Origin of the sequence: Streptomyces sp. NPDC046887, assembly GCF_040644755.1 — a bacterium.
Classification (GTDB): Bacteria; Actinomycetota; Actinomycetes; order Streptomycetales; family Streptomycetaceae; genus Streptomyces; species Streptomyces lichenis.
In genome coordinates this window covers 1-115343 of the sequence record NZ_JBEYXH010000017.1, presented here as the reverse complement: position 1 = coordinate 115343, position 115343 = coordinate 1, and the positions used below count along the sequence as shown (strand labels likewise).

82 protein-coding genes and 4 pseudogenes (1 of these 86 running past the window's edge) are annotated in these 115343 nt (G+C 71.8%); 56 read left to right on the top strand and 30 right to left on the bottom strand.

All coding sequences use genetic code 11. From position 1 onward, the window contains the following. Positions 1 to 1033, bottom strand: a pseudogene (locus ABZ945_RS18005) (AMP-binding protein); its annotated part reaches 584 nt to the left of the window's first position; the annotation flags it as partial. A 185-nt stretch (positions 1034 to 1218) separates the two neighbouring features. Between ABZ945_RS18005 and ABZ945_RS18000 the strand changes: the two are divergent. Together ABZ945_RS18000 and ABZ945_RS17995 are read left to right on the top strand one after the other, a co-directional pair. Beyond that, on the top strand, positions 1219 to 2373 hold the full coding sequence (locus ABZ945_RS18000) for an acyl-CoA dehydrogenase family protein (RefSeq protein ID WP_361270099.1): 1155 nt from the start codon (positions 1219 to 1221) through the stop codon (positions 2371 to 2373). Further along, a complete protein-coding gene (locus ABZ945_RS17995; RefSeq protein ID WP_361270096.1) occupies positions 2370 to 2768 on the top strand; it encodes a RidA family protein in 399 nt (132 codons plus the stop codon). The genes ABZ945_RS18000 and ABZ945_RS17995 overlap by 4 nt, the downstream gene beginning before the upstream one ends. A gap of 565 nt (positions 2769 to 3333) precedes the next feature. Here ABZ945_RS17995 and ABZ945_RS17990 read toward each other — a convergent pair. Beyond that, positions 3334 to 3855 carry a hypothetical protein gene (locus ABZ945_RS17990; protein ID WP_361270094.1) on the bottom strand — a complete coding sequence of 174 codons (522 nt, stop codon included), beginning with the start codon at positions 3853 to 3855 and terminating at the stop codon, positions 3334 to 3336. 203 nt (positions 3856 to 4058) lie between these two features. Between ABZ945_RS17990 and ABZ945_RS17985 the strand changes: the two genes are divergently transcribed. The 6 genes from ABZ945_RS17985 to ABZ945_RS17960 all read left to right on the top strand — a co-directional run bounded on the left by ABZ945_RS17985 (position 4059) and on the right by ABZ945_RS17960 (position 9389). Further along, positions 4059 to 4142, top strand: coding sequence for a putative leader peptide (locus ABZ945_RS17985; protein ID WP_361270162.1), 84 nt, complete (start codon positions 4059 to 4061; stop codon positions 4140 to 4142). Between the two features lie 239 nt (positions 4143 to 4381). Beyond that, entirely contained in the window at positions 4382 to 4993 is a 612-nt protein-coding gene (ssuE, locus tag ABZ945_RS17980; RefSeq protein ID WP_361270091.1) for an NADPH-dependent FMN reductase, read from the top strand. Positions 4994 to 5038: 45 nt separating this feature from the next. Further along, entirely contained in the window at positions 5039 to 6100 is a 1062-nt protein-coding gene (locus ABZ945_RS17975) for an ABC transporter substrate-binding protein (RefSeq protein WP_361270089.1), read from the top strand. A 7-nt stretch (positions 6101 to 6107) separates the two neighbouring features. Continuing rightward, positions 6108 to 7022 carry an ABC transporter ATP-binding protein gene (locus tag ABZ945_RS17970; RefSeq protein ID WP_361270086.1) on the top strand — a complete coding sequence of 305 codons (915 nt, stop codon included), beginning with the start codon at positions 6108 to 6110 and terminating at the stop codon, positions 7020 to 7022. Then, positions 7019 to 7987: an ABC transporter permease gene (locus ABZ945_RS17965; protein WP_361270084.1), complete on the top strand. Its 969-nt coding sequence runs from the start codon at positions 7019 to 7021 to the stop codon at positions 7985 to 7987. Before ABZ945_RS17970 ends, ABZ945_RS17965 begins: the two co-directional genes overlap by 4 nt. A 34-nt stretch (positions 7988 to 8021) precedes the next feature. After that, positions 8022 to 9389 carry an LLM class flavin-dependent oxidoreductase gene (locus ABZ945_RS17960; RefSeq protein ID WP_361270081.1) on the top strand — a complete coding sequence of 456 codons (1368 nt, stop codon included), beginning with the start codon at positions 8022 to 8024 and terminating at the stop codon, positions 9387 to 9389. A gap of 185 nt (positions 9390 to 9574) precedes the next feature. Here ABZ945_RS17960 and ABZ945_RS17955 read toward each other — a convergent pair whose 3' ends face one another. Further along, positions 9575 to 11953: an MMPL family transporter gene (locus tag ABZ945_RS17955; RefSeq protein WP_361270078.1), complete on the bottom strand. Its 2379-nt coding sequence runs from the start codon at positions 11951 to 11953 to the stop codon at positions 9575 to 9577. Positions 11954 to 12134: 181 nt separating this feature from the next. Here ABZ945_RS17955 and ABZ945_RS17950 point away from each other — a divergent pair, with 181 nt between their 5' ends. From ABZ945_RS17950 to ABZ945_RS17910, 9 genes are all read left to right on the top strand, one after another. After that, on the top strand, positions 12135 to 13196 hold the full coding sequence (locus ABZ945_RS17950) for a class I SAM-dependent methyltransferase (RefSeq protein WP_361270076.1): 1062 nt from the start codon (positions 12135 to 12137) through the stop codon (positions 13194 to 13196). Between the two features lie 158 nt (positions 13197 to 13354). Then, complete coding sequence (locus tag ABZ945_RS17945) at positions 13355 to 13660, top strand: phosphopantetheine-binding protein (protein WP_361270073.1); 306 nt, start codon at positions 13355 to 13357, stop codon at positions 13658 to 13660. Continuing rightward, positions 13657 to 14901 (top strand): beta-ketoacyl-[acyl-carrier-protein] synthase family protein, encoded by a 1245-nt coding sequence (locus ABZ945_RS17940; protein ID WP_361270071.1) that lies wholly within the window; start codon positions 13657 to 13659, stop codon positions 14899 to 14901. The genes ABZ945_RS17945 and ABZ945_RS17940 overlap by 4 nt, the downstream gene beginning before the upstream one ends. A 248-nt stretch (positions 14902 to 15149) precedes the next feature. Beyond that, entirely contained in the window at positions 15150 to 16094 is a 945-nt protein-coding gene (locus ABZ945_RS17935) for a diiron oxygenase (protein WP_361270069.1), read from the top strand. A 34-nt stretch (positions 16095 to 16128) separates the two neighbouring features. After that, complete coding sequence (locus ABZ945_RS17930) at positions 16129 to 17847, top strand: FAD-dependent oxidoreductase (protein ID WP_361270066.1); 1719 nt, start codon at positions 16129 to 16131, stop codon at positions 17845 to 17847. A 162-nt stretch (positions 17848 to 18009) separates the two neighbouring features. Continuing rightward, on the top strand, positions 18010 to 18174 hold the full coding sequence (locus ABZ945_RS17925; protein WP_361270064.1) for a hypothetical protein: 165 nt from the start codon (positions 18010 to 18012) through the stop codon (positions 18172 to 18174). 123 nt (positions 18175 to 18297) lie between these two features. Next, the gene (locus ABZ945_RS17920) at positions 18298 to 19218 is read left to right on the top strand and encodes a glutathione S-transferase C-terminal domain-containing protein (protein WP_361270061.1); all 921 of its coding nucleotides are present in this window, start codon (positions 18298 to 18300) and stop codon (positions 19216 to 19218) included. 59 nt (positions 19219 to 19277) lie between these two features. Next, positions 19278 to 20165: a hypothetical protein gene (locus tag ABZ945_RS17915; RefSeq protein ID WP_361270058.1), complete on the top strand. Its 888-nt coding sequence runs from the start codon at positions 19278 to 19280 to the stop codon at positions 20163 to 20165. An 11-nt stretch (positions 20166 to 20176) separates the two neighbouring features. After that, positions 20177 to 24790, top strand: a complete 4614-nt coding sequence (locus ABZ945_RS17910) for a caspase family protein (protein WP_361270055.1) — start codon at positions 20177 to 20179, stop codon at positions 24788 to 24790. Here ABZ945_RS17910 and ABZ945_RS17905 read toward each other — a convergent pair. The 7 genes from ABZ945_RS17905 to ABZ945_RS17875 all read right to left on the bottom strand — a co-directional run bounded on the left by ABZ945_RS17905 (position 24787) and on the right by ABZ945_RS17875 (position 34890). Further along, positions 24787 to 26016, bottom strand: coding sequence for a cytochrome P450 (locus ABZ945_RS17905; protein ID WP_361270160.1), 1230 nt, complete (start codon positions 26014 to 26016; stop codon positions 24787 to 24789). The genes ABZ945_RS17910 and ABZ945_RS17905 overlap by 4 nt on opposite strands. A gap of 69 nt (positions 26017 to 26085) precedes the next feature. Further along, the gene (locus ABZ945_RS17900; RefSeq protein ID WP_361270053.1) at positions 26086 to 27324 is read right to left on the bottom strand and encodes a cytochrome P450; all 1239 of its coding nucleotides are present in this window, start codon (positions 27322 to 27324) and stop codon (positions 26086 to 26088) included. After that, the gene (locus tag ABZ945_RS17895; protein WP_361270158.1) at positions 27321 to 27878 is read right to left on the bottom strand and encodes an ATP/GTP-binding protein; all 558 of its coding nucleotides are present in this window, start codon (positions 27876 to 27878) and stop codon (positions 27321 to 27323) included. Before ABZ945_RS17895 ends, ABZ945_RS17900 begins: the two co-directional genes overlap by 4 nt. 67 nt (positions 27879 to 27945) lie before the next feature. Continuing rightward, positions 27946 to 28329: a DUF742 domain-containing protein gene (locus ABZ945_RS17890; RefSeq protein ID WP_361270050.1), complete on the bottom strand. Its 384-nt coding sequence runs from the start codon at positions 28327 to 28329 to the stop codon at positions 27946 to 27948. Beyond that, complete coding sequence (locus ABZ945_RS17885; protein ID WP_361270048.1) at positions 28326 to 28742, bottom strand: roadblock/LC7 domain-containing protein; 417 nt, start codon at positions 28740 to 28742, stop codon at positions 28326 to 28328. Before ABZ945_RS17885 ends, ABZ945_RS17890 begins: the two co-directional genes overlap by 4 nt. Positions 28743 to 28744: 2 nt before the next feature. Next, positions 28745 to 30196: an ATP-binding protein gene (locus ABZ945_RS17880; RefSeq protein ID WP_361270046.1), complete on the bottom strand. Its 1452-nt coding sequence runs from the start codon at positions 30194 to 30196 to the stop codon at positions 28745 to 28747. A 302-nt stretch (positions 30197 to 30498) separates the two neighbouring features. Next, complete coding sequence (locus ABZ945_RS17875) at positions 30499 to 34890, bottom strand: caspase family protein (RefSeq protein WP_361270044.1); 4392 nt, start codon at positions 34888 to 34890, stop codon at positions 30499 to 30501. Between the two features lie 279 nt (positions 34891 to 35169). On the opposite strand from ABZ945_RS17875, the gene ABZ945_RS17870 reads away from it, so the two are divergent. Together ABZ945_RS17870 and ABZ945_RS17865 are read left to right on the top strand one after the other, a co-directional pair. Further along, positions 35170 to 36738 (top strand): FAD-binding oxidoreductase, encoded by a 1569-nt coding sequence (locus ABZ945_RS17870; protein ID WP_361270041.1) that lies wholly within the window; start codon positions 35170 to 35172, stop codon positions 36736 to 36738. 189 nt (positions 36739 to 36927) lie between these two features. Next, a complete protein-coding gene (locus tag ABZ945_RS17865) occupies positions 36928 to 37704 on the top strand; it encodes a DUF5701 family protein (protein WP_361270039.1) in 777 nt (258 codons plus the stop codon). Positions 37705 to 37831: 127 nt separating this feature from the next. On the opposite strand, the gene ABZ945_RS17860 is transcribed toward ABZ945_RS17865, so the two are convergent. The 5 genes from ABZ945_RS17860 to ABZ945_RS17840 form a co-directional block, all read right to left on the bottom strand. Then, positions 37832 to 38221 carry a VOC family protein gene (locus ABZ945_RS17860; RefSeq protein WP_361270036.1) on the bottom strand — a complete coding sequence of 130 codons (390 nt, stop codon included), beginning with the start codon at positions 38219 to 38221 and terminating at the stop codon, positions 37832 to 37834. 124 nt (positions 38222 to 38345) lie between these two features. Continuing rightward, entirely contained in the window at positions 38346 to 39164 is an 819-nt protein-coding gene (locus ABZ945_RS17855; RefSeq protein WP_361270034.1) for a siderophore-interacting protein, read from the bottom strand. Between the two features lie 58 nt (positions 39165 to 39222). Next, a complete protein-coding gene (locus ABZ945_RS17850) occupies positions 39223 to 39561 on the bottom strand; it encodes a hypothetical protein (RefSeq protein WP_361270031.1) in 339 nt (112 codons plus the stop codon). A 239-nt stretch (positions 39562 to 39800) separates the two neighbouring features. Next, the gene (locus tag ABZ945_RS17845; protein ID WP_361270029.1) at positions 39801 to 41036 is read right to left on the bottom strand and encodes an aminotransferase class V-fold PLP-dependent enzyme; all 1236 of its coding nucleotides are present in this window, start codon (positions 41034 to 41036) and stop codon (positions 39801 to 39803) included. Positions 41037 to 41163: 127 nt separating this feature from the next. Continuing rightward, entirely contained in the window at positions 41164 to 42993 is a 1830-nt protein-coding gene (locus ABZ945_RS17840) for an ABC transporter ATP-binding protein (RefSeq protein WP_361270155.1), read from the bottom strand. Between the two features lie 457 nt (positions 42994 to 43450). Here ABZ945_RS17840 and ABZ945_RS17835 point away from each other — a divergent pair, with 457 nt between their 5' ends. Further along, positions 43451 to 44077 (top strand): TetR/AcrR family transcriptional regulator, encoded by a 627-nt coding sequence (locus ABZ945_RS17835; protein ID WP_361270027.1) that lies wholly within the window; start codon positions 43451 to 43453, stop codon positions 44075 to 44077. Between the two features lie 61 nt (positions 44078 to 44138). Here ABZ945_RS17835 and ABZ945_RS17830 read toward each other — a convergent pair whose 3' ends face one another. Together ABZ945_RS17830 and ABZ945_RS17825 are read right to left on the bottom strand one after the other, a co-directional pair. Further along, a complete protein-coding gene (locus ABZ945_RS17830; protein ID WP_361270024.1) occupies positions 44139 to 45884 on the bottom strand; it encodes an ABC transporter ATP-binding protein in 1746 nt (581 codons plus the stop codon). Then, positions 45881 to 47641, bottom strand: a complete 1761-nt coding sequence (locus ABZ945_RS17825; protein ID WP_361270022.1) for an ABC transporter ATP-binding protein — start codon at positions 47639 to 47641, stop codon at positions 45881 to 45883. The genes ABZ945_RS17830 and ABZ945_RS17825 overlap by 4 nt, the downstream gene beginning before the upstream one ends. Before the next feature lie 93 nt (positions 47642 to 47734). Here ABZ945_RS17825 and ABZ945_RS17820 point away from each other — a divergent pair, with 93 nt between their 5' ends. The 4 genes from ABZ945_RS17820 (at position 47735) to ABZ945_RS17805 (ending at position 51316) form a co-directional block, all read left to right on the top strand. Beyond that, a complete protein-coding gene (locus tag ABZ945_RS17820; protein WP_361270019.1) occupies positions 47735 to 48790 on the top strand; it encodes an ABC transporter substrate-binding protein in 1056 nt (351 codons plus the stop codon). An 8-nt stretch (positions 48791 to 48798) separates the two neighbouring features. Beyond that, positions 48799 to 49893 carry an iron ABC transporter permease gene (locus tag ABZ945_RS17815; RefSeq protein WP_361270016.1) on the top strand — a complete coding sequence of 365 codons (1095 nt, stop codon included), beginning with the start codon at positions 48799 to 48801 and terminating at the stop codon, positions 49891 to 49893. Then, positions 49890 to 50711, top strand: a complete 822-nt coding sequence (locus ABZ945_RS17810; protein ID WP_361270014.1) for an ABC transporter ATP-binding protein — start codon at positions 49890 to 49892, stop codon at positions 50709 to 50711. The genes ABZ945_RS17815 and ABZ945_RS17810 overlap by 4 nt, the downstream gene beginning before the upstream one ends. 110 nt (positions 50712 to 50821) lie before the next feature. Beyond that, the gene (locus ABZ945_RS17805; protein ID WP_361270011.1) at positions 50822 to 51316 is read left to right on the top strand and encodes a response regulator transcription factor; all 495 of its coding nucleotides are present in this window, start codon (positions 50822 to 50824) and stop codon (positions 51314 to 51316) included. Positions 51317 to 51471: 155 nt separating this feature from the next. On the opposite strand, the gene ABZ945_RS17800 is transcribed toward ABZ945_RS17805, so the two are convergent. Together ABZ945_RS17800 and ABZ945_RS17795 are read right to left on the bottom strand one after the other, a co-directional pair. Next, positions 51472 to 52530, bottom strand: a complete 1059-nt coding sequence (locus ABZ945_RS17800; RefSeq protein WP_361270008.1) for a methyltransferase — start codon at positions 52528 to 52530, stop codon at positions 51472 to 51474. A gap of 45 nt (positions 52531 to 52575) precedes the next feature. After that, a complete protein-coding gene (locus ABZ945_RS17795; RefSeq protein WP_361270006.1) occupies positions 52576 to 54090 on the bottom strand; it encodes an FAD-binding protein in 1515 nt (504 codons plus the stop codon). A gap of 296 nt (positions 54091 to 54386) precedes the next feature. On the opposite strand from ABZ945_RS17795, the gene ABZ945_RS17790 reads away from it, so the two are divergent. Then, positions 54387 to 55982: an aminotransferase class III-fold pyridoxal phosphate-dependent enzyme gene (locus ABZ945_RS17790; protein WP_361270003.1), complete on the top strand. Its 1596-nt coding sequence runs from the start codon at positions 54387 to 54389 to the stop codon at positions 55980 to 55982. 11 nt (positions 55983 to 55993) lie between these two features. Further along, positions 55994 to 57010 (top strand): methyltransferase, encoded by a 1017-nt coding sequence (locus ABZ945_RS17785; RefSeq protein WP_361270001.1) that lies wholly within the window; start codon positions 55994 to 55996, stop codon positions 57008 to 57010. Between the two features lie 64 nt (positions 57011 to 57074). On the opposite strand, the gene ABZ945_RS17780 is transcribed toward ABZ945_RS17785, so the two are convergent. Together ABZ945_RS17780 and ABZ945_RS17775 are read right to left on the bottom strand one after the other, a co-directional pair. Continuing rightward, positions 57075 to 58463, bottom strand: coding sequence for an aldehyde dehydrogenase family protein (locus ABZ945_RS17780; RefSeq protein WP_361269998.1), 1389 nt, complete (start codon positions 58461 to 58463; stop codon positions 57075 to 57077). 1 nt (position 58464) lies between these two features. Continuing rightward, on the bottom strand, positions 58465 to 59574 hold the full coding sequence (locus ABZ945_RS17775; protein ID WP_361269996.1) for a phenazine antibiotic biosynthesis protein: 1110 nt from the start codon (positions 59572 to 59574) through the stop codon (positions 58465 to 58467). Positions 59575 to 59813: 239 nt separating this feature from the next. Here ABZ945_RS17775 and ABZ945_RS17770 point away from each other — a divergent pair, with 239 nt between their 5' ends. Further along, the gene (locus ABZ945_RS17770) at positions 59814 to 61013 is read left to right on the top strand and encodes an NAD(P)/FAD-dependent oxidoreductase (RefSeq protein WP_361269994.1); all 1200 of its coding nucleotides are present in this window, start codon (positions 59814 to 59816) and stop codon (positions 61011 to 61013) included. Positions 61014 to 61061: 48 nt separating this feature from the next. Here ABZ945_RS17770 and ABZ945_RS17765 read toward each other — a convergent pair whose 3' ends face one another. From ABZ945_RS17765 to ABZ945_RS17755, 3 genes are read right to left on the bottom strand one after another with little or no spacing between them, the layout of a single operon-like run. Beyond that, positions 61062 to 62342, bottom strand: a complete 1281-nt coding sequence (locus tag ABZ945_RS17765) for an amidohydrolase family protein (RefSeq protein ID WP_361269991.1) — start codon at positions 62340 to 62342, stop codon at positions 61062 to 61064. Positions 62343 to 62345: 3 nt separating this feature from the next. Continuing rightward, positions 62346 to 64127: an AMP-binding protein gene (locus tag ABZ945_RS17760; RefSeq protein WP_361269989.1), complete on the bottom strand. Its 1782-nt coding sequence runs from the start codon at positions 64125 to 64127 to the stop codon at positions 62346 to 62348. Continuing rightward, the gene (locus ABZ945_RS17755) at positions 64124 to 64351 is read right to left on the bottom strand and encodes an acyl carrier protein (RefSeq protein WP_361269987.1); all 228 of its coding nucleotides are present in this window, start codon (positions 64349 to 64351) and stop codon (positions 64124 to 64126) included. The genes ABZ945_RS17760 and ABZ945_RS17755 overlap by 4 nt, the downstream gene beginning before the upstream one ends. Before the next feature lie 499 nt (positions 64352 to 64850). On the opposite strand from ABZ945_RS17755, the gene ABZ945_RS17750 reads away from it, so the two are divergent. The 7 genes from ABZ945_RS17750 (at position 64851) to ABZ945_RS17720 (ending at position 80973) form a co-directional block, all read left to right on the top strand. After that, complete coding sequence (locus ABZ945_RS17750) at positions 64851 to 66125, top strand: DegT/DnrJ/EryC1/StrS family aminotransferase (RefSeq protein ID WP_361269984.1); 1275 nt, start codon at positions 64851 to 64853, stop codon at positions 66123 to 66125. After that, positions 66122 to 67288: an FAD-dependent oxidoreductase gene (locus ABZ945_RS17745; protein ID WP_361269981.1), complete on the top strand. Its 1167-nt coding sequence runs from the start codon at positions 66122 to 66124 to the stop codon at positions 67286 to 67288. The genes ABZ945_RS17750 and ABZ945_RS17745 overlap by 4 nt, the downstream gene beginning before the upstream one ends. Positions 67289 to 67398: 110 nt before the next feature. Next, on the top strand, positions 67399 to 74964 hold the full coding sequence (locus ABZ945_RS17740) for an amino acid adenylation domain-containing protein (RefSeq protein ID WP_361269979.1): 7566 nt from the start codon (positions 67399 to 67401) through the stop codon (positions 74962 to 74964). A 125-nt stretch (positions 74965 to 75089) separates the two neighbouring features. Next, positions 75090 to 78251, top strand: coding sequence for an amino acid adenylation domain-containing protein (locus ABZ945_RS17735; RefSeq protein WP_361269976.1), 3162 nt, complete (start codon positions 75090 to 75092; stop codon positions 78249 to 78251). Further along, entirely contained in the window at positions 78248 to 79408 is a 1161-nt protein-coding gene (locus ABZ945_RS17730) for an acyl-CoA dehydrogenase family protein (protein WP_361269973.1), read from the top strand. Before ABZ945_RS17735 ends, ABZ945_RS17730 begins: the two co-directional genes overlap by 4 nt. After that, the gene (locus tag ABZ945_RS17725; RefSeq protein WP_361269971.1) at positions 79401 to 80120 is read left to right on the top strand and encodes an alpha/beta fold hydrolase; all 720 of its coding nucleotides are present in this window, start codon (positions 79401 to 79403) and stop codon (positions 80118 to 80120) included. Before ABZ945_RS17730 ends, ABZ945_RS17725 begins: the two co-directional genes overlap by 8 nt. Before the next feature lie 139 nt (positions 80121 to 80259). After that, positions 80260 to 80973, top strand: a complete 714-nt coding sequence (locus ABZ945_RS17720) for a hypothetical protein (protein WP_361269968.1) — start codon at positions 80260 to 80262, stop codon at positions 80971 to 80973. A 670-nt stretch (positions 80974 to 81643) separates the two neighbouring features. Here the strand turns inward: ABZ945_RS17720 and ABZ945_RS17715 are convergent. Both ABZ945_RS17715 and ABZ945_RS17710 read right to left on the bottom strand, forming a co-directional pair. Then, positions 81644 to 82021 (bottom strand): hypothetical protein, encoded by a 378-nt coding sequence (locus ABZ945_RS17715; protein ID WP_361269966.1) that lies wholly within the window; start codon positions 82019 to 82021, stop codon positions 81644 to 81646. A gap of 496 nt (positions 82022 to 82517) precedes the next feature. Then, positions 82518 to 82721 carry a hypothetical protein gene (locus tag ABZ945_RS17710; protein WP_361269963.1) on the bottom strand — a complete coding sequence of 68 codons (204 nt, stop codon included), beginning with the start codon at positions 82719 to 82721 and terminating at the stop codon, positions 82518 to 82520. 290 nt (positions 82722 to 83011) lie between these two features. On the opposite strand from ABZ945_RS17710, the gene ABZ945_RS17705 reads away from it, so the two are divergent. The 3 genes from ABZ945_RS17705 to ABZ945_RS17695 all read left to right on the top strand — a co-directional run bounded on the left by ABZ945_RS17705 (position 83012) and on the right by ABZ945_RS17695 (position 84093). After that, positions 83012 to 83269 (top strand): hypothetical protein, encoded by a 258-nt coding sequence (locus tag ABZ945_RS17705; protein WP_361269961.1) that lies wholly within the window; start codon positions 83012 to 83014, stop codon positions 83267 to 83269. Positions 83270 to 83326: 57 nt separating this feature from the next. Continuing rightward, positions 83327 to 83611, top strand: coding sequence for a hypothetical protein (locus tag ABZ945_RS17700; RefSeq protein WP_361269959.1), 285 nt, complete (start codon positions 83327 to 83329; stop codon positions 83609 to 83611). A 95-nt stretch (positions 83612 to 83706) separates the two neighbouring features. Next, positions 83707 to 84093: a hypothetical protein gene (locus tag ABZ945_RS17695; RefSeq protein WP_361269956.1), complete on the top strand. Its 387-nt coding sequence runs from the start codon at positions 83707 to 83709 to the stop codon at positions 84091 to 84093. Between the two features lie 191 nt (positions 84094 to 84284). Here ABZ945_RS17695 and ABZ945_RS17690 read toward each other — a convergent pair. Further along, positions 84285 to 84503, bottom strand: a pseudogene (locus tag ABZ945_RS17690) (IS110 family transposase); the annotation flags it as partial. On the opposite strand from ABZ945_RS17690, the pseudogene ABZ945_RS17685 reads away from it, so the two are divergent. Together ABZ945_RS17685 and ABZ945_RS17680 are read left to right on the top strand one after the other, a co-directional pair. Then, positions 84503 to 84697, top strand: a pseudogene (locus tag ABZ945_RS17685) (hypothetical protein); the annotation flags it as partial. The pseudogenes ABZ945_RS17690 and ABZ945_RS17685 sit on opposite strands and share 1 nt — an antisense overlap. Continuing rightward, positions 84697 to 85221 (top strand): annotated as a pseudogene (locus ABZ945_RS17680) (hypothetical protein); the annotation flags it as partial. The pseudogenes ABZ945_RS17685 and ABZ945_RS17680, both read left to right, overlap by 1 nt. Positions 85222 to 85363: 142 nt before the next feature. Here the strand turns inward: ABZ945_RS17680 and ABZ945_RS17675 are convergent. Then, positions 85364 to 85849, bottom strand: a complete 486-nt coding sequence (locus ABZ945_RS17675; protein WP_361269953.1) for a hypothetical protein — start codon at positions 85847 to 85849, stop codon at positions 85364 to 85366. A 129-nt stretch (positions 85850 to 85978) separates the two neighbouring features. Here ABZ945_RS17675 and ABZ945_RS17670 point away from each other — a divergent pair, with 129 nt between their 5' ends. Both ABZ945_RS17670 and ABZ945_RS17665 read left to right on the top strand, forming a co-directional pair. Continuing rightward, positions 85979 to 86338: a helix-turn-helix domain-containing protein gene (locus ABZ945_RS17670; RefSeq protein ID WP_361270154.1), complete on the top strand. Its 360-nt coding sequence runs from the start codon at positions 85979 to 85981 to the stop codon at positions 86336 to 86338. A 666-nt stretch (positions 86339 to 87004) separates the two neighbouring features. Beyond that, a complete protein-coding gene (locus ABZ945_RS17665) occupies positions 87005 to 87637 on the top strand; it encodes a site-specific integrase (RefSeq protein WP_361269950.1) in 633 nt (210 codons plus the stop codon). 150 nt (positions 87638 to 87787) lie between these two features. On the opposite strand, the gene ABZ945_RS17660 is transcribed toward ABZ945_RS17665, so the two are convergent. Continuing rightward, positions 87788 to 89317, bottom strand: a complete 1530-nt coding sequence (locus ABZ945_RS17660) for a UDP-N-acetylglucosamine 1-carboxyvinyltransferase (protein WP_361269948.1) — start codon at positions 89315 to 89317, stop codon at positions 87788 to 87790. 515 nt (positions 89318 to 89832) lie between these two features. Between ABZ945_RS17660 and acnA the strand changes: the two genes are divergently transcribed. The 6 genes from acnA (at position 89833) to ABZ945_RS17630 (ending at position 97855) form a co-directional block, all read left to right on the top strand. Beyond that, the gene (acnA, locus tag ABZ945_RS17655; RefSeq protein ID WP_361269945.1) at positions 89833 to 92547 is read left to right on the top strand and encodes an aconitate hydratase AcnA; all 2715 of its coding nucleotides are present in this window, start codon (positions 89833 to 89835) and stop codon (positions 92545 to 92547) included. Positions 92548 to 93013: 466 nt separating this feature from the next. Beyond that, positions 93014 to 93466 carry a hypothetical protein gene (locus ABZ945_RS17650; RefSeq protein WP_361269942.1) on the top strand — a complete coding sequence of 151 codons (453 nt, stop codon included), beginning with the start codon at positions 93014 to 93016 and terminating at the stop codon, positions 93464 to 93466. After that, complete coding sequence (locus tag ABZ945_RS17645) at positions 93463 to 95520, top strand: hypothetical protein (protein ID WP_361269939.1); 2058 nt, start codon at positions 93463 to 93465, stop codon at positions 95518 to 95520. The genes ABZ945_RS17650 and ABZ945_RS17645 overlap by 4 nt, the downstream gene beginning before the upstream one ends. Then, the gene (locus tag ABZ945_RS17640) at positions 95517 to 96308 is read left to right on the top strand and encodes a hypothetical protein (RefSeq protein WP_361269936.1); all 792 of its coding nucleotides are present in this window, start codon (positions 95517 to 95519) and stop codon (positions 96306 to 96308) included. The genes ABZ945_RS17645 and ABZ945_RS17640 overlap by 4 nt, the downstream gene beginning before the upstream one ends. A gap of 552 nt (positions 96309 to 96860) precedes the next feature. After that, a complete protein-coding gene (locus ABZ945_RS17635; protein ID WP_361269934.1) occupies positions 96861 to 96992 on the top strand; it encodes a hypothetical protein in 132 nt (43 codons plus the stop codon). Continuing rightward, the gene (locus tag ABZ945_RS17630) at positions 96989 to 97855 is read left to right on the top strand and encodes a hypothetical protein (RefSeq protein WP_361269932.1); all 867 of its coding nucleotides are present in this window, start codon (positions 96989 to 96991) and stop codon (positions 97853 to 97855) included. The genes ABZ945_RS17635 and ABZ945_RS17630 overlap by 4 nt, the downstream gene beginning before the upstream one ends. Positions 97856 to 98720: 865 nt before the next feature. Here ABZ945_RS17630 and ABZ945_RS17625 read toward each other — a convergent pair. Continuing rightward, positions 98721 to 102575 carry a GH92 family glycosyl hydrolase gene (locus tag ABZ945_RS17625; protein ID WP_361269930.1) on the bottom strand — a complete coding sequence of 1285 codons (3855 nt, stop codon included), beginning with the start codon at positions 102573 to 102575 and terminating at the stop codon, positions 98721 to 98723. A 601-nt stretch (positions 102576 to 103176) separates the two neighbouring features. On the opposite strand from ABZ945_RS17625, the gene ngcE reads away from it, so the two are divergent. The 9 genes from ngcE (at position 103177) to dxs (ending at position 114921) form a co-directional block, all read left to right on the top strand. Further along, positions 103177 to 104631 carry an N-acetylglucosamine/diacetylchitobiose ABC transporter substrate-binding protein gene (gene ngcE, locus ABZ945_RS17620; RefSeq protein WP_361269928.1) on the top strand — a complete coding sequence of 485 codons (1455 nt, stop codon included), beginning with the start codon at positions 103177 to 103179 and terminating at the stop codon, positions 104629 to 104631. Positions 104632 to 104727: 96 nt separating this feature from the next. Continuing rightward, positions 104728 to 105648, top strand: a complete 921-nt coding sequence (locus ABZ945_RS17615) for a sugar ABC transporter permease (RefSeq protein ID WP_361269926.1) — start codon at positions 104728 to 104730, stop codon at positions 105646 to 105648. Then, positions 105648 to 106595 carry a carbohydrate ABC transporter permease gene (locus tag ABZ945_RS17610; RefSeq protein ID WP_361269924.1) on the top strand — a complete coding sequence of 316 codons (948 nt, stop codon included), beginning with the start codon at positions 105648 to 105650 and terminating at the stop codon, positions 106593 to 106595. The genes ABZ945_RS17615 and ABZ945_RS17610 overlap by 1 nt, the downstream gene beginning before the upstream one ends. A gap of 185 nt (positions 106596 to 106780) precedes the next feature. Next, positions 106781 to 107266: an SRPBCC domain-containing protein gene (locus ABZ945_RS17605; protein ID WP_361269921.1), complete on the top strand. Its 486-nt coding sequence runs from the start codon at positions 106781 to 106783 to the stop codon at positions 107264 to 107266. A gap of 263 nt (positions 107267 to 107529) precedes the next feature. Continuing rightward, positions 107530 to 108729 (top strand): ROK family transcriptional regulator, encoded by a 1200-nt coding sequence (locus tag ABZ945_RS17600; protein ID WP_361269919.1) that lies wholly within the window; start codon positions 107530 to 107532, stop codon positions 108727 to 108729. A 121-nt stretch (positions 108730 to 108850) separates the two neighbouring features. Continuing rightward, on the top strand, positions 108851 to 109954 hold the full coding sequence (locus ABZ945_RS17595; protein WP_361269916.1) for a substrate-binding domain-containing protein: 1104 nt from the start codon (positions 108851 to 108853) through the stop codon (positions 109952 to 109954). A gap of 676 nt (positions 109955 to 110630) precedes the next feature. Beyond that, positions 110631 to 111452 (top strand): ATP-binding cassette domain-containing protein, encoded by an 822-nt coding sequence (locus ABZ945_RS17590; protein WP_361269914.1) that lies wholly within the window; start codon positions 110631 to 110633, stop codon positions 111450 to 111452. 125 nt (positions 111453 to 111577) lie between these two features. Then, on the top strand, positions 111578 to 112807 hold the full coding sequence (locus tag ABZ945_RS17585; protein ID WP_361270151.1) for a sugar ABC transporter permease: 1230 nt from the start codon (positions 111578 to 111580) through the stop codon (positions 112805 to 112807). Between the two features lie 188 nt (positions 112808 to 112995). Beyond that, positions 112996 to 114921, top strand: coding sequence for a 1-deoxy-D-xylulose-5-phosphate synthase (gene dxs / locus ABZ945_RS17580; protein WP_361269911.1), 1926 nt, complete (start codon positions 112996 to 112998; stop codon positions 114919 to 114921). Positions 114922 to 115343 lie beyond the last annotated feature (422 nt).

Sequence of the window (115343 nt, the reverse complement as noted above, 5' to 3'; positions counted from 1 at the left end):
CGATGCCGTTGATCAGGCAGAGCCCGGTCCGCTCCCGCCAGGCCTGCCAGGTGGCGGCGGGCAGGTTCTCCCCGGCGGAGACACAGCGCCGGAGGGAGGAGAGGTCCGGAGCGCCGGGGGCGGCCAGCTCCTCCAGCATCACCCGGTACGCCGTCGGGGCGGTGAACAGCACGCTCACCCGGTGTTCGGCGATCGCCGGCAGCAGCTGCCTCGGCCCGGCCTGCTCCAGCAGCAGCGCCGAGGCCCCGGCGCGCAGCGGGAAGAGCACCAGGCCGCCCAGTCCGAAGGTGAACCCCAGCGGCGGGCTGCCCGCGAACAGGTCGTCCGGCCGGGGCCGCAGCACATGGGCGGAGAAGGTGTCGGCGACCGCCAGCACATCGCGGTGGAAGTGCGCGCACCCCTTGGGCCGCCCGGTGGTCCCCGAGGTGAAGGCGATCAGCGCCACATCGTCGGCGGCGGTCGCCACAGCCTCGTACCGGAGGCCCCGGTACCGGGTGGCGCGGCGCAGCAGATCCTCCGGCCCGCCCCCGCCGTACGCGGCGAGGGTCAGGCCCGGTACGTCGGCCGCCACCAGCTCGTCCACCGACCGGGCGTCGCACAGCGCGTGCGAGACCCGGGCCATCGCGCACATCACCGCCAGCTCCGGGGCGCGGGTTTGCGCCAGTACGGTGACGGCGACCGCGCCCGCCTTCATCACCGCCAGCCAGCAGGCCGCCAGCCACGGGGTGGTGGGGCCGCGCAGCAGCACCCGGTTGCCGGGCACCACCCCCAGGTCGCGGGTGAGCACATGGGCCAGGGCGTCCACCCGGGCGCTCAGCTCCCCGTAGGACCAGACCCCGCCCCGGCCGTCGAGGAACACCGGCCGGTCCGCGCCGAAACGTTCCACCGTGCGATCCAGTAGCTCGTGCCCGCAGTTCAGCCGGTCGGGGTAGCGCAGCTCGGGCAGGTCGAAGACGAGCGCGGGCCACTGCCCGGGCGGCGGCAGCCGGTCCCGGGCGAAGGTGTCGAGGTGCGCCGAGGGCGTCAGCTCCATGGTTCGCCTCCTTGCCGGGAGCCGCCAGGGCCCCGGGGGCCTCCGTACGAGGAGCCGCCCGGAGCGGCCGGGACGTCTCAGAGGGGGGAACGCCCCACGAGCGTATCGTGAAGGTGACGACAGTCAACGGTCCGCGATAGATCCCATGCGGGGCGCACCGCGCACCGCATCCCGAGGGGGCGTGAATGACCGCATTCTCACTCGAACCCGAGCAGATCGCCTGGTGTGCCACTCTGCGTGAGCTGGCCGAGCGGCGGCTGCGGCCGCTCGCCGAGAAGGGGGAGCCGGGGCGGGTGAACCGCCCGCTGGTCGCCGCCCTCGGCGAACTCGGCCTGATCGCGCGGCTCTTCGAGGCCGGCGCGCTCGATCTGTGCCTGCTCCGCGAGTCGCTGGCCCGCCACTGCACCGAGGCGGAGACCGCGCTGGCCCTCCAGGGCCTGGGCGCCCACCCGGTCGCCGCGCACGGCACAGCCGAACAGCGCGACCGCTGGCTGCCCGAGGTCACCGCCGGGCGCGCGGTCGCCGCCTTCGCGCTCAGCGAGCCGGAGGCCGGCTCCGACGCCGCCGCGCTGGCCCTCCGGGCCGCACCGGACGGCACCGGCTGGCGGCTCACCGGCGAGAAGCGGTGGATCTCCAACGCGCCCGAGGCCGACCTGATCACCGTCTTCGCCCGCACCACCCCCGGCGCCGGGGCGCGCGGCATCACCGCCTTCCTCGTCCCCGCCGACCGCCCCGGCCTCACCGGTGCCCGCCTCGACATGCTCTCTCCGCACCCCATCGGCAGCCTCTTCTTCGACGGCGTCCCGGTCGGGCCCGGCGACGTCCTCGGCGAGGTGGACCACGGCTTCGCCGTCGCCCTGGGCACCCTCGACCGCTTCCGCCCCAGCGTCGGCGCCTTCGCCGTCGGGATGGCCCAGGCCGCCCTGGACGCCGCCCTCGCCCACACCGCCACCCGCACCGCCTTCGGCGGACCGCTCAAGGACCTCCAGGCCGTCTCCCACCAGGTCGCCGAGATGGCCGTCCGCACCGAGGCGGCCCGGCTGCTGGTGTACGCGGCGGCCACCGCGTACGACGCCGGGGAACCGGGCGTCCGGCGGCGCGCGGCCATGGCCAAGCTGCTGGCCACCGAGACCGCCCAGTGGGTGGTGGACACCGCCGTCCAGCTCCATGGCGCCCGTGCCCTGCGCCGCGGCCATCTGCTGGAACACCTCTACCGCGAGGTCCGGGCGCCCCGGATCTACGAGGGTGCCAGCGAGGTCCAGCGCACCATCATCGCCCGCGAGCTGTACGCGGAGGCCGCGGCCGTCCCCGTACCCGTACCAGAAGGCGGCACCGCATGAGCCTGGAGCGGATCAACCCGCCGGAACTCTCCCCGCCCACCGGATTCAGCCACGCCGTCACCGCCACCGGCTCCCGGCTGGTGCTGCTCGCCGGGCAGACCGCGCTGGACGGGGCCGGGAGGGTGGTGGGAGACGGTCTCGCGGAGCAGTTCGAGACCGCGCTCGGCAACCTGCTGGCCGCCCTCAAGGCCGCCGGTGGCACCCCCGCCGACCTCGCCCGGGTGACCGTCTACGCCACCGACATCGCCGACTACCGCGCCCAGGCCCCCGCCCTCGGCCGCGTCTGGCGACGGCTGGCCGGCCGCGACTACCCGGCGATGGCGGTCATCGGGGTGGTACGGCTCTGGGACGAACAGGCCCTGGTAGAGCTCGACGGGCTGGCGGTGCTGGCCTGAGGGAGTGGTGGGGCAGGCCGCTTCGGGCGCCGGGGGAGCGGGGCCTCCGCCGCGGCGGTGCGGGGCGCGGGGCCTCCGCCGCTTGGCCGAGGGCCTCGGCGGCTCGGCTGGGGGCCCCGGCTGCTCGGCCAGCCCCCCAGCTGCTTGGCCAAGGCCCCCGGGCTGCTCGGCTCGGGCGGCGGGGTTTTGCCTGCTTGGCCGGGGGCCTCGGCGGCTCGGCCGGGTGCTGGCTGCTCGGCGGGAGCCGGCTGGGGCGCGCACGCCGACTGGCGCGCCCGCCGCCCGGGCGGGCTTGGCGCCCCGCCGGGGCTCCGGGGCCCACGGGCCGTGCGCAGCCGGGCCGGGCCCCGGCTGCTCGGCCGGGGGTCTCGACTACTTGGCCGGGGGCCTCGGCGGCTGGGCCGGGGGCCTGCTGGGGCGCGCCCGCGCGCGAGCGGGTTGGCGCCCGGGTGGGCATGGCGTCCGGGGGGTTCCGGCGCCCTGCCGGGCCCCGGAACCTAACCCGGGGCCCCGCCGGGCCGTACGCCGCCCGGCCGGGCCCGGCTACACCCCCCGCCCGGCCCGGCTACAGCACCCCGCCCGGTCCGGCCTCGGTGACCCTGTCGGTGACCACGGTCCACAGTTCGCCGCCGCCCACGGAGAACAGCCGCCCGGCGCCCTCGGCCCATACCTCCAGGCTGCGCAGCCGGGTGGGGACCCCGGCGTAGTCGCCCGCGACCGTGGTCACCCGCACGGTGAGCCGGACCTCCCGCCAGGGGTGCGCGTAGACCTTGCCGGCCGGGGGGTCGACGTACACCAGGCCCCGCTCGAAGCAGTGCAGCCGCCGTCGGGGGCCGTCGGGGCGGCGCTGCCGCAGGCGCCACCACAGCAGCGCCGGGGGTACGGCGGTGAGCAGCACCCCGGCCGGGACGGCGGCCGGCAGCCAGAGCGCGGCGGCCGCGGTGCCCGCCACCCCCAGGGCGGCACCCGCACCGGCCAGGGCCACCATCGACCCCGTACCCACCGCGTTCGGCACCCCGCTCCACACCAGGGCGCCGAAGCCCCGGTCGGCGGCCAGCAGCCGCACTCGCGCCGGTGGTTCCCCCATCCCACGCCCCCTCACTGGCGACCGCCGAGGACATGCCCGGCCGCTCCCGCGCCGAAACGGCCGGGGCGGGCGGGACGGGTCCGCTCCGTTTCATGAACGGAGGCTTGCGGCCGTGTGGACCCGTATGACGCCTGGGTCACAGGGTGGGACGGGCGTTCGACGGCCGTTGACGGGCCGTACCGCCGGCTGCCAGCCTCGATGACGTGAGCCAGTCAGCCAACCTCTCCGCGCGCCTCCACGTCGATCTGCGACGTCTGGCCAGCGCGCTGTGTGCCGCCGGTCGATGACCGGTCGCCTGACCGGTCGCTGACCGACCGCCGCCGCACCCGCTGACGTCCGACGTTCCCGTCCGTCCGGCGCTTCCGCCCGCCGCCTTCTCCCGGCGGCATCCACCCCGCGTACCACCGACGCCCGCCGTGCTGCCGCGCACGCGTCCCGGGCCGTCTCCGGCTGTGTCCGCTAGGCGTCGGAGCCGGCCCCGCGGCCCCGTCCCGTACGCCGGCCTTTCCCCTCCCAGGAGTCCCCCGTGCCCTCCGTCATCGCCCTCTCCGGCAGTCCGTCCACCGACTCCCGCACCGCCCATGTGGCCGACTACGCCCTGCGCCGGCTCTCCCTGGCGGGCCACCGCACCGAACACCTCGCCGTCCGCGAGCTGCCCGCCGCCGACCTGCTCGTCGGACGGGCGGGCAGCACTCCGCTCCGGGACGCGCTGAGCGCCATCGCCGAGGCCGACGGCGTCATCGTGGCGACCCCCGTCTACAAGGCCGCCTACACCGGGCTGCTCAAGGCCTTCCTGGACCTGCTGCCGCAGAGCGGGCTGGCCGGCAAGGCCGTGCTGCCCCTCGCCACCGGCGGCAGCCTCGCCCATCTGCTGACCCTGGACTACGCGCTGCGCCCGGTGCTCTCCGCGCTCGGCGCCCGGCACATCACCGCCGGCACCTTCGTGCTGGACGGGGCCGTGGAGCGGCTGCCCGCCGGAACCGGGCCGGGCGGCCCGCGGGCCCGGATCGAGCCGGAGGCCGAACTCCGGTTGATCCAGGCCGTCGACGGCTTCGAGCAGGCGCTCGACCAAGGCGGCCGGTTGTCGGACAGGGCCGCCCGCCCCGGGGCCGCGGCGCTCCGGATCGCCGCCGGCTGAGCACCCCCGCCCCCGCCCCATCCGAAACGCGAACAGGACCTCCTCATGAGCACGTTGTCCCGACCCGACCGACGGCAGTTCCTCACCCTCCTCGGCCTCTCGGCCGCTGCCGCCGGCTGCGGTACCGCGGTGGGCGGCAGCGGGGGAGACCAGACCCGGAAGCTGCGCTACCAGGGCGCCGTCGGCCAGGTCACCCCGGCCGAACTCGCCGCCGACCTCGGCTTCCTGGAGGACGTGAAGCTGGAGTGGGTCGGCAACACCATCAGCGGCCCCCAGGACATCCAGTCCGCCGCCACCGGACAGACCGACTTCGGCGGGGCGTTCAACGGCGCGGTGGTCAAACTGGCCGCCAACAAGGCCCCGATCAGGTCCGTGATCAGCTACTACGGCTCCGACAAGGACTCCTACCAGGGGTACTACGTCCTGGCGGACAGCCCCCTGCGCGGACCCCGCGACCTGCTCGGAGCCAAGGTCGGGATGAACACCCTGGGCGCCCACGCCGAGGCGCTGCTCGACATCTACCTGGAGCGCGGCGGGCTCTCCGCGGCCGAGATCGGCAAGGTCGAGCCGCTGGTGGTGCCCCCGGTCAACACCGAGCAGTCGCTGCGCCAGAAGCAGATCGAGGTCGCGGTGCTCGGCGGCATCCTCCGCGACAAGGCCCTCGAAAAGGGCGGGATACGGCCGCTGTTCAGCGACCACAAGCTGCTGGGACCGTTCAGTGCCGGCACCTATGTCATGACCGAGCGCTTCCTGAAGCAGAACCCCGGCACCGCCAGGACCTTCGTCACCGGTGTCGGACGGGCCCTGGCCTGGTCGCGCACCACCCCGCGCGAGCAGGTGGTCGACCGGATGACCGAGATCGTGGACAAGCGGGGCCGCAACGAGGACACCTCGGCGCTGAAGTTCTGGAAGTCCTACGGGGTCGCCGACCCCACCGGGCGGATCGCCGCCAAGGAGATCGAGCTGTGGATCGACTGGCTCGCCGACCGCGGCGACCTCGACCGCTCCAAGGTGCGCCTGGACGGCCTCTACACCAACGAGTTCAACGAGGCCGCCCGGGCCGGCCAGGGCACCCCCTCCCCGTCCACCAGCAGTGAGCGGAGCTGACGACGCCATGACCGAGGACACCACCAGTCCCGCGAAGATCCTCTTCGAGGGGGTACGGAAGGACTTCCCGGTCCGGGACGCCGCCCTGGCCCGGCGGCGCGGCCGCCGCGGGCTCCGCCGGACGGTCGCCGGTACGGGGCGGCCGCCCGCCCGACGCGCCCACCCGGCAGCCGGGTTCACCGCGCTGGACGGCGTCGATCTCGCCATCCCGGCCGGGGAGTTCACCGTGGTCGTGGGTCCCAGCGGCTGCGGCAAGTCGACCCTGCTGGACCTGCTGGCCGGGCTCACCCGCCCCACCGGCGGCCGCATTCTGCTCGACGGCCGCCCGGTCTCCGGGCCCGGCCTGGACCGCGGCATCGTCTTCCAGCAGTACGCGCTGCTGCCCTGGCGCACCGCCCAGGGGAACGTCGAGTTCGGGCTTGAGGCCATCGGGGTGCCCCGGCGGGAGCGCGCCGACCGGGCCCGCGGGTACCTGGATCTGGTCGGCCTCACCGGGTTCGAGGACCGCCATCCGCATGAGCTGTCCGGCGGGATGCGGCAGCGGGTGGCGATCGCCCGCAGCCTCGCCTACGACCCGGACGTGCTGCTGATGGACGAGCCGTTCGCCGCGCTGGACGCCCAGACCCGGGAGTCCCTCCAGGACGAGCTGCTGCGGATCTGGCGGCGCACCGGCAAGACGATCCTGTTCATCACGCACGGCATCGAGGAGGCCGTCTACCTGGGGCAGCGGGTCGCCGTGATGACCTCGCGCCCGGGCCGGATCAAGCGCGTCGTCCCGATCGGACTCGGCGAGCAGCGCGCGACCGCCGACGACCTGCGCTCCAGCCCCGAGTTCGCCCGCTACCGGCACGAGATCTGGTCCCTGCTGCATGACGAGGTGTCCAGGGCCCAGCAGGAGGAGAAGGAGGGCGTGGCCGTATGAGCCCCGTGTCCGCGACGAGCCCGCTGTCCACGAGAAAGACCACGGGGAGGGCCGCCGGGCAGGAGGCCGAGCAGGCCGTGCCGGAGCCCGGACCCGTACGGGAGCCCGATCCCGTATCCGTACCCGTATCCGTGTCAAAGGACTCGGAGGCCCCGACCGGGCATGCCCCCGGGGCCGCCGCACGGTTCGCCTGGGCCGCCGTCTCGCTGCTGTACCGGGGCTTCACCCGGTCGGTGGCGGTCGCCGCGCTGCTGGTGGTGTGGGAGGCCGCGCCCCGCCTCGGCCTGGTGGACGGCACCTTCCTGCCGCCGTTCAGCGAGGTGGCGCGCGCCTGGTGGGAGCTGGCCCTGGACGGGCAGCTGGCCGACAACGCGGCCGCCAGCCTGACCCGTTCGCTCAGCGGCTTCGGCCTCGCGGTGCTGGCCGCGGTGCCGCTGGGGCTGCTGATCGGCTGGTACCGGCCGCTGGCGGAGCTGCTGAACCCGCTGCTTGAGGTGTTCCGCAACACCGCCGCGCTCGCCCTGCTGCCGGTCTTCGTGCTGCTGCTGGGCATCGGCGAGACATCCAAGATCTCCATCGTGTTCTACGCCTGCGCCTGGCCGATCCTGCTGAACACCATCAGCGCCGTCCGCACCGTGGACCCGACCCTGCTGCGGCTGGCCCGCTCGATGGACCTGTCCGCGCCCCGGCTGTTCCAGAAGGTGATCCTGCCGGCCTCGGTGCCCACCGTCTTCACCGGCGTCCGGCTGGCCGGGGCGGTGTCCATCCTGGTCCTGGTCGCCGCCGAGATGATCGGCGCCAAGGCCGGCCTGGGCTATCTCATCAACGCCTCGCAGTACAACTTCGCCATCCCGCAGATGTACGCGGGGATCGTGACCATCTCCGTCATCGGCGTGGTCTTCAACGGGCTGCTGGTGGCGCTGGAGCGCCGCCTCACCTCCTGGCGCCTGCCGCCCACCGACTAGAACTCCCCTGCAACTCCCCGAAGGACGAACCCCCATGGCCCACCCCGAGCGGCCCGCCCCGCGCCGCCAGCTCCACCTCAACGCCTTCCTGATGAACGCGGGACACCATGACGCCGCCTGGCGCCATCCCCGCACCCGGCCCGACCGGGTCACCGACGTCCGCTACTTCCAGGAGCTGGCCCGGACCGCCGAGCGCGGCAAGCTCGACTCGGTCTTCCTGGCCGACGGCCTCGCCCTGTGGGGGCAGGTCGCGCACAACGCGCTCGGCGGCTTCGAACCGCTCACCCTGCTCTCCGCGCTCGCCGTGGCCACCGAGCGGATCGGGCTGATCGCCACCGTCTCCACCACCTTCAACGAGCCGTTCCACACCGCCCGCAAGTTCGCCTCGCTGGACCACATCAGCGGCGGCCGGGCCGGCTGGAACATCGTCACCTCCGGCACCGTGCAGGAGGCCCGCAACTTCGGCCGCAAGGAGCATCTGGAGCACGGGCTGCGCTACGAGCGGGCCCGGGAGTTCGTGGAGGTCGCCACCCGGCTGTGGGACAGCTGGGAGGACGGGGCGGTGCTGCTCGACCGGGAGCGCGGGATCTACGCCGACGCGGAGAAAGTCCGCCCCATCGGCCACCGGGGCCCGCACTTCGGCGTCGAGGGGCCGCTGAACGTGCCGCGCTCCCCGCAGGGCCACCCGCTGCTGGTGCAGGCCGGCTCCTCGGAGGACGGCAAGGAGTTCGCCGCCCGGTACGCGGAGGCCGTCTTCACCGCCCAGCAGACCCTGGCCGACGCCCTGGCCTTCGCCGGGGACCTGCGCGGCCGGCTGGCCCGCCACGGGCGCGCCGCGGACGCGGTGCGGATCCTGCCCGGCATCTGCCCGGTCATCGGCTCCACCGAGGCCGAGGCCCGGGCGCTGGAGCAGGAGCTGACCGACCTCCAGGTGCCGGAGTACGGGCTCGCCCAGCTCTCCGGGATGCTGGGCACCGATCTGACCGGGCTGCCGCTGGACGGGCCGCTGCCCGAACTGCCCGAGGAGCGGGACATCAACGGCAACAAGAGCCGCTTCACCCTGGTCGCCGAGCTGGCCCGGCGGGACGGGCTGACCCTGCGCCAGCTGATCGCCCGGCTGGGCGGCGGACGCGGGCACCTGGTGGTGGCCGGCACCCCCGAGCGGATTGCCGACCTGATCGAGGAGTGGTTCACCCAAGGGGCCGCGGACGGCTTCAACATCATGCCGCCGTATCTGCCGGGCGGGCTGGACCACTTCGTGGACCACGTGGTGCCGATCCTCCAGGAGCGGCGGCTGTTCCGCACCGAGTACACCGGCCGCACCCTGCGCGAGCACTACGGTCTGCCGCGCCCGGGCGGCACCCGGAGCGAGAGCCCCGAGAGCCCTCTGGCGCTTGTCTGACCGCGCTGGAACGGTGAGGTTCGCCGCAGCCGTCTCGACGGTCGGCTGCGGCTTTCCCCTCGTTCCCCACGAGCGGCGGTACGGCCCGGGAGGCGCACCGCCATGCCGGGCGTCTGCCCGGCGCCCGGGGGCGCATACGGAGCCACCCGGGTGAACCTCCTGGTGAGGAGCCCGGGGCGGGACAGTCAGACCCGTACCGCCTCGGGCCGGGTCGGCGCGGCGACCGGGGGCTCCACCGGGGCCGCCCGGCGGAAGGGCAGCCACCAGTTGGCGCGCCCCAGCAGCCGCATGGTCGCCGGGACCAGGACCCCGCGCACCACCGTGGCGTCCACCAGCACCGCCAGCGCGATGCCGAAGCCCAGTTGGCGCAGCGGCATCACCTGGGCGGCGATCAGCGCCCCGAGGGAGACCGCCACGGCCAGCGCGGCGGCGGTGAACACCCGGCCGGTGCGGGCGATGCCCTCCACCACGGCGGCGGTGTTGTCCCCGGTGGCCCGGTAGTGCTCCTGGATCCGGGAGAGCAGGAACAGCTCGTAGTCCACGGCCAGCCCGAAAGCGATGCAGAACACCAGCACCGGAATGGTGGTGTCCAGGGCGCCGGTGGGCGCGAAGCCCGCGGTGAGCGGGGCGAACACCCCGTGCTGGAACACCAGCGCCACGCAGCCGAGCGCGGCTCCCAGACTGACCGCGGCCACCAGCACCACCTTGACCGGCACCAGCACACTGCGGGTGTGCAGCCCGACGACCGCCAGGGTGGCCAGCGCGACCAGCGCCCCGGCGAGCGGCAGGCGGTCGGTCAGGGCGCGGCGCGCGTCCACGGTGGCCGCGGCCTGGCCGGCCACCGCGACCGGTGCCGGTCCCGGCGCGGGCAGCGCGCGCACGGCCCGTACCACCCGGGCCGCCGCCTCGGAGGCGGGCGGGTCGGTCAGCACCACCGTGGCCAGGGCGCCCCCGGGGGAGGCGGGCACGCCCCGCGCGGGGGAGGTGCGGCGCCCCTTCTCGTACCGCCCGGTGGGGGTGGTGGCCTCGGCGGCTCCGTGCAGCGAGGACAGCATCCGGCCGTAGCGGTCCAGGGCGGGCGCGGTGCCGGCGCCGGTCCGCAGCCCGGGCAACACCACGGTCAGGGCCCGGTCGGATACATGGGGGAAGAGCCGGGCCACCGCCTCGGCGCCCCGGTGCGACTCGGCGCTCACCGGCAGGTTGCGGTGGTCGGTCAGACTCAGCCGCACCGAGGCGAACGGCAGCAGCATCAGCCCCAGCAGCAGGGTGCTGGCGGTCAGCGACAGCACCGGCCGGCGGGTCACCGCGCGGGCCAGCGCCGCCCAGGCCCGGCTGCCCTCCGCCGCGTCCGCCCGGGCGGGCCGGCCGAACCGCCGCAGCGGGTCCAACGCCTCCGCCCGGGGGCCCAGGCACAGCAGCGCGGCGGGGATGACCGCGATCGCGGTCGCAGCGGCGAGCACGGCGACCGCCATCCCGGCGTACGCCATGGAGCGCAGGAACGGGAAGGGGAAGACCAGCAGCGCGGCGAGCGCGGCGGTGATGGTGCAGGCCGACACCGCGACGGTACGGCCCGCCGTACGGGTCGCGGTGCCCACCGCCGCCAGCGGCTCCCGGCCCAGGGCGCGTTCCTCGCGGTAGCGGCTGACCATCAGCAGCGAGTAGTCCACCGCGAGGCCGAAACCCAGCGCGGCGGCCAGGTTGACGCCGAACACCGACACCGGGGTGAGGAAGGTGACCCCGTGCAGCGCGGCCAGCGCCCCGGCGGTGGCGATCCCGCCCACGACGACCGGCAGCAGCGCGGCCACCAGCGAGCGGAAGGCGATCGCCAGTACGGCGAAGGTGAGCGGCGCGGCCAGCAGTTCGGCGCGCAGCAGATCGGCCCGGGACCGCTCGGTGGACTGCGCGGAGAACCAGGCGGGCCCGGTCGCCGTCACCCGCAGCGGCCCGGCCGCCTCCCGGTGCCGGGGGACCAGCTCGGCGGCCCGGCGGGCGGCGTCCGACTCGTCCCCGGCGAGGTGCACCAGGACCAGGGCGGCCCGCCCGTCGCGGGTGCGCAGCGCGGGGTCGCCGCCCTGGCGCCCGTCGCCGGTGCGCTGCGCGGGGTCGCCGCCCGGGCCCGCCGCCCAGGGGGAGCGGACCCGCTGCACGCCCGGCTCCCGCGCCAGCCGCGCCACCAGCGCGGCCCCCTGCGCTCGGGCCGCCGCCCCGTCCACCCCCCGGTCCTCGCTGCCATCCCGCTTGCCCGGCGCCCTGGCCGCCGCGCCGTCCGCGCCGTCCCTCTGTCCGCCTTCGGCCGGGCGGAGCAGCAGGATGACATCGGGCCGGTCGGCGCCGAGGCGGGCGGCCAGCTCCGCCGCGTGGGCCGCCTCGGTGCCGGTGGCGGCGAACCCGCCACTGGCCAGCCGCCCGTACAGTCCGGCGGCCCCGGCGGCGAAAAGCGCGCACACCACACCGGCCAGCACCAGGGTCCATCTGGCTCTGCGCAGGGCACCGGCCCTCGCGTCCGGGGTCGGTGACGGAAGCGGGGACGGTGCCGGGCTGGGTCCTCGGGGCTCGCGGTTCATGGGCGGACATGTTCCAGGCCCCGCGCCCCGCGGCCGGTCAGGACGCGCCCCGGGACGCCCCTCGCTCCCCTGCTCGGGGGATCCCTCCAACGGGCGATTCACCGCCGTTTGGCGAACATTTGGCGGATCCCGGCGGCGTGGGCGGCAAAACATGACGTAACGGAAATTTAGGGTGCGCGGTATGGGCCTTCCTTCTGCCTACGAGGCTGCCGAGCGGGTCGCCGGCGAGGCCGCCGACCCGGCTGCCGACGAGACGTCCGCCCGTGCCACGGTCGCGCTCGCCGACCTCCGCGCCCTCGGCGAGGCCTACCGCCGGGCGATGGAGACCGCCGCCGCCACTCCGGAGACGCGGGCCGCGATGGAGGTGTTCGTCGCCGAGTTCAGCGCGGCGGTCCAGCACTGTCTGACCGAGGGCGCCGGTGACGAGGAGATCGCGGCGGCCGTGGCACCGCTGCGGGACGCCCTCGGCAGCTCCCCGCTGATCCGCCGGGGCCAGCGGCAGGACCGCGGGCATCCGGGTGACTTCGAGATGATCGAGTATCTGCTCTCCGGCCGCAACGACGCCGAACCGGGCACCCTGGCCTGGCAGATCGACTCCTACCTCCAGGACTCGGCCATCACCCGCCAGCACCGCAACAAGATCGCCCACCAGGCCGGGCTGATCCGCCGGACCCTCTCCGGGCCCTCGGCGGACGGCGGCGGGCGCCGCGTGCTGCTGGTCGCCTGCGGCGGCGCGGCCGATCTGCGGACCGTGGAGCCGGAACTGTTCGCCGCCGGGGACCTGGTGGTCCTCAACGACGTGGACGCCGACGCGCTGGAGTACGCCCGCGCGGCCCTGCCGCCCGCCACCGCGCTCCACACCACCGTCGAGCCCGGCAACGTCCTCCAGGCGCTGCCCGCCCTGGAACGGCGCGGCCCCTATGACCTCGTGCTGGCCGGCGGCCTCTTCGACTACCTGCCCGACCGCTACGCCCGGCTGCTGATCGCCTATGCCATGACCCGGCTCTGCGTCCCCGGCGGCGACTTCCACTTCTCCAACATCGCCGCCGGCAACCCGTTCGCCCATCTGATGAAGTACCTGGCCGACTGGCCGCTGATCGAGCGCACCCGGCAGGACGTCGAGGCCCTGGTACGGGCGGCCGCCCCGCATCAGACGGCGCGGCTGTCCGTCGGGGCCGACCAGACCGGCTACACCCTGCTCGCCCATCTCACCCGGGCGGCGGCCCCCGTCCGGTCCGGCTGACGCCCCCTCACCCCCCTGATTTTCCCCTCACCTCCCGTTCTTCCCCTCCTCCCCTCCGTTCTTCCCCTCCTCCCCACGCCACCCGCCCCGTCCCGGCGGCGCCCCGCCACTGCACCGCGCCGCCGGGCCGACCGACCCGACCCCAGGAGCCGTATCCCATGGCCGACAGCTACCCGGCGATCACCCGCATCCTGACCGAGTCCTTCGGCGTCGAGGCCGACGCCCTCCGCCCCGACGCCACCTTCGACCAGCTTGAGCTGGACTCCCTGGCCCTGGTGGAGCTGTCCCTGCTGCTGGAGGAGCGCACCGGCCACCGGCTGGAGGAACTGCCGGCCACCGCCACCCTCGCCGAGGCCGCGGCCGCCGTGGACCGCCTGGTCGCGGGCGAAGCCGAGCCCGCCCCCGCGGATGGCGGTACGTCCGCCGCCGACTCCGCCACCGCCACCACGGGTGCCGGACGGTGACGGGCGCGTCCACCGCGGTCGCCGTCACCGGCCTCGGCATGGTGACGCCGGCCGGTGTCGGCACGGCGGCGACCTGGGACGGCCTGCTGGCCGGCACCCCCACCGCCACCACCGACCCGCTGCTCGCCGGACTGCCGCACGACTTCTCCTGCCGGGTCCCCGGCTTCGACGCGCACCGGCTGTTGGGCCGCCGGCTCGCCTGGCGCCTGGACCGGGGCACCCATCTCGCCCTGGTCGCCGCCCGCGAGGCGGTCGCCGACGCGGGGCTCGACCCGGGCGGCTGGAGCGCCCCGCGGGTGGCCGTCGTCATGGGCGTCGGCACGTGCAGCTTCGAGCACTACGAGCGGGAGTTCGCCCGCGCCGCGGACGGCCGGCCGGACACCGTCTCGCCGTTCGCGCTGCCCCGTTCCATCCCCAACATGGTCCCCGCCGAGATCGCCCTGGACCTCGGTGCCCAGGGTCCCAACCTGGCCGTCTCCACCGCCTGCGCCTCCGGCACCACCGCCCTGGGCACCGCCCGCGACCTGCTGCGCGCCGGTGCCTGCGACATCGTGCTGGCGGGCGGCGCCGAGTCGGTGGCCCACCGCATCCCGTCCATCTGCTTCGGCCAGATGGGCGCGTTGTCCGGCCGCCGGGAGGATCCCGCGCACGCCTCCCGCCCCTTCGACCGGGACCGTGACGGCTTCGTGCTCGGCGAGGGCGCTGCCGTGCTGGTGCTGGAGCGGGCCGACCACGCCCGCGCCCGAGGGGCCGCGATCCAGGCCCTGCTGGCCGGGTACGGGGCCTCCTGCGACGCCCACCATGTCACCTCGCCGCACCCGGAGGGCCGGGGCCTGGCGCAGGCGATCGAGGGCGCCCTGACGGACGCCCGGCTGCGCCCCGAGGACATCGACCATGTCAACGCGCACGGCACCTCCACCCCGTACAACGACGAGGCGGAGGCCCGTGCGCTGGGCTCGGTCTTCCCGCGTACGCCACCGCTGACCGCGCTCAAGAGCGTGCTGGGGCACTCCATCGGCGGCGCCGGCGCCATCGAGGCCGCCGCCACCGTGCTCGCCCTGCGGCACCAGCTGATCCCGCCCACCGCCAACCTCGACAACCCCGACCCGGCGCTGGACCTGGACATCGTCGCCAAGGTGCCCCGGCCGGCCCGGATGCGGGCCGCGGTCAGCACCTCCAGCGGCTTCGGCGGCCAGAACGCCGTGGTCGTCCTCACCACGGAGGCCGCGGAAACCAGCTAGTACGGGGAAGCGGGCGCGGAACTCCCGGTTCCGCGCCCGCTTTCGTATGCCCGCCGACCCGTGCGCGGGGGGCTGTCGGCCATCTTGCTGACAAATTTTCTACCGAGGGCTAGGCCTCGGTGGCGCGCTTACTATACGGTCCGTCTAACAACGGTGGGGGTGCCCGCACTCGGCCCGTTCGACGGCCCGTTCGACGGCGGCGGTGCGGCGGCTCCCGCGCGACGGCACGCCACGGAAGGAGCCCGCACATGGCCAGCAGCACCGCCCGGCCGGACACCGGCGCCGATCGGGGAGAGCACGCTCAGGACCAGCGGCCGGACCGGGACCAGGGAGTCACCCGGCGGCTGCTCGACTCCTCGGCCCAGCTCTCGTACGACCCGGCGGTCGAGGTCGACTGGGACACCCCGCTCGACAAGGACTTCCACGGGGCCAGCCCCGAGTGGAGCACCCTCTACGGGACCGCGTACTGGCGGGAGATGACCGAGGAGCAGCGCAAGGAGCTGACCCGCCAGGAGGCCGCCTCGGTGGCCAGCACCGGCATCTGGTTCGAGATGATCCTCCAGCAGATGGTGCTCCGCGACATCTACGCCAAGGATCCCACCGGCTCCGACTTCCAGTGGGCGCTGACCGAGATAGCCGAGGAGTGCCGGCACTCCATCATGTTCGCCCGCGGCGCCCAGAAGCTCGGCGCGCCCGCCTACCGCCCGCCCCGGCCGGTGCTCGAACTCGGCCGCGCCTTCAAGACATTGGCCTTCGGTGAGGCCGCGTACGCCGCGATCCTGGTCGCCGAGGAGGTCCTCGACGTCATGCAGCGCGACTGGATGCGCGACGAGCGGGTGGTGCCCTTCGTCCGCACCATCAACAACATCCATGTGGTCGAGGAGTCCCGGCACATGAAGTTCGCCCGGGACGAGACCCGCAAGCGGCTGGCCGGGGCCGGCTGGGTGCGCCGCCAGCTCAACGCCTTCGTGGTCGCGGTCGCCTCGTACTACATCGTCACCAGCATGGTGAACCGGAACGTCTACGCCAACGCCGGGCTGGACCGGGAGCGCGCGATCGCCGAGGCCCGGGCCAACGAGCACCACAAGGCGATGATGCGCTCCAGTTGCGCCGGGCTGATGGACTTCCTCGCCTCGGTGCGCCTGCTCACCCGGCCCGCGCTCGCCTTCTACAAGCGCGCCCACCTCATCTGACCACCATTCGACGCGGACACCCGGGGCCCGGTACATGACCTACGCGATCACCCAGACCTGCTGCAACGACGCCGCCTGTGTGGCCGTGTGCCCGGTCAACTGCATCCATCCCACGCCGGAGGAGCGGGCGTTCGGCTCCACCGAGATGCTCTTCATCGACCCCCGGGCCTGCATCGACTGCGGCGCCTGCGCGGACGCCTGCCCGGTGGACGCCATCCACCCGATCGACGAACTGACCGCCTCCCGGCCCGACTTGCAGGAGTACGCGGAGATCAACGCCGCCTACTTCGCCTCCACCCCGCAGCCGGAGCAGGGCGCCGAACGCGAGGGCCCCAACTTCCACGCCTGGGGCGGCCCGGCCTTCGAGCGCAGCCTGCCCGCCGACTTCGCGCCGATCAGGGTCGCGGTCGTCGGCACCGGCCCGGCCGGGATGTACGCGGCCGAGGACCTGCTGCTGCACACCAGCGCCGAGGTCACCCTGATCGACCGGCTCCCGGTGGCCGGCGGGCTGCTGCGGTACGGGGTGGCCCCCGACCACCCGGCGACCAAGCGGGCCGGCGAGTCCTTCGCCCGCTTCCACCAGCACCCCCGGGTGCGGATGTACCTGGGCCTCACCGCCGGACGGGACATCAGCACCGAGGAGCTGGGCGCCCACCACGACGCCGTGGTCTACGCGGTGGGCGCCTCCACCGACCGACGGCTCGGGATACCCGGCGAGGAGCTGCCCGGGGTGCTCTCCGCCACCTCGCTGGTCGCCTGGTACAACGCCCACCCCGAGGTCGCCCCGGACGCCGTGGACCCGGCCGCCGAGCGGGTCGTGGTGGTCGGCAACGGCAATGTCGCCCTCGATGTGGCCCGGATCCTGGTCGCCGACCCGGACGCCCTGGCCGCCACCGACATCGCCGACCACGCCCTGGCCCGGCTGCGCGCCGGTACGGTCCGGGAAGTGGTGGTGCTCGGCCGGCGCGGCCCCGAGGACGCCGCCTACACCCGCTCGGAGGTGCTGGCGCTGCGCCATCTGCCGGGCGTGGAGCTGGTGGTGGACGACCACGACGAACGGATCGGGGCGGCGATCGACGCGGCCGAGCCCGGCTCCAAGGCGGCCGCGCTCCGGGAGGTCACCCGGGAGCGGGTGGACTGGACCCGGCGGCCGGGGGAGGGCCGGCGCCGAATCGTGCTCCGCTTCCACTCGGCCCCGCTACGGATCCTCGGCGAGGGGGAGGGGGACAGGGCCGTGGTGGCGGGGGCTTCGGCGGCTTCGACGGCTTCGACGGTGTCGGCGGTGGAGACCGCGGGCCCCGGCGGTGTACGGGAGATCCCGGCCGGTCTGGTGGTACGCGCCGCCGGCTATCGGGGTGAGCCCGTACCCGGGCTGCCCTTCGACGAGACCAGCGGCACCGTCCCGCACCAGGGCGGCAGGGTGGACGGGATGCCGGGCGCCTATGTGGTCGGCTGGATCAAGCGCGGCCCCTCCGGCGGCATCGGCGCCAACCGCACCTGCGCCGCCGAGACGGTCGGCACCCTGCTCGCCGACGCCGTGGCGGGCACGCTGCCCGAACCCACCGGCTCGGCCCGGGACTTCCACCGGCTGGCGCGCAAGCGCAACCGGCGGGTGGTGGACGCCCGGGGCATGGCGGTGATCGACCGCGCCGAGACCGACCGTGGCCGCCGCGACGGCCGCCCCCGGGTCAAGCTGGCCACCGTGGAGGAGCTGCTCGCCACCGCGAAACGCCCGCTGCGGCTGGTGCGCTGACCCGCTGCCACGTGAGGCATCGGCCTTCGGGGCCGGACCCGGGAGGTGCGTTTCCCGGGTCCGGCCCCTCGCCGTGTCCCACCCCTCGTACGCACCCTTGACGCCGCCGCGGCGCCCCCGCACACTCCGAAGAGGAATCCCCAGCGAAAAGGTAGGCAAGCCATGGACCGTCCGGTGCCGGAGCCCGCCAGGGGCCTTCCCGCATCCCGGACCCTCCCGGCCCTGCCGCTGCTGACCTCCCGCCGCCATATCGACCTGCTGCGCGTCTGCAGCGCGGCCGGTCCCCGCCGCCCCGGCCCCGGTGGCCCCGCGGCCCACACCGCCTGACCCGCGCGGCCCTTCGTACACCCCTCCGCGCTCCGGCACCGCCGTCTCGTCGGCATGTGCCGCCTCCTCGCACGTCCCTTTCCTCACCGCAGGTCCGCCCGCCGACCTCCAGAGAGAAGACGCATGCCCACCTTCCATCCGTCCGCCGCCCCGGCCCCGTCGACCGCCCCCGCCTTCCGGGGCAGGATCGGCGCCGCCGAGCGCAGCGGCTATCCGCCGGTACCGCACCGCTACCGGCTCCACCTCACCCCGTCCTGTACGAACGGCCTGCGAATCGCCGTCACCCACAGCCTGCTCGACCTCGCCAGGACCCTCCCCGCCACCCGGCTGCCCGCCGTGCCCGACACCCCGGACGGCACCGGCTATCTGGCCCTGCGCCCCCTGTACCAGGCGAGCGCCCACCGCTACCGGGGTCCGCTGGCCGCGCCGCTGCTCAGCGACGACTGGACCGGACGGATCGTCAGCACCCGCACCCCGGACATCCTGGACGACCTCACCCGGCACTTCGCCCACCGGGGCCCGGACGACCTGCGAGGCCGGGGCGGCGCGGGGCCGCTGCGGGCGGTCGAGTGGCTCTGCGAGCAGGACATCAACGCCGCCGCCCAGCAGGCCGGGCGCGCCGACACCGGCCCCGACACCCGCGAGGCTGCGCTGCGGACCCTGCTAAACGGATTGCAGGCGGCCGAACACCACCTGGCCGAGCGGGAGTTCTGGATGGACGACCGCCTCACCCTGGCGGACGTCCAGCTCTGGGCGACCCTGGTCCAGCTGGACACCGTGCACCGCTGGCACCTGGACGCCGCCGCCGTGCACCGGCTCGCCGGCCACCCCCGGCTGTGGGCCTACGCCCGCCGCCTCGCCGCCCACCCCGCCTTCGGCGCCCACCTCGACCTGGACGGCATCGCCCTGCGCCACCACGCCCACTGCCGGGGCCGGGAGGCCGCCGGGGCCGCCATGCCGATCGTCGACTGGGCGGCAGCGGCGGCCCGGCAGCCGTCCGCCACCCCCGCGCCCGCCCCTGAGCCCGTCGCCAACGGCGGCTGATCACCTTCGAGTTCGCCACCTCCTCACGTAGGCTGAACGGGGATCGAGGAGGGGCGCGCGTGGCCAAGGTCGTCTTCGTGCACGGTGTCGGCAGGCAGTACCTCAGCGAGGACTCCCTCGCCCGGGACACCGTGCCCGAACTGCTGGGCGGGATACGGCTGGCGGGCGGCCCGGTGCCCGAACCGTCGGACGTGGCGGTGGCCTTCTACGGTGACCTCTTCCGCCCCTCGGGCACCCGCGCCGGACCCGAACCCGACTACGACGCCGCCGACATCGAGGACGACGACGAGTTCGCGCTGCTGATGGCGTGGTGGGCCGAGGCCGCCCGTACCGACCCGGACGTCCCCGCCCCGGACGAGCCCGGCACCCGCGGCCCGGCCGGCTACACGCTCTCCCGGGCGCTGCGGCTGCGCACGGTCCGGGCCGCCCTGGACGCGCTGACCGGCGCCCGCTGCCTACGCGGTGTCCTCGACCGGACCCTCATCGGCGACCTCAAGCAGGTCACCGCCTACTTCCGGGACGAGGATGTCCGCAAGGCCGCGCGGGCCAGGGTCGCCGCGCATATCGGACCGGAGACCCGGGTGGTGGTCGCCCACTCCCTAGGCACCGTCATCGCGTACGAGGCCCTCTGCGAGACCTCCTACGGTGACGGAGAGGTACGGGCGTTCGTCACCCTGGGCTCCCCGCTCGGCATGGGCGCGCTCGTCCACGACCGGCTCCGCCCGCCGCCCGAGGACCGCGTCGGCGCCTGGCCCGAGCCGGTGCGCGACTGGACCAACATCGCCGAGGAAACCGACATCGTCGCCGTGGTCAAGGAGCTGCGCCCGCTCTTCGGCCCGGAGCGGATCACCGACCTGCCGGTACACAACGGGGCGCGGATGCACGACGCCGTCCGCTACCTCACCGCCGTGGAGACGGGCCGGGCCGTCGCCGCCGGTCTGCGCTAGCGGGCCCGCCCATGCGCCGCTTCCTGATCGCCGCTGGCACCTCCATGTACCGGGAGGGCTCCGGGCTGCCGTCTCTCCCCCTGGCCGGTGAGGACGCCGAACGCCTGGCCGCCTTCCTCACCACCCCGGCCATGGGCTACACCCGGGTCCTGGAGAAGGTCTCCACCGACCCCACGGCCGACGAGTTCGAGAACGCCCTCACGGAGTGGAGCTCCGGCGCCGGGCTCACCGCCGAGGATGTCGTCCTCCTCTACTACGCGGGCCACGGCGACCGTCCGGCCGACCGGTCCTACCGGCTGGCCTGCGCCGACAGCCGCCCCGGCAGCCCGCGTTCCTGGCTGTCTCTCGCCAATATCGCCGAGATCCTGGCCGACTCCCCGTTACGGCATGTGCTGTTCGTCATCGACGCCTGCCATGCCGCCGCCGGGGCCGCCGAGTTCCAGGGCGTCACCGAGTCCATCGTGGCCGCCCGGCCCCGGGGCGACACCCCCGGCTCGGGCACCTGGGTGCTGGCCTCCGCCCGCCACCGCGACCTCGCCGACGACGGTGCCTTCGCCGCCCGGCTCATCGAGGCGTGCGAGCGGGGTGACGGCCCCTCCCAGCGCCATCTCGCCCCCTCCGCCCTGGCGGCCAGGGTCAATGAGTCCTTCCTCGCCGAGGGCGGCCGCCGACAGCGCGCCACCTGCTCCGCCGCCCACCAGGTCGAGCCACCGCCGTTCTTCCCCAACCCGCGCTACGATCCGGCCGCCGAGGCGGACGAGGGTGCCACCGCGGCCGACATCGGTGATCTGCGCTCCCACTTCGAGCCGCGCGGACGGGGCGTGGAGCATGTCCACGACCCCGGCTCCTACTTCACCGGCCGCGCGGCCGCCCTGACCCGGTTGCGCGAGCACCTGAGCGGACCGGGCGGCCGCGGCGCCCTCGCCGTCACCGCCGCGCCCGGCTCCGGGAAGTCCGCCGTCCTGGGCAGGCTGGTCCTCGACGGCTGCTCCGATGTCTCGGTCAACGCCCGCCACCAGACCCTGGACGCCCTGGTCGCCCGGCTGGCGGCCGCCGCCGACATCACGGCCGCCGACCCCCCGTCCCTGCTGCGCTCCCTCGCCGCCCGCCGGGCCCCCTTCCGGATCGTGGTCGACTCCCTGGACGAGGCCGGTCCGGCCGACGACCGCACCGAGGCCGGGCGGATCGCCTGGGAGCTGCTGCGACCGCTGGGCGGAGTGGAGTGCGTCCGGCTGGTCGTCGGCTCCCGCCGGGAGCTGCTGCCGCACCTCGGCGAACGGCTCGCCACCATGGACCTGGACAGCGCGGCGTACGCGGACGACACCAGCACCGCCGAGTACGTCCGCCGGGTGCTGACCGACCCGCCCTCCCCGTACACCGGTCGGCCCGCCGAGGCGGGGGCCGTCGCCGCCGAGGTGGCCCGCCGCTCCGGCCGCTGCTTCCTGGTGGCCCGGATGACCGCGACGGCTCTGCTGCGCGGCGAGGTGGTCGACATCTCCGTACCCGGCTGGGCGGACGCCCTCCCCTCGGACGTCGGCGGCGCCTTCGACGCGTATCTCCGGCGGCTGCCGCCCGCCCGGCGCCAGAGCGCCATGGCCCTGCTGACCACTCTGGCCTTCGGCGAGGGCCAGGGGCTGCCGCGCAAGGTCTGGCTGGCCGCCGCCCGCCGACTGACCGGCATCGACCTGCGCGAGGCCGACATCGACGCCCTGGCGGAGGAGGACGAGTCCTATCTGACCTGTCTGGACGCGGCAGGTGTGAAGCACTTCCGCCTCTACCACCAGGAACTCACCGACCACCTCCGCCGCCGCCTGCTGCGCAGCCGGGACCTGAAGGACGTCCAGCAGGCCTTCGTGGACGTCCTGCTCGACCTCACCCCGGAGCGCCGCTGGGCCGACGCCCCGCCCTATGTACGCGCCCATCTGGCCACCCACGCCGCGGGCGCCGAGGCCATCGGCGGACTCATCGAGGACCCCGCCTTCCTCCTGGCCGCCGACCCGGCCGGGCTGCTCCCCGCCGTACGCCACCCCAGCTGCGACCCGATGACCGCCCTGGTGGTCGAGCGGTGCGCCGACATCCTCGGCACCACCGCGCCCGCCGGCCTCGACCGGGCGGCCCGGCTCGCCTTCACCGCCGAGTCCCTGGGCGTACCGGCCCTGGCGCGGCGCGCGGAGGAGCTGTCCCCGTCGGTGCGGCGGGTGCGGGTGGAGGCCCGGCCGGTGACGCCGCACCGGATCGTGGGGCGGCATGAGGAAAGCAGTCACCACTCCGAGGGCGCGATGTACACCTGGCGTACCGAGGACGTGGTGTTCGCCGACGGGACCAGGGCGGTGCTCGGTGCCTGCCCGCCGGGCTCGGCCCTGTATGTGTGGATGGTGGACGCCGCCCGGCGGTCAGGGGGCCTGCCGCATCCGGCGACGATCGACAGCTGGCAGACGCTCCCCACCCGTGCCGGGCCGGCGCTCGTGGTGACCCTCGACGCCGAACGGAGTCTCCGGCTCTGGAACGTGGACGAGCAGGTCCTGCTCCGGCATGAGCCCGACGCCCCCTACGACACCATTCTGGACGCCGGGCGGCTTCCCGACGGCCGGCTCGTACTCGTCTGCCGCGACCGGTTCGACATCGTTCTGACGGACCAACTGGGCGTACCGCTGCTGAGGATTCCCGCGTCCGAGGAGTACCCCACAGAGCCGCCTTCGGCCTTCCTCGTCCCTCAGGGAGAGGAGACCGTGGGCCTGGTGGTGTGCGACACGGTGGAGGGCACCGTCACGAGGTACGCCGTCGGTCCGGGGCGCCCGGAACGGACCGTGCTGCTCCGGGGTCTCTCGCGCCCGCGCCTGGTCCGCCGTACGTCCCGACGGGACGGCGCCGCGCTGGCCGTGGTGTGGGAACCCGCGCAGAGAGGGGACCGCGGACGGATGACGCTGGTGGACTGCGTCTCCGGGTGCACACGGAGTGCCGAGCGCCCCCGACGCGCCCGCGACGGGAACTTCGTGCGCCGCGGCCCAGGTGATGTGGTGTATGTGTCGGCGGAGTACCACCGGGTCTGCCTCCTGGGGCTGCACACGGATCAGCCTGACACTCGCGCCGGGCTGCCCCTCACGGACATGATCGTCATGACGCCCTTCGCGTCCCGCGGCGGAGGTGTCCATGCCGTCGTCGCCGGCTTCGGCGGCGGCCTGCGGGTCGTGGACTGCCTCAGTGGCCGCGTCCTCGGGCCGCCGCTGGACGGGCACGAGAGTGCGGTGTGCTGCCTGAAGGTGATCGCGGGCCGGGAACATGGGGCACCGGACGTTCTCTCCATCTCCAATGACGGAACCGTCCGGCTGTGGCGGCCGGTCCTCGCCGAAGAACCCGCAGGGTCCGTCCGAGACAGCGGGGACGAGAGGATCGAGAGAATGGGCACGCCCCATATCCACGCCTGGCCGGCACACCCCGCCGACTATGTGCTGACCTACGAGTCCGGGTGCGGATTGTGGCTGGTGGAGGGCGGTGCCCTGGACCAGGACGACTCCGCCCACCGGCCGCTCAACCCTCGCCATCTGCCGGAGGACCTGCACCTGGTGGGCGGCCCCGCGGCGGAGGACGGTGCCGGTGCTCTGCACTTCCTGGGCCGAGGCGGCACCGCCACGGTCGTGGACGGGCCGCAGAGCGGGATGGAGTGGGACATCGGCCTGCTGCGCCTCCGACCAGACCGAACCGTCACGGTCGGCGAACGGCACCTTGTTCCCGCCAAGCCCTCGACGGTAGTGATCGGGCACCTCCTGCCGGGCACCTCCGCCCATCCCGATGTCCGCCTGGTCAGCTACGACTCCGAGGACGGCCGTCTGCTCGACGGTCCCTCGGTACGGGCGACCGTCCCGGTGCCGTGGGCCGGATCGGTGTCCTTCGACCTGTGCACCGCCGCCTTCAGGGACCGTGAGGGGCGAGCAGTGCTGGTGGTCGCGGCCAGCGACAGTACGCGCGCCGTCGGGCACTTTCTGGATGTGTCCACCGGACGAGCACTCCGGGACAAGCCACGAGAGCTACCCGCCGGGCTCACCGGCCTGACTGCACTCCACCAACCCGACGGCACGCGCTTCCTGGTGGCCGAGTCCGCGGGGCGGGGCGTGGCCGTCCTCGATCTCGACACCGACCGGCTCCACACCGTGGCAGCCGAATGGCCGGCGCGTATGAGCAGCTTCCTGGCCGGCGCCCCCTGGGAAGGCCGGGGCGAAGCCCTCCGCTGGGTCCGGACCCGGGGCGGCGGCTTCCTCCTCGCCCTGCTGACCGATGTGCCGGTGTACCCCGGTGAGCCCAGGCGCCTCCTCCTCTGGGACCCCGCCCACCCCACCACCCCCGCCCGCGAACTCCCTGTCCAGGCCCGCCGGCTGCTCTGGAGCGGGCAAGCGCCCACCGGTGAGGCGCTGCTCGCCGTCAGCGACCAGCACGGGGTGCGGCTGGTGCATCTGCCCAGCGGGGAGGACGTGTGGTCCGCCCCGCTGCCCGCGCTGGTCACCTCGCTCGCCCTGCGCCCGGGCAGTCCGCACCTGGATATGGGGATCGCCACTCAGCAGGGCGTCGTCCTCATCCGCCCCCGGCTCACCCCCGCCTGGCGGCGCAGGCTGCTGGGCGACGGTGTTTAGGCGGGCGTGAGGCGTACCGGCACCGTCCGGTGGCCGTTGCTGATCAGCGAGGGCACGGGCAGCAGTTCGTCGGGGCGGACGGCCAGCTCGATCGAGGGGAAGCGGTCGAAGAGCGAGCGCAGGGCGGTGACCACCTCCAGGCGGGCCAGCGGGGCGCCCAGGCAGAAGTGCACCCCGTGCCCGAAGGCCAGATGGTCCTTGGTCACCCGGGTGATGTCGAAGGCGTCCGCGGTCGGACCGTGCCAGTCGGGGTGCCGGTTGGCCGCCGCGTACGAGGCGAGGATGGCCTCGCCCTTGGCGATGAACCGCCCGTCCGGCAGCGGGATGTCGGTGACCGCGAACCGCATCGGCAGATGCTTCACCGCCGGTTCGTGCCGCAGGGTCTCCTCCACCACGTCGTTCCAGTCGGCCCGCCCGGCCCGCAGGGCGGCCAGCTGCTCGGGGTGGGAGAGCAGCAGCACCACGGCCTGGTCGATGACGTTGACCGTCGTCTCGTACCCGGCGCTGATCATCAGCAGCAGGGTGTCGCGCAGCTCCGCGTCGGACAGCGCGCTGCCGTCGCCCTCCTCGTCCCGGGCGCCGATCAGCAGACTGGTCATGTCGTCGCCCGGCTCGCCCCGCTTGGCCTCCACCAGCTGGTCCAGCGACCGGTACAGGGCGGTGGTGTTGGCCTCGGCCTGCTCGGCGGTCAGCGTGGTGTCGAAGACCCCGTCGACCACCGCCCGGAAGCCCTCCCGCCGCTCGTCGGGCACGCCCATCAGCCGGCCGATGACCGCGATCGGCAGCGGATAGGCGAGCTGTTCGCGGAGATCGACTGTCTCACCGGCGGGTACGGTGGCGAGCCGGTCCATCAGTTCGGTGACGATGGTCTCCACCGACTCCTTCAGCGCGGCGACCCGGCGGGCGCTGAACGCCGGCGCGACCATCCGCCGCAGCCTGCGGTGGTCGGCCCCGTAGGCGGTGAACATATTGCTCACCGCCACCCACAGGGCCAGCGGCCAGGTGGTGACCGCCTGGGCGAACTCCGGCCAGTGCGCCCGGGCGTCCTTGGAGACCTCCGCACTGGTCAGCAGCCGCTTGAGGAGCACCGGGTCCGAGACGGACCAGGCGGGCACCCCCAGGACGTCCACCCGGGTGGCCGCACCCTGGGCGCGCAGCGTCCGGTGCTCGGTGTGGTGGTCCGACCCGCTGGGGTCGAGGAGGAGGACGGTCGACTGCTCGGACACGGCGGACTGCTCGGACACGGTGGGCTCCTTCACGTACGCATGGACAGGAGGGAGGGGGCGCGAGGGGGCTCAGCGGGCGGCCGGGAGGGCCACCGGCAGGGACTCCAGCGCGCGGTGGAAGGGGCCGGGCCGCCAGCGCAGTTCGCCGGCCGGGACGGCGAGGTCGATCTCCGGCAGGGCGTCCAGGAGATGGCTGATGGCGGTCTCCGCGATCAGATAGGCGTGCGAGCGGGCCGGGCAGCTGTGCGGCCCGATGCTCCAGGCCAGATGGGCCCGGTTGCCGGAGATCGCGTCCGGCGGCAGCCCGCGGGTCAGCTCGGGATCGTTGTTGCAGGCGGCCATGGAGATCAGCACCGGCTGGTGCGGCGGCAGCAGTACCCCGTCCAGGTCCACCGGGAACGGCGGGTAGCTGATGCAGTAGTTGGCCATCGGCGGGTCCGTGTAGAGCACGGTGTCCAGGGCGTCCCGGACGGTGGACTGCCCGGCGTGCAGGGCACCCGAGAAGTCCTCGTCGGTGAGGATCTTCAGACAGGTGTTGCCGATGAGCTGGGTCAGCGGCTCGATCCCGGCCCCGTACAGGGTCACCAGCTGATGGGCCATCTCCTCGTCGGTCAGTCCGGCGGAGTGCGCCAGCATCCGGGAGGTGACATCGTCGGCGGGCCGGTGCCGGCGCAGGGTGACCAGGTCGAAGACGGCCTGGCCGAGGATCAGGTTGCCCCGCTCGGCGTCGGTGGCCTCGAAGATCCGCGCCATGCCGTCGGCGATCCGGGCCCCGATCTCGTCCGGGCAGCCCAGCAGGGTGCTCAGCACGCGGAAGGCGATCGGCCGCGCGTACCGGTCGAGCAGATCGGCCCCGCCCGCCGCCCGTAGCTCGGTGATCGCCTCGGCGGCGATCTTCTCCACCAGGGACCGCAGCTCGTGCTGGTCTACCGCGTCCAGCGCCGCCGTGTTGGGGGCGCGGTAGCGGGCGTGCTCGGTGCCGCCGCTGCGCAGCGCGTTGGGCCGCCACTCCATCATCGGCCGCACCGGGCAGGAGGCCGGCACCTGCTGCTCCCAGACCCGGGGGTCTGCGGGGAAGCGCAGCGGGTCGTTGAGGACCCGGCGGGCCTGCGCGTAGCCGATCACCAGGGTCGCCGGGATGCCGGGGGAGAGCTCGACGGGCACCAGCGGGCCGTGGACCCGCCGCATCCGCTCGTACGCCCCATGCGGGTCGGCGGCGAACTCCGGGGTGTAGAGCGGGAATCGGTCCACGGCGGGGGCGACGGGGGCGGCCGGGTCCGGGGCGGGCTCCGGACTCGTGGGGTTCATCGCAGGGACTCCAGGGGGGCCGGGGAGGTGGCCGCGGGGCGGGTGGTCAGATACTCCGCGAGCGTGATCAGGGCGTACAGCGAGGAGGCGCGGTCCCGGGCGTCGCACCTGGTCAGCGGGGTCGCCGGATCGAGGGCCAGGGCCTCGCGCAGCTCGGCGTCCGGGTGGACCGGGGCGTCCGGGAAGGTGTTGATCGCCACCGCGTACGGGGTCCCCCGCTCCTCCAGCAGGGTCAGCGCCCCATGGCAGGCGTCCAGGTTCCGGGTGTCGGCCAGCACCAGGCAGCCCAGCGCGCCCTCGGTGAGGTCCTCCCACAGCGGCCGGAAGCGGATCTGGCCGGGCAGCCCGAACAGGTACAGCGCCAGCGAGCCGCCGGCCAGATGGATCCGGCCGAAGTCCATGCCCACCGTGGTCGTGGTCTTCCCCGGGGTGCCCCGCAGATCGTCCACTCCGGTGCTCTCCTCGGTGATGGGCTCCTCCATCCGCAGCGGAGCCACCTCCGACACACTGCCGATCAGGGTCGTCTTGCCCACCCCGAAGCCGCCGGCCACCACGATCTTGGCGGACCGCCGTACCGTGGCGGGCACATAGGCGACCGGCCGGCCGGGATCCACCGACGGGTCAGACCAGTTCCCGAAGACCACGCAGCACCTCCTGAAGCACATCGGACGCGGGCTCGTCGGACAGGGCGGACGCCGGGCTGGTCAGATGGCCGCTGTCCATCAGCGAGGAGACCAGGATCCGCACGGTGGACGGCGGCATCTCCAGCGCGGCGGCGATGTCCGCCACCGCGAGACCGCCGCCCCGGGGCCCACCGGCCCCGGAGTCAGCGTCCCCCGGTGCGAACAGCCGCATCACCAGGCGGGCGTCGGCGGCCAGCGCGGCGATGGGACCGTTGGCCGCGATGACCACGCTCTCCAGCCGTACGTCGGCCCGGGGCCGTATCTGCCCACCGGTCCGCACATAGGGCCGGACCATGTCCGGATCGCGCCGCGGCCCGGTCATCCCGCGGTGCTCCGGTCCGTATGCCGCTGGCCGGTGCCCAACTGCTCACCCAGCCGCACCGCCAGCTCCGCCATATGGCGGCCGATCAGCCCGATGTCCGCGTGCGGGCCGGTGGTGCAGACCGACAGCATGGTGTTCTGCCCGGCCGCCGTGGTGAGACCGACGTTCCCCACGCACTCGATCAGCTGCTGCCGCACCCCGGCACCGCCGGTGAACTCGTCCCACGCCCGGCCGGCGGCCCGCAGCGAGGCGGTCAGCGCGGCCAGTTTCTCGCCGTCCTCCTGACCGATCGTGCGGGTACGGGCCTTCAGCAGCCCGTCGCCGCTCATCAGCACGGCGTACCTGACCCCCTCGACGGAGCCCAGCTGCTCGTCCAGCAGCCAGCCCAGGGTGTTGGAGTGGGTGTCCGACATGATCAGTGTCCTTCGTTCATACGGGGCGTAGGGGGCGTACGGGGGGTGCTCGGCTGCTCGGGAGGCCCACCGGCCGCGTGCTCCGCACGCCCACCGGCAGGGTCCTCCGGGCCGTCGGCCCAGGCCGCGTTCTCCCGGCCGCTGCGGGTGCCCGCCAGCCAGGCGGCCGCCATCCCGGGGCTGCCCGGCTCCACCGCGTCCGCGGCGGGCAGCGCCCTGCGGGCCGGGGCGGGGCGCGCGGTGCGCCGCCGGATGGTCAGCCCGCTCGCCGTGGTGGAGGCCGCGGCCACCGGCTCCGGGGCCTCCTGGCGGGCGGCCGGTATCGAGCGGACCGCCGCCGCGGTGGCCGGGCGCGCCGGGGCCGGGGTGGTCAGCAGGGCCGGCGGCAGCACGACCACCGCGCGGGTACCGCCGTAGATGTTCGGCGCCGTGACATCGACCCGGAAGCCGTAGTCCTCCGCGAGCACCGACGCCACCCGCAGACCGGTCTGCGGATACGCGCCCAGCCGGGTGATGTCGTCCCGCTGGACACCCGACATCACCTCCCGCGCCCAGGTCAGCCGCTCGTCCTCCATCCGCAGCCCGGCGTCGTCCACGATCAGGAACGCCGCGTTGTGCCCGTGCTCCAGGGACACATGCACCCGGGCGTTGGGCGGCGAGTAGCGCAGGGCGTTGTCCAGCAGCACCGCCAGGGCGTGCACCACCGCCTCCACCGCCCGGCTCTCCACCGACAGGGTGTCCATGTCGGGGTGCTGGACCCGCTCGTACCCCTCGACCCGTCCCATGGCCGAACGCACCACATCGGTCAGCGTGGTGGCCGGCCAGCGGCGGGACAGCTTGTCGCCGGAGAGCACCGCGTACCCGGAGGCCGTCAGCAGCATCTGCTGGGCCAGGTGGTCGATCTCCACCAGCGTCACATAGGCCTCGTCCGACACATGGCGGCGCACCCCGGCACTGATCCGAGTGCTCAGCTTCGCCGCGCGCTGCACGGTGCTGGAGGCGAAGCTGCGCACCGCGGCGCGCGCCACGTCCACCGACTCCCGCCGCGCTGCGGCGATCCGTTCCTCGGCCTCCTGCCGGGCCAGACCCAGCCGCTGCTCGGTGTCCGCGCGGGCGTGCCGCCCCACCGCCGCCACCGCGCCGCCCAACTGCTCGGCCAGCACCCCGAGCCCGGTCGCCAGCGGGGTGTTCACCAGCTGCGGCGGCACCGGAAGCTCCACCCGGTGCTCCTGGCCGTGCTGGGCCGCGCTGGCGGCGGCCGGGACGGCGGTGCCCGCGAGATGGCCGATGAACTGCTCGGCGGCGCGCAACTGCCCGCCCAGGTCCCGGGCCTGCCCCTCCAGCCGGTCCGCCCGCCGCCGCTCGCGCCGCGCCGCCCGGCGCTGGTACAGCGCGGCCGCCGCGCCGGCCACCGCCGCCACCAGGGCGGCGACCGTCCAGATCAGCTCGGTCATCGGGTCCTCGCAGGGATGATCGTGGGGAGGGCACACCCTTGGGCGCCTGCGACGCCGCGCACCGGCCCCGCCTCCTTCCGGCGGGCGGGCAGGCCGAGCGCCCGGCACCCGAGCCGAGCGCGCGAACGCGCCAACTCCCGTACGGGTATCTCTCGTTCATCGGCGGTCCGGTGCATGATCCCGCAGCCTAGCGGGGCCGGCGGCCGCCGGGTACGGCGGATTCGATCATTCCGCTCAGCCCAGGGAGCGCAAGACGGTATCCGGCCCCGGACCGGCCGAAGTCAGCCGGTGGACCGGCACCCTCACTCATCCTCGTCGTCCTGCCCGTCCCACCGCAGGGGCGGAGGCACCTCGTCGGCCGCGGCGCTCAGGGTGAGCGAGTCGGGCAGTCGGTAGCCGAGCTCCTCCAGGCGGACGACAACCGCGCGGACCGACACCCCGAGCAGGGCCGCACCGCGCAGGACATGCGCGGCACGGAGCGGAGTGGCCAGATCGAGCCAGGGACCCGAGGAATCGAGATCACGGCTCATGAGCATGCGGTCCGCCGGGGCCGCGTCACGCAGCGCGCCCCCCGCGGTGGTGAGTCCGTAGTGCTCCAGGCGCGCGACGACACGAGCCGTGGTCATCCTGCTGATGGCGGCCGCGCGGAGGATGAGCGCGGGGGCCACCACCTCCTCGGGGTCGAGCCAGGGCGGGCCTCCGTTGAGCTTCCGGCTGAGGAGGTTGCTGTCGCCGTCCTCGTACGAGGGCGTCGAGTCGAAGCGCGGCCGGTACCCCAGCTCGACCAGCCGCCTGGTGACGGACTGAACCGTCCGCCCGGTGCGGACGGAGGCGTTGACGATATGGCCGGGGTGGACCGGCTCATCCGGGTCCAGCCAGGGGTCGGGCATCGAGGTGTACCTGCGGAGAAGGGCGAGATCGCCGCTGTCCAGCGAGGGCATGGGGGTGGCGGACACCGGGACCCCGAACCGCCGCAGCCGGTCGGACACCTCCTCGACGGACCGCGCGGTGGTCCGGGCGGCCCGCTCCAACCAGGGCTGGTTCACCGGTGTGTCCAAGGCCAGCCAGGGAACCCGCGCGTCCAGGTCCCGGCTGAGGAGGGTGAGGTCGTCGGCCTCGTGCAGGGGCAGCGGCTCGTAGGCGATCCGGTAGCCGAGTGCGGTCAGTCGCCGGACGACATGCTCGACCGTTCTCCCGGTCGCTCGCGCGGCGGAGATGACCTGGGCGGGGTGGACCGGTGCCCCGGGGTCGAGCCAGGGGCCCTCCACCGTATGGCCTCCGCTGACGATGAGCCGGTCCTCCTCCCCCAGTGGGGACGGGGGCACGCTCGTCACGGAGAAGCCCAGTCGCCGCAGCCGGTCGGCGATCTCCTCGGTGGGACGGCCGGTGTGCCGGGCGGCCTCGGAGATCACGCCGATGGCCACGCGCCGGCCATGGGCGAGCGCCGAGACCGACCAGTCCATGTGCTTCCCCGCGGCGCCCGGCAGCAGCAGATGCGTGTCGGAGGGCAGGGGGGCCGGTGGCAGCGGCGCCGCCGAGGTCAGCCCGGGGTAGAACCCGGCCGCGGCCAGATGCTGCTGTCGGAAGGCGTCGACGGACGGCGGATAGTGGGGGAGGGCACGCTGCTCTTCCACGTCATGGAGCAGCGCGGTATCGCGGGCGAAGTACCCCGACTTGGTGATGTCCACCGTGCGGTGTCCGATCCGCCAGGGACCGAACCCGGCCCGCACCGCCTCCAGGAAGATCGCGTCAGCGATCGCCGGGCTCTCGTGCAGCAGCGTCCCGAGCCATCCGGAGGTCAGCACGGCGTCCCCGGTGGCGAGCAGCGCGGGAATCGCCTGGCGCAGCAACCGCTCGGCCTCGCCGATGTCGGCGTCGATCATCCGCCGCCGGTCCACGGTCAGCCGCGGCCGGTGCCGGCCCGTCAGGTTCACCACCGCTCCGAACCGGTGCGTCCCGGCCCACAGGCCGTCCGCGAGCAGGGCCCCGTTGGTGCTGCACCACCACACCGAGGGGTCGCCGCCGGCCACCACGACCGTCCTCCCCGTCCGCTCGTTCCCCGGAAGGTAGGGGTCCTCCGTGCCCAGGGGAGCCCGGTCGCCGAGGATGTCCGGCCGCCAGGCCTGCGATTGGCCGGTGGACTCGTCGCTCGCCCTGACCTCGTATTCCGACAGCCACAGGATGCGTCGCAGCACATCGACGCAGGAGGCGGTGTCCGCTGACCGCAAGCGGAGGCGGACACTGGTGTAGGCGTCCTGGCAGGGCTCCAGGCGCTGGATTCGGAACAGCGCGCCGGGCCCGGCGATCTCGACGCGCAGGTGCTCGCCCGGCAGCCCCGCCCGAGTGAGCCGGCAGGTGGTGACCGTGATGTCGTCCGCCAGCATGAAGTAGCTGAGCACCCCCACGCCGAACTGGCTGTTGGGGTGCATCTCGATGCCGTGCTCCTGCCAGCGGGCCCGCTCCTCGAAGTACTCCGGAAGGTCCGAGAACCGCATTCCGGCGTGCGAGAACACATCCCGCAGCTCCGGCCGGCCCATGCCGATCCCGTTGTCCCGGCACTCCAGGTACGGTCCTCTCTCGTCGGCGCCCTGGGTGAAGGTGATGGTGCCCCGGTACGGCCTCGGCTCGGAGCCGGTGGCCCGCAGGTAGGACGTGCGCGCCGCGCGGTAGCGGCAGGCGTCCAGGGCGTTCTGGTACAGCTCGCGGATGGCGAGGGCCGGGTCCCCGTACAGGGCCTCGCCCATCAGCAGCTCCTGGATGTGGTCGTCGGCCAGCCGGAACCTCAGCTCGGTCGACTCGTACGCCCCCCGGCCGTCCGCGTCTACGCCCGGGGTGACCTGGTCGGCGGTGACATGGAGGGGCAGATGGCGCAGCAGGGCCGGTCGGCCGGCCTCGCCGCCCTCGATGTCGATCCTGGCCAGCAGCGTGTCCAGGGCGGCGGCGTGCTGGCGCAGGGCCAGATCCACGGCGAGGTGGCCGCAGGTGGCGCTCAGCACCCGGGTCCGCCCGTTGGGCTCCCAGCGCAGTCCGGCCAGGGTGCCGTGCAGCTCGGCGAGATCCACCGCGTAACCGATGCCGATGTGGTCCACCACCACATCGGGCAGGGCGATCGGGTCGATCGCGAAGAGATGGGCGATCCGCAGCAGCTCCGCGAGCTGGTGGACCCGCACCCGCTGCGCGGTCTCCGCCGCGCCGACGGTACGGGGCCGGGTGGCGCCCGCCTCCTGCCGGGAGGGGAAGTGGGGCGCCCGCAGCAGCTGGGCGATCAGCCGGGGGTCCAGCACCTCCTCGACCAGCCGCCGCTCCCTGGAGGTGCGATCCCCCAGGGGCACCGCCAGACGGTCCAGCAGCACCTCCACCGCGTCCGCTTCGTAGATCCTCGACTGCCGGATCAGCCAGCGATGGAACAGCCACCAGCCGATCGCCTCGGACGCATCCGTGTCACCGGCGCGCAGCGCCCGCCGCACCAGCCGGGGCAGGCCCGCCAGGAAGCCCTCGTAACTCTGCCGTCCCCGTGAGGTGCTTTGCGTGTCGGCGAGGACGGTGGGCCCGATCGTGCTGTACGGGCCGGCGCTGTGCCGCCAGAACACGGCCTGCAGGTAAGGGTGGGTGACGAGGAGGAACACCTCCGCGGCGGACAGCTCCAGTTCCTCGGGCCGCAGACTGCTGTCAAGTACCAGGCTGTCGGTCCACTCGGCGAGCCGGTCGGTGAAGGCCGCCGAGCGCCAGGGGTCCCCTGGCAGTGTCACGCCGTCCAGCACTGTCTCGCCTGCGGCACGGGCCACCAGCGCGGTGGCGGTCTCGCGTAGCAATGCGAGCCCCCGCTCGTCGCTCACATGGCTCCACAGCGGGTGGTCGCGCACCGCGGTGACCCACTCGTGGTCCTCCACCGGTGACAACAGTCCGTGGCCTGCGGGGCCGTTCGCGACCCCGGTGTACGCGCGGTTGGCGCAGAGCACGATCTGGTGGCCGAGGTCCCGGGTGCTCATCCGGGGCTGCGGCACCCGGTAACCGTCGATCTCCCTGCCCTGCAACCGGCTGTGCAGAGCCCCGAATACCTCGGCCATGCTCAGTCCCGGCAGCAGTTCGGCGCGGCGGCCACCCGGCAGGTCACCGCTCAGCCCCTCCGCCATCAGCCGGGCCAACTCCAGCGTGAACACACTGCCGTCGGGCAGGCACAGCGAGCGCTCGTCCTCGGCAGCCGAGGTCAGCACACAGGCGCCGATGATCTCCACGTCCTGCGGCGTCGGAGGCTGGTCGTCGGACATGGCCAGCGCCAGACCGCTGTAGCAGCAGTCCACGATGACGACTTTGCGTCGCGCCGCCGACCCGCGCACCAGCTCCCGGATCTCGTCGTACTTCACCGAGTGGTACGGGCGCCGCGGATCGGAGTCCCGGGTGGCGAGAAGGAAGGAACGCCTGCCTCCGTCGAAGTGCCCATGGCCCGCGTAGTACACCAGCAGCAGATCGGTGGCCTCCTCCGCGGCGTCGTGCAGCGCGTCCAGCATCTCCTGCCGGGTCCCGTCCGGAGGGACGACGACGCAGTCCTCCTCCGCGAGCCCGCCGACGTCCTCGCTGGTGAGCAGCGCCCGCAGCGCGGGGACGTTGAACCGGACGCCGCTGAGCGGGGTCAGCCGGCGGAAGTCATGGACGCCGAACAGCACGGCCCGGGAACGGTCCTCGGCCGGGGTCACCGGCCTGCCCCGCCCGCAGACCGCAAGCACACGGAGGCTTCCCCGTCCACCGACACGCCAAGCCCCATGCCCACCGCCCCAACGACCCGAACGAGCCATCCGCAGCCAGTACTTGACGCGAGCTTAGCCAGCGCCGCCCCTTTCTCCACCCGTTCCGCCCGATTCCCCCACCCGCCCCCGGGCAACCCCGCACCCCCCGTCCGCATCCTCCCCTCTGCCGGGCGGCGGGGGATCGACCCCGCCCCCATCCGCATCCGACGGACGGAAGGAAGAGACGCGATGACCCTGGAAACGACGGGTGTACGGCGGAGCCCCGCCCGGCGCGGAGTGCTGCGGGCCGGCCTCGGGGCGGCGGTGGCGGGTGCCACCGGTGCGGCTCTGCCCGGCTGCACCGCGCACGCGGCCGGCGGCAGCGCGCCCAAGAGCGCCTGGACCGCCTTCGGCAAGGAGCTGGACGGCAGCCTGATCCGCCCCGGCGACCACGACTACGACGCGGCCCGGGTGCTGTTCAACCCGCGCTTCGACACCGTCCGCCCGGCCGGGGTGGCCTACTGCGCCGGGCCGGACGACGTCCGCACCGCGCTCGCCTTCGCCCGCAAGCACGCCATACCGGTGGCGATACGCAGCGGCGGCCACTCCTACGCCGGCTGGTCCACAGGCAAGGACCGCCTGGTCATCGACGTCCAGCGGATGGCGAAGACGACCCTCTCCGGGACCACGGCCACCGTCGGCGCGGGCGCCAAACTCATCGACGTCTACGACCGGTTGACCGCCCACAAGAGGGCGCTGCCGGCCGGGTCCTGCCCCACCGTGGGGGTCTCCGGGCTGGCGCTCGGCGGCGGTATCGGTGTCGTCGCCCGGGCCTGGGGTCTGACCTCCGACCACATCACCGCCGCCCGGATCGTCACCCCGGACGGCCGGCTGCGCACGGTGGACGCCACCCACGACCCGGACCTCTTCTGGGCCCTACGCGGCGCCGGCAACGGCAACTTCGGCGTGGTCACCTCCCTCGACCTGCGCACCCACGCCATGCCCTCCTGCACCACCTTCTTCCTCTCCTGGCCCTGGTCCCGGGCGGCCGCCGTGGTCCGCGAGTGGCAGCGCTGGGCGCCCTCCGCGCCCGAAGGCATCTGGGCCAACCTGCATCTCGCCGCCCCGGTCGGCGGCCGCCCCGGCAAGGTACGGGTGGGCGGTCTGAGCCTGGAGCCCCGCTCCACCCTGATGAACCAGCTCGACCGCTTCGCCGACCGGGTGGGCGCCCCCGCCACCGGCGTCTCGGTGAAGCCGCACACCTTCATGGACGCCATGAAGATCATGGGCGGGGTCTCCGGCCGCACCATCGCCCAGGCCCACCAGCGCGGCACCCTGCCGGGCCGCACCCGCCAGGGCACCGTCGCCCGCGAGTCGTACGCCGCCCGCTCCGACTTCTACACCCGCGACATCCCGGCCCGCGGCGTCCAGGCCCTGATCGCCCGGGTCGAGGCCCTCGCCAAGCTCCGCGGCGGCGGCTCCGGGAGCATCGCCCTGGACGCGCTGGGCGGGGCGGTCAACCGAATCGGCGCCCAGAGCACCGCCTTCGTCCACCGCGACGCCCGCTTCCTCGCCCAGTACATCGTCTCCTGGCCCGACAACGCCTCCGCCACCACCGTCGCCGCGCACCGCTCCTGGCTGGACACCACCCATGCCGCGATGCGGCCCTGGGCGAGCGGCGGCGCCTACCAGAACTACACCGACCCCGCCCTCAAGGACTGGCGCCAGGCCTACTACGGCGCCAACGCCGCCCGCCTCACGAAGATCAAGCGGACCTACGACCCGAACCGGGTCTTCACCTCCCCCCAGGGCCTCTGACCGGCCCACGGACCGGCCCACGGACCGGCCCACCAGGGAACCACTCCGGCCGCCGCGCCGTTGCTCCTCGGCAGAGGGCGCCGCGCGGCGACGGGGCAGCGGGGGTGCGCCGGAGTCGGCGGCACGGTACGGCGGGGGCCACCCGCCCCTCCCTTTCCTGTCGTCCCCCGGCAACGAAACGAGGCCACCATGCCCGACACCGACACCGACACCGACACCGGCACCGACACCGGCACCGACACCGGTACCGCGGCGCCCGCCGTACCCGCCCTCCCGTCCCTCAGCGACCAAGCGGAACAGCTGATCCGGCTCGGCGTACCCGGACTGGCCGGGCTGTCCGCCGAGGAGGTACGCGGCTTCGCCGCCAGAGCCGCCACCGCCGCGAAAGCCACCACAACCGGCACCACAACCGGCATCGGCACCGGCACTGGCATCGGCACCGGGGCCGAGGGCTCCCTGCTCGCCGTCCACCCGGCAGCCGCTCCCGCCTCGGTGCTCGCGCCCCTGCTGCGCCACGCCGACCGGCCCGGCTTCGTGGTCGCCGACATGCCCGACGTCGACCTCTTCACCCCGTACGGTGTCGAGCTGCCCGACAGCCCGCTCTACCTGGTCGACGGCGTCGACCGCGGCGACCACATGTCCAACTGGAGCCCCGACGAGGCCCTTCCCGCGCTCACCGGCGAGGGCCGCACCCCGCTGCTGCTCACCGAGGGCATCCACTGGCTGCTCCAGACACCGGACGTCCTCGTCCGCAACCACTGCTTCATGACCATCGGCTCCCGGCTGCGCAAGGCGAACGGCTCGTATGACGCCCGCACCCCGGCGATCTGGATCAGCAACGGCACCGGTCGGGACGGCCGCGAACGGCGCAACGCTCCCAAGGTCGGCTGGTGCTGGTGGAACAACCGCCACACCTGGCTGGGCTTCGCCTCCACCACCGGCCGCCGCACCACCCCGGAGGCCTGACCCCCAGGGCCGGTCCGAGCATCAAGGAACAACGGCCGAGGGCCGCACCCCACCACGGGGTGCGGCCCTCGGCCGTACGGATGCCGTACAGATGCCGTACGGATGCCGTACCGAGGCAGTGGCGCTGCTACGAGGCCCAGCCGCCGTACGGCACGGTGATGAGCTCCAGCGCATGACCCGCCGGGTCCATGAAGTACACGCCGCGGCCACCGTCGTTGCGGTTGATGGTGCCGGGCTGCGTCTGCCGGGGGTCGGCCCAGTGCTCGATCCCGCGCTGCTCGATCTTGGCGTACGCCGCGTCGAACTCCTCCTCGGAGATGAGGAAGGCGTAGTGCTGCGGGGCGATCCTGTCCGCGGGGATGGTGGCGAAGTCCAGGGTCACACCGTTGCCGAGGGCGACGGCGATGAAGGGGCCCCACTCGCTGGTGATGTCCAGGCCGAGCAGCTCGGTGAAGAACTCCGCGGATTCGCGGTTGTCCCGGGCGTGCACGATGGTGTGGTTCAGTTCGACGGGCAAGGAATGCCTCCGAGGGCATCTCCTGACACCTCCATGCCTCACCCAGACGGTGACCGACACGCGATGTCGTCGTAGACCCTACCGACATCCGCTCGCCGATCAACTCCTTTTCACCAGGCAGCGATCAGGCGGCCCGTGCCGTCTCGTGCCTCCAGAAGCCCGAGAAGGTGATGCGCTCCTTGGGCAGGCCCACCCGGTGCAGATGCCTGCGGCCCTCGGTGGCCAGGGTCGACTCGCCGACGACGAAGGCGTACCCCGCCCCGTCGGCGGAGCGGAGCCGCAGGAGCTCGCGGAGCGCGGCGGTGCCGGGGACGGATCCGGTGTCCTCGCGGACGACCCAGGAGACGGCCATCCCGGACGGGGCGTCCAGGGCGCGCCGGTCCTCCGCGGTGGGCACCTCCTGGATGAGCCGTCCCACGGTCCCGCGCGGCAGGGAGCGCAGGATGTTGACCGCGGCGGGCAGACCGGTCTCGTCGGCCACGACGATGACCTCGGAGGCGTCGGACGGACAGTCGAACAGGATGCCCTGGTCCAGGACGGCGAGCGCGTCCCCGGGGCGCGCGCGGCAGGCCCAGACGGCCGCCCGGCCCTCGATCTCACCGGTGTGGTCGCGGTGCACCACGAAGTCGATGTCCAGCTCGGCCGACTCCGGCCGGAAGTCCGCCACCGAGTAGTTGGCGCAGTGCGGCCGCTCGGCCTCGGGGATGGCCAGATACGGCTGCCACCACCGGTCCCCGGTGAACTCCGGCAGCCGGAGGCGCTGTTGATGGGGAAGCTGGAGGAAGAGCCGGAACCAGTGGTCGAAGCCCTGCCACGGGAACCCGGCGAGATCCTCCCCGGTGACGGTCAGGCGGTGCATGGAGGGGGTCACACGCTCGCCGCGCAGGACATGTGCGCGGAACATCCCGGGGTGCTGCGGCGTCAGCCGACGGATCTTCGCCATGCCAACGAAGGCTAGCCTAACCTAAGCCTCCATGGGGATCACGGGCCTGTGGGCCGGCTCACCGACCGTGCAGAAAGAACCGCGCCGGGACCAGGAGCTCATGCCCCAGCCGGAAGCGGACGCGCACCCCCTTCTCCGTCCACGCGGTGGACGCCACCCCCTGTCCGGCAAGCTCCGGGTCGACGTCCAGCCGGTGCCCGTACGACAGCCCCGGGTCCCGGCCGATCACCAGGGTGTACGAGTGCCGCCCGGACAGCGTCCACTCATGGACCAGCCCCAGGTGGTGCGCTGAGCCGTCCTCGTAGGCCACGGACGCGGGAGCGGTGCTGCGGTACGCCACCTCGAACCACGGCCACCACAGCACGGCCATCACGGCGGCGGTCAGCAGCACCCCCACGGTGCCGCCCAGCAGGGCCGGGCGCAGAGCCGCGCGCCGACGCGGCCGAGTGCTTCCGCCGGGTGGCTCGGACGCCGGCGTGTGAGTCTCCGGTACGTGAGTCCCGGGTACGTGATTCTCCGGTACGTGAATGGTGCCGCTCCTCGGTCGCATACGAGCCCCCCGGGCGTACCGGGGCTTCCGCGGACAAGGACGCGGGACCGGGGCACGGGGTTCGGCGGGATCGCGGGACCCCGCACTCACCCCCGGGCCTTACCGGCCGTGCGGGCCCACTCGGCGAGGACGGGCACGCACTTCTCGGCGAAGTGCTCGTAGTCGTCCGGGGTGTTGTAGACATGGGCGGAGAGGCGCAGATAGCCGGTGCCGCCGAAGCTGGTGAAGGCCGCTTCCACGCCCAGTTCGCGGGCGACCCGGTCCCGTAGGGCGTCGGCCTCGACGCGGGTCGTGCCGAGACCGGCGGGCAGGCGGACCAGCCGCATGCCCGGGACGGGCGTACCGGCGTCGACGGGGCCGCCGGCCGAGGCCGCCTCGGTGAACGCGGCGGTGAGGATCCGCTCGGCGTAGGAGGCCAGATCGTCCATATAGCGGCGGGCGGTGTCCCAGCCCCAGGACCGCTCGATGAAGTCCAGCGCCGTGGGCGCCGCCAGACAGGACGTGGCGTCCACCGTGCCCTGCTGGTCGAAGCGGTCGGGGTAGGGGTCGGAGGTGCCCCAGGAGTCGATCAGCGGGTGGAGGCGCTCGCTCAGGGGGCCCTGGGCCACCAGCGCCGCGGTGCCGCGAGGGGCGCAGCCCCACTTGTGGAGGTTGCCGACCCAGAAGTCGGCCGGGACACCGGCCAGCGGGGCGGCTATCAGGCCGGGGGAGTGCGCGGCGTCCACGAGGAACGGGATGCCGCGCCTCCGCGCCTCCGCGCCGATCAGGTCCACCGGCATCCGCCGGGCCGTCGGCGAGGTGATCTGGTCCACCACGACCAGGCCGGTGTTCTCACTCCACTCGGCCACCACCGCCTCGTACGCCTGCCGTTCGTCGGCGTCCAGCGGCACCCTGGCCGTGCGCACTCGCCCGCCCCAGCGCCGCGCGAGCCGTTCGGCGCCCATGGCGACGGCCCCGTAGCCGTGGTCGGTGACCACGACCTCCCCGCCGGGGCGGTGCGGCAGGGCGGCCAGGACGACGCTGATGCCGGCGCTCGCGTTCGGCACCAGGGCGAGAGAGTCGGGGGAGGTACGGAGAAATGCCGCGAGCGGGACGCGGGTGGCGGCCAGCCGCTGCGGCAGCGCCGGGAACCACACCACCGGGGCGCGCTCCATCTCCGCCCGCAGCAGGTTTGCCCGCTCCTGTGCCACCAGCGGGACCGCTCCGAACGAGCCGTGGTTCAGATGCCGCAGCGCCGGGTCCAGCGACCACGCCGCCGCCGCGGGCCGGCCGTCGGGCAGCGTGAGGGGGCTCGGTGCGGTGGTGACCTCGGTCTCGCTCATGTGATTCCTCTTCTGCCTCTCCGCGCGCGCCGGGACATCGGACGCCGACCGGTGAGTCTTCCAGCTCGGGCGTGAGGGCGTCATCGGCAGTCTCTCCCTGGCCCTCGGACGTCAGGCGCCTCGGACGTCAGGCGGGGGCGCTCCTCTCACCGCCGGTGCGCTGCTGGAGTTCCCAGAGGGAGCGGAACAGGCCCGGTTCGCGGGTGAGTTGCGCGTACGTCCCCTCCTGTACCAACCGGCCCTGGTCGAGGACGACGATCCGGTCGGCCACGGCGACATTGGCGAGCCGATGGGTGATCAGCAGGATCGCCCGGTCCTTGGCCAGTTCCCGCAGCCCCGTGAAGACATGGTGCTCGGCTCGCGCGTCGAGGGCGGCGGTGGGCTCGTCCATCACGAGCAGGGCCGCCTGGCGGTGGAACGCCCGGGTGAGCACGGTCCGCTGCCACTGGCCACCGGACAGCTGCTGGCCTCCGAACCATTCGGACGTCAGCAGGGTGTCCAGGCCGGACCGCAGACCGGGCAGCATGTCCGCGGCGCCGGACGCCGCGCAGGCCGCCAGGACGGCGGCGTCACCGGTGTCCCCCTGGCCGAGGGTGATGTTGTCCCGCAGGGTCAGCGGCAGATAGGTGTACCGCTGCGGGGCCAGGGCGACGTGCTGCCACGCCTCCCAGGGCTCCAGCCGGGCCGTGGTCGTGTGATCCCAGGCCACCTCGCCGGACGTGGGCAGCAGCAGCCCGCAGATCAGCCGGGACAGCGTGGACTTCCCCGAGCCGTTCTCCCCGACGAGCGCCACGATCTCCCCGCGCCGCACCAGGAGCGACACCCCGCTCAGGCTGTCCCGCTCGGCTCCGTCGTACCGGTAGCTGACATCGCGGACCTCGAACCGCTCCGGCGCCGCGGACAGCGCCTCGGTGCCCCGCGAGGCGGCCATGGCCTGACCGTGGGCGTTGTCGAGGAAGTTCTGCCAGTCCTGCACATACCAGCCGGTGCGCACCAGCCGGGCGCCGCCGTTGATGATGCCGCGCACGGACCCGGTCGCGGTCTGCAGGGCGAAGACCGCGCCGCCGCCGGCCGCCAGGTCCATCCGCCCCGACGCCAGCAGCCACAGCAGGGCGGCCCATACCGCGGCCGAGGCCACCCCGCCGGCGGCCGCGCCCGCCAGGCCCATCCACGCCCCGGTGTTCGCGGCCGTGCGCTCGGCGGCGTTGACCGAGGCGGCGAGCCTGCGGTAGCGGGCGATCAGGAACGGGCCGGCCAGGCAGGCCCGCATCTCCTCGCTGGACTCCACGTACGCCAGGTGCCACCGCAGTTTGTGCAGCATCCGGCGCCGCCCCGAGGTCAGCACCCCCGCCAGGTACACCACCCGCGCGGCCCGGACATACGCGGAGGCCTGCGGCAGGCACGCCAGCAGCAGCAAGGGCAGCAGCAGCGGATGGATCACCGCCAGGACGGTGGCGCCCGCCGCGAGGGTCGCGGTGGCGGCCAGCACGTCCTGGGCCTCCGCCACCAGGTCCGGGGTGACCTGGGCACCGCGGTCGGCGATGTCGTAGAAGTCGTTGTAGCCGGGCTGGTTGTTCGCCGCCAGCTCGGCGCCGAGCGCCGCCTCGATCATCGTGAGCTCCGCGGCCCGGGCCAGCACCGGCCGCAGGCGTCCGGTCAGCCAGGTGACGATGATCCCCAGCAGCGCGCGCAGCCCGGTCGCCGCGGCGATGACGGCCAGCTGCGGGGCCGCCTCCCACAACCGGTCGGTGAGGTCACCGGAGGCGATCAGCGCGGTCAGCGTCCCGGTGACGGCCAGCAGCCCCAGGGCCGCGAGCACCCCGGTGCCGACCTGGCAGGCGAGCAGCCCGGCCGTCGCGACCCGGTCCACCCGCCAGGCCATCCTCAGCGACCGCAGCACCAGCGCGGGCAGCCGCCGCGCCATGGTGGCGGTCGTCATCTGCGCACCGGCCTGCATCCTGGACGCGTCCCGGTAGAGGAACTCCTCCTCCTGCGCCGTGCTCACACCGTCCGGAGGACTCGCCTCCGGTGCGCCCTTGTCCGGCTGTGCGGATGTGCTTCCCGAACCCATATCGGCCCCCGTCGATCGTCCACGGCTGATTCACGAGGCTCAACGACTCGGTCGCGATATCGAACACATGTGTTTCGGTCGGATGGGGAATCCCGAGCTGAAGCGGGCGGTGGAGTGTGTGGGATGCATCGACCCGGTCCCCGCAACGGGAGGAGAAAGGAAGGAGGGGGAGGGGTGGTTGGCCGAAACGCCGAGGGGGCGGGGGCCTCCCGCGGCGGGTTGGGCGAAGGTTCACCTCGCGCCGGCGACCGGCCTGCGCGCCTCAGCCGGGGAGCGGCCGGGGTGGCGCGGGCGGGCCACCCCTGTGGCACCTCGCCCCCGCCCGACCCGTAGAATCGGTGGAATGAGTGTGCGCCGATCCACCCCGGGCCGCCCGCGAACCAAACCCGCCGAGGAGCGGCGCGCCGACCTTCTGGACGCGGCCGAGAAGGTGTTCGCCGAGCGGGGCATCGACGCCGCCCGGATCGACGAGATCACCGAGCTGGCGGGTGTCGCGATCGGCACCTTCTACCTGCACTTCGGCTCCAAGCGCGACCTCATGGCGGCGGTACAGGCCCGCTTCAACGAGCGGCTGGTCGAGCGGCAGCACGCGGCGGTGCAGAAGCTGCCCGCCGACGACTGGGTCGGACGGGTGGACGCCTGGCTCAGCGATGCGGTCCGGGTCTATGTGGAGCACGCCGAACTGCACGATGTGCTGTACGGCCACACGCCGATCAACGCCAAGACGGAGATGCAGGTCACCACCGAGAACGCGCATGTGGAGGCGTTCCGGCGACTGATCACCGAGCGTCCCGACCCGCCGGCGGACGCCCCGAACCCGGCCATGGCGGCGAACCTGATCTACAGCGCCTGGTACGGCGCCACCCATACGCTGCTGCACCACGAGGCCGAGGACATCGACCGGCTGGCCGATGAGCTGATCGCCGACATCACCGATCTCGCCCACCGCTATCTGCGTACCGAGAGGTGATGCCCCGCTGCCGGCGACCCTGGGTTCGGATCGCCGGCAGCGGGGTGGCGCGGGGCGCCGGTCAGCGGCTCACATCGGCGATACGCCACTGACGTGCCCGCTCGTACTGGGAGCTGAGGCGCGCGAACACCCCACCGGTGCGCAGCAGTTCCTCCCGGGTGCCGCTCTCCACGACCCGGCCCGCGTCGAGCGCGACCACATGGTCCGCGGCGGCCAGGGTGGCGGGGCGGTGGGCGATCACGATCACCGTACGGTCGGGGTCGGCGCCCAGGTTGGCGATGGCCCGGGTGATCGCGGCCTCGTTCTCCGGGTCGAGCGCGGAGCTGGCCTCGTCCACCAGGACGATACGCGCCCGCTTGAGCATCGCCCGGGCGATGGCGACGCGCTGGCGTTCGCCGCCCGACAGCTGGGCGCCGCCCTCTCCTACCCGGGTCTGCCAGCCGGCGGGCAGCCGCTCGATCACCTCGTCCAGCCGGGCCGCGGTGGCCGCCTCCGTCAGCTCCTCCCAGGTCGCCTCGGGGCGCGCCAGGCGCAGGTTGTCCTCGATGGTGTCGTCGAAGAGGTAGACGTCCTGGAAGACGATGGCGATCTCGTCCAGCAGGGTGCCCGGGTCGAGTTCGCGCACATCGGCACCGCCGACGCGCAGCTCACCCGAGTCGATGTCGAAGAACCGGGCGATGAGCCGGGTCACCGTGGTCTTCCCGGATCCCGACGGTCCGACCAGGGCGGTGGTGGTGCCCGCGCGGCAGCGCAGGGAGACGTCCTTGAGGGCGGGGGTGTCGGTGCCGGGGTAGGTGAAGGTGACGTCCGAGAACTCGACGTCGGCCTCGGCGATCCGGCGCACCGGCTCGGCCGGAACCGGCAGCGTGGGGGTGGACAGCATGTCCTCGATGCGCGCGATCTGGTTCCGCAGCGCGCGCAGGGCACCGATCAGCTCGATGAGGTTGCCCAGCGGCTCCAGGAAGCGGGCGGCCAGCACCAGCAGCACGATCGCCTTGGCGACCTCGATGCGCCCGCTGAGCATCAGCTCGGCGGTCAGCGCCAGCACCGCGACGAACCCGGCCATGATCACACCGGTGTAGACGAAGAACGGCTGGCGCGCGCGGCGCATCCCGTCCCGGTAGGTCTCGCGGTGGTCCTCCAGCGCGGCGCGCATCCGGGGCGTGCCCTCGGCATGGCCGGCGGCACGTAGGACCGGCTGGGCCTGGCCCAGCTCGATCGCCCGGCTGGCCACCCCGGCAGCCGCCTGCTCCAGCTCGATCTCGGTGATCTCGGCGATCCGCGCGGCGCGTTGCAGGGCCACCCAGGCGACCAGTGCGATCACGCACAGCAGCAGCGCCATCCGCCAGTCCACCGTGAACGTCACGATGACGACCGTCGCGGGCAGCAGGGTCGAGGTGATCACCGGGCCGCCGATGGTCACGGCCAGATGCGCGGCGCTGCCCACGTCGGCGGTGACCGCCCGGGCGAGCCGGGCCTTGTGCTCGGCGGTGAACCAGCCCAGGTCCAGCGTGCTCACATGGTGCATCAACCGCCGGCGCAGCTGGGCGGCGAGCGCGCCCGCCGCCGCGAAGCCCACCGGGGTGGCGACGATGCTCAGGCCCGCGTACAGCACCGCGCCGACCGCGCCGAGCACCAGCCAGGTGGTGGCCGCGCCGATGTCCGGTTCGGGGCGCACGACGGCGTCCAGGATCGGGATGAGCAGGGCGAGCAGCAGACCCTGCAACACCGCCTGCGCCGCGGTGAGCAGCCACAGCCTGGCCAGCAGCTGCGGGTTCGGCCAGAGCCGGTACAAGCGGCGGATCACGCCAGCACCCCTTCCTGGGCGGCCCACATCCGGGCGTACAGCCCGTCGCGGGCGAGCAGTTCCTCGTGGCGGCCCTGTTCGACCAGTCGTCCGTTCTCCAGGACGAGGATCTGGGCGGCGCCCGCGATGGTGTGCAGCCGGTGGGCGATGACGATCACCGTCTTGCCCACCGCCAGATTGGCCAGCGCCTCCTGGACGGCCGACTCGCTGTCGGCGTCCAGGGCGGCGGTCGCCTCGTCCAGGACGACGATCGGCGCCCCGGACAGGATCGCCCGGGCGATGGTCAGCCGCTGGCGCTCACCACCGGACAGCCCGCCGCCGGCCGCGTCCAGCAGGGTGTCGTAGCCGTCGGGCAGGCTCTCGATCACCTCGTGGATGTGTGCGGCCCGCGCCGCCTCGCGTACCTCCGCGTCGCTGGCGCCGGGCCGGCCGATACGGATGTTCTCCACCACGCTGTCCCGGAGCAGGGCGACATCCTGGAAGACCAGCGACATCGACGCCAGCAGCTTCGCGGACGGGATCGAGCGCACATCCACGCCGCCGATCCTCAGCGAGCCCGCCGTCACCTCGTAGAAGCGCGGCAGCAGGCTGGCGAGGGTCGTCTTGCCGGCGCCCGAGGGGCCCACGATCGCGGTGACCTGGCCCTGCGGGCAGACGGCGCTGATCCCCTCGACGGCGTTGGTCACCCCGTCGTAGGAGAAGGAGACCCGGTCGAACTCGACGCCATGGCCGCCGGGCGTCTGCGGCTTCTCGGGCTCCGGCAGCGGGGTACGGGCCAGCAGCTGCTCGATGTTGGCCGCGCCCATCCGGCCCTTGCGCACGCCCTGGGCGGCGGTCACCGCGGGCAGGATGGAGTTGGGCAGCCCGATGGCGACCACCAGGAACGCCACCAGGTCCGCGACGCTCAGCGAACCGCGGTCGACCAGGGCGAGACCGGCGGCCGCCACGGCGGTCAGCACGGCCATCTCCGAGCCGAACAGCCGCGAGGCCGCGGAGCTGTGGCGCACCTCGGCGACCCAGGCCGCGAACGCCTGGGAGTGCTCGTCCACGGCGTCGTCGAAGCGGCGCAGCACCCGGCCCCCGGTGCCGAAGGTCTTCACCACCTGGATCCCGTCGGCGTACTCGACACTGGCGGCGCTGATCCGGGCGTCGGCGGCGACCAGCCGGTTCATATGAGCCGTCATGGACCGCATCGACACCCGGAAGAAGATCCCCATCAGCAGGAGCACGCCCAGCACGACCAGCGCCATACGGACGTCGACGAAGAGCAGATAGACCGTCGCGACGGTCATCACGGTGGTCGCCCCGACCAACTGCCCCAGGGCGTGCGCGATGACCTCGTGCATCTCCTCCAGGTCACCCGTCATCGCCCGCTTGACCTTGCCCGAGCCCGCGGCGCGGAACCAGCCGAGCGGCAGCTTGCCGAGGTGGGTCACGATCCGCACCCGTACGTCGTGCAGGATCGCCGCATCGGCGTAGTGCCCCACCCGTGAGGACTGCACGAACAGGACCAGCCAGAGGCCGCCACCCGCGGCACCGATGCCGACCCAGGTCCAGATGGCGGTATGCGACCGCGCCGGGTCGCCGAGCATGAGCCGCGCGATCTCGGCGACGGCGATATAGGGCACGATGCCCGCCGCCGCGCTCAGGCTCGACAGGATCGCGCAGATGACGAGTTTGGGCCTGATCGGAGCCAGCAGCCGCAGTAATGCGCCAGGTCCTGCCAGCCCCGGAGTCTGCGATGTTGATCGGTTCATTAGGGTAACCTAACATGGCGACTGAGGCTCATTCAATAATGTGCTCACCGCTCGGCGCCGCATGAGGACTTCACCGAAGGGAACGCCCTCTCCATGTTCCAGCCGCACCTCGACGCTCCGTCATCAAGCCGTGGACCACGCGACGCCCGGAACCGGCCCCGGGCCGTCATCGTCGGCGCGCTGGTCGCGCTCACGGCCGCCGGAGCGAGCGGGTGCTCCCGTACCGGCACCGACGCGCGCCAGGAGGGCGGGGCGGGCCGGATCACCTTCGAGAGCTGCGGACAGAGCGTCGAGCTGGACCGCGTCCCCCAGCGGGTGGTGATCACCACCGACGCCATCGCCGACACCCTGGACGGGCTCGGTGTGGCCGACCGGATCGTCGCCAAGACCCGCGGTGAGTCCGCCCCCGCGCCCGAGCTGAAGGCACGCCTCGCGGCCCTGCCCAGCCTCGGGAGCCGCAATCCCAGCATCGAGGCACTGGTCGCCGCCAAGCCCGAGCTCCTGATCACCGACCAGGTCGAGAAGGTCTCCGGCAAGGCGGGCAGCCCGAGCATCGCCGAACTGAAGAAACTGGGTATCGCCACCTATGTGGTCGGTGGCGGTTGCGCCGCTGACCTGCGCTCGGACACCTCCGGGCTGGACGCGCTCGACGGCGACCTCCGGCAGCTCGGCACCATCTTCGGCGTACGGGCACGCGCCCAGGAGCTGACCGACGAGCTGCACGGCAGCCTGGACGACATACGTAAGAAGACCGCCCAGGCGCCCAAGCCCAAGGTGGCCGAGCTCTCCCAGGTCGCCGGCCAGCTCTATGTGACCTCCGGCGGCCTCTCCCACGATGTGCTGACCCGGGCAGGCGGGACCAATGTCTTCGCCGACCTGCCCGGGCAGTTCGCCCCGGTCAGCCCCGAGCAGATCGTCGCGCGCAACCCCCAGGCCATCGTCATCGACAACTTCACGGCGACCACCGACGGCCGGAACGAAGCGCTCGCGTACCTGAACAAGACCTTCCCCACCGTCGAAGCGATCAAGAAGAAGCGGATCCTGGCCATCGACGCGGCCAAGACCGGGGCGCGCGGCAGCACCAGACCGGTGCAGGGCGTCACCGAGATCGCGGGCTTCCTGCACCCCGGCACGACCCGCTCCCAGTAGGGCTCGCGATGCACAAGCAAACAACCACCACCACGGTCGACGGGCGCCCGCAGGGCGTCCGCCGGCCGGCCACCGGCCGGGGCGGCTGGCGCGCGCCCCTCTCCGTCATCGCGCCGCCGCTGTTCGTCCTCCTCCTGGTCACGGTCTGCGTGGCCGTGTCGGTGGGATCGGTCAGTGTGCCGCTGGAGACCGTCGTCAAGGTCCTCGCCGACCATCTGACCGGCCTCGGGACGCCCGCCGGTGTCATGGACGACCAGATCGTCTGGAACCTGCGGCTGCCGCGCGTCCTGCTGGCCGCCGTCGTCGGCGCGGGGCTCGCCGTCGTCGGCACCACCCTGCAGGCGACCGTCCGCAACCCGCTCGCCGACCCCTATGTGCTCGGGGTCTCCGCGGGCGCCGGGCTGACCGCCTCCCTGGTCATCACCCTCGGCTCGGCGGCGGTGGCCGGCCTCTCGACCTCGGCCGCCGCCTTCGTCGGAGCGCTCCTGGCGATGATCGCGGTCCTCGGACTGTCCCGCCGGGCCGGCCGGGTCATCCCGAGCCGGCTGATCCTCGCCGGGGTCACCCTCTCCTACCTCTTCAGCGGAGCCACCAGCTTCGTCATCTTCCGCAGCGGCAACGAGAGCGCGGCGCACTCGGTGCTGTTCTGGCTGCTGGGCTCGCTGTCGGAGTCCTCCTGGTCGAACCTGGCACTGCCGGCGGCGGCCGTGCTGGTCGTCGGCGGCTATCTGATGGTCCAGACCCGGACCCTCAACGCACTGGCGGCCGGCGATGACGCGGCGCTCTCGCTCGGTGTCGCCGTGCACCGCGTCCGCATCCGCCTGCTGGTCGTCGCCTCCCTGCTGACCGGCGTCCTGGTCGCCGTCTCCGGCGGGATCGGCTTCGTGGGACTCATCGTCCCCCATCTCGTACGCCTGGTCGTGGGCCCGGACCACCGCCGGCTGCTTCCCCTGGCGATGCTCGTCGGCGCGATCTACCTCGTCGTCGTGGACGTGCTCTGCCGGATCCTCGTCCGCCCCGAGGAACTCCCCATCGGGATCGTCACCGCCGTGCTCGGCGCGCCGGTCTTCCTCTGGCTGCTGCGACGCTCGGAGGCGTCATGAGACTCAGGCTGACCGGCGTCAGCGCCCGGATTGGCTCCGCCCCGGTCGTCGCGGACTGCGACCTCACCGTCGAGGACGGCGAACGCGTCGGTCTCGTCGGCCCCAACGGCAGCGGCAAGACCTCGCTGCTGCGCACCGTCTACCGCGCGCTCGACCCCTTCGCCGGCAGTGTCGCGCTCTCCGGCGACGAGGTGACGACGCTCAGCCAGCGCGAGGTCGCACGGCGGGCCGCGCTCGTCGCCCAGGACAGCACCCCGGACTTCGACTTCACCGTGGAGGAAGTGGTGTCCATGGGGCGCGGACCGTGGCTCCGGGCCTTCGAGACGACCACCGGAGGCGGGGACGCGCCGATCACCGCCGCACTGGAGCGCGTACGCCTGGCGGACCACCGCACCCGCAGGCTCTCCACCCTCTCCGGTGGCGAGCGTCAGCGGGCCCTGGTGGCCCGGGCGCTCGCCCAGGAGAGCCCGCTGCTCCTCCTCGATGAACCGACCAACCACCTCGATGTGTACGCGGCACTCGAACTGCTGGAGCTGGTACGCGATCTGGGGCGTGCCACGCTCTGTGTGCTGCACGACCTCAATCTCGCCGCCGCCTACTGCGACCGGCTCTACGTCCTGCACCGCGGGCGGATCGTCGCGGACGGCCCGCCCGCCGAGGTACTGAACCCCGAGCTCGTCCGGACCGTCTTCGGAGTCGGGTGCACCCAGCTGACCCATCCGGTCACCGGCGGCCTGCTCCTGGCGTTCTCCCCGCTGCAGACGGCCCCGGTCACCGCACTCGGTGAAGGAGCGACCCGATACCCCTCACCCCACTGACCTCCGGGTCATCGCCGGACTTCGCGGCGCCATTGGCCTCGCGAGGAGCTCCATCGAAGTCCGAAGCCGCGTCGTCCCAACGAAAGGCGAATCACCCGATGATCGATCGCGTGAATGTCATACCGTTAACGGAACGCCAGGATGAAGACGAAGCCCAAGCGGCCCTCACCCAGATCGACGAGGTGCTGGCGCTGCTGCAGGAGCTCGGCGATGTCGCACGCCGCGCACGCAAGAACCTGGTCGCCCCGCGGCACCGGGGCACCCGTGGCACCCCCGCTCCGATGGCGCCCACCGGGGCGCCCCGCCCGCTGAAGCGGTCCGAGGACTGTACCGCCGGCGAGGCCGGCGCCCGCGACACCCGGCCTGGTACCCCTCAGCAGCCCCTCCCGCTCACCCGGCGCCAGAAGGAAGTGCTCAATCTGCTGGCCCAGGGCCTGTCCAACCGCCGGATCGGCCGTGCCCTGCACATCACCGAGCAGACGGTGAAGGCCCATCTGCACATGGTCTACCACAAGCTCGGCGTCGCGGACCGTACGGAGGCGGTGGTCATCGCCATGCGCCAGGGACTGGTCCAGCACCAGCGCCGGGAGGACACACCCTCCTGACCGGCCCGCACCCGGTGTGCGCGCCGGGCGGCGGGCGGCAGGGGCGGGTGAGTCGAAGCCACTGCCGCCGGAAGTGATCCTTACTGTCCCCTCGTGTTCGGTGCGGACGTGCAGGCCCGGCCCGGTGGCGGCCCGGCCGGGGCTTGCACGCGGTGTCAGACCGCGGTGTCGGGCACCACCTCGATCAGCGACGCGTTGAGCTCCTGGGCCAGCGGCACCACCTCGGTGACGCGCAGCCCCGCCCGCGCGCAGAGGGCGGTGTACTCCGCCCGGGTGCGCTGCCGGCCGCCGATCGTCACCAGCATATGGAGATCGGTCAGATACGGGTTCTCCAGGGCCGCGTGGTTGAGGGAGGCCGCACTGGCCGTGTCGGGCAGCACCGGCTCGGCGATGAGCAGCCGGCCATGGACGGGCATGGCCGCCCGGACCCGGCGCAGAATGGTCCAGGCGCGTTCGTCGTCCCAGTTGAGCACCACGTTCTTGATGAGATACAGGTCGGCGCCCTTGGGTACTTCGGCGAAGAAGTCCCCGGCCACCGCGCGGCACCGCTCCGACAGCCCGGACGCGGCGATGGTCTCCCGCGCCCGCGCCACCCCGGCCTCGGTCTCCAGCACGGTGCCCGTCAGCTGCGGGTACCGGTCCAGGAGTGCGGCGAGCAGGGTGCCGTCGCCACCGCCGACATCGACCGCCGTGCTGAACCGGCCCAGATCGTAGGCCGCGGAGATCGCCGCGGCCATCTCCAACGGCAGATGGCGCTTGCTCATGGCCGCGTGGAACAGGGCGGCCAGCTCCGGCTTGCCCGAGAGGTAGTCGTACACCGGCTCACCGAAGTGCGTGTCGAACGCGGGCCGGCCGGTGCCCAGCGACTCCTCCAGGTTCAGCCAGTTGCGCTGGAAGACGTCATGGGTGAGGAAGGCGGCGAAGGCCAGCAGCGACGCCGGGGTGTCGCGGCGCAGCAGCGCTCCCGCCTCGGTGAGCGCGAACCGCCCGGGCCGGGACTCCACACACAGCCCGAGCGAGGACAGGGCGCGCAGCAGCCTGCCCAACTGCGCGGCGGGCATCCCGCAGGCGAGAGCGAGCTCGTCGGTGTCGGCCTCGCCGTCGCCGATACGGTCGGCCAGCTCCAGCCGCGCGGCGGCGCCGACGGCCTGGGTGGCCAGTGTCCCGAAGATCGCTGAGATCACGGTGCGACGGGCGTCGGCCTCGGTCGTCATGGACTCACTGTTCCTTCCATAGGGCCATAGGGCGGTGTAGGGAAATCAACCGGCGATGGACAGCGCGTGGTGGAAGATGTCCAACGGGTCCCACCGCGCCTTCACTTGCTGCAACCGGGGATAGTTCTCGCCGTAGTACAGGGCATGCCAGGGGACGCCGGAGGTGTTCCATTCCGGGTCCGCCAGATCGACATCCGCGTAGTTGATGTACGCGCCGGTGGTGACCTCGTTCGGTACCGGCACCCCACCCGTCGAGGAATGAAGCTCTCGGTACAACTCGCGTATCCAGCGCAGTTGCCGGTCGTCCTCGACGGGGTCCTGCCAGGTGACCATGGAGAACATCTTGAGCAGGGCGTCCCGCGGTATGGCCGTGGCGGCGGAGGGCACCGTGTTCACCTTGCCGCCGTAGGCGATGAATTCCACCGACGCATAGCCGGCCCGGTAGTCGTCCCGGGTGAGATGCCGGTAGAGGGTGGCGAGCTGATCCGCGCCGTACGGGGCGCGCAGATCCGCCGACTTGACCTTGCACCGCAGTCCGATGGCCGCCGGCCCGGTGTCCGGGACGGCCAGATAGCGGCTCGCGGCCATCCAGGGCAGGGTCAGGAATCTGATCGAGGGGGCGGGTGGGACACCGGTGTTGAGCGCGTCGAGGAACGCGGCCATCCGGGCGGCTGCGTCCGGCGACTCCGCGGGCAGCTGGGCCTGGAGGACGATGTTCCCGGCCGAGCGGTGCAGGCAGTTGAGGGTGGCGTACAGATCGACGTTCGGCGAGTCCACCGTGCTGTTCGCCAGCTGCCAGTCCATGAAGTTGCCCAGCAGCCGGATGAAGTCCGCCTCGCTGAGCTGCTGCCATGGCCAGCTTGCCTCCGCGATGCGCAGGGCGCTCGGCGGGCGGGGCAGCAGGCCGGCCGGATCGGTGCCGGACGCCTCCGGGGAGCGCATCCAGTAGCGGGTGATCACGCCGAAGTTCCCGCCGCCGCCACCGGTGTGCGCCCACCAGAGGTCTCGGTCGGGGTCGCTCTCCTCACGGGTGGCCACCACCGTCGACACGTTCCGGTCCTGGTCCACGACCACCACCTCGACCGCGTACAGATGGTCGACGCTCAGCCCCAGCAGCCGGGACAGCGGCCCATAGCCACCACCGCTGATGTGGCCCCCCGCGCCCACGCCCATACAGAAGCCGACCGGGAGGGTGACCCCCCAGCGTTGGAAGAGGGTCCGGGTCATCTCTCCCACGGAAGCGCCCGCCTCGATGACGAAGGCATTGCGCTCCGGGTCGAAATCGACCCGGGACATGGCGGAGAGGTCCAGGATTACCTGTACATCGGGCGCCGCCACGAAGTCCTCGCCGCAGTGCCCGCCCGAGCGCACGGTGATCCGCTTCCCCGCCGCCACCGCCTCGCGGACCGCCTCCTCGACCTGCTGAGGTGAATGGGCCAGCCGGAAATAGTCCGGCTTTGCGACGAACCGGTAGTTGTAGGCGTGGCACAGATTCTCATAGCGGATGTCGGCGGGCGTGACCAGATTTCCCTTTTCATCCTCGCTGTCGTCACGTTTCATGAACCGGTCCACCCGTCTCTGCTATCCGGTCCGCACGGTGGTGGCGGACGGCGAGGATGATCACCCTGATTGCGCCTCAGTCGCCGGATCACCGTACCCGGGCGGAAGGGTCGGCGAGGCCGAACATAAACGAAGGTTCGAACCGACTAAGCCTGGGGATTTAGACCCGTTGCCGGTGGTGGAGGCGCGACTGTAAGGTCGGGAACCGCGAAAAACGTACCGGCAGGTCCGCGCAGTACAACATCCGCGCAGTACACCAGCAGAATTCCTCGGCGGTTACAGGAAAGAGGCACGGTATGAGCAGTCCGGCCAGTGAACGCGTCTTCGCGGACCGCCTGCTGAACGACTGGCTGAGCAGTGTGGGGCTGGGGATCGAGTATTCCCGAGCGCAAGGCAACACACTGTACTTCACGGATGGAGACGGGCAGGAGGTCCCGGTACTCGACCAGGTATGCGGATTCGGCTCGCTGATCTTCGGCCATAACAACCCGGAGATCATCGAGCATGCGAAGTCCGTGCTGGACCGGCAGATCCCGGTCTATGTCCAGCTGTCCCGCCAGTCGCACGCCAACGACATAGCCGCCGCACTCAACGCGATACTGCGACGAGAGGTACCGGGCGGGGACGGTGACTACTCGGCGATATTCGCCAACAGCGGGGCCGAGGCCGTCGAGATCTGTGTGAAGCACGCGGAGTTGGAGCGCCGGGCGCGGATATCGCGGCTCATGGAAGACGTCAGCCGGCGTATCGAGGAGGCGCGGGAGGCGGTCGCGGCGGGGCGGGCGACGGTGTCCGAGAACCCGTATGCCCAGGTCGAACAGGGGGATGGGGCCGCCGAGACGTTCGAGCGCCTGGTCGCGGAGGTGGAGCGCCGGAACGCCGAGCTGATCGCGCGGGGCCCGGTTCATCTGGCGCTGGAGAACGCCTTCCACGGCAAGCTGGTCGCCAGTGTGCAGCTCACCCAGAACCCGCACTGGCGGACGCCCTTCACCTCGCTGGCGTCTGCCACTCGCTTTCTCCGCGCGGACCGGCCGGAAGCGATGAAGGCGGCGGTCGAGGAGCTTCGCGAGAGCCTGCTGGACGTCCAGGTGGACGACGGTGCGGTGAACGTGGTGGAGCGGGACTTCCCCGTCATCGGCGCCTTCTTCGTGGAGCCCGTCCAGGGCGCGAACGGGATGCGGCCGCTGACCGAGGCGGCGGCCCGGGAGATCAGGGCGGTCTGCGATGCGGTCGGCTGCCCGCTGATCATCGACGAGATACACAGCGGGTTGGGGCGGACCGGGGCTTTTCTCGCCAGTTCGCATATGGGTCTGCGGGGCGACTACTACACCCTGGCCAAGAGCATCGGCGGAGGAATCGCCAAGAACGCGGTGGCGCTCTTCCACCAGGACCGCTTCCGCCCGGAGTTCGAGGTCATGCACAGCTCGACCTTCGCCAAGGACGGGTTCTCGGCCGCCATCGCCCTGAAGGTGCTGGACATGCTGGAGGCCGAAGGCGGCCGGGCGTACCAAGTGGCCACCGAGCGAGGGGAGAGGCTGACGGAGATGCTTCTCTCGGTGCAGGCCGACTTCCCGGAGGTCGTGGCCCACGTCGACGGCATCGGCCTCATGCTGGCGCTGGAGTTCACCGACCAGACCCAGGCGGCCTCCGAGCCGGTGCGGGAAAAGGCCGGATCGGGCATGCTCGGGTATGTCATCGCGGGCTATGTGCTGCGCGAGCACCGGATACGGGTGCTTCCGGTCGGCCCCGCCGGGAATTCGGTCCGGTTCGAACCCTCCATCCACCTCACGGACGAGGACATCGCCCGCACGGAGGCGGCGCTGCGCGATGTCTGCACCCTCCTCCGCGACCAGGACGGACACCGCCTCACCCCCGGGAGCGGTGCCCGATGACGAGCGGTGCGATGTCGACCGAGTCCCTGGTGTCGGGACTGTTGGAGCACGCGCTCAGCGCGGCATGCGCCGCTTCGGTCCGCGCGGCGGTGATGCTGGGCCTCCCCGAGGCCCTCGGTGATACACCGGCGACGGCCGACGAGCTCGCCACCGCGGTCGGCGCGCATCCGGCAGCCCTCCGGCGGCTGTTGCGGTCGCTGACCTCCTACGGTGTCTTCGCGGAGCAGACGGCCGGCTCGTATGTCCACACCGAGAAGTCGCTGGCCCTCCGCGAGGACTCCCCGAACAGCGTCAAGCACCTGGTGCTGTGGTGCACCGAGCCCTGGCTCTGGTCGCTGTGGGGGGATCTCGGCGAGGCGGTGCGCACCGGCGGCGAGGTCTTCACCCGGGCGCACGGCCGGAAGTTCTACGAGCAGATGCACTCCGAATGGCCGGAGTCCGCGCGGACGTTCAACCGCGCCATGACCCAGCAGACCCGGCTGTCCGCGGCGGCCATCGCCGACATGCTCCCGATGTCCGATGCCGGTTCGATCGCCGATGTCGGCGGAGGGCAGGGACTCGTCCTCGGCACGCTGCTGGAGCGCCATCCGGCGCTGCGGGGATTTCTGCTGGACCTTCCGGATGTGGTGGCCAGTGCCGACCCGCGGCTGCACCCGGGCGGCGAACTGGCCCACCGGGTGGGGCTGGTGCCCGGCGACTGCCTGAAGGAGATCCCCGTCGAGGCCGATGTCTACCTCTTCAAGAACATCCTGGGGGTGGACGACGACGCTTCGGTCCTGATCCTGCGCAACGCGGTGCGGGCGGCACCGCCGGGAGCCCGGTTCGTCATCGTGGAGAACTTCGTGGACGACGGCCCCGGGCAGCGGCTCGCCTCCGCGCTGGACCTCCGGATGCTGCTGGTCATCGGGGGGCAGAAGCACACCCGGACCGGGCTGCTGGGGATCGCCGAACGCGCCGGACTGACCGTGCACAACGTCCGCCCGGTGGACTCCTCCCTGCAGATGATCGAGGCCACCGCATCGAGGTAAGGGGGGCGCCCGTACGGCCTCCGGCAGATGGTGCCGGAGGCCGTACGGGTGGATGAGCCCGGGCTCAGCCCACGATGACCGCCTTGGTGCGCATCAGGAACTCGCCGAGGTACCCCTCGTGCGGAAGACCCGGCCGCGTCCAGGTGGTCGGATGGTCCCCGACATGGATCTTGTCGATGGTGGGCTCGGTGACCAGCGCTTCGATGAGCGCGGCGTCCTCGGTGAAGACGGTGAGCGACAGGGTGTCGCGGAGGGGCGCCATCCAGTCCCCGTCCCGCCGCCACGGCAGCACCCACACACAGGGGAAGCCCATCTCGATCCCGGCCTGCGGGGCGTCCGGGCGGTCGAGCAGGAACACCGCCGGACGCAACACCGCCGAGCCGTCGCCGAGTTCGTCCACGATGGTGTCCGCACCCAGCAGCGGCCGTGCGTCGCCCGCCCTGGCCCGCAGATAGCCGTCCAGTTCATACGCGGCGGCGCTCTGGCGGACCGGCAGCCGGGCGCGCTCGTCACCCGGCGGGAGCGAGGGAAGCCCACCCAGCCGTTCGGCGATGGCCTTGGCGACGGGCTCGGGATCGCCCTCCACGAACACCGCGGTGGCGTTCACACAACCGGTGCCGGCGTGAGCGGCGACGGACTCCGTGATGGTGTCCAGATGCGGCCCGGCGTCCACACCGGAGGTGAGCAGGATCTTGGACCTGCCGGGGCCGAACGGCATGACCAGGGTGCTGGACCCGTACTTGCGGGCCACCTCGTCCCCGCCGAACGCGATGGCCACATCCGCCTCGGCCACCAGCCGGTCGGCCGTCGGGTGGTCCGTGGGCAGCAGCACGACCTGGTCGTTGTCATAGCCCACCTGGCGCAGCGCCGAGACCAGCCGGTGGGCGGTGAACGGCTCGCGCTGCGACGGCCGGACCGCCACTCGGTAGCCGAGAGCCAGGGCGTCCAGCCAAGCCGTGTGCACCGCGGGGGAGTTGGCCGGGGCGTGGACCATCAGCACCTCGCCGCGCCGGGTCCACACTCCGGAGCCTCGCTTGGCCCGCTGGTCCCGCCAGCTGTCCGCGGCGCCGATCGGGCGGGCCTGGCTCACACTCTCGTACGCGGTGGCCGCGTAGTCGCCCACCTGCTGGGCCGACCGCCGCACCGTGGCGACCGGGATGCCGGACACCTCGGCCACGGTGCGCCGATAGGTCTCGGGGGAGACCCCGTCGACCGAGCCGCTCGCGAAGAGCCAGCCCGCCCGGGTCAGCAGCCTCTTGCGCCGCTCCGGGTCCGGTGGGGTGGCCTTGCGCAGCGCCCGGAGGTTGCGTTCGGCGAACAGCCAGGGGACCAGGCTCAGTTCGGCCACCGGTTCGGCCCGGATGTCACGGACGACCTCCCGGGTGCGGCTCTGGTACGGCCCTCCGGTACCGAGTGCGTGGAGCTGGGCCGGCGCGGAGGATGTGCCTGGCACGTCAGTAGACCCCTTCGACCACGGCGGACGCGCCGAACTCCCGTACCGGTTTGAACTCGGCCACCGCGTCCCCCGGGTAGCCGAGGCGGTGCGGGTGGCGGATCCCGGTGTCCCGGTCCAGATTGTTGGGCAGGAAGAGGTTCCGGGTGATGTGGTGGGTGAGGACCTGGCCGCGCTCCCCGTACGGCACGTTCTTCCCGGTCTCGGGGTCGATCACCGAGAACATGGAGAACGGTGACGGCGGGTCGAAGACCGGGGACTCGTCCGCCGGCGCCCCCGGCCGCTCCGGCATCGCGCAGAAGATCATCGTGCTGCCGAAGATGGAGACGAAGTTGATCTGCGGGAAGAGTTCGGTCCGGAAGAGATGGCGGGTGTCCTCGTCCATCGAGGTGCCGCCGTAGATGACCGTGTTGACCTTCTCGTTGATCAGGTCCACCAGATGGTCGCGCTGGCAGACCGCCTCCAGCAGCGGCGGCGTGATCACCATGACCCGGATGTCCTGGCTCCGCAGGATCCACTCGATCTGGTTGACCAGGTGGGTGATGTAGGCCTTGGCCTCGTCCACGGCGCCGCGGCCGATGACGAGCTTCGCCCAGCGCGGGTCGAAGTCCAGGGTGAAGAAGACGCCGCCGAACCGCTGGGCGGTGTCCTGGGCCAGGATGCCGGCCATATGCGGACCGGCCGGCATGATCCCGAGCCAGTTGTCGCCCGCCGCGATCCCGTGCTCCACCAGCCTGTTGTAGTACCAGGCCCAGGACTGCTCACGGACGTCCGGCAGCACGAACACCCGCTTCGGCGAGCCGGTCGTGCCACCGCTCTCACCCACCACCGGGGGTACGGGCAGCCGTTCGATGGCGCCGTAGCCCCGGGGGACCAGATCCTCGATGCGGGTGTCGCGCAGTTCGTCGACGATATTGGGGAACAGCGTCAGGTCCTCCACGGTCCGCACGTCCTGGCGCGGATCGAAGGCGAGTTTCCTGCTCTGCTCCTGCCAGAAAGGCGATCCGGTCTTCGGGTCGAAATGCCAGGCCATGGCTTCCTGGATGAGGTCCTGCGCCTCCGGCGGGCTGTCCCACGAGGTGTCGAGTGCGGATGCGGCACGTGAGGTCAATTCCCTGCTCCTCGGCATTCTCTTTCGGCGGTCGGCTGTGAGAGGACGGATTCCCTTGAGACGGTACAAGGGCGGATACTTCTCCGGCCAGATCCGGCCGTTCATCCTTTTGACCAGGGTCTACAACCGTGGATCTAGTCTCATTGCCGCCTGCACGGAGACGCGCGTAGCCTGCTGTGCGCGAACAGCCTCCCCATCCGGATGTGAATTCGTCCTATGAGTACGGGCAGGAGCGGAAGATGAGCGAGAGCCGCTACGACGTGATCGTTGTGGGCGCGCGGTGTGCGGGGTCGCCGACCGCGATGCTGTTGGCGAGGAGGGGATACCGGGTCCTGGTGGTGGACCGGGCCACCTTCCCCAGCGACACCCTGTCCACGCATCTGGTGCACCCGCCGGGCGTCGCGGCGCTGCGCCGGTGGGGGCTGCTGGACCGGCTGGTGGCCACGGGCTGCCCGCCCATCCACACCTACGAGTTGGACTTCGGCTCCCTTGTCCTCCCGGGCGCCCCGGGGACGGCCGCCGAGCCCTGCGCCTACGCGCCCCGGCGGATCGTGCTGGACAAGCTGCTGGTGGACGCGGCGGTGGAGGCGGGGGCGGAGGTCCGTGAGGGGTTCACGGTCTCCGAGCTGGTCTTCGGCGATGGCGGCCGGGTGGAGGGGATCCGGGGGCGGGAGGCAGACGGCCCGGAGGTGACCGAGCGGGCGCGGGTGGTGCTGGGCGCGGACGGTCTGCACTCGCTGGTGGCGCGTGCGGTGGGCGCGCGGCAGTACAACGAGAACCCGAAACTGATGGTCGGTTACTACAGCTACTTCAGCGGGCTGGAGATGGACGGTGTCTTCAAGGCGCATTCCCGTCCGTACCGGAGTTTCGGCGCATGGCCGACGCATGACGGCCTGACCCTGGTCGGCGGCTGCTGGCCGTTCGCGGAATTCAACGACATCAAGAAGGATATCGAGGGGAATTACTTGAAGAATTTCGAGCTGGCGCCGGCCTGGGCGGATCGTGTGCGTGGTGCCCGGCGCGAGGCGCGCATCGTCGGGGCCGCTCTGCCGAACTTCTTCCGCAGGCCTTTCGGCCCCGGCTGGGCGCTGGTCGGTGACGCTGGCTACTGCAAGGACTTCTTCACTGCCCAGGGCATCAGCGACGCGTTCATCTCCGCCGAGCTGTGCGCCGATTCCCTGGACGCCGCACTGTCCGGTCGCGAACCATTCGACACGGCGATGGCCGGCTACCAGTCCGCCCGCGATCAGCATATGCGGCCCGTCTACGACTTCACGCTCCAGGTCTCCACGCTGGAGCCCCTCTCCCCGGAGTTCGAGAAGGTCCTGGAGAGCATCGACGGGAACCAGAAGGCCATGGACGCCTTCGCCCAGGTGAACGCGGGCGTGATGCCGGTGTCGCAGTTCTTCGCCGCATGGGGCACGTCCCTGACCGACTGAGAGGTGCCCCGTCTTGGCTTCCCTCGGGTGCCCGGCGCTGGGTGTCGCTCACCCGGACCGGACGGCGGCCTCATCGGGGGCGACGGGGGAGTGCCGGTGCACCGGTTCCCCGGACTTCCAGACCTGGGTGATGCGGTCCGGGTCGGCCAGCAGGGCGATGTCGGCCAGCGGATCCCCGTCCACCGCCAGGAGATCGGCGTCATAGCCGGCGGCCAGTCGGCCGGACCGGGGCGCCCGGGGCCCCAGCGTGCCGGGGCCGTTGGCGGTGCCCGCCATGATGGCCTCCAGCGGGCTCAGCCCCGCGGTGGTCAGATGGGCCAACTCACTGGCGTGCCCGCCCCAGGAGAGCGGGCCGTTCCGGTCGCTGGTGCCCAGGTCGGTGCCGAGCGCGATGGTGACACCGGCCCGGTGGGCGATGCCGATCGCCTTAAGGTGCCGCTCGGCCATGGCCTCGAAGCGGTCCCGCCAGGCCGGCGGCAGCGCGGCGGCGTTCAGCCGGAAGGCCTCGTAGATGGTACGGGTGGGCACCAGGACCATGCCCCGCTCGGCCATCAGCTCCGCGGTCTCCTCGTCGACCTCCGTGCCGTGCTCGACCGTGTGGCAGCCGGCGTTGATCGCGGCCAGGATCCCGGCCCGGCCGTGGCAGTGCGCCGCGACGATCCGCTCGGCTCGTGCGGCCTCGCTGACGATCGCCTTCAACTCCTCGTCGCGGTACTGCTGGTGCACCGGGTTGTCCACCTCGCTCAGCACACCGCCCGAGGTGCAGACCTTGATCAGCTCGGCCCCCGCCCGGAGCTGGAGGCGCACGGCCCGTACGCACTCGTCCACCCCGTCGGCGATACGCAGGGTGCCGCCGCTCCGGCAGGGATCGGTCACCCAGCGGTACGGCAGCCGGTGGGCGTCGCTGTGCCCGCCGGTCTGCCCGATGACCTGGTTGGCGCTGTAGATGTTCGGGCCGGTGAAGGTGCCCTCCCGGACGGCCTCCGCCAGGACGCAGCCATGGCCGCCCATGTCGCGCAGGCTGGTGAACCCCGCGCGCAGCGCCGTCTCGGCGTCCTTGACGCCCCGAGCGACGGCCAGCGTCTCGGGGGTGAGCATCAGCTCCTCGGTGTTGACCCGTCCCCGAATCCCGGCGAAGTGCACATGGCAGTCCCACAGCCCGGGCAGCAGGGCGGCGACCCGGGTCGGCTCAAGTGCCCGGTGCTCGTCGCCCAGTTCGGCCGTCGGCCCGGCGAACCGGATCCGGCCGCCGGTGTGCACGACACTGCCGTGCGCGATGGCCTCACCTGCGCCGGGGATGAGCAGTTCCGCGTCGATGCGGTGTTCCATGGGCTATGCCTCCGCGGCCGCTCGTCGTGCGATGTCGGCGCGGAGCGCCTTCTTGTCGATCTTGCCGATAGCGGTGGTGGGCAACTCCGCGACCACCTCCATCAGTTCGGGCAGCTTCCAGGCGGCCAGCCCGAGCCCGCGCAGAAACCGGCGCAGCTCCAGGAGGCTGGGCTCCTGGCCCGGCTCCGGGACGACGTAGAGGCAGACGATCTCGCCGTACAGCCGGTGCGGCGCGCCGACGGCGGCGGAGCTGCGCACGGCGGGATGCCGCGCCACCAGCAGTTCCAGGTCCTCGGCGGGGATCTTCTCGCCGCCGCGGTTGATGATGTCGCGCACCCGGCCGTTGACGACGAGATCGCCCCCGGGTGTCCGGGTCGCCAGATCGCCCGTGCGGTAGAAGCCGTCCGGGGTGAAGGCCTTCGCGGTCGCGTCCGGGTCCCGGTAGTACCCGGCGACGGTGTACGGGCCCCGGGTGAGCAGCTCGCCCGGGGTGCCGTCCGGCACCGGCCGGCCGTGCTCGTCCACGATCAGCACCTCGTCCCCCGGGGAGGCGGGGCGGCCCTGGGTCTGGACGATCACCGACTCGGGGTCATCAAGCCCGGTGTAGCAGAGCAGGCCCTCGCTCATGCCGTAGCACTGCTGGAGGGTCGCCCCCAGCACGGGGCCGACCTGGCTCGCCAGCTCCGGAGCGGGCCGGGCGCCCCCGGTCTGGAGCACCCGCAGACTGCCCAGGTCGGCATCCGTCTCGGCAGCGGCGGCCAGCCACTGCATGGCCACCGTCGGGACGAGGGCGCAGTGGGTCACCCGTTCGCGCTCGATCAGGGCGAGGGCCTGCCGGGGGTCGGTGGCGTCGCCGAGTACCACCGTGCCGCCCTGGGCCAACGTACCCAGTACGCCTGGGCAGTTGAGGATGAAGCCATGCGCGGCCGGCATCACGGCCAGATAGACCGAGTCGGCCGAGACCTCCGCGATCCCGCAGGCGGTCCGGATCATATACGCGTACCCCGCGTTGCCCCGGGGGATGACCTTCGGCGGACCGGTGGTGCCGCCGGACAGCAGGAACACGGCGGCGTCGAACAGGGCGGACCCGGGCGCCGGCGTGGCCGGTGCGGTGGCCGACTCCACCGGTCCGTCCCAGGATGAACAGGGGTCGCACAATGCGGCCAGGTCCACACCATCACCCGCCGAAGTGCCACCGGCCACCGACTCACCGGCCGAGGCACCCTCGGCCGCCGCCGCATCACCAGCCCCGGCATCCCCGGCCGCCGCACCCCCGCCCCCCGCCTCACCGAGCGCGAGCACCTGCCGAAGGAACCCGTGCTCCTTCCACAGCCGCCGCGCCGACTCCAACGGCCCGGCCGATCTGCCGCCGGTGCTCACCGCGAGGGCGACCGGCCGGGCGGCGCGCACCACATGGCCCAGTTCGTAGTCGCCGAATCCGGGCAGCACCAGCACCGGCGGGGCCCCGATGTCGAGCAGCGCCAGCACCAGGACCACGAACTCCGCCCGGTTGGGCAGTTGCACCACCACCCGGTCCCCGGCCCGGACTCCGAGCCCCCGCAGCCGCTGCCCGGCCGTGGTGACGGCCGTGTGCAGCTCGCCATGGGTCAGCCGGGTCGCCCCGCTCACCACGGCGCAGCGGTCGGGGGCGCGCAACCGCCCGGCGCGCAGCAGATCGGCGATCCGCTCCTCGCGCCACAGTCCGTCCCGCAGATAGGTCTCGGCCCGCCGCCGGTCGATCACCGGTACGTCCGGATCCAGCGGCCGGGCGTCGGACAGGCTCATCGGGGCGTCTCCGGAATGCCGCCCGCCAGCTGCTCCACCGTGTAGTCCACCTTGTCCCACAGATTCACCCTGATACCGAATCGTTCGCGTAATTGGATCTCCAGATCGGTGGTTTCGACCGAGCTGAGGCCGAGATCGGCGCGGAGCCGGGTGTACGGTTCGATCCCGGTCAGCGTCTGCTCCGCGATACCGATATCGAGCAGCAACTGCTTGACTTCCTCCACGGACACGGCGGCTCCCTGATGACCGATGGTGACTATTCGAGTCGGTGGTGTTTCCGCTCCCGCATCGAATATTGTCGCGGCGTGCAGGCCGAGGCTAATCGACGCCTGTCGGCGTGACAATGGACTAGTACGTCGGTACTAACCACCCGGTAGCGGTTCGACCGGTGGTCGTAAGCCGGTTCCGGGCGGCCCCGTGTCGGGTAGCCCGTCCGGTGGGCGCGGCCGGTCCTGCGGGTCTTCCGCCCCTGGTGCGGGCGGAGTGTGACCAGGTCGTAGAACGGCACTAGACCAACCGGTGTATTCCCGATGCCGACGGGATTTGAGAGTCTGGCGCCCATGCCGGACGAATAGCGCAGCCTCAATATGCTCCCGCAGCACACCGGGCGGCGCAGGAAATTCGGCCTGCTTTTCAGGGCGGTACTGTCTCGGATAGGCGCAGCGAGACCCGATTTTCGGGGGACACGGCGTTTCAGGCGGTCGGGAGTCTTGGAGGTGGACGGTGGGGAAGTCGTACGAGATTCCTTACCCGGAACTCGGATCGGTGCTCGGAGAGCAGGAGATCAGCGTGCTCACCCGGTTGGTCAGTTCCGGTGAGAACCTGTCCGGGGGGCGATGTCGGGAGGAGTTCGAGCGATGTTTCCGCGAGTACCTCGGCGTGCCGTACGCCCTCTCGGTGACCAGCGGGACCGTGGCGCTGGAGATCGCGATAAGGCTGCTGGACCTGAATGAGGGTGACGAGGTCATCGCCACCCCGCAGACCTACAAGGCCAGTGTGCAGCCGCTGCTGAACTACCCGGTGCAGGTACGTTTCTGCGATGTCGAGCCGAGCACCCTCAACCTCGATCCCGCGCACTTCGAATCGCTGATCACCAGCCGCACCAAAGCGGTGATCCTGGTGCACTACGGCGGTCTGCCCTGCGATATGGACGCCATCATGGCGATCGCGCGCCGGCGCGGAATCACGGTCATCGAGGACTGCGCGCATGCGCTCGGCGCGGAGTACCGGGGGCGCAAGCCGGGTGCGTTGGCCGACATCGGCTGCTTCAGCTTCCACTCCAGCAAGAACATCACCACCCTCGGCGAGGGCGGGATGATCACGCTCTTCGACCGGACGCTGGCCGAACGGGCGGACCGGATCCGCTCCAACGACGCCGACGCGGTCTACCGGGAGCAGGCGCGGGCCATCGGGGAGACCACCAGCGCGCACCCGTGGATGATGCACCCCGGCCTCGCCTTCACCCATGACTGCTCGACCATCCGCTACGGCGGCACCAACGCCACCCTCGCGGAGCCCAACGCGGCGGTGGGCACCGTACAACTGGCCAAACTGGACCGGCTGGTGGGCAGGCGCGCGAAGATCGCGGACGCCTACACGGAGGTCCTGAAGCAGTACCCCGGGGTGCGGATGCACCAGGGGCCCGAGCCGGTCCGGCACGGGCACCACCTGTACACCTTCTTCGCCGACCCGGCCGACGGCATTCTGCGGGACCGGCTGGTCTCCCGGCTGGACGCCCTCGGGGTGCAGATGCAGCTGCGCTACTTCCCCCTGCATCTGCTCGCCGAATGGCGGGCCAGGGGCCATGACACCGGGGAGTGCCCGGTCGCCGAACGCATGTGGTTCGCCCAGCAGGTCAACCTGCCCTGCCAGCCGGCCATGACCGACCGGCAGGTCGACCAGGTGGTGTCCCGGCTGGACACCGTCCTCCGCCAGGAGGTCCGAGGCATACCGATCGCGGCCGGAACGGCGCGCAAAGCGGAGGGCTGGACCCAGTGACCGAGGCAGCGCACTACGACATCGCGATCATCGGCGGCGGCCCGGTCGGGCTGGCCTCCGCCTGGCACGCCGCCCGCCGGGGCGCGCGGGTGGCGGTCTTCGAGCAGTTCGAGTTCGGCAATGAGCAGTGCGGTACGAGCGGGGCGGAACGGCACTGGCGGCTGCAGTACACCGAGCCGGACCTGTGCCGGCTGACCGGGGAGGCCCTGCCGCTCTGGCGCGAACTCGAACGGGCGAGCGGGCACCAGCTGCTGCACGCCTTCGGCAGCCTCTGGTTCGGCGACATCGACGTGGCCACCAACGAGGGCAGGATCTCGGCGACCGCGCGGACCATGGACCAGCTCTCCATCCCGTACGAGTGGCTCACCGCGGCCGACATCGAGCGCCGCTACGGCTTCACCCACCTCCCCCGCCACTTCGAGGGTTTTGTGCAGCCCGACGGCGGAGCCGTCGACGTACGCGCCACGGTGGAGGGCCTGCTGCGGCTGACCGATGCCGCGGGCTGCGCACTGCGGGCGGGGGAGCCGGTGCTGGAACTGGTCCCCGACGGCGAGGGCGTACGGCTGCGCACCCCGAGCGGCTGGTGCCGGGCGGGCAAGGTGGTGGTGGCCAACGGCGCCTACGCCAACCAGCTGCTCGAACCCCTGGGCACCCGGCTCGACCTCAATGTCTTCGAGATGGCCCTGGTGACCCTGCGCCAGCGCGATCCGAGCGCGCGCTACCCGTTCTGGTTCGTCTTCCAGGAACCGACCGAGGAGGACACCAACCTGTTCTACGGGTTCCCGCCCAACGCGTGGCAGGACACCGACCTGGTCCGGGTCGGCCCGGTGTTCGAGGTCAACGCGCTGGCCGACCCCGGGCAGGCGACCGGCGCCCCCGATCCGCGCCATGTGGCCCGGATGTGCGAGTGGGTCGAGCGGCATCTGCCGGTGGTGGACCCGCGGCCGCTGGCCCGCGAGACCTGCCTTGCCGTGCTGCCGGCCGACCCCGAGCGGCAGTTCTTCCTCGGTACGGCCAAGGGCCGGTTCGAGGGCGGCGAGAACGTGGTGATCGCCACCGGCGGCTGGGGGTTCAAGTTCGTCCCGCTGCTGGGCCGGGTCTGCGCCGAACTGTGCCTGGACGGCACCACCGACTACCGCGTCGACCGCCTGATGCTGCCCTGAGCGAGGCACCCGCGACGACCGACCCCGCCCACGTCTGCCCGGCCCTTCTCGCCGCAAAGCCGCAAAGCCGCAAAGCCGCAAAGCCGCAACGCTGCAAAGGAGATTCCCCGGTGGTTTCCGAAGTCCCCGACCCGGGTGTTCCGCACGGCGGCACCTCCGCCGACATCGCCGTCGTCGGGATGGCGGGCCGTTTCCCCGGCGCCCCCGACCTCGACACCTACTGGCACAACCTGCGCTCGGGCATCGAGTCGATCGAGAGACTAACGGAGGACGACCTGCTGGCCGAAGGGCTCAGCCGGGAGGTCATCGACGCACCGGGCTATGTGCCCCGCGCTCCGGTGCTGGAGGGGATCGAGCTCTTCGACGCCCGGTTCTTCGGCTTCACGGCCCGGGAGGCGGCGCTGCTCGACCCGCAGCAGCGGCTCTTCCTGGAGAGCGCCTGGCATGCCATGGAGCACGCCGGGATCGACCCCGGCCGGTGCGGGACCGCCGGGGTGTTCGCGGGCGGCAACATGCCCGCCTATCTGATGTCCAACCTGCTCGGCGGCAACCGGATCGTGCTCGACTCGGCCATGTTCGAGCTGCAAATACACAATGACAAGGACTATCTGGCCAGCCGGACCGCCTACAAACTCGGCCTGACCGGACCCGCGGTGAATGTGCAGACGGCCTGCTCCACCTCGCTGGTGGCCGTCCACCAGGCCGCCGCGTCTCTCCGCTCCGGCGCCTGCGAACTGGCCCTGGCCGGCGGGGTGTGCGTCCGGGTGCCGCACCGGGTCGGCTACCGCTACGAGCAGGGCCTGATCTACTCGCCGGACGGGCACTGCCGCCCGTTCGACGCCGACGGCGCGGGCACCGTCTTCGGCAACGGGGTCGGCGTGGTCGTCCTCAAGCGGCTGGCCGACGCCCAGCGCGACGGCGACCGGATCCTCGCCGTACTCAAGGGTTCGGCGGTGAACAACGACGGCGGCGACAAGGTCGGTTACACCTCCCCGAGCGTCAGCGGGCAGGAGGCGGTGGTCGCCGCCGCGATCGCCGACAGCGGGGTGCCCGCACGGACCATCACCGCGATCGAAGCGCACGGCACCGGCACCCATGTGGGCGACCCCATCGAGATCACCGCGCTCAGCCGGGCGTTCGGACGGCACACCGCGGACACCCGGTTCTGCGCGGTGGGCTCGGTCAAGTCGAACATCGGGCATCTGGAGTCGGCGGCGGGCATCGCCAGCTTCATCAAGGCGGTGCTCCAGCTGCGGCACCGCACCCTGGTGCCCAGCCTGCACTACCAACGGCCCAACCCCCGTATCGACTTCGCCGCCACCCCGTTCTTCGTCAACGCCGAGCTGCGCGAGTGGCCCGAGGGGGAGACCCCCCGCCGGATCGGGGTCAGCTCCTTCGGTATCGGCGGCACCAACGCCCATGTGGTGCTGGAGCAGGCGCCGGAACCGGCCCCCGCCCCGCCCTCCGACCGCCCGCAGCTGGTGGTCGTCTCGGCCAGGACCCCGGCCGCCCTGGACGCCGCCGCCGAGCAACTGGCCGACCACCTCGCCGGACCCGACCGCCTCGCCGGACCCGACCGCCTCGCCGGATCCGACCGCCTCACCGGATCCGGCGAGCGCCCGCCGGCCGATATCGCCCACATTGCCCACACCCTGCAGACCGGCCGGACCGCGATGCGCTACCGCAGGGCCGTGCTGGCCGCCGACACCGCCGAGGCGGCGGCCCTGCTCACCGGGGCCGACCCGGGCCGGGTACGCGGCGCGGACGCCGGCACCAGCCCGGCGAAGACCGTCTTCCTCTTCCCCGGCCAGGGCGCCCAGTACCCCGGGATGAGCCGCGGCCTCTATGAAAGCGAACCGGTGTTCGCCGAGGCCATGGACGAGTGCGCCCGGCTGCTGGCCGAACCGCTCGGCATCGACCTGCGTACCGTGCTCTACCCCGACACCCCCGCCGAGGACGGGCTGACCCGCACCACGCTCGCCCAGCCGGCCCTGTTCGCCACCGAGTACGCGCTGGCCAGGCTGCTGATGTCCTGGGGCGTCCAACCGGACACCATGGTCGGGCACAGCATCGGCGAGTTCACCGCCGCCGCCCTGTCCGGGGTGCTCTCCCCGGCGGACGCGGCCCGCCTGGTCGCCGTACGGGGCAGGCTGATGCAGGACCAACCCTCCGGGGCCATGGTCTCCGTCGCCGCCGCGGCGGCCGACATCGAGCCGCTGCTGCCGCCCGGGGTGTCCATCGCCGCCGTCAACGCCCCCACCCTCTGCGTGGCCTCCGGGCCGCACCAGGCGGTGGACGCACTCGGTGAACTGCTGGCGGGCAAGGGGATCACCGTCCGCCCGCTGCACACCTCGCACGCCTTCCACTCGGCCATGATGGACCCGGTCGTGGAGCCCTTCACCCGGGCCGTGGCCGAAGTGGAACTCGCCGCCCCCGGACGGCCGTTCGTCTCCTGCGTCACCGGCCGGCCCATCACCGCCGAGCAGACAGGCGACCCCGCGTACTGGGGCGCCCATATGCGCCGCCCCGTGCTGTTCGCCGACGCGGTGCGCACCGCCGTCGGCGAAGGCCCCGCCGTCCTGGTCGAGGTGGGCCCCGGCAACACCCTGAGCACCCTGGCCCGGGCCGGCACCGCGGCCGGCGGGCCCCGGGCCGCGGCCGTCACCACCATGCGCAGGCCGGACCAGTCCGCCGAGGACGGCCAGGTGCTCCGCACCGCGGTCGGCGACATCTGGCTCTTCGGCGGCACCGTGGACTGGCCCGCCCTGCACGAGGGCCGGCGCGAGCGGGTGGAACTGCCCGGCTACCCGTTCCAGCGCGAGCGCTACTGGATCGCCCCGCGCACCTCCGCGACCGGCGCCTCCTCCCTGGCCACCGAGATCGCCGAGCACGAGGAACCCGGCACCGAGGAGCTGACCAGGGCGACCCGGCCCAGCACCCTGGTCACCGCCTACGTCGAACCGGCGGACGAACTGGAGCGCACCATCGCCGGGATCTGGGAGGAGATGTTCGGCATCGCGCCGATCGGCACCCAGGACAACTTCTTCGAACTCGGCGGCCACTCCCTCCTCGCCATCCAGGTGCTCAACTGCCTCCAGGCCGCGACCGGCGCCACCGTCGAACTGGGCAAGCTGCTGGCCACCCCCACCATCGGCGGCATGGCAGCCCAGCTGCGCGAGGCCGGAGCGACCGGGCCCGAGGACCGCCTGTCCACCGTCATCCCCCGCCCCGACCAGCGCTTCGAACCCTTCCCGCTCACCGAGATGCAGCAGGCCCAGTGGATCGGCCGGCTGTCCAGCTTCGACATGGGCGGCGTGGCCCCCCACCTCTACTTCGAGTTCGACAGCCGCACCATCGAGACCGACCGGCTGGAGCGGGCCTGGCAGCGGGTGGTGGAACGGCACGACATGCTCCGCATGGTGGTCCTCCCCGACGGCCGGCAGCAGGTCCTCGCCGACACGGAGCCCTACCGCTTCCGGGTGCTCGACCTGCGCGAGACGGAGCCCGGGGAGGCCGAGCGGCAACTCACCGCGATCCGCGACCGGATGGGCACCGAGGTGCGCCCCGCCGATGTCTGGCCGCTCTGGGAGGTACGGGTCAGCCTGCTGCCGGACCACCAGGTCCGGGTGCACATCAGCTTCGACCTGCTGGTCGCCGACGTCTCCTCGTTCTTCTACCAACTGCTGCCGCTGTGGCGGGAGTTCTACCACGAGCCGGACCGCACCCCAATACCGCTGGAGCTCACCTTCCGCGACTACGTCCTCGCCGAGGAGGAACTGCGCCAGACCGCGCGGTACGAGCGTTCGCTGGAGTACTGGCGCCGACGGGTCCGCGAGCTGCCCGCCGCACCCGAACTGCCCACCGTGCAGGCCACCGGCGAACGGCTGGGGTTCGTCCGCCGGCACGCCACGCTCGACGCCGAGCTGTGGGGGCGGATCAAGGCCAAGGCGGGCGAGTTCGGCGTCACCCCGTCCAGCGCCATGCTCGCCGCGTTCGCCGTCACCATCGGCACCTGGAGCAAGTCCCAGCGGTTCACCCTCAACTTCACGGCCGTCAACCGGCTGCCGGTGCACGAGCAGGTCGACGACCTGGTGGGCGAGTTCGCCTCCTTCGACCTGCTGGAGGTGGACGCGGTCTCGGTGCCCGACTTCGCCGGGCTGGTGCGCGAGCTGCAACGGCAGAGCTGGGCCGACTTCGACCACCGCTATGTCAGCGGCGTACGCATCCTGCGCGAACGGGCCCGGGCCCGCGGCGGCGCCGGTGACGTCATGCCGGTCGTCTTCACCAGCGCCCTCGGCAGCGATGTGGACGGCAAACCCGCCCCCTCACCGATCGACTGGCTCGGCGAGCAGAGCTACTTCATCTCGCAGACCCCGCAGGTCACCATCGACCACTTCCTGCTGGAGTTCGGCGGCAACCTGGAGCTGGCCTGGCACGCCGTCGACGGGCTCTTCCCGGACGGCATGATGGCCGAGATGTTCCAGGCGTACCAGGACTTCGTGGTGGGCCTTGCCGAGACCGAGGGCTGGCACCGCGCCCCGGTGCTGGACCTGCCCGCCGGGCAGCTGGAAGCCCGTACCGCCGCCAACGCCACCACCGGCCACCTGCCCCAGGACATCCTCCCCGCCCGGATCCTCTCCCGGGCCGCATCCACCGAACCGGCGGTGATCACCGAGGACCGTACGCTCGACTACGCCGAACTCACCGGCCGCGCCGTGGCCCTGGCCCGGGAGCTCACCGAGGCCGGCTTCGCCCGGGGAGCCGTGGTCGGCATCGGACTGGCCAAGGGCTGGCGCCAGATCGTGGCGGCGCTGGCGGCCTCCGCCGCCGGCTGCACCTATGTCCCCCTCGACCCCGACCTCCCGGAGGCCCGCCGCCGCTGGCTGGTCGAGCAGGCCGGCATCGGCTGCGTACTGGCCGAACCGGGCACGGCGGACCACTGGCCCAACGCGCCGCGGGTGCTGCCGGTCTCCGACGACACGCCCTGGGACCCGGCGGACGCACCGGCCTGGAGCTGCCCCGCCCGCCCCGAGGACACCGCCTATGTCATCTACACCTCCGGCTCCACCGGTACGCCCAAGGGCGTGGCGGTCAGCCACCGGGCCGCGCTCAACACCCTGGTGGACATCGAGGAGCGGTTCGCCATCCGCCCCGGCGACCGGGTGCTCGGCCTCTCCGCGCTCAACTTCGACCTCTCCGTCTTCGATGTGTTCGGGATGCTCGCGGCCGGCGGGGCCCTCGTCCTGCCCGAGACGGCGGACCGCCGCAACCCCGACCGCTGGACCGAGCTGTGCCGGCGGCACCGGGTCACGGTGTGGAACTCCGTACCCGCGCTGATGCAGATGCTGGTCGAGCACCTGGAGAGCCGCCCACCGGCCGACGGCCCCGACGCAGACCGGCTCCCCACGCTCCGGCTGACCATGCTCAGCGGCGACTGGATACCGCTGTCCCTGCCGGACCGGCTACGGGCGGTGGCACCCGCCACCGAGGTGATCAGCCTCGGCGGCGCCACCGAGGCCGCGGTGTGGTCCATCGCCCACCCCATCGGCGAGGTCTCCCCCGACTGGCCGTCCATCCCCTACGGGCGTCCTCTGCGCAACCAGCGCTTCCATGTCCTCAACGACCGGCTGCGGCACGCCCCGGTATGGGTGCCGGGTCAGCTGCACATCGCCGGGGACGGACTGGCCGAGGGCTACTGGAACGACGAGCAGCGCACCGCCGAATCGTTCATCCTGCACCCCGAGACCGGCGAGCGGCTGTACCGCACCGGTGACCTCGGACGGTATCTGCCCGACGGCACCCTGGAGTTCCTCGGCCGCGACGACTTCCAGGTCAAGATCGGCGGCTACCGGATCGAACTGGGCGAGATCGAGCACGCGCTCGGCGGCCACCCCGAGCTCCGCAACGCCGTGGTCTCCGCCCTGGGGGCGCGTACCCAGCAGCGGCTGGTCGCCCATGTCGTCCCCGCCGACCCGGCAACCCGCGAGGACCCCGACTTCGCCGACCGGCTGCGCGCCCACCTCGCCGAAACCCTGCCCTCCTACATGATCCCCTCCGACATCGTGCTCATCGAGGACATGCCGCTGAGCGCCAACGGCAAGGTCGACCGCTCCGCGCTCCCCGACCCCCGGCGGACCGGCAGCGGCGAGGCCGCCGCCGCGACGCGGGAGGACGACGGGGAGGAGGCCACCGGGGCGCTGCGCACCCTGCTCATCCTCGCCGCCGACCTGCTCGGGGTGGACCGGCCCGGGGCACGGGACAACTTCTTCGAGCTGGGCGGCGACTCCATCATGGGCGTGCAGTTCGTCGGCCGGGCCAACGCCGAGGGCATCCCGATCACCCCGCAGAACCTCTTCGAGAGCACCAGCTTCCTCGAACTGGTCCGTGCCGTCCCCACCGAGGCGGGCACCGGTGACACCGGCGCGGCCGTGGCGCTCACCCCGCACCAGACCCTGGCCCACGCCCAGACCGGCACGGTGCTGCTGGACGTACCGGACACCTTCGACCCGGAGCTGGCCGGACGCGCGCTGAGCGCCCTGACCGACCGCCACCCGGCCCTCCATACCCGGATACGCGACGAGAACGGCCGGCGGTTCGCCCTACGTCCCGGCGACCCCGACCGGGCCGAGGACCCCGAGGTGCCGGAGATCGACCTCGACACCCTGCCCGAGGACGTACGGGCCGAGGCGCTGCCGCAGATGCTCGCCGAGATGGCCGGGGAACTGGACGCCGAGGCCGGCCCGGTGGTCAAGCTCGCGGTGTTCCGCCTCGGCGAGCGGGGGAGCCGGCTGGCCTGCGCGGTGGCCCAGGGCCTGATGGACGACGCCTCCGTCCTCGTACTCTGCCGGGAACTCGCCCAGACCTACAGCCGCCTGGCCGCCGGCCAACCGGTGGTGTGGAGCGCCGGCGCGGGATCGCTCCCGTCCTGGAACCGCGGCCTGCGCCGGGAGCTCACCCACCCGGCCGGGCTCACCGAAACCCCCGGGACGCCGCCCGCGCTGCCCCGGCAGCGGACCATCGAGCTGGACCCCGCCCGTACCGCGGAGCTGCTCACCGCCGCCGCGGGCAGCCACCATCTGGACCCCACCGAGGTACTGGTGGCGGCCGCCGCCACCGCGCTGGGCCGGACCCTGGCCCAACCTCCCCAGCTCCTGGTGGAACGTTCACTCCGGGCCGACCTGGCCGCCAGCGAGGAACCCGCCGGGCGCCTGGTGGGCCGGCTGACCGAGCTGCGGACCATGGAACCGACGGCCGCGGACACCCCGCTCGCCGTCTCCCTCCCCCTGGTCAAGAACCGGCTCCGGACCGAGGAACCGCCCCCGGTTCAGGACGCCGTGGTCGCGGTCCGGGAGGTGCTGGCCCTCGATTGCCCCGAGGGCGAGATCACCGTCCCCCCGGACTTCACCGGAGTGACCGGGCTCGCCGCCTGGCACGACCGGACGGTCGGGCAGCTCAGCAGCGCTCTGGTGGACGGCACCCTGCGGATCCGCTGGCAGCTGGCCGAGTCCCTGACCGAGGACGAGGCCACCCGGCTGGCCGACGTGTTCGGCACAGCGCTCGGCGAGATCGCCGCGCACTGCCGGGAGGCCGCGGAGGGCTCCTACGACCCCTCCGACTTCCCCCTGGCCGACCTCTCCGCCGACGAGCTGGACGACTTCCTCAACGACCTGCGATGACCGATGACCGATGACGACGGCGGGACGGGCGATGGACGGGCCTGTGACGGCTGACAACGGCGGACGGGGCTGTGATGACTGACGAGGCTGTGACGACTGGCGACCCAGTGAAGACTGGCGACGCTGTGACGACTGGCGACGGCACTCCCGGGCGGCGGCCGGTCCGCGATATCGCGGACATCTACGAACTCTCCCCGATCCAGCAGGGCCTGCTCTACGAGCAGTTGGCCCAACCGGGCCTGGGCATCTATGTGGAGCAGCTGGGGCTGGAGTTCTCCGGGACGATGCACCCCGAGCACTTCGAGCGGGCCTGGCAACTGGTGGTCGACCGGCACCCGATCCTGCGCAGCTCCTTCCACTGGCGCAAGAACGGCACCGTGGTGCAGGTCGTGCACGGCTCCGCCACCCTCCCGCTGGAGACCCTGGACTGGCGCGACCTCGACGACCAGACCCAGCGGGACCGGCTGCAATCCTCCCTGGACGCCGAACGGGCGGAAGGCTTCGACCTGGCCGAGGTGCCGCTCATGCACAGCACCCTGATCCGGCGCGGCGAGGACCGGTGGACCTTCTCCTGGCGGTTCTCGCATCTGCTGATGGACGGCTGGTCCTTCACCCTGGCCATCCAGGACTTCATCGACCACTACCGGGTGCTGTGCCGGGGCGGGCAGCCGGCGGTGCCGCCCGGGCGGCCCTACCGTGACTACCTCTCCTGGTGGCGCGACCGGGACCCCGAGCAGGCGCGGAAGTTCTGGCGCGAGGAGCTGGCGGGCTACCAGCCGGTGGAGCAGGTGCGGCTGGGCGGCACCGAAGTGCCCCCGGGCGAGCCCACCCACGCCCATGTCGAACGGATCCTCGGCGAGTTGGCGCCCAGGCTGACCGCACTGGCCCGCGCCGAGCAGCTGACCCTCGCCACGCTGGCGCAGGGGGCCTGGTTCATCGTGCTGGGCCGCTTCCTCGGCCGTACGGATCTCACCTGCGGGATCACCATGGCGCACCGGCCCCCCGACCTGGTCGGGTCCCAGGACATCCTCGGCCCCATGATCGCCACCCTGCCGCTGCGCCGGAGGCTGGAGCCCACGGCGGCGCTGCGGCCCTGGCTGCGGGGGTTCGGCCGGCATGTCATCGAGGCGAGCGGCCACAGCGCCGTACCGCTGCCCGAGACGCAGTCCCTGCTCGACACCGACTCCACCGCACCGGTGCTCCAGAGCAGCGTCTCCTACGAGAACGTGCCCATGCCGGACTTCGACCTGGCGGACGTCGGGGCGGAGATGACCGAACTCGTCTACGACGGCCGGCCCCACTTCCCGATCACCATGGTGATCATGCCGGGCGAGGAGATGCCGCTGCGGATCGTCCACGACCGCCGAAGCGTCTCCGACGAGGTGGCGGAACGCATCGCCGACGACGTCGTCGCCGTACTGACCCAGGCCATCGAACGCCCGGACGTCACCCTGGCGGAGCTGACCTTCCCGAGCACCCCGCACCCCGAGACCACCCCCCTCACCGAGCCCGGCACCGAGACCCTGCACGACACCTTCCGACGCCATGCCCGTCAGCACCCCGAGGCGCCCGCCGTGAGCTGCGGAACCCGCACCCTCACCTACCGCGAGCTGGACGCCTACTCCGACCGGATCGCCGCCACCCTGCACCGGCGGTGCCCCGGCGTGAGCCGGGTGGGCCTCTGCCTGCCCCGCTCCATCGACCTCATCGCCGCCATGATCGGCGTCTTCAAGGCCGGCGCGGCCTATGTCCCCCTGGACCCGGAGTACCCGGCGGACCGGCTGGCCGACGTACTGTCCGACTCCGGCGCCGAGTTGGTCCTCACCGCCGGACCGCCGGACGAAGCCCTCCGGCTGGACAAGGCCCACGTCGTCACCCTCACCGACGCGAACCAGCAAGCCGCCGACACCCCTCCACCGTCCCCCTCCACTCCCGGCCCCGACACCCCCGCCTACCTCCTCTACACCTCCGGCTCGACCGGACGGCCCAAGGGCGTGCCGATCACCCATCGCCATGTCCAGAGCCTGCTGGCCGCCGGCCGCGAGGTCTTCGGCTTCACGGCCGAGGACGTGTGGACCTTCGCCCACTCCTTCGCCTTCGACTACTCGGTCTGGGAGATCTGGGGCGCCCTGGGCAACGGCGCCTCACTGGTCGTCGTGGACCGGGAGACCGTACGCGAACCGCGCACCCTGGCCCGGCTGATCACCGAGGAGCGGGTGACGGTGCTCAGCCAGACCCCCTCGCTCTTCGAGCACCTGGTGCCCGAACTGCCCGACGACACCGCGCTGCGCCGGGTCTTCCTGGGCGGCGACCGACTGGAACCCGCCCTTCTCCGCCCCTGGTTCGACCGGTTCGCCGACACCGGTATCCAGCTCTACAACCTCTACGGGGTCACCGAGGCCACCGTGGTCTCCACCTACCACCTGGTACGCGAGGAGGAGGTACGCGCCGAGCAGCCGATCCCGATCGGCCGCGCCCTGCCCAACCAGCGGGCGTACCTGCTCGACGCCCACGACCGCCCGGTACCGCCGGGCGCCACCGGCCAGTTGTGTGTGGCTGGGTACGCGGTCGCCGCCGGCTACCACGACCGCGACACCCTCACCGCCGAGCGCTTCACCACCGACCCGTTGGCCGCTCCTCTCCCCATGTACCGCACCGGCGACCTCGCCACCACCACCCCTCAGGGGGAGCTCCGCTTCCTCGGCCGCGCCGACGCGCAGGTCAAGGTACGCGGCTTCCGCGTCGAACCGGGCGAGATCGAGGCCGCGTTGCGCGAACTGCCCGGTGTGCGATCGGCGGTGGTCGCCGTGCACGGCACCGGCGGGGCGCAGCGGCTCGTCGGCTACGCCGTACCCGACGACCCCGCCCCCGCGCCCGCCGAATCCCTCCGCGACCTCCTCCACGCCCGCCTGCCCGAGCACATGATCCCGGTAGCGGTGCACTGGATCGACCGGATCCCCACCACCCCCGGCGGCAAGGTGGACATCGCCGCCCTCCCCGCCCCGGACACCGCGGCGGCCAAGGCGTTCACCGTCCCCGGCACCGACCCCGAACGACTGCTCGCCCGCCTGCTCTCCGAAGTCCTCGAACTTCCCGAGATCGGCGCAGGCGACGCGCCGGCCGAGCTGGGCCTGCACTCACTCGCCGCGATGCGGCTCACCGCCCGGCTGCGCAAGGAGTACGCACTCGATCTGCCCGTGAGGGAACTGCTGGCCGGCCGCACGGTGGCCGAGCTGGCGAGCGCGCTGGGAGCCCTTCACCCGGCCACGGCAGAGGAGACCCGGTGACCACGACCCCCGACCACCCGGACCACCCGGACAACCGGAAGTGGCGCGAGCACGTCCGCCGGTTCGCCGAGCAGGAGATCGCCCCGCTCTCCGCCACCATGGACAAGACGGCCACACTTGACCCCACGCTCCGTCAGCGCCTCTTCTCATCCGGCCTGATGTCGGTGGAGATCCCCCGCGGCTACGGCGGTGCCGGCGGCACCCTCTGCCAGCTGATCCTCACCATCGAGGAGGTGGCCCGGGTGGACCCCGGCGTCGCCGTCGGCATCCATGTGCACAATGTCCTCGTCGCCGGAACCCTGCTGCGGCACGCCTCCGGCGACCAGCGCCGGCAGTACCTACCCCAGCTGGCCACCAGCAGGATCGGCGCCTTCGCCCTCTCCGAGGAGCAGGCCGGCAGCGACGCCTTCGCCCTCGCCACCACCGCCCGGCACGAGGGCACCGGCTATCTCCTCACTGGCCGCAAACGCTGGACCAGCAACGCCCGCAACGCCGATCTGCTGCTCGCCTTCGCCCTCCTGGACGACGGCGGCCCCACCGCCTTCGTCGTCCCCGTCGACGCGCCCGGAGTCTCCCTGGACCACCGGGTCGAGCAGCTGGGGGTACGGGCGGCGGCCACCTCGGACGTGGTCTTCGACCGGACCCCGGTCCGTACCGCCCAGCGCGTCGGCCCGCCCGGCGGCGGGCAGACCGTGGCGATGGCCGGACTGGACCTCGGCCGGCTCGGCATCGCCGCCCAGATGGTCGGGCTCGCCCAGGGGGCCCTGGAAGCGGCCGTCGGCTACAGCCGGCACCGGGAGCAGTTCGGCAGCCGGATCGCCGACTACCAGGGCGTGCAATTCCCCCTGGCCGCGGCAGCCGCCCACCTGGCCGCAGCCCGAGCCCTCCTCTACCAGGCCGTCGACCTCTGCACCCGCGGCACCGACCCCGTCGAACTGATGCGGCTGACCGCCATGGCGAAGTACGTCGCCTCCGAGGTGGCCGAACGGGCGGCCTCGGTGGCCGTGGAGACCCTCGGCGGCAACGGCTACACCGACGCCTACCCCGTGGAGCGGTTCTACCGGGACGCCAAGGCCGGCAAGATCTACGAGGGCACCTCCAACGTCCTGCTCCGCACCATCGCCTCGACCCTGATCGGGACGGGCCGCCATGACTGAGCCCCTGCGCCTGCTCTGCTTCCCCTACGCGGGCGGCAACGCCCAGAACTACGTCCGCTGGCGCCGCCACCTGGAACCGGACATCGAGGTCCGCCCCATGCAACTGCCCGGCCACGGCGAGCGGATCAGCGAACCGCCCCGCCACCGCTGGGACGACCTCCTAGCCGACATCCGCACCAGACTCCCCAGTCCGACCGACCGCCCCATCGCCCTCTTCGGCCACAGCCTCGGCGCCCTGCTCGCCTTCGAATGCGCCCACATCCTGGTGGCCGAGCACGGTGTCCAGCCGGTGCGCCTCCTGGTCTCCGGCCACCGGGCGCCCCACCTCCCCCTGCGCGAGGAGGTCCTGCACCACCTCCCCGACCCCGAGTTCCTGGCCCGCCTCAGCGAACGCTCCCGCACCCTGCGCGCGCTGACCGACCCCGGGTTCCGCAAGCTCCTCCTACCCATGCTGCGCGCCGACTTCACCGCCTCCGAGACCTACACCCACACGGAGCGGCCCCCGCTGACCTGCCCGATCACCGCCCTGGCCGGCGAGCAGGACGAGGACGCCCGGCTACCGGAGGTCGCCGCCTGGCAGAAGCAGACCACCGGCCCCTTCGAGCTGACCCCCTTCCCGGGCGACCACTTCTTCATCGACGACGCCTGGCAGGCCGTGGCGGCCACGGTCGGCGACCGGCTGCGCACGCACGCGGGGAGCACACCGAGGTGAGGGCGGCAGGCGTACGTCACGAGTACGCAAAGACCCCCCGGGACGCGAACCTGCCACTGGCCGAAAGGCGTCCTCAGCCGCGAACATCGTGCGCAACGAGGGCCGGCTGGGGAGCGGGCCCGCCAAGGGGGGACCCGCCATGGCAGACAGCCGGACGAGAACCGGGACGGCGGCGCGGCCGAGACCGCGCGGGGCGTGGACGATGGTGGCCGGTACGTGTCTGGCCGGAGTCATGGTGCTGGCGTTGACCGGTTGCGAGGGGGACGAGACGGGAGCGGCGGGAACCCCGAGCACGCAGCCGGCATCCACCTCCACCGAGCCCGGCGCGGAGGCCTCTCCCTCGACAGACGCCACCACCGGTGCCGCGCCCACCGGCTCGCCGTCGCCCGCAGGCGACGCCACCACCCCGTCCCCGCCCGCCGCCACGCCCACCGCAGCGGCCAAGCCGGCCGCCTCGCCCACACCGTCACCGTCCGCCAAGGGCGGCGATGGGGCGGACGACGGCTGCGACCACAAGATGCCGATCTCACCGGACGAGCTCGCCGTCTACCGCTACACCCCTGAGGGAGGGAGCCTCAGCCTGATCGTCAAGTACGGCAACTGGGGCTGCCCCGAGCTGGACACCGACGGGCCGCCCTTCGAGACGGTCGGCAAGGAGATCTGGCAGCCGCTCGACCAGGCCGCCCAGATCACGGTGACGACCCCGATCGTGGCGAGCACGGAGAACCAGCCCATCGGGGTCCAGGAGTTCATCGACTGGCTGGACGCGCACCCCGACAGCGGGCTGGTGTTCGCGTACCACCTCGGCACCGACGGCGCCATCGACCGTCTCGACCAGGTCTTCACTCCCTGACGCCGCCGCACCCCACCCCAACCCACCGAGCGGCAGGTCGGACGGAGCACGGCGGCACCCAGGTGTCAGATGTCCCGGAAGAGACCAGCCAGCGCGTTGACCTGCCATGATGAGGGGTCTTTGGTCGCTGACCTGCGCAAATGGTCTTTCAGTTGTTTCACGCTCGTGCCGGTTGGTGAAGCCGGAAGTCCCAGAAAAGTCCCAGAGAACTCCTACGACTGCCGGACACCTGTCGGTTCTCCTCGTCGCAGGACAGGACAAGATGGGCGGGGCCGGGGCTATGCGCTGGAGGTCGGCTTTGTTCCTACGCGGCAATGGGCGGCTCACCTCCGTCCGCTGGGTGTGCCGGTTCGGCTTCGCCCTGTCGCCTCCGCTCTCCGCACCGTCTTCGCCGCATGGTCAGCTGAGTCGGCCAGGTTCCGGAGCGAGCGGGAGTCCGGCTGATGAACGTCCGTAACGTGGCCGCGAGGTGTGCTGCTTGGTGCTCGCGCGGAAGGTAGTGCTCTGGAGACACGGTCGGCTCCTCGGGGAGGGGCGCTGGGCGCGCTGCGCTCACTGCGGCAGCGGGGCTGACATGTCGGGCGGAAACAACACGCCGCCCCACCCGAACCGGGCAGAGGGCTCCGGCGCCAGGTGACGCAGCGAGGTGCGGTCAGCGGTGTCCGATAGATCACGCTTCATGCTTACTGCGGCAGGAGAAATGCTCGGGCAGCCCTTCGAGGTCCTGGAAGGCTTGCGCCTGGTCCTTGGCCCGCTTCAGGAACAGCGCCTTGCGGGTGGCGTTCGTCTCGGTGCGGTAGCTGGCGATGCAGCCGAGACCGAACTGGATCTGCCCCACGGGGTGGTCGTATCCCACGGGGCCCGGCTTCGGAGTGCTGCTGGTGGTGGGCTTCCAGTACATGTACGCACCCTGGGTGTTCAGGTGGTGCACGGACGGCAGGGGAGGGGGCACGTTCTCCCACGTCGTCGGCCGGTTGCGCCAAGGCCGCAGGCTCTCGGGGAGGTCCTTGACCATCGTGAAGCCGGCGCGCTTGAACTTGAACGGCATGGTGGTCGGTATGTCCTTCTCGACCACCCGGGGGGTTCGGCTTGCCGTCCGCGTACGGGATGCGGCGCGGCGTGCTCGGTACGGAGGCGTAACCGTCGTCGAGCGGGTCCGGCAGCGGGGGCAGGGGCATCTGGTACGCCCCACCGGTGCCACCGGGCACGCTCAGCGCTAGCGACCGCGGCATGTTGCCGAACGGTCGGGCGTCGGCTTGTCGAAGACGCCCGTCGCCATCGCGGTGAACGTCCCGCCACCGACGACGGCCGCACCGGCGGCGTGCCGCCCGCCAAGCGTATGAACCGTCTACGGCCGACGGCGGCACGCCTCTTAACCGGACATGACTGTGTACCCCCCAAGGGCAGTTCAATGGCGAATGTGGATCGTATGTGAAAAGTGAGAAGATCCCATAGTCGGATCCGTGTGATGCCGCCGACTGCCAAATCCCGGCCTATGGCGGCGTGCTGGCGTCGGTGAGGTGTCCGAATCCCGCCGATCGGGATCAGGCCCGGCCCGCACCCTGCCCATCGGTGGTGACGCTCGTGGCAGGGACCCAGTAGCCGGTCAGCGCCCCTGCGGTGATCCGGTACATCGGCCGTCCGTTGACAATCGACTGGCGGTCGCTGGGGGCGTTGGACGGGGTGGCGAACGAGATCGTCTTGATGGATGCCGCGACCCCATCCTCCGTGAACCGGTAGACCTCCACGGCCTCGTTCCCTCCGGGGAACGTGAGGGTGCGCTGCGGCAAAGGCGGCGGCTGAGGCACGCCAGGCAGCTACGGACGCGGAAAAGTGGTCCAGGCAGGCTTCGGCTTCGGCACAGGATGCGCAGGACTTCGCTCGTGACGCCGCACAGTCGGCCACAGCCGCAGATAAGTCGGCCGCAGACGCACAAGCCTCGGCCAAGACAGCGGCCACGGCAGCATCGGCCGCCCGCACCGCGAGCCGACAAGCCAACTATTCGGCCAATCAAGCCATCAGTTCAGCACACTCCGCAGTGACCGCAGCCAATAGCGCACAGGCCGCAGCCGACCGCGCATACGCCGACTCCATCGCTGCGGGCAAGTCCGCCAGCGAGGCGAAGGCCGCTGCTTCCGAGGCCCAAAGCATTGCCGAGCAGAAGCGACAGGACGAAATTTCCGCAGAAGCAGCCCAAGCCGCAGAGCAGGCTCGCCAGAACCAGGCGAACAAAATTGACCCCGGCAACACCGCAAGCAACGACGCGGTCAGCATAGGCGACATCAAGGACGAATAGACGTCGAGTGCCGCCTCAGCGGCCACAACCACTGCGAAGATCAGCGCGGGTCTCGGCATGGCGGCGGTCGCCGTCGCGTTCGTCCCGGGCGGACAACTGCTGGCCGCCGGCCTCGGCGCCGCCTCGCTCGTCTTCGCCGGTATCAGCACGCTGTACAACGCCAAGGCGTACGGCTGGGGCAGCGACCAGTTTTACACCGGGGCCGCAGGCATGGCACTGAGTATCGGCCTCGGTGCTGTGGGTAGTCTGGCTGGCTCCATGGCCGCCACCAACATCGGCAAGAACGTGATCAAGGGCGCGCACGACACGGTTTCCTCCATCGTCGGCTGGTTCACGGCGTAGGGGCAGCGGTCATCTTGATTGGCGGCGAGGCGACACCCTCGCCGCCAATCTGAACGAGAGGGCCAGCCGGGCCCTCCTGTAACGAGAGAGTATTGATGCTAGACAAAACCTCACCGTTGTGGTGGATATTCGCAGCGGCCAGTGTCGCTCTCTACCTTTCTGTGATGTTTCCGGGCATGGTCAATACGCGGCAGAAGGTCTTCGTCTCCTGTGGTCCTGCGGCGACGTTCATAGCCGCGGTTCTCTATAGTTATGTCAACAAATGGCCGATCACCGACTTGCTGCCCCTCTACTGCGCTATCAACTTGGCGCTGGCCGCGGGTGTCATCGGTCATTGGAAGGCGCTTCACGAATATATGGCCGAACGAGCCGAAGACCCCACCAAGGGCGATGACGGAACGGCCACCCCGTGGATCTTGCAAATGGCTTTCACGCTGCCGGTATTCATGGGTGCCGCATTCTGGTACATGAATAATTCCTGAGCGTTCAGTGAGCTTCTTCGAGTTGGCCACCGATCGGGTGATGGGCCGTGACGCGCAACGAGCGAGGCCCCCGAGTTGTTGATCGAGATGTCTGACGTCTCAATCACGCCGCCCCGGGGGCCCCGTTGGTCATCTATCCTGCAGCACTCGACCTGGCGCATGCACTCATGGAGTGAGTCTCAATGATGGTGTCAAGCCGATTGGGTGGCTGGTGGTGTGAGCGTGAAGTGCCTCTTGTCACGGAGCATGGCCCAGAGGACGTCGACTCGGCGACGCGCGAGGGCGAGCAGTGCCTGGGTGTGGATCAGTCCTTCGGCGCGCTTCTTGAGGTAATGGTCCCGGGATGGGCCGGGGCGCATCATGGCGGTTTGGGCGGCCGTGTAGAAGACGTGCCGCAGGCGGCGGTGGTAGCCGGGCGGCGGCGCGCTGCGTCGGCGTGGGCAAGTGCCGGTCCTCCGAGGGAGGGGTGATGTGCCCCAGCTACCGGGCCACCCAGCAGGAGGAGCACTCCACCCGGGGACGCGCCCGCCTGCTGTTCGAGATGGTGCGCAACGACTCGCCGATGGAAGCGACCTGGCGTTCGCCGGAAGTACGGGGGGCCCTCAGGGCACGCAGCAGGCCACCATTCTGCGGGCCGCGGCGAGGCCAAGGCGGTGGAGCGGGCGTTCCAGGCGGTCCACCGCAACAACGCCGACCCTAAGATCCTGGCCCACAAGTACCTGGAGACCCTTACCCACCTGGCGCAGAGCGACAACAACACGTTCTGGGTGATCCCGGGTGAGCTGACCGAGGCGGTGCGGGCCGTGACCAGCGCGTTCGGCGACGGACTTGAGCGGTCGGCGACGGACTTGAGCGGTCGGGCGCATCCGGGGGAGACGGGCGATCCCGAAGCGGACGACCGGGCGGCCGGGGGCTCGGCTTCGGAACTCCGGGCCTGCATCGCCACCACTCGACGCCGCCGCAGCGGCCGACGAGGTGGCGATGCAGGCCGCCTCCGCGGTGAGCGATGCGAAGGCCGAGGCCGCCGGGAAGATGTTCGGTTGCCCCAAGCCGCGCGCGGCGAGCCGGGCAATCTGTCCAGTCCCCGTGCTCTACTCCAAGGAGCTTCTCCGTGACCGCAGTTACTGAAAAAGGAACGCTTCTTCTGACTGATCGGCAGTGCTTTTCGACTCTGGACTAGGCCGCGGCGCAGCCGCAGAACGGACCCACGCTGAGGGCCTTGCTGGCGTCCATTGCTCTCGCCGCGCTGCGACCGGAGGAGGCGCTGATGCTACGAGTGGGAGAAGTGGAACTCGACGATGACGGGCACGGCTTCCTGCTGGTCCACTCGCGGCGGCGAGAGAGCCGCGTAGAGGGCGCCGACGCCCCGTCCACCGTGCGGCACGTTCCTGTAGGCCGGGCCTTGGTCGCGATCTTGAGGGAGCAGATCGCTCGTCGCAGCCTCGGCCCCGACGATCTGGTATTCGTTCTGGACGACGGGCGACCGCTGACCGCACCCGCCTACCGGAACGTTTGGCGCCAGGCGCGGGCGGCGGTGCTGGAAGCTCATCAGGTCGGTTCGCCGCTCGGCAGTACCGTCTCCGCTCTGCGCGATGCGCGTATCGCAGCATGGCTGCGGAACGGTGACCAGGCCGCAGCGCACATCGTCACGGTCGCCGAGTGCGCCGGCATGGACGCGCCTCGCCGAACGCTTCGCGTACTGCCTCCGGAAGCCGACACCGGCCGAGATCCCCTGGCACCTGCTCGAAGAGGACATCGGCCTTCCTGGGGCGGTCGGGCGAGCCGATGGGTGCCGCACTCCGACCCTAGCTTGAAGCCCACTGACGGCTCCTCCGTGGATTCCCTTCTTGAATCACCCCAGCCACCGGGCGGCCGGTGAACGGGCATCCCGTCCGCCCGTCGCGTTCCCTGTCGCACCTCACAGAAGATCACCGATGCCTGCGCGCCCCGTGCTCGGTACCTCCGCTGCCCCCTCTTCTCCGGCTGCTGTACGCACGGCGTTCCTGACCGTGAAGGACGCCGCCGACTATTCGGCCTCTCACCCCACACGCTCTACGTCTGGCGCCACCGTCGCCAGGGACCCCCGAGCTTCCGTATGGGAACCCGCGGTCGCGTCATGTACCGGCTCGAAGCGCTCGACGCCTGGGTCCGCGAACAGGAACAGGCCGACTCCCGCTCCAACCCGGCCCTCAACCCACTCAACGCCCCACCTCAGGAGCGATTGACGCGATTGCTCAGCGCCTGACGCCTTCAGCGCCATAGAGCGCCGTCTCCACCTTCTAGGGCAAGGAGTTCCACCTGGCCGGCTACATAGAAGACCGATGGTTGAAGAAGCGACCGAACCCGAAAACCGCCAAACGCGACCGCACCGCCATGTACGGCAAGTGCACCCGATACCGCGTCAAGGGCATCTCCGGCGTCAAGGACCGTTCCTTCGACGCCCTCCAGGACGCCAAGACCTGGCTCGCCCAGGCCCAGACCGACGCACGCCGTGGCGAGTTCGTCGATCCCCGCGACGGGGCCATCTCATTCAAGGACTACATCGCCACCCACTGGTGGCCCACCCAGAGCGGGGACCCGTCCACGATCGAGCGGATCGAGCAGAGGGTGCGTCGGCACATCGTTCCCCACCTGGGTGCTCAGCCGCTCAACGCCATCGGTACGGAAGTCCTGCGCCATTGGAAGAAGGGGGCTGGAGAAGGACCTCGGTCCGACTACTATCCGTCTGGTCTGGGGGACGCTTTCCAGCGTCCTCCAGGCGGCCGTCGAGGACCGTCGCCTCGGACGCAACCCATGCCGGTCCAGCACGGTCGGCCCTCCGGCTGCCGCCCCCGGCAGGGTCGAGGCGTGGCGGCCCGAACGGGTCCTGGCCGTACGGGAGGCCCTGCCGGATCGCTACCGGCTCCTCCTCGTGATCGGAGCAGGTCTTGGGCTGCGCCAAGGGGAGGCGCTCGGTCTCTCAGCGGACGACATCGACTTCGAGAACGAGGTCGTGCACGTCCGGCGGCAGGTCAAGATGGTGCGGGCGAAGCTGTGTTTCGCGCTCCCGAAGGGGAAGGTCCGGAACGTGCCGCTGCCGGCCAGTGTGGCTCGGGCCATCCGGCAGCACATGAAGGAGTTCGCGCCGGTGCCGGTCACGCTGCCCTGGGACGACCCGACTCCGGCCGAGACGCCGGTGGGGGCCAAGCACCGGCGGCCGAGGACGTACAACCTCCTGGTCACGGGACGCGAGCGGAAGGCCATCAACCGGAACTACTTCAACTCCTACGTGTGGAAGCCCGCTCTGGCCACGGCGGGTGTGATCGCCCCGCTGGACGAGGCCAGCACCGACGGTTCTCGCGTGTGGGAGCCGTCCCGGGAGCACGGCTTTCACGCCCTGCGCCACTTCTTCGCCTCCGAGGAACTGGAGGCTGGCGAATCGGTTGTTTCCCTGGCACGGTGGTTGGGGCACTCAGATCCCGGGTTCACGCTGCGGAAGTATTCCCACTTCCTGCCCCGCGCCGGCGCATGGGGCAGCGCCGCCATCGACGCGATCTTCGCGTAGCTGCGGCCGTGGCCGGTCGGCAGAGCCTGTGGAGTGTGGCTCGTAGCCCGCTGCGGGGCCCAAAGTCCCAGAGAAGTCCCAGACATGCCGCCGCACCCCTCCCTGACCCGCTAAATAGCAGGTCAGACGGGGTGCGGCGGCATCGTCGTGTCAAATGTCCCGGAAGATCTCGATCTGCGCGCCCACCGAGTTCAGCCGCTCGGCCAGGTCCTCGTAGCCGCGGTTGATGACATAGACGTTGCGGAGCACCGAGGTGCCCTCGGCGGCCATCATCGCCAGCAGCACGACCACGGCCGGACGCAGCGCCGGGGGGCACATCATCTCGGCGGCGCGCCAGCGGGTGGGGCCCTCGACCAGGACGCGGTGGGGGTCCAGGAGCTGGAGGCGGCCGCCGAGGCGGTTGAGGTCGGTGAGGTAGATGGCCCGGTTGTCGTAGACCCAGTCGTGGATGAGGGTCTGGCCCTGCGCGGTGGCCGCGATGGCCGCGAAGAAGGGCACGTTGTCGATGTTCAGGCCCGGGAACGGCATGGGGTGGATCTTGTCGATCGGCGCCTCCAGTTTGGACGGGCGGACCGTGAGGTCGACCAGGCGGGTGCGGCCGTTGTCGGCGGCGTACTCGCCGGAGCGGTCGTGGTCCAGGCCCATCTCCTCCAGGACCGCCAGCTCGATCTCCAGGAACTCGATGGGCACCCGGCGGATCGTCAGCTCCGACTCGGTGACCACCGCGGCGGCCAGCAGGCTCATCGCCTCGACCGGGTCCTCGGAGGGGGAGTAGTCCACGTCCACGTCGATCCGGGGGACGCCGTGGACGGTGAGGGTGGTGGTGCCGATGCCCTCGACCCGGACGCCCAGGGCTTCGAGGAAGAAGCAGAGGTCCTGGACCATGTAGTTGGAGGAGGCGTTGCGGATGACGGTGGTGCCGTCGTGGCGGGCGGCGGCGAGGAGGGCGTTCTCGGTGACGGTGTCCCCGCGCTCGGTGAGGACGATGGGGCGGTCGGGGACCACGTCCCGGTCGACCTCGGCGTGGTACAGGCCCTCGGTGGCGGTGATGTCCAGGCCGAACCGGCGGAGCGCGATCATATGCGGCTCGATGGTGCGGGTGCCCAGGTCGCAGCCGCCCGCGTAGGGCAGCTTGAACTGGCGCAGCCGGTGCAGCAGCGGGCCGAGGAACATGATGATGGAGCGGGTGCGGCGGGCCGCGTCGGCGTCGATGGCGGCCATGTCCAGGTGACCGGGCGGGATGATCTCCAGGTCCAGGCCGTCGTTGATCCAGCGGGTGCGGACGCCGATGGAGTTGAGGACTTCGAGGAGGCGGTAGACCTCCTCGATGCGGGCGACCCGGCGCAGAGTGGTGCGGCCCTTGTTGAGGAGGGAGGCGCACAGCAGGGCGACACAGGCGTTCTTGCTGGTCTTGACGTCGATGGCGCCGGAGAGCCGGCGGCCGCCGACCACCCGCAGATGCATGGGCCCCGAGTAGCCGAGGGACACGATTTCGCTGTCGAGCGCCTCACCGATGCGCGCGATCATCTCAAGGCTGATGTTCTGGTTGCCGCGCTCGATGCGGTTGACGGCGCTCTGACTGGTGGCCAGCGCCTCGGCGAGCTGCGTCTGCGTCCAGCCGCGATGCTGGCGGGCGTCACGGATGAGCTTGCCGATGCGTACGAGGTAGTCGTCTGACATGGCGGCAGGTTATCTCAGATATGAGATGACTTCGCGCCGGGGGTGGTCCAACGGGTGACGGCCGAAAGGGTCACCGCGGTGGGCATGTCCCGGCCTCATGGTGGGGCGGGGGAGAGGGGCGCGCACGCTGGGGCCGGCCGGACGGGTGGCAGGGGTGGCGGTACGGGGCGGGGTGGCGGGGTACCCGGGACGGGAGGCCGCGCGGGGCGGCGCGGTGCGACCGGCGCCTTGCCTTCCGGCGTATCCCTGACGGGAGGCGGGCTGGCTTTCCGGCATGCCTGTGAGGGAGGGCAGGCCGGATGGCGCCGGTCACACGCGTCCGGGCATGACCGCGCCGCGGTCATGTACTAGAGTTATCTCGACATCGAGATATCTGTCGGAAGGCGCACCGCAGCGGCACCGCGGCCACGCCGACCCGGTAAGGGTTGCCTAACTAAGTCTTACCTTAGCGGATCGGCGAAGAGTCGTCGCGGCAGGATGCGGTGGGAACGCGCACATTGAAGAAGGAGACTGTCGTGTCGGCGAACAGCTTCGACGCCCGCAGCACGCTGCGCGTGGGCGACGAGTCGTACGAGATCTTCAGGCTGGACAAGGTCGAGGGCTCCGCGCGCCTCCCGTACAGCCTGAAGGTCCTGCTGGAGAACCTGCTCCGCACCGAGGACGGCGCGAACATCACCGCCGACCACATCCGCGCCCTGGGCGAGTGGGACTCGCAGGCCCAGCCCAGCCAGGAGATCCAGTTCACCCCGGCCCGGGTGATCATGCAGGACTTCACCGGTGTCCCCTGTGTGGTGGACCTCGCCACCATGCGCGAGGCCGTCAAGGAGCTCGGCGGCGACCCGGCGAAGATCAACCCGCTCGCCCCGGCCGAGCTGGTCATCGACCACTCCGTCATCGCCGACAAGTTCGGCACCGCCGACGCCTTCGGCCAGAACGTCGAGCTGGAGTACGGCCGCAACAAGGAGCGCTACCAGTTCCTGCGCTGGGGCCAGACCGCGTTCGACGAGTTCAAGGTCGTCCCGCCCGGCACCGGCATCGTCCACCAGGTCAACATCGAGCACCTGGCCCGCACGGTCATGGTGCGCAACGGCCAGGCCTACCCGGACACCCTGGTCGGCACCGACTCGCACACCACCATGGTCAACGGCCTCGGTGTGCTCGGCTGGGGCGTCGGCGGCATCGAGGCCGAGGCCGCCATGCTCGGCCAGCCGGTCTCCATGCTGATCCCGCGCGTCGTCGGCTTCAAGCTGACCGGCGAGCTCAAGCCCGGCACCACCGCCACCGACCTGGTGCTCACCATCACCGAGATGCTGCGCAAGCACGGCGTCGTCGGCAAGTTCGTGGAGTTCTACGGCGAGGGCGTGGCCGCCACCTCGCTCGCCAACCGCGCCACCATCGGCAACATGTCGCCGGAGTTCGGCTCCACCGCCGCGATCTTCCCGATCGACGGCGAGACGCTCAACTACCTCAAGCTCACCGGCCGCAGCGAGCAGCAGGTCGCCCTGGTCGAGGCGTACGCCAAGGAGCAGGGCCTCTGGCTCGACCCGGCCGCCGAGCCGGACTTCTCCGAGAAGCTGGAGCTGGACCTCTCCACCGTCGTCCCCTCCATCGCCGGCCCCAAGCGCCCCCAGGACCGCATCGTCCTGGCCGAGGCCGCCGAGAAGTTCGCCTCCGACGTCCTCAACTACGTGGACTCCGTCGACGAGGCGGGCAAGGAGTCCTTCCCGGCCTCCGACGCCCCCGCGCACAGCGACGGCGTGCCGAGCAACCCGGTCACCGTCACCGCCCCCGACGGCTCGACCTACGAGCTCGACCACGGCGCGGTCACCGTCGCGGCCATCACCTCCTGCACCAACACCTCCAACCCGTACGTCATGGTCGCCGCCGCGCTGGTGGCCAAGAAGGCGGTGGAGAAGGGCCTGACCCGCAAGCCCTGGGTCAAGACCACCCTGGCCCCCGGCTCCAAGGTCGTCACCGACTACTTCGACAAGGCGGGCCTCACCCCGTACCTCGACAAGGTCGGCTTCAACCTGGTCGGCTACGGCTGCACCACCTGCATCGGCAACTCCGGCCCGCTGCCGGAGGAGGTCTCCAAGGCCGTCAACGACCACGACCTGGCCGTCACCTCGGTGCTCTCCGGCAACCGCAACTTCGAGGGCCGGATCAACCCCGACGTCAAGATGAACTACCTGGCCTCCCCGCCGCTGGTCGTCGCCTACGCGCTGGCCGGCTCGATGAAGGTGGACATCACCCGCGACGCGCTCGGCCTGGACACCGAGGGCAAGCCGGTCCACCTCGCGGACATCTGGCCCACCGAGGCCGAGGTCAACGACGTCGTCGCCAACGCCATCGGCGAGGACATGTTCAACAGCTCGTACGCGGACGTCTTCGCGGGTGACGCCCAGTGGCAGGCGCTGTCCATCCCGACCGGCAACACCTTCGAGTGGGACAGCGAGTCCACCTACGTCCGCAAGCCCCCGTACTTCGAGGGCATGGAGATGGAGCCGTCCCCGGTCGGCGACATCAGCGGCGCCCGGGTGCTGGCCAAGCTGGGCGACTCGGTCACCACCGACCACATCTCCCCGGCCGGCGCCATCAAGGCCGACACCCCGGCCGGCACGTACCTCACCGAGCACGGTGTGGAGCGCCGCGACTTCAACAGCTACGGCTCCCGCCGCGGCAACCACGAGGTCATGATCCGCGGCACCTTCGCCAACATCCGCCTGCGCAACCAGATCGCGCCGGGGACGGAAGGCGGCTACACCCGCGACTTCACGCAGAGCGACGCGCCGGTGTCGTTCATCTACGACGCCTCCCGCAACTATATCGAGCAGGACATCCCGCTCGTCGTGCTCGCGGGCAAGGAGTACGGCTCCGGCTCGTCCCGCGACTGGGCCGCCAAGGGCACCGCGCTGCTCGGCGTCAAGGCCGTCATCGCCGAGTCCTACGAGCGCATCCACCGCTCGAACCTCATCGGCATGGGCGTGCTGCCGCTGCAGTACCCCGAGGGCGGCTCCGCCCAGGAGCTCGGCCTGACCGGCGAGGAGACCTTCTCCATCACCGGCGTCACCGAGCTGAACGACGGCACCACCCCCCGTACGGTCAAGGTCACCACCGACACCGGGGTGGAGTTCGACGCGGTCGTCCGCATCGACACCCCCGGCGAGGCGGACTACTACCGCAACGGCGGCATCATGCAGTACGTGCTGCGCAACCTGATCCGCAAGTAGCAGCCGCCGCCCACCGGCCGGGCCCGCCCCGGCCGCTGGGCGGGACGGAACGGGCCCCGCCCGAGCCGCCCACGGCGGAACGCGAAGGAGCCGCACCCCTGGCGGGGGTGCGGCTCTCGCGGTCGATGGGGCAGAAAACGCGCCTGCGAGCCTGATCGCACGCGATCTGTTCCCGGAGCGGAGCTGCGCATCCTACGACGACGAAGAACCCCGCACCTGGTACAAGGGCGGGGTTCTTCTCTCCTTGAAGCCAAATCCCACGTACGGGGCAAACGTCTTCGCTCAGTGCGCGCTGCAGCGAGAATCCGACAGCTCCAGCGCGACAGGACAGACAAGCTATGAGCGATCCTCAAGCAGCGCCTGGTTCCGGACATGGAACGCTGTGAACGCGTCACGTTCCTTCCTGTAGTCATGAAAGCGGGGGAATGAAGGGAACAGATGGGCCTCGTTGCTGCAAGACGCAGAGATGAGGGTGATCTTGGACGTATCAGGGGAACTGGCCACGGTGGGGACGGCAGCCGCGTCGGCGTTGGCCGTGGCCATGACGGGGGATGGATGGCGTGGGTTCCGGGACTGGCTGGGGCGCTGGTTCGGGCGCGGAGGAGAACTGGCCACGGTTCGTCAGCTCGACCGGCTCGACCGGGACCGCGAGGCACTCCTGGCTGTACTGGAGGACGAGCGGGATGACCGCGCCGGGGACCTGGCGGCGGCATGGGCCGTGCGGCTGCAGGACGCAGTGGACGAGGATCCTCAGGCAGGCCGCGAGCTGCTCACGTATGTGAAGCAGTGGCGGGACGAGAATCCGCAGGCTGTACCGCAAGTCGGGGTGGTCAGCCAACGAGCGAAGGCCTCGGGAAAATCCCGGATCACGCAGGTGGGCCGGGACCAGATCACCTTCCGTCCGGAGCGGCGGTCATGAGCGCCGCAGCCGAGTCCGCTGAGGCACAGATCCACCAGGAGGCCGAAGCCTCCGAGAACGGCGTGGTCAAGCAGGTGGCGGGGGACTACGAGGAACATCACCACCGCTATGTGCGCGAGTGGCAGTACCTGAAGTCTGTGACGGTCGACGCGGACGAGGTTCGGCTGGTGGACCACGTGTATGTCCACGCGGAGGGGGCGTCCGCGTCGGGTGAGGGGCAGGTCGCACGGGGGGTCCGGCTGCTCAAACAGACGATGGGCCGGCACAGCGTCATTGTGCTCACCGGCCCCGACGGCACCGGGCGCCGGACCACGGCCCTGCGCGTGCTGCGCGACGCCGGGGTGGAGCCGAAGAATCTCCAGAGCCTCGTCCTGGACTGGGACCGCCCGCGCACGGAGCAGCTGCCGGCAACGCCCCAGCACGGCTTCGTGCTTGACCTGTCCGATTACAGCAGCCTCCCCGACGACTTCTACGACGGACTGAGCAGTTACCAGGAGGAAGTCTCCGCTGCGGGGGCTTACCTCGTGATCCTGGCCACCCCTGCCACCTGGCGGCCTCGGAATCGAGCGAACATCCCTCGGATCGAACACATGGCCCCTCCCGCCCTGGACGTCGCCCGGTCCCATCTGAAGGAGCTCAGGGCCGAGCGACTTTCCTGGCTGGAAGAAGCCAGCAATCTGGCCCAGCTGCTTACTTCTGCCACAGCACCCGACGACGCCGTCTGGCTCGCTGAGATCATCGCGGACGCGAAGGACAACGATCAGGAGGAGGTGAAGGGTGAGTTCGAGGGGTGGCAGAAGCATCTCCGCAAGTGGTTCAAGGATCACGACGAGGAGGAGCACCTCCGTGACCGTGCCCTGCTCATCTCGACCGCACTGCTCGACGGACATCCCGCAGATGTCGTCATGGCCGCCGCCGACCAGCTTTTTAAGCAGGTGAAGGGGAAAGTGCCGGCCGGTGGCGCCCTGGCGGGACCGGACCTGGAGACACGCCTCGAGATCATCGACGCCGCCCGGACCGAGGACGACGGCCTGTCGCTCAGCGCTGTGCGTCGCGGCCTGGACGAGGCGGTGCTGGCGCACGTCTGGGTTCAACGCCCGCATCTGCGCGGTGGACTCCTACGCTGGGCCTCGCAGATCACCATGCCGAAGGGCATCGCCGCGAAGTGCCGTCCGCAGGTCGCCGAGGCGCTCACACAGCTGGCCACGGGGCCGGGAGGCCAGGCGGTCCTGGGGATCGTCAAGGAGTGGATCGCCGCGGACAGCGAGCCGCAGCGCCGTCTGGCCGCGGGCGTGCTGGAGAGCACCGCGACGCATCCGGGTATCGGTGTGGCGGTCCGCAAGTACCTCTACGACGCCGCTGGTCAGGAGAGGCTGAGCGAGGCGCTCGCCCGGACGGTGGCCGAGGTGTGTGCGGGTCGGCTCGGACACGAGTACCCGCGCGTCGCCCTGACCCGCCTGCGGATCCTGGCGGGCCGCGGCGACCAGCGGGGTGCACAGGCTGTCGCCGCGGCCGTGCGCGACCTGGCTGCGGAGCCGGATCTCCGGTCCCTGGTTCTGGGCGAGATCGTCGACTGGGCTGAGAGCGACGATGCCAGGATCCGGGGGGCCGGCACGCGGGCCTTCCTGGCGCTGACCGAGCTGACGGGCGACGCACCGCGCGCCCTGGCGCTGGTGGAAGACCTGCGCGCCGACGACGAGACGAGTCTTCAGGACCACATCTTCGTACGAGGATGGCGTGCGGCCTGGCGTCATGAACCCGCTGCCGACGAAGCCAAGAAGTCACTGGCCGCATGGCTGGACACTCCTGCGGTCCCCGACGACCATGCGGTGGACATCACCGCGGAAGTACTGACCGGCAGCATTGTCGACGCCCGCACAGCCGATCTCCTGGTGGGCCAGAGTGCCACGACGCCGGAGGGACGGGCCCGCCGGGTCAAGGTGTTCAACCGGATCCTGCCCGCTGCCGCACAGGAGACTCCACCGCCCCAGAAGGCCGAAGACCCCGGTGGACAGTCCGCTGACGAAGGAGAGCCGGCCAAGTCCGAAGCATGAGTCTGTTCGCCCGGCGCCGCAGCGCCCCGGGGCCGTCACCCTCGGCATACGACACGGCGACGGCCCCGGTCACCCCCGAAGCGGGAACTCCCTTCAGCCTGCGCGACGAGCACATACCCAGCCGCGTACCCAGCCTCCACTTCGCCGTCGCCATCAACGGCACGTGGAACCTGGACGATGGCTCCCCACTCCAGCACCACGCACCGGACTCGCTTGCCCGAAACCATCTGCGTGAGCATGCGGCTCGTATCCTCAGGCGCCACACCGTCCTGGCCATCCCCGCTGCTCGGGACGCGGTGAACGCGGTCATCGCGCGCCCACTCGCCCCCGAACCCGGACTCACTGTGCACGGCATGGCCTGCCTGACGGTGTCGGACGCCGACCAGGCCCTCGCGCAGGAGCACCTCCGGCGCGCACAGCAAGGAGACCTGGGCCGAGAGGAGACTCGACGCCGCATCGACTTCCTCCGGGCCGTCCTGTCCGACCCCGATCAGCGCACCGTCTGGTGGATCGACCAGTACCCAGAGCGGCTCGCCGAACTCAAACAAGTACAGGACGCGGTCCGGGGGCTCACTCCGCCGCGCGATTCCACACGCGACACCGTGGAGGACGAAGTCGCCCGGTTCGTCGACCAGTTGCTCGCTGAGATGCGAACCCCGCAGCAGCGCGAGGTGCTCCTCCGGGCCCTCACCCAGACGTTGCGCGCGCTTGGCAGCACCGACCTCCAGAACGCCGCAACCCGCTGGATGCCCTCTGCCCATACCGAACCTGGAGCTGACACGCCATGAACCCACTCACGAGACGCTGGTTACTCGCCCCACTGCGCCAGTGGCACACCCTTCGCCTCATACGCCAGCACGGCCCCTCCCTGGACTATGCCACGGCCTGGGCCCTCGTCACCTTGTCCCGCAGCCCCGATGAATTCGGGTTCGTGCGACAGGCCGCACACGAGGCAGGTCCGCTCGGGGATGTGGGCCTGCACTACGACGACGGGAACAGCCTTACCGCCCGCGAGCGTGCTCGCAGACAGCGATGGCTCGAGCGACACGGCAGCACCCCGACACAACAACTGCATGTTGATGAAATGCAGATGGTGAACGCTGGACTACGAGTGGTCGACTGGGGCTCCACTCCGGACAGAGCCTGACCCCCTCACCCCCAGGCCACGCTCGGCGGTCAGCCCTCCCGGCATCGGCACGCATCAGTACGTGCTTCGCCAACTTGTCGATTGATGCGCTGATCGGCTCGGATGTCGGAGGACCTGGTCGCTGACCCGCTGTCAAACGGCCGTCGTGTGGTGTTTTCCTGTCTCGGACTTAGTTCACGCGGAGAATGGTTCCATGGAACGGCAAATCGACTTCTCGCGCGACCGGCGCATGCTGTGCGGGGCGTGCGGCCACCAGTGGCGCGTCGATCTGGACTGGACCGAACGGTGGGAGCAGGGGAAAAGACTTGCCCTGGCTGTGGCATGACCAGCGAGCATGAGGACGCGCCCCGGGTGGCGGTCGACCCCGATGACCCGGCGCTCGACGACGACCGGGTAGCGCGCTTCTTCTGGTACCACACGAGCACGCAGCCGGACTGGCCGACGCGCAACTTCGATCCGGCGGCCGTCCTGACTTCCGAGATCCGCATGATGATGGGCGGCAGTGAGCGGGTCGCCGAGTGGGCCGCGCGGCAGCGGGCGAAGGCTCTCCACATCGGCACGTACGAGGCCGCGGTCCACAACATGTTCAGGCGGATCCGTGACCAGGCCGACCGGGGCAAGCACTTCTACCTGTACCGAGTCCATCTGAGCCCGTCCGTCGTGGTTCGCGAGGGCTGGCTCATCGATCCCAGCGACTTCGTTGGCGACGTCGTCCTCGACGAGGTCTGCCCTCCAGGCGTCGACGTCGCCCGCTACCTCAACTACCACGAGGACCCCGGGGGGCTCTCCTTGGCGCTGGGACGGGGAGCGATCGCTGGCGTTCAGCAGGTCCCAGTTCCGCTCCAGGATGCCTGTGACGCCGACTGGGTGAGAGAGGCTGTCGCGGCCCTCGAGACCGCTTCCGACGCCCCCGGCCCGGCGGCCGGAAAGCTGGCCCGCTTCACGCGGCCGGCCTCGCCGCGAGCTGTCCTGGGCCGTGAGCTCGCGGCGGCGCTGGCTGGCCGTCTGCCGGTCAACCTCCGGGATCCGTTTGACTCGACCGCAGCGTTCGTCGAGGGCGACGATCCAACTCGGTGGGCGCGTCGGACCAGCGCCCTGCTCCACCTAATCTCCGACACGGGTCGCGTGGTGGCCGCGCTTGACCGGCAAGATCTCCGGGAAGTCGGAGACCGGCCCGCCCGCTCCTGAGGCTCAGGACGCCCAGAAGTCGCTGTCGGTCTGCCAGGTCGGTTCCGCGCCGAGACGAGCGAGCGGCGCTGCCTGCACCGAGGGGAACGACTGCAGCGCGCCAGGACGGCGAGGTCCACGAGATCAAGGGCCCCGACGGTGAGTGGATCTCCTACCAGGTCGCCGAACTGACGGGGGTGCGCGACCTGACCGACTGGCCCAAGGGGATGCGCCTGATTGTGCGCCGGGTCAAGCCCTCACGTCGGGACGCAAAGAAGCTGACCGACTTCGAGAAGCACACCGATGGCGCTACCAGATCGTCGCCACCGACATCCCCGCCCGCCAAGGGCTTTCCGCCGTGCCGGGCTCGAGACAGATAGGTCTGGTTCGTCGACGCCCTCTACCGCGATCACGTCGAGGTCGAGGACCGCGTGAAAGCGATCAAGCGGGTCGGCCTCGGCCTGCTGCCCTCCACTTCCTGGCCGCTGAACGCCGCCTGGAAGCTGACCGTAATCCTCGCCGCCGACCTGGACGCCTGGACGCGGCTCCTTCTCCTGCACAATGCCCCGGTGGCGGTGCGGTGGCCCGAAGCCGGGTCGGCGGCCACCGCGGCGGCGGCGCCGAAACCGGTCGCGAGCAGGACCGCGGCGGTCGCCGCGGCGACCAGGCGGACACGCGCCCGACCGCGCCACGGAGCCAGAGAGGTGGGCTACTTGTTCTCCATCAGGGATCAGAAACGAGTCATGGTGGGGAACGTTCGCGGAGGCCCACCCCGCGTGGGCGGGGCGGGCCGCTGTTCCCGCGGCGATCCCTTCCTGGGATCTTCACTGGCTGATCGAATATTTGAGGCCTGGAATCGCTACAACTGCGGCTCTCCGGCGAGTGGCTAGGGCCTCGGGGACTCCCTCCCCGCCGGGCCGAGCAGTTCGACCTCCGCGAGCACCGCGGGCCCGTCCGGCACCAGCCGGTAGCGCGGGTAGCTCCCCGGACGGTCCACCGTGAACACCCGGGTCTGCCGGTCCCAGGCGAAGGACTGGCCGGTCCGGACGTCCAGATCGCGCCATGTCGTCCCGTCCCGGGAGCCCTGGAGCCGCCAGCCGGCCGGGGCCTTCGTCCGGTCCGCCGAGGTCAGGGTGTACTGCACCGCCCGCGTCCCGGCCGCCGGTGCCGGCAGCTCCACCGACTCCACCGAGGCCGAGGTCGCCGAGGTGTCGTCGAACAGCTCACCCGCACCCGCCAGCACATCCCGCCGGGGCTCCGGCACCCGGTCGTCCTGGGTGATCGACACCGGCGCCGCCTGGGCGCCCGTGCCCCAGCCGGAGGGGCGCGGGCCCATCGCGAAGTCCAGGGTGCCGCCCCGGGCCAGCAGGTCGTGGGGGAGCGCGGTGGAGTTCCAGCGCTTGCCGTTGACCCTCAGCCCCTGGACGTAGATGTTCCGCTCGCTGTTCTTGGGCGCGCGGACCACCAGGGTGCGGCCGTTGTCCATCCGCACGGTCGCCTTGGTGAACAGCGGCGACCCCACCGCGTACTCCCCGCTGCCCATCACCAGCGGATAGAAGCCCAGCGCGGAGAAGAGCCACCAGGCCGACTGCTCGCCGTTGTCCTCGTCACCGTGGTAGCCCTGGCCGATCTCGCTGCCGGTGTAGAGGCGGGACAGCACCTCGCGCACCTTCTCCTGGGTCTTCCAGGGCTGCGAGGCCGCGTTGTACATATACGTGGCGTGGTGGGCGACCTGGTTGGAGTGCCCGTACTGGCCCATCCGCACATCCCGGGCCTCGGTCATCTCATGGATGACGCTGCCGTAGGAGCCGGTGAACTCCGGCGAGGCCGTCTCCGGGGTGGCGAAGTAGGTGTCCAGCTTCTTCGCCAGACCCGGGCGCCCGCCGTAGAGGTTGGCCAGGCCCCGGCTGTCCTGCGGGGCGGTGAAGGCGTAGCCCCAGCCGTTGGTCTCGGTGTAGTCGTAGCCCCAGATCCGCGGGTCGTACGAACCGCTGGGCACCCGCCACTTCCCCGTGAGGTCCTTGCCCTGGAAGAAGCCGGCCTCGGAGTCGAAGAGGTTGACGTAGCCCTGGGCGCGGTTGAGGAAGTAGGCCGCCTCGTCCTTGTAGCGGGGCTTCCTGGTCTTCTTGTGCAGGGCCTCGGCCATCTTCGCCAGGCCGAAGTCGTTGAGATAGCCCTCCAGCGACCAGGACAGCCCCTCATGGGTGGCGGTGGAGGCGTAGCCCTGGAACGGCGAGGTCGCCATGCCCTTGCGGCCCACCCCCGAGGACGGCGGCACCACGGTCGCGTTCTTCAGCGCCGCCTCGTACGCCGCCTCCGCGTCGAAGTCCACGCCCTTGACGTAGGCGTCGGCGAAGGCCACGTCGGAGGAGGTGCCGGTCATCAGGTCCGCGTAACCGGGCGAGGACCAGCGGGAGATCCAGCCGCCGTCCTTGTACTGCTGGACGAAGCCGTCCACCAGCTCGCCCGCTCCGCGCGGGGTGAGGAAGGAGTACGCCGGCCAGGTGGTGCGGTAGGTGTCCCAGAAGCCGTTGTTAACGTACACCTTCCCGTCGACGATCTTCGCGCCGGTCTCGGTCGGGGTGTTCTGGCCGGTGGGTGCCGAGAACGGGGAGGCGTACCGGTCCTTTCCGGCCACCTTCTCGAAGCCCGAGTTCGGGTAGAGGTAGAGCCGGTAGAGGTTGGAGTAGAGGGTGGTCAGCTGGTCGCGGGTGGCGCCCTCCACGGTGACCCTGCCCAGGATCCGGTCCCAGGCCGACTGCGCCCGCTCGCGGACCCGTTCGAAGCGGGAGCCCTCCGGCAGCTCGGCGGCGAGATTGGCCTTCGCCTGCTCCACACCGATCAGCGAGGTCGCCATCCGCAGGGTGACCGTGCGATCCGCGCCCGCGTCGAACCGGAAGTGGCCCTTCACCCCCTCGGCCGCCGAGTCGGTGACCGGCGCGTCGAAGACCCCGTACACGAACATCCGGCTCGCGCCGGTGGACAGGCCGCTCTTCACATCCGAGTAGCCGGTGAAGGAGGAGGTGGCCGGGTCCAGCGTCAGCCCCCCTTGGGTGGTGACGTTGTCGAAGACGACCGAGGCGTCCGCGCCGGGGTAGCGGAAGCGCATCATCGCGGCATGGTCGGTGGGGGTGACCTCCGCCCGCAGCCCGTTCTCGAACCGCACCCCGTAGTAGTGCGGCTTCGCCGTCTCGTTCTCGTGCCGGAACGGCAGCGCCCGCTTCACCCGGTCCGTCTCCGGCGTCCCCGACTGCGCCGAGGGCAGCAGCTGGAAGGTCTGCCGGTCGCCCATCCACGGGCTCGGCTCATGGCTGGCGGCGAGCGCCTGGACGGTCGGCAGGTTGTCGGCGTTGTTGCCGCGCGCGTACTCGTACAGCCAGCTGGTGGAGGCCGCGTTGGTCACCGGCGTCCAGAAGTTGAAGCCGTGCGGTACCGCCGTGGCCGGGAAGGTGTTGCCCCGCGAGAACGAGCCGCTGGAGTGGGTGCCGCGCACGGTGGACGCCCAGTCCGAGGGCCGCCCCGGCCGGTCCACCCGCGGCGCGGGCCGCAGCGCCAGATCGTCGATCCAGCCCTGGAACGTCGCGGGGCCCTTCGGCGCGTCGTACGCCACCAGGATCCGGTCCACCCGCTTGCCGGCCGCCACCGAGCCGATCGCCGAGGTCACCTGGTTCCACTGGTTGACGTACAGCCGCTTGGCCGCCCCCTGCCCCTGCGGGGAGAGCCCGCCGCCGTGGCTGTCCACCGCCCGCAGTCGGCTGAGGTAGGTCCCGTCGGTGAAGGCCAGGTCCACCGACACCTGCGTGGCCGGGTACTTCAGGTCCGTCTCCGCCATCGCCGGGAAGATCCGGTACGACAGCTCGGTGTCCCGCCGCACCGCGAGGTCCACGTCGAAGACCTTGTTGTACGAGTAGCCGCGGCCCTCGCCCTGGTGCGAACCGGCGTACCGCAGGGCGCGCAGCCCGGTGTAGCCGGCGTTCGACTTGGCGGTGGGGGAGCCGGCCGGGCCGCGGTCCACCCGGCTGCGCATCTCCGGCGGCACCGGGGCGTCGGTGTCTCCGTCGGAGAACTGCACATCGGCGAGCTGGACGATCGAGGAGGTCCCGGCGGTGGCGGTGATCTCCAGCCGGTAGTGCCGGTACGCGGCCGGGGAGGCGATCTCGTACGGCTTGGTCTCGAAGCGCTTGGCGAACACCTGCTTCTCGCGGGTGTCCAGCACGGTCCAACTGCTGCCGTCCGCCGAGCCCTTGAGCGTCCAGGTTCCAGGGTCGCGCTCGGCGTGGTCGTTGGCCGAGGTCAGCGCGTAGGTGGCGACCCGCACCGGCTCGTCCAGGTCGAACTCCACCCAGGCGGTGGAGGCGAAGGTGAGCCACTTGCTGCCGGGCTGGAGGTCGACCAGGTTCTCCTTGGTCTCCCCGGCGCCGGCGTTCTCACCGCTGGCCCGCAGGGCGGTCACCTTGTCGGTGACATTGCCCGGTATCCCGGTGGAGAAGCCGCCGTCCACGTTCGCCGCGAGCCGGCGGCCGGCGGCGTCCGTCTCCACGGTGTCCCGCCAGTCCGGCTGGCGCTCGTCGGCCTCGAAGGAGGTACGGAACTCGGTGGCCGGCCGCTCGGGCCGGGCGGGCAGGGCCAGCGCCGCCGAGGGGGCGACACCGGCGAGCAGCGAAGCGGCCGCCACCAGGGCGGCCGCACGGGCGAGGGGGCGGCGTCTGCCGCGCTTCGGGGGTCCGGGGCGTGTCCGCATCCGTGGGGGCCTCCTGCCGGGGGGCGCATGGACAACGTTGTCAGGAAAGAGCGCGGACACCAGTAGGGGCCAAGTGAAGGGCGGTGTCAAGGGTGTTGACGGCGCGGGTCGGCGCGGTGCGGCCGATTTTTGGCGTCCCGCACGCCATTTCGCGGTGGAATTGTCTCCGGCGCGCGCCGACCGTTGCGTACGGCACTGTTTCCGGCGAATCCCGGCTCAGGTCTCAACTCGGGAAAGGTTGCCGTATCCGGCTGCTTTCGATCTTGCTCCGGCGGCGAGAAGTGGACTATACCTGTCGGCGTCCGGGGAGGTCGCGACGCCGTCGCGGCAAGACCACCGCGCCCGCGCCCGGCCGCGTACCACGTATATCCGGTGCCTCCGCGGCATTCGGCACCGGTCGGCACGACAGAGCACGCGCACGAAACAGCACCAACGCACCACCCGGCACCAGCGCACGACTCAGCACGCGCACCACCCAGCACCAACGCACCTGCACGACCCAGCAAACGACCGCGGTGGCGGGGCCCTTCGCCCATGGGGTGAAACAGTACGGGCGACCGGTCCACCGCCTTCAGTCCCTGGAGAAGGCGAGGACTTGAGCATGGGAACCACCTCCGCACGACCCGGCCCCGACGGCGGTCTCGGCCGCCGCGACCTCATCAAGCGGTCCGCCGCGATCGGCCTGATCAGCGTCCCCGCGATGGGCCTGCTGACCTCCTGTGCCAGCGGCTCCGGCGGCGGCACCGAGAAGGTCGAGAAGGGCAAGGTCAGCAAGGACAACCCGCTCGGCGTCAACGAGAGCGCCCAGCTGGAGGTCGTCATCTTCGACGGCGGCTTCGGCCAGCAGTACGCCATCGACGCCGAGAAGAAGTACAACGAGAAGTTCCCGAAGGCCCCCAAGGTCAAGCATTCGGCCACCCAGAAGATCCAGTCCACGCTCCAGCCGAAGTTCAACGGCGGCACCCCGCCGGACCTCATCGACAACTCCGGCGCCGAGCAGATGGACATGGGCGTCCTGGTCGGCAAGAAGCAGCTGCTCGACCTCACCCCGCTGATGGACGCCCCCTCCGTCGACGACCCCGACAAGAAGGTGCGCGACACCCTGCGCCCCGGGGTTCTGGAGATGGGCCAGTTCGACGGCGAGCCGGTGTGGATCATGTACTACGCGTACACGGTCTACGGGGTCTGGTACTCCAAGACCGCGCTGGAGAAGCTGGACGCGGAGTACCCCGAGACCTGGGACCAGATGCTCGCGCTCTGCGAGAAGGCGAAGAAGCAGGGCATCGCCGGCTGGACGTACCCCGGCAAGTTCCCGTACTACCTGCCGTTCTCGCTCTACCCGTTCATCGCCAAGATCGGCGGCCGCGAGGTCCTGGACGCCATCGACAACCTGGAGCCCAACGCCTGGAAGCACCCGGCCGTCAAGGCCGCCTTCGAGGCGTACTACGAGCTCCAGCAGAAGGGGTACGTCCTCAAGGGCACCCCGGGCATGACCCACATCCAGTCGCAGACCGCCTGGACCAAGGGCAAGGCGCTGTTCATCCCCAACGGCTCCTGGGTGGAGAACGAGGCCGCGGCCACCACGCCCAAGGACTTCGAGATGGCGGTCGCCGCGCCGACCGGTCTGGACTCCTCCGACAAGCTGCCGTTCGGCACCATCTGGGCCTCCGGCGGCGAGCCGTTCATCGTCCCGGCCAAGGCGAAGAACCCCGAGGGCGGCATGGAGCAGCTGCGCATCATGCTCAGCGAGGCCTCCTCCAAGAACTTCACCCAGCAGGTCAAGTCGCTCACCGCGTTCAACGGCGGCACCGACGGGCTCAGCCTCTCCTCCGCCCTCCAGGCCGGGGTGGACGCGCTGGAGAAGGCCGGCGACAACGTGGTCAACCCGCGGCTCCAGGACTGGTACGTCAAACTCCAGAAGGAGCAGATCGGCGTCGCCGGCCTCGGCGAGATGATGGCCGGCCGCGCCACCCCGGCGGAGACCATCAAGAAGATCCAGGGCTACGCGGACGCCGCCGCCAAGGACCCCAACATCAAGCACTACAAGCACCAGTAGTCTCCGGGAGCCGCCGGTGACGGGTCGTCACCGGCGGCTCCCGCCACCGGCACGACCAGCGGTTCCAGCCCGCTCACAGAACGGGGTCGGCAGACCATGCAGCACGGCAAGTACCGGTTCATCGCCGGTTTCCTGGCACTCCCCCTCGGGTTGTACGTCCTCTTCGTCGTCTGGCCGTTCATCCAGTCGATCTACTACTCGTTCACCGACTGGACCGGGCTCAGTCCGGACTTCCGGATGATCGGAGTGGACAACTACACCCGGATGCTGGACGATCCGGTGTTCTGGAAGTCGCTCCAGCACAGTCTGCTGCTGGTCCTGGTGCTGCCGCTGGTGACCCTCGGCCTGGCGCTCTTCTTCGCCTTCATGATCAACGTCGGCGGCCGGCGGCGGAACGCGGTGGTCGCCGGCGTCCGGGGCTCGGCCTTCTACAAGATCGCCTACTTCTTCCCGCAGGTGCTCTCCATCGCGATCGTCGCCCTGCTCTTCCAGTTCGCCTTCAACCCGGACGACGGGTTGATCAACGCGACCCTGGAGGCGGTCGGCCTGGACTCGGTCCAGCCGGACTGGCTGGGCGACCCCGGGCTCGCGCTGCCCGTGGTCATGATGGTGCTGATCTGGTCCACGGTCGGCTTCTTCGTGGTGCTGTTCTCCGCCGGGATGGCCTCCATCCCCAAGGAGATCTACGAGGCCGCGCTGCTGGACGGCGCCGGGCGCGCCACCACCTTCTTCCGGGTGACCCTGCCGCTGCTGTGGGACACCGTGCAGTCCGGCTGGGTCTACATGGGCATCCTGGCGCTGGGGGCCGAGTCCTTCGCCGTCGTGCAGATCATGACCGTGGGCCCCGGCGGGCCCGACTACTCGACCACCGTCCTCCCGCTGTACGTCTACCAGGCGGCCTTCCGGGACGGGCAGGCGGCGTACGCGACGACCATCGGCGTCGCCCTCCTCGTGGTCACCCTGGCGTTCGCCGCCATCGTGATGCGGCTGGGCCGGCGCGAGCGGCTGGAGTTCTGATGAAGACCACCGAGACCCCTCCTCCCGCCCCGCTCGACGGCGCCCGGGGCCTGGCCAAGATCGACTCCGGCGCCCCCGGCCGCCCCGCAGGACGCGGCCGGGAGGGAGACAAGGGCGGCGGCGAGGGCACCGTCCTCAACGTCTTCTCGCACGGCGTCCTGGTCATCTGGGCGATCATGGTCGTGCTGCCGCTGCTCTGGGCGGTGATGACCTCGTTCAAGACCGACGACGCCATCCTCTCCTCGCCCTGGTCGCTCCCGGACTCGCTGAACTTCGAGGCCTGGGGCCGGGCCTGGAGCCAGGCCCATATGAGCGAGTACTTCCTGAACACCATCATCGTGGTGGGCGGCTCGCTGATCGGCACCCTGGTGCTCGGCTCGATGGCGGCGTACGTACTGGCCCGGTTCGAGTTCCCGGGCAACCGCTTCATCTACTACCTGTTCCTCGGCGGCAACAGCTTCCCGATCATGCTGGCGCTGGTCCCGCTGTTCTATGTGATGAACAACCTGGCCCTGCTCAACACCCTGCACGGGCTGATCCTGGTCTACATCGCGTACTCCCTCCCCTTCACCGTCTTCTTCCTCACCGCCTTCTTCCGCACCCTGCCCAGCTCGGTGGCGGAGGCCGCGCTGATCGACGGCGCCTCGCACGCCCGGACCTTCTTCCAGGTCATGCTGCCGATGGCCCGCCCCGGACTGATCAGCGTCGGCATCTTCAACTTCCTCGGCCAGTGGAACCAGTACATGCTGCCCACGGTGCTCAACACCGAGCAGGACGTGAAGGTGCTCTCCCAGGGCCTGGTGGAGCTGGCCACCAGCCAGGGCTACAAGGGCGACTGGTCCGGCCTCTTCGCCGGCCTGGTGATGGCGATGCTGCCGGTGCTCGGCGCGTACATCGTCTTCCAGCGCCAGGTGGTCTCCGGCCTGACGGCGGGCGCGCTGAAGTAGGGGAGTGCTGGGGCGGTACGGGTACGGGGACGGGGCCGGGCCTCCCGCGGGCGCGGCCCCGCGGCCGCCCGGCCCCTGTCGCCGCGTACCGGACCACGTCCTCGCCGCGTACCGGGCCCCGTCCTCGCCGGGTGCGGGGCGTCACCGCGTATCCCTCCCACCGCTCCCGGGCTTACCGTGGCGGTATGTACACCACGCGCGTCTCCCGGCGGGTGCGCGCCCCGCGCCGGGCGGTCTACCGGGCGCTGCTGGACCCCGGCGCGGTGGCCCGCTGGCGGGTGCCGGACGGCATGACCTGCGAGGTTCACCTCTTCGACGCGCGGGCGGGTGGGCGGTTCCGGGTCTCGCTGCGGTACGGCGATCCCGCCGCCACCGGCAAGTCCGCCGAGCACACCGACACGTACAGCGGCGTCTTCACCGAGCTGGTGCCCGACGAGCGGGTGGTCGAGGAGCTGGCGTTCGAGACCGCCGACCCCGCCCTGGCCGGCACCATGCGGCTGACCACCACGCTCACCGAGACCGGCGACGGCTCCACCGAGATCGCGATGGTCCACGAGGGGGTGCCCGACGAGGTGCGGCCCGAGGACAACGAGACCGGGACCCGGATGGCGCTGGACGCCCTGGCCCGGCTGGTGGAGGAACCGCCCCAGACGGCCGGCGGAACCTCCTGACCCGCCGGGACCGGGCGTCTGACCCGCCGGGACCGGCCGTCGAACCCACCGGACCGGCCGCCAGACCCACCGGACCGGCCGCCAGACCCACCGGATCGGCCGACGGACGCGCCTGACTCACCCCGTACGCCCCTCTCCTTCCCCTTTCTCCCCTCCCGGGGCTCATCGGCGCTTCGTGACCTTCAAGGGCTTGACGGGGGCCAACGCAAAACGGTGAGCTTAGAGTTCACATGTTGGAGAGAACGGCAGGAGTGAGCGAGTCGATGGAGACTCCGGGGTCGCAGACGTCTCTGCATCGGGCCAATCTGGAGCGGGTCGTGCGCGCCGTGCGCATGGCCGGTTCCCTCACCCAGGCGGAGATCGCCCGGACCACCGGCCTGTCGGCGGCCACGGTATCCAACATCGTCCGGGAGCTGAAGGACGGGGGGACCGTCGAGGTCACCCCCACCTCGGCGGGCGGCCGCCGGGCCCGCAGCGTCTCCCTCAGCGGGGACGCCGGGGTGGTCATTGGCGTCGACTTCGGCCACACCCATCTGCGGGTCGCCGTGGGCAACCTCGCCCACCAGGTGCTCGCCGAGGAGGCCGAGCCACTGGATGTGGACGCCTCGTCCGAGGAGGGGTTCGACCGGGCGGAAGTCCTGGTCAAACGGCTGATCGAGACCACCGGCATCAGCCCGGGCAAGGTCGTCGGGGTGGGCCTCGGGGTGCCCGGCCCGATCGACGTCTCCTCCGGGACGCTGGGCTCCACCTCCATCCTGCCGGGCTGGACCGGGATCAACCCCAGCCAGGAGCTCGGCCGCCGGCTCGGGGTCCCGGTGTACGTGGACAACGACGCCAACCTCGGCGCCCTCGGCGAGCTGGTCTGGGGCGGCGGGCGCGGGGTGCGGGACCTCGCGTACATCAAGGTCGCCAGCGGCGTCGGCGCCGGACTGGTCATCGACGGCCAGATCTACCGGGGCCCGGGCGGCACCGCCGGCGAGATCGGGCACATCACCCTGGACGAGTCCGGGCCGGTCTGCCGCTGCGGCAACCGGGGCTGCCTGGAGACCTTCACCGCCGCCCGGTACGTGCTGCCGCTGCTCCATTCCAGCCACGGCACCGACCTGACCATGGAACGGGTGGTGCAGCTGGCCCGGGAGGGCGACCCCGGCTGCCGGCGGGTCATCGGCGACGTGGGGCGGCACATCGGCTCCGGCGTGGCCAACCTCTGCAACCTGCTCAACCCCAGCCGGGTGGTGCTCGGCGGGGACCTCGCCGAGGCCGGTGAACTGGTCCTGGGGCCCATCCGGGAGTCCGTCTCGCGGTACGCCATCCCCAGCGCCGCCCGGCAGCTCTCGCTCGCCCCCGGGGCGCTCGGCGGCCGCGCCGAGGTGCTGGGCGCACTGGCCCTCGTACTGAGCGAGATGGGCGATTCGACCCTTCTGGGTGCCACTCCGCCCGCCAAGGCCCCCGCGTTCACTTAGATAACGGATGGCACCGTTGTCATCTCGTTGTCAATTTACTCCTTGACGTCGTGCTGACGGCCGAGTTGACTTCCAGCCACCTCGGCCGCAACGTCGCGGCCTCGTCAGGGAGGCAACCCCAATGAACGCATTGACGCGACGCGTCGTCATAGGCACGGCCGCGGTCTCCATGGCCGTGTCCCTGGCCGCCTGCGGCAAGGCCGGTGACGGTGACGGCGGCAGCGGTGACGGCGGCGGCGACGGCAAGACCATCGGCCTGCTGCTGCCCGAGAACAAGACCACCCGCTACGAGACCTTCGACCGCCCGATCATCGAGGCGAAGATCAAGGCGCTGTGCGGGGACTGCGACGTCAAGTACAACAACGCCGCGCAGGACACCGAGACCCAGAAGAAGCAGTTCGACTCGCTGGTCACCCAGGGCGTCAAGGTGATCATCCTGGACTCGGTCGACTACAAGGCCACCAAGTCCTGGGTGACGCAGGCCGAGAAGCAGGGCGTGAAGGTCGTCGCCTACGACCGCCTGGCCGAGGGCCCGATCTCCGCCTACGTCTCCTACGACAACGAGAAGATCGGCCGCCTGCAGGGCGAGGGCCTGGTCAAGGCTCTGGGCGCCAAGGCCAAGGACGCCAATGTCGTCATGATCAACGGCTCGCCGACCGACCCCAACGCCCCGCTGTTCAAGGCCGGCGCGCACAGCGTCCTGGACAAGCAGGTCAAGAAGGTCGTCTACGAGCAGGACATCCCGGACTGGTCGCCGGACGAGGCCAACAAGAAGATGGGCGCCGCCCTCGACTCGCTCGGCAAGAGCGGCTTCCAGGGCGTCTACTCCGCCAACGACGGCATGGCCGGCGGCATCATCACCGCCCTGAAGAAGCAGGGCGTCAAGGTCCCGGTCGGCGGCCAGGACGCCGAGCTGGCGGGCCTGCAGCGGATCCTGACGGGCGAGCAGGCCTTCACGATCTACAAGCAGATCAAGCCGGAGGCCGAGACCACCGCCGAGATCGCGGTCAAGCTGCTCAAGGGCGAGAAGATCGACGATCTGGTCCCGACCAAGGTCACCAGCCTGACCGGTGAGTTCAAGGACATCCCGGCCAAGCTCTACGACGCGCAGGTCGTGACCAAGGAGAACATCGCCTCCACGATCATCGCCGACAAGGTCTACCAGGCGGCCGACGTCTGCACCGCCGAGTACAAGGCGGCCTGCGACGCCGCCGGCATCAAGTAGCACCGCCCCTCCCGTACCGGTCCGGCGCCCGCCCCTCACACGCCCCGCAGCGCGGGCGGGCGCCGGGCTCACGAAGCGCCACCGGACCGACCGGACCCGGACCGGACCACCCGGTCCGCCCGGGCCCCGAGCCGCACACCGCCGCACGCCCCCAAGCCTTCGGCGGTACGCGGCACCGGACCGCCCCGCACCGCCCCGCGCGGCCCGCGGGGCCGGGCCACGCGGGACCACCCGTCGCCCCGGCGGCGGCCACCGGCCCCCACGGCCCGAGGCCCCGTCCCGTACCGGATCCGTCCCGTACCGGATCCGTCCCGTATACCGGATCGACCCCGTACCGCTTCGACCTCGTACGGGATCGGCCCCGCACCCCGGCCCACGCCGGGCCCCAGCCGAGCGACCCGGGAGCCACCCGGCCCGACCAGGCCCCCCGGGCCCGACCGGGACCGATCGGCACCGGGACCACCGGGACCGACCGCCACCGACCACTCTCGTCCCGGCCCCCGGGGCCGACCCGCACCGGGCCCGACCGGGACCCACCGACCCACCGGCCCGGCACGGGCCACCCGCACCGCCCCCGTACCAGTCCCGCCGCACCCCGCATCGCCCCCGCGGCGAGCGGCCCGCGGCCCCTCATGCTCGACGCACCACCATCCCCGCCGGTCAGGCGGCGAAGGAGATGATTCACGTGTCCGCTACGCCCGTGCTGGCGTTGCGCGGGGTCTCCAAGCGGTTCGGCGCCGTCCAGGCGCTCACCGACGTAGACCTGGAGATCCACGCCGGCGAGGTGGTCGCCCTCGTCGGCGACAACGGCGCCGGCAAGTCGACGCTCGTCAAGACCATCGCCGGGGTCCACCCCATCGACGACGGCGCCATCGAGTGGGAGGGCCGGGCGGTCCGTATCAACCGCCCCAACGACGCCCAGGCCCTCGGCATCGCGACCGTCTACCAGGACCTCGCCCTGTGCGACAACCTCGACGTGGTCGCCAACCTCTTCCTCGGCAGCGAGATCACCTCCGGCTCGGTGCTGAACGAGATCGCCATGGAGAAGCGCGCCAAGGAGCTGCTGGACACCCTGTCCATCCGCATCCCCAGCGTCCGCATCCCGGTCGCCTCGCTCTCCGGCGGCCAGCGCCAGGTCGTCGCCATCGCCCGCGCGCTGATCGGCGACCCCAAGATCGTCATCCTGGACGAGCCGACCGCCGCCCTCGGCGTCGAGCAGACCGCCCAGGTCCTCGACCTGGTGGAGCGGCTGCGCGAGCGCGGCCACGGCGTCATCCTGATCAGCCACAACATGGCCGACGTCCGCGCCGTCGCCGACAAGGTCGCGGTCCTCCGGCTCGGCCGCAACAACGGTGTCTTCCCGGTGAAGGACACCTCCCACGAAGAGATCATCGCCGCCATCACCGGCGCCACGGACAACGCCGTGACCCGCCGCCAGGCCCGCACCGCCACCCCGGCCGGCGCGACCGCGACCGTCACGAAGGAGGACGCGAAGTGAGCGACCTCACCAAGACCCCCGACCCCGGCACCCCCGGCACCCCGGAGGACGCCAAGCCCGCAGCCGGCACCGGCACCGTCCCCGCCGCCGACCCCAAGGCCCCCGCCGACCCCACCGCCGCGCCCATCCCGGCCGTCGACCCCCGCCTCCTCGTCCGCGAGGAGGGGCTCAAGGGCTACTGGACCGAGTTCACCCGCAAGGTCCGCGGCGGTGAGCTCGGCTCGCTGCCCGTCTTCATCGGCCTGATCGTCATCGCGATCGTCTTCCAGCTGCAGAACGACAAGTTCCTCTCCGCCAGCTCGGTCGCCAACATCGCCGTCTACAGCGCCGGCCTCGGCATCATGGCCGTCGGCATCGTCTTCGTGCTGATCCTCGGCGAGATCGACCTCTCGGTCGGCTCGGTCGCCGGTGTCGGCGCGGCCGTCTGGGCCGTGCTCAATGTGAGCAACGGCATGAACGACTGGCTCGCCGTCGCCATCGCCCTGCTCTCCGGTCTGGCGCTCGGTCTGCTGCACGGCGTGTTCTTCGCCAAGATCGGCGTCCCCGCCTTCGTGGTCACCCTGGCCGGCTTCCTCGGCTGGAGCGGTCTGCAGATCTGGATGCTCGGCTCCGAGGGCTCCATCAACACCCCCAGCGGCGGCATCGTCGAGAACCTGACCGGCTACTACTTCGAGGACAAGGCCGCCGCGTACGGGCTCGCCCTGGTCGCCGTCCTCGGCTACGCCGCCTCGCTGCTGCTGGACGCCAAGCGCCGCAAGGCCGCGAGCCTGCCGTCCCGCCCGACCAGCGAGATCGTGCTGCGCACCGCCGTGGTCGCCGTCTTCTGCTTCGTCGTCGCCTATGTGCTCAACGAGCCCGAGGGCGCCCGCGGCCTGCCGCTCGCCCTGGTGCTCTTCCTCGCCGTCCTGGTGGTCGCCGACTTCGTCGCCCGCCGCACCACCTTCGGCCGCCAGGTGTTCGCGGTCGGCGGCAGCGCCGAGGCCGCCCGCCGCGCCGGTATCAACGTCGACCGGGTCCGGATCATTGTCTTCGGCCTGTCCGGCATGCTCGCCGCCTTCGGCGGCCTCTTCGTGGCCAGCCTCTCCGGCGGCGCCACCAAGAACCTCGGCTCCGGCAACACGCTGATGCTGGTCATCGCCGCCGCGGTGATCGGCGGCACCAGCCTCTTCGGCGGCCGCGGCAAGGTCTGGTCGGCCCTGCTCGGTATGATCGTCATCCAGTCGATCCAGCAGGGGCTCAACCTGCTCGGCATGGCGAGTGAGATTCAGTACATGATCACCGGCGCGGTCCTGCTGGCCGCCGTGGTGATCGACTCGGTCTCCCGCCGCACCCAGAAAACCGCAGGTCGCGCGTAGTACTACCGGTAGTACGCCCGGTAGTACGCCCGCTTTGTGCCCGGCACCGGTGAACCGGTGCCGGGCATCTTCGCGTCTAGGCCATTGGTGTGACGCACACCCCGCCGCCCCATGACCGGTCCCGGGAGCGGAACATTAGACTCGACAAAATCGGCAGCTCGACCAGCTCAACACGCAAGGAGGCACGGGTGGCTCTGCTGACCCGTATCACGGGCCCGCGCGATCTCGACCGGCTCTCCCCGGAGCAGCTGGACCAGTTGGCCGCGGAGATCCGGACCTTCCTGGTGGACGCCGTCTCCAAGACCGGCGGCCATCTCGGTCCCAACCTGGGAGTGGTCGAGCTGACCATCGCCCTGCACCGGGTCTTCGAGTCGCCCAAGGACAGGATCCTCTGGGACACCGGCCACCAGTCCTACGTCCACAAGCTGCTCACCGGACGCCAGGACTTCTCCAAGCTGAAGATGAAGGGCGGCCTCTCCGGCTACCCCGCGCGCGCCGAGTCCGAGCACGACGTCATCGAGAACAGCCACGCCTCCACGGTGCTCGGCTGGGCGGACGGCCTGGCCAAGGCCAACGGGATCCTGCGCCGCGACGACCATGTGGTCGCCGTCATCGGTGACGGGGCGCTCACCGGCGGCATGGCCTGGGAGGCGCTCAACAACATCGCCGAGGCCAAGGACCGGCCCCTGGTCATCGTGGTCAACGACAACGAGCGCTCCTACGCGCCCACCATCGGCGGCCTCGCCAACCACCTGGCGACCCTGCGCACCACCGACGGCTACGAGCGCTTCCTGGCCCGCACCAAGGAGATCCTGGACCGCACGCCCGTCGTCGGCCGCCCGCTGTACGAGACGCTGCACGGCGCCAAGAAGGGGCTGAAGGACTTCATCGCCCCGCAGGGCATGTTCGAGGACCTGGGCCTGAAGTACGTCGGCCCGATCGACGGCCACGACATCGAGGCCCTGGAGTCCGCCCTGGTCCGCGCCAAGCGGTTCGGCGGCCCGGTCATCGTGCACTGCCTCACCGAGAAGGGCCGCGGCTACCAGCCCGCGCTCCAGGACGAGGCCGACCGCTTCCACGCGGTGGGCAAGATCCACCCCGACACCGGGCTGCCGATCTCCTCCTCCGGCGCCGACTGGACCGGCGTCTTCGCCGACGAGATGGTCGAACTCGGCCGCGAGCGCGAGGACATCGTCGCCATCACCGCGGCGATGCTCCAGCCGGTCGGCCTGGACAAGTTCGCCAAGCACTTCCCCGAGCGGGTGTTCGACGTCGGCATCGCCGAGCAGCACGGCGCGGTCTCCGCCGCCGGCCTCGCCACGGCCGGGCTGCACCCGGTGTTCGCCGTCTACGCCACCTTCCTCAACCGCGCCTTCGACCAGGTGCTGATGGACGTGGCCCTGCACAAGTGCGGCGTCACCTTCGTGCTGGACCGGGCCGGGGTCACCGGCACCGACGGCGCCTCCCACAACGGCATGTGGGACCTGTCCATCCTCCAGGTCGTCCCCGGCATCCGGATCGCCGCCCCGCGCGACGCCGACCAGGTCCGCGCCCAGCTGCGCGAGGCCGTCGCCGTCGAGGACGCCCCCACCGTGGTCCGCTACAGCAAGGGCGCGGTCGGCCCCGCCGTGGAGGCGGTCCGCCGCGTCGGCGGCATGGACGTGCTGCGCGAGGCGGGCTCCGACAAGCCCGATGTCCTCCTGGTCTCCGTCGGGGCCCTGGCGCCCATGTGCCTGGAGATCGCCGAGCTGCTCCAGGCCCAAGGCATCACCACCACCGTGGTCGACCCCCGCTGGGTCACCCCGGTCGACCCGGCCCTCGCCCCGCTCGCCGCCGAGCACCGGGTGGTCGTCACCGTCGAGGACAACGGCCGCGTCGGCGGCGTCGGCTCCACCGTCGCCCAGTCCCTGCGGGACGCCGGGGTGGACCTCCCGCTGCGGGACTTCGGCATCCCGCAGCGCTTCCTCGACCACGCCTCGCGCGGCGAGGTCATGGCCGAGATCGGGCTCACCGCCCCGGACATCGCCCGCCAGGTCACCGGCCTGGTCTCCACCCTCGACGGCCTCCCCACCGAGAACGCCGAGCACGCGGAAGTGGCCTCCGGCCGCGACTGACCCGCCCCGGGCCCACCCGGGACCATGCCCTGCGGCACGTCCGCGGCTCACCCCCGGGTCGGCCCGCCCGGCGCCGCCCCCGCAGCCCACCGAGGGCCCGTCAGCCCCTCGATGCGGCGGCACCCTCCGGCACCGAGCGGTGGTACGAGGCGAGGCGCGCCCCGCCGTACGTGGCCGGGGCGCCGGGCCCGGCATCAGGCCCGTACGCCCCGGGTGGCGCCTCTCCGCCCCACGCGCCGTACGTTCCCGAGGCGGGACCCTGCCTCACGGCCGTACGCCCTGCCCGGGTCCTCCCGCTCGCCGGGCCGTACGGCCCCTGGGCGTCGGCCCGCAGGGAGGCCGTAGACCCCGAATCCGCCCTCCCCGCCGTCCGCCGCTCCCGCTCACCGTGCGCCGTCCGGCCGCCGCCCGCCGCGGCCGCG

Coding starts and splice junctions, on each gene's coding strand:
- ABZ945_RS18000 (WP_361270099.1), top strand. CDS start 1,219: ATGACCGCATTCTCACTCGAACCCGAGCAGATCGCCTGGTGTGCCACT.
- ABZ945_RS17995 (WP_361270096.1), top strand. CDS start 2,370: ATGAGCCTGGAGCGGATCAACCCGCCGGAACTCTCCCCGCCCACCGGA.
- ABZ945_RS17990 (WP_361270094.1), bottom strand. CDS start 3,855: ATGGGGGAACCACCGGCGCGAGTGCGGCTGCTGGCCGCCGACCGGGGC.
- ABZ945_RS17975 (WP_361270089.1), top strand. CDS start 5,039: ATGAGCACGTTGTCCCGACCCGACCGACGGCAGTTCCTCACCCTCCTC.
- ABZ945_RS17970 (WP_361270086.1), top strand. CDS start 6,108: ATGACCGAGGACACCACCAGTCCCGCGAAGATCCTCTTCGAGGGGGTA.
- ABZ945_RS17965 (WP_361270084.1), top strand. CDS start 7,019: ATGAGCCCCGTGTCCGCGACGAGCCCGCTGTCCACGAGAAAGACCACG.
- ABZ945_RS17960 (WP_361270081.1), top strand. CDS start 8,022: ATGGCCCACCCCGAGCGGCCCGCCCCGCGCCGCCAGCTCCACCTCAAC.
- ABZ945_RS17955 (WP_361270078.1), bottom strand. CDS start 11,953: ATGAACCGCGAGCCCCGAGGACCCAGCCCGGCACCGTCCCCGCTTCCG.
- ABZ945_RS17950 (WP_361270076.1), top strand. CDS start 12,135: ATGGGCCTTCCTTCTGCCTACGAGGCTGCCGAGCGGGTCGCCGGCGAG.
- ABZ945_RS17945 (WP_361270073.1), top strand. CDS start 13,355: ATGGCCGACAGCTACCCGGCGATCACCCGCATCCTGACCGAGTCCTTC.
- ABZ945_RS17935 (WP_361270069.1), top strand. CDS start 15,150: ATGGCCAGCAGCACCGCCCGGCCGGACACCGGCGCCGATCGGGGAGAG.
- ABZ945_RS17930 (WP_361270066.1), top strand. CDS start 16,129: ATGACCTACGCGATCACCCAGACCTGCTGCAACGACGCCGCCTGTGTG.
- ABZ945_RS17925 (WP_361270064.1), top strand. CDS start 18,010: ATGGACCGTCCGGTGCCGGAGCCCGCCAGGGGCCTTCCCGCATCCCGG.
- ABZ945_RS17920 (WP_361270061.1), top strand. CDS start 18,298: ATGCCCACCTTCCATCCGTCCGCCGCCCCGGCCCCGTCGACCGCCCCC.
- ABZ945_RS17910 (WP_361270055.1), top strand. CDS start 20,177: ATGCGCCGCTTCCTGATCGCCGCTGGCACCTCCATGTACCGGGAGGGC.
- ABZ945_RS17900 (WP_361270053.1), bottom strand. CDS start 27,324: ATGAACCCCACGAGTCCGGAGCCCGCCCCGGACCCGGCCGCCCCCGTC.
- ABZ945_RS17890 (WP_361270050.1), bottom strand. CDS start 28,329: ATGACCGGGCCGCGGCGCGATCCGGACATGGTCCGGCCCTATGTGCGG.
- ABZ945_RS17885 (WP_361270048.1), bottom strand. CDS start 28,742: ATGTCGGACACCCACTCCAACACCCTGGGCTGGCTGCTGGACGAGCAG.
- ABZ945_RS17880 (WP_361270046.1), bottom strand. CDS start 30,196: ATGACCGAGCTGATCTGGACGGTCGCCGCCCTGGTGGCGGCGGTGGCC.
- ABZ945_RS17870 (WP_361270041.1), top strand. CDS start 35,170: ATGACCCTGGAAACGACGGGTGTACGGCGGAGCCCCGCCCGGCGCGGA.
- ABZ945_RS17865 (WP_361270039.1), top strand. CDS start 36,928: ATGCCCGACACCGACACCGACACCGACACCGGCACCGACACCGGCACC.
- ABZ945_RS17855 (WP_361270034.1), bottom strand. CDS start 39,164: ATGGCGAAGATCCGTCGGCTGACGCCGCAGCACCCCGGGATGTTCCGC.
- ABZ945_RS17845 (WP_361270029.1), bottom strand. CDS start 41,036: ATGAGCGAGACCGAGGTCACCACCGCACCGAGCCCCCTCACGCTGCCC.
- ABZ945_RS17840 (WP_361270155.1), bottom strand. CDS start 42,993: ATGCAGGCCGGTGCGCAGATGACGACCGCCACCATGGCGCGGCGGCTG.
- ABZ945_RS17835 (WP_361270027.1), top strand. CDS start 43,451: ATGAGTGTGCGCCGATCCACCCCGGGCCGCCCGCGAACCAAACCCGCC.
- ABZ945_RS17825 (WP_361270022.1), bottom strand. CDS start 47,641: ATGAACCGATCAACATCGCAGACTCCGGGGCTGGCAGGACCTGGCGCA.
- ABZ945_RS17820 (WP_361270019.1), top strand. CDS start 47,735: ATGTTCCAGCCGCACCTCGACGCTCCGTCATCAAGCCGTGGACCACGC.
- ABZ945_RS17815 (WP_361270016.1), top strand. CDS start 48,799: ATGCACAAGCAAACAACCACCACCACGGTCGACGGGCGCCCGCAGGGC.
- ABZ945_RS17810 (WP_361270014.1), top strand. CDS start 49,890: ATGAGACTCAGGCTGACCGGCGTCAGCGCCCGGATTGGCTCCGCCCCG.
- ABZ945_RS17800 (WP_361270008.1), bottom strand. CDS start 52,530: ATGACGACCGAGGCCGACGCCCGTCGCACCGTGATCTCAGCGATCTTC.
- ABZ945_RS17795 (WP_361270006.1), bottom strand. CDS start 54,090: ATGAAACGTGACGACAGCGAGGATGAAAAGGGAAATCTGGTCACGCCC.
- ABZ945_RS17790 (WP_361270003.1), top strand. CDS start 54,387: ATGAGCAGTCCGGCCAGTGAACGCGTCTTCGCGGACCGCCTGCTGAAC.
- ABZ945_RS17785 (WP_361270001.1), top strand. CDS start 55,994: ATGTCGACCGAGTCCCTGGTGTCGGGACTGTTGGAGCACGCGCTCAGC.
- ABZ945_RS17770 (WP_361269994.1), top strand. CDS start 59,814: ATGAGCGAGAGCCGCTACGACGTGATCGTTGTGGGCGCGCGGTGTGCG.
- ABZ945_RS17765 (WP_361269991.1), bottom strand. CDS start 62,342: ATGGAACACCGCATCGACGCGGAACTGCTCATCCCCGGCGCAGGTGAG.
- ABZ945_RS17760 (WP_361269989.1), bottom strand. CDS start 64,127: ATGAGCCTGTCCGACGCCCGGCCGCTGGATCCGGACGTACCGGTGATC.
- ABZ945_RS17725 (WP_361269971.1), top strand. CDS start 79,401: ATGACTGAGCCCCTGCGCCTGCTCTGCTTCCCCTACGCGGGCGGCAAC.
- ABZ945_RS17720 (WP_361269968.1), top strand. CDS start 80,260: ATGGCAGACAGCCGGACGAGAACCGGGACGGCGGCGCGGCCGAGACCG.
- ABZ945_RS17715 (WP_361269966.1), bottom strand. CDS start 82,021: ATGCCGTTCAAGTTCAAGCGCGCCGGCTTCACGATGGTCAAGGACCTC.
- ABZ945_RS17700 (WP_361269959.1), top strand. CDS start 83,327: ATGGCGGCGGTCGCCGTCGCGTTCGTCCCGGGCGGACAACTGCTGGCC.
- ABZ945_RS17695 (WP_361269956.1), top strand. CDS start 83,707: ATGCTAGACAAAACCTCACCGTTGTGGTGGATATTCGCAGCGGCCAGT.
- ABZ945_RS17675 (WP_361269953.1), bottom strand. CDS start 85,849: ATGTCCTCTTCGAGCAGGTGCCAGGGGATCTCGGCCGGTGTCGGCTTC.
- ABZ945_RS17660 (WP_361269948.1), bottom strand. CDS start 89,317: ATGTCAGACGACTACCTCGTACGCATCGGCAAGCTCATCCGTGACGCC.
- ABZ945_RS17650 (WP_361269942.1), top strand. CDS start 93,014: ATGAGGGTGATCTTGGACGTATCAGGGGAACTGGCCACGGTGGGGACG.
- ABZ945_RS17645 (WP_361269939.1), top strand. CDS start 93,463: ATGAGCGCCGCAGCCGAGTCCGCTGAGGCACAGATCCACCAGGAGGCC.
- ABZ945_RS17640 (WP_361269936.1), top strand. CDS start 95,517: ATGAGTCTGTTCGCCCGGCGCCGCAGCGCCCCGGGGCCGTCACCCTCG.
- ABZ945_RS17635 (WP_361269934.1), top strand. CDS start 96,861: ATGGAACGGCAAATCGACTTCTCGCGCGACCGGCGCATGCTGTGCGGG.
- ABZ945_RS17630 (WP_361269932.1), top strand. CDS start 96,989: ATGACCAGCGAGCATGAGGACGCGCCCCGGGTGGCGGTCGACCCCGAT.
- ABZ945_RS17625 (WP_361269930.1), bottom strand. CDS start 102,575: ATGCGGACACGCCCCGGACCCCCGAAGCGCGGCAGACGCCGCCCCCTC.
- ngcE (WP_361269928.1), top strand. CDS start 103,177: ATGGGAACCACCTCCGCACGACCCGGCCCCGACGGCGGTCTCGGCCGC.
- ABZ945_RS17615 (WP_361269926.1), top strand. CDS start 104,728: ATGCAGCACGGCAAGTACCGGTTCATCGCCGGTTTCCTGGCACTCCCC.
- ABZ945_RS17610 (WP_361269924.1), top strand. CDS start 105,648: ATGAAGACCACCGAGACCCCTCCTCCCGCCCCGCTCGACGGCGCCCGG.
- ABZ945_RS17605 (WP_361269921.1), top strand. CDS start 106,781: ATGTACACCACGCGCGTCTCCCGGCGGGTGCGCGCCCCGCGCCGGGCG.
- ABZ945_RS17600 (WP_361269919.1), top strand. CDS start 107,530: ATGGAGACTCCGGGGTCGCAGACGTCTCTGCATCGGGCCAATCTGGAG.
- ABZ945_RS17595 (WP_361269916.1), top strand. CDS start 108,851: ATGAACGCATTGACGCGACGCGTCGTCATAGGCACGGCCGCGGTCTCC.
- ABZ945_RS17590 (WP_361269914.1), top strand. CDS start 110,631: ATGATTCACGTGTCCGCTACGCCCGTGCTGGCGTTGCGCGGGGTCTCC.